The sequence below is a fragment of the Pseudomonas sp. ML2-2023-3 genome (assembly GCF_037055275.1).
In the GTDB taxonomy this organism is placed as follows: Bacteria; Pseudomonadota; Gammaproteobacteria; order Pseudomonadales; family Pseudomonadaceae; genus Aquipseudomonas.
This window is the reverse complement of sequence record NZ_CP146343.1, coordinates 468283-582169: the sequence shown is the minus strand read 5'-3', so window position 1 is coordinate 582169 and position 113887 is coordinate 468283. Positions and strand designations below refer to the sequence as shown.

Genomic DNA, 113887 nt, shown 5'->3' with positions numbered 1-113887 from the left:
AGGCGGGTCGAGGCTTTGCCGTGGTGGCCGATGAGGTACGCAACCTCGCTCACCGCACTCAGGAGTCGGCGGAGGAGATACATAAAATGATCACCTCGCTGCAAGTGGGTTCCCGCGAAGCGGTCAGCACCATGAATGCGAGCCAGATTTCCAGCGAAGAAAGCGTCGAGGTCGCGAATCAGGCGGGGGCTCGATTGATCAGCGTGACTCAACGTATCGAAGAAATCGACGGAATGAACCAGTCGGTTGCCGCCGCAACCGAGGAACAGACCGCCGTGGTCGAAACCCTCAATGTGGATATCAACCAGATCAACCTGCTTAACCAGCAAGGTGTGGTGAACCTCAACGAAACCCTCAAGGACTGCGATGCCCTGTCGCAGCAAGCCAGTCGTCTCAAGCAATTGGTCGACAGCTTCAAGATCTGAGGATCGCTAGTCGCTCAAGACTTATCCACAGCCCTGGCGTTTCAAGCGTCAGGGCTGTTTTGCATTCTGAGTGTTCAGATAGTGGGTAATAGCCGTAACACCGCGTTGCAGATGTAACTCCAACTCTGCAATGCATGACTCAACATCTCTGGCTCGGGCATGACGCAACAGTGCCCTGTGATCGTCCTGGCACAACTTGCCAAGGTCCATCTGCTCAAGGTTAAAGCGCAGAAAGCGTTCTTCCTCGATAAGCCCTGCCTCAATCAACGCCAGCAGTTTTCGATTCGGCGCCCTGCAGTAAAGCGCTTGATGAAATTGCCGGTTGAGTGTGCCGATCTTGCCGAAATCTGTTTCGGATTCAAGTGCCTCGATATAGCTGTCGGCCGTTTCAAAGTCCTCGTCAGTCAGCAGTGGTACTGACAGACGCAGTGCCTGGGCTTCAAGCAACAGGCGCAGCTCGTAGGTCTCCAGCGAGTTGTCCTCGATCAAAGGAGCAACAACCGCTCCTTTGTATTGCACGACCTGCAGCAAGCCTTGAGCTTCCAGCTGACGCAGTGCCTCGCGCACGGGCATTCGGCTAACGCCAAACAACTGTGCCAACGCCTCTTGGCGGATTGCGGTACCGCATGGCAAGCGGCCATCAAGAATGGCGTTGCGCAAAGTTTCTTCAATCACCACCCGCGCCAAATGAGCGGGTATGGGGCCCGATACAACTATGCTGTTTAAAGGATTGAGTTTGACGGCCACGTTGCTACTACCTACGCCGAAAGTTCAGCACGCTTGTTTGGATCCAATTCAAGTTAGGTACTGACCCAATCCTTGTCAAACCTTGTTACGTTTAGTTTAGCCTGACTGCGAGATAAGAGATTGCATGGTGCCACTATCTTTCTTTTCCAGGACGCTTCAGCCCGCTCCCTTTTGTCAGGGCCTGTGCCCTACAATCGCCAAAATCAAAGCTGCCCAAATCGCAGCCTTAATGCACAGCAGGTGAAGGATGGGCGTACTCAGCAAGAACGATGTGGGGGAGTTGCGGTTGCGTACTCCTGAGTCGCCCCACATTGCACTCACCCAAATAGTTCGCCAGCCGTGGCTGTGGTGCATATTGCTCTTGGCCTCAGTGGTGCGGCTCTATGGTTTTACAGCCTCTGCCGTCTGGTGCGACGAGGGCTCCAGCCTGATGCTGAGCGACTATCCCCTCGCCGAAATCTGGTTGCATGCGTCGCACGATGTTCACCCTCCGTTGTATTTCATGCTGCTGCATGGCTGGATGGCGCTGTTTGGTGACGGTCTTGTCTCCATCCGAACCCTGAGTGTCTTGCCGGGTATCGCAACCGTATTGCTGGGCATGTGGCTCGTGCGGTTGATTGCAACCCAAAGAGCCGCGTTACTGGCCGGGCTTCTGCTGGCATTGCTGCCGACTGCAGTGCGTTATAGCCAGGAAGTGAGGATGTACTCGCTCATGGGGCTGTGGCTGATAGGCGCCACGATTGCGCTGGTCTATTGGGTTAAAGCGCCGCATAAACTCCGTTATCCGGTCATTTACACCGGGTTGATGGCGGCAGCGTTCTATACGCATTACTTCACCGCTTTCTGTGTGATCGCCCACTGGCTATATCTGTTGATCAGTGGCCGTAGCTCCGGGTGGTTGATCAAGCGTCCCGCCTGGTGGTTGGCCAATGTTGCCATTGTGTTGTTGTTTCTGCCCTGGCTCCCCGGCCTGGTGGATCTGCTGCAGCACATGGACGACCTCAAGAGCGGCGGTGATGTGGGCTGGGAGCCTGCAGTCGATGCCCGCTCTTTGCCCGCCATGACCTGGCAGCTTTTGATTCAGGACGAAGGCGAAAACCTGCCTTGGCCGCTGTTCTGGCTGGCACCGCTTGCACTGCTGGGCGGCTTGGTATGGATGGCGGTTCGCGATTCATCCCGGCATAAATTCACTGGATTGATCGTGATTTACACCCTGCTGCCGATCCTGGCCATTTACGCCGTGTCGTTTGTCTCGCCGCTGTTTATCGAGCGTTACGTGATGTTTGCCGCACTTGGCTTGCCACTGCTTGTGGCGATCGCAGTGGATCGCCTGCTCAAGCACAAGCGTGCGTTGGCCTTCGCACTTCTGTCACTGTTTGTTGGCACTGAGTTGGTGGGCCTGCGCAGTAACTTCAGCAGCGATGCCGACCATTTTGATCGTCTGGTTGAGCACGTAAACCAACAGTTCCTGCCTGGTGACCGAATCGTAGTCAGTGACCTGTTCTGGTACTTCAGTTACGTCTACTACAACAAGACCGGGATTGAACCCCTGCTCTACACGCCGCCCACAGACAGCGGCGCATCCGGACGTCCTAACAACTACGGGTTTGGCACCCTGGTGAACGCCAATGGGGCCAAAATCTATGTTGATCGACTGGCAGACTTGCCGGCCGGTACGGGGCGGGTCTGGCTGATCAGTAGCAAAGAACTGCCGGATGATTTCGGCTCTATTCCAGCAGGTTGGCACAAAGCACAGGACTTGGCCGTCGATGACACCCAGGCTCGACTATATTTGACTTGCCTTGGGGCCGAATGCGGCCCTGAACCTGAATGGAGTCAACTCAATGCAAAAGCCAACCCATAGCCTCCCGTCCTTGTTCAAACAACTGGGCCTGCCGTCCAGCCCCGAAGATATCGAAAAATTTGTCACAACCCACTCACCGCTCAAGCCTGACCTGAAGCTCGAAGACGCATTTTTCTGGACGCCTGCCCAAGCGGCGTTTTTGCGTGAAGAGCATCTTGAGGATGCCGATTGGGCTGAAATCGTCGACCAACTGAACCTCATGCTGCGCACAAAACCGATCGTAGGTAAGCAGAAATAAATGGCAACACTTGACTGTGATCATCTGGCCGCGCAATATTAATAGTTAGCAAACTAACATTATGTGACGCCTCTTGCCTGACACTCTCGATCCACTGCAAATGAGCATCAGCACCGGCATGGTGGTTGCGACTCGCCATTGGCGTCGCGTCTGCCAGGCTACGCTGGTCAACTACGGCATTTCCGAAGCCTGTGCCATGCCGCTGCTGATTATCGGGCGCTTGGGGGAGGGGGTGAGACAAGTCACCGTGGCCCATGCTGCCGGGATGGAAAGCCCGTCGCTGGTGCGTCTGCTCGATCAGCTGTGCAAGGCCGGCTACGTACGCCGCTGTGAAGATGCCAGCGACCGACGCGCCAAAACCCTGAGTCTTACCGACACCGGACGCGCCCTGGTGCAATCGATTGAAGCCCAACTCGTGCAACTGAGAAGAGCGGCTCTGGCAGGCATTTCGCTGGCTGACCAGGAAGCCGCACTGCGTGTGATCAAAGCCTTTGAAGCGGCCGGTCAACTGCCTGACGGAGCGATGAATTGAACGGGTTTTTCAGCAGCATGCCGCCTGCCCGTGACTGGTTCTATGGTGTGCGCACGTTCGCCGCATCGATGATCGCGCTGTATATCGCATTGTTAATGGAAATGCCCCGTCCGTATTGGGCCATGGCCACGGTTTACATCGTCTCCAGCCCCTTCGTCGGGCCTACCAGTTCCAAGGCGGTGTACCGCGCACTGGGCACCCTGATCGGCGCTGCGGCTGCCGTATTTTTTGTCCCGCTATTTGTGCAAACGCCATTTCTGCTGGTGTTGGTGATCGCGCTCTGGACCGGCATTTTGCTGTTTCTGTCGCTGCACCTGCGCACTGCCAACAGCTACATATTCATGCTTGCCGGTTACACCATGCCCATGATCGCTTTGCCGATTGTGGACAACCCGCTGAACGTCTTCGACATCGCCGTCTCGCGTACCGAGGAAATCATGCTCGGGATAGTCTGCGCGGCGGTGGTCGGCAGCATGTTCTGGCCTCGCCGCTTGACCCCGGTTTTTATCGACTCGGCGGCCAAGTGGTTCGCCGATGCGAGCAATTACAGCAAGCACTTTCTGGCTCGCGACGTTGAGCCGAGCAAAGCCAGCGGCCTGCGCGCATCGATGGTCACGACCTTCAACAGTCTTGAAATGATGATTGGCCAACTGCCCCATGAGGGCGCGCACCCGCAGACCGTGCGCAATACCAAAGAGTTGCGCGGGCGCATGATCCACTTGTTACCCGTGGTCGATGCACTGGACGACGCACTCTACGCGCTGGAGCGTCGCGCCCCTGAACTGCTCGATAAAGTCACTCCTTTGCTCGACCATGCTCAGCTGTGGCTTGAAAGTACCCGGGAAGGGGCTTCGATCGAGCATTGGCAAGCATTGCGCCATGAACTCGAAGCGTTACAACCCAGTGCTGCGGCGCTGGATGATCGTCGCCAATTGGTTTTTTCCAACGTGCTGTATCGACTGGGCGAATGGATCGACCTGTGGCAAGACTGTCGCAGCCTGCAAAAAGCCATATCGACCGGTAGTCAGGATGTCTGGCGTGCCGTATACCGGCATTGGCGCCTTGGGCGGCTGACGCCGTTTCTCGATCGCGGGCTGATGCTCTATTCGGCATTTTCCACCGTGACTGCGATTGTCGTCGCCTCAGTGCTGTGGATATTGCTCGGCTGGACCGACGGCGCCAGTGCCGTGATTCTGGCCGCGGTGGCCTGCAGTTTTTTTGCCTCGATGGACGACCCGGCGCCGCAGATCTACCGATTCTTTTTCTGGACCTCGCTGTCGGTGGTGTTCGCCAGCCTGTACCTGTTTGTAATCCTGCCCAACCTGCACGACTTTCCGATGCTGGTACTGGCGTTCGCAGTGCCGTTCATCTGCGTGGGTACCCTGACCGTACAACCGCGTTTTTACCTGGGCACATTGCTGACCATCGTCAACACCGCTTCGTTTATCAGCATTCAGGGCGCCTACGATGCGGACTTCATGGTGTTCATGAACGCCAACCTGGCAGGCCCCATCGGTCTGCTGTTTGCCTTCGTCTGGACCCTGCTTGCGCGTCCGTTCGGTGCCGAGCTGGCGGCCAAGCGTCTGACGCGTTTCAGCTGGCGCGACATCGTCACCCTGACCCAGCCCGCGACTCTGGCCGAGCACCGGCACATGGGGGCGCAAATGCTTGATCGCCTGATGCAGCACTTGCCGCGTCTGGCCTTGACCGGGCAGGACACGGGCAGCGCTCTGCGTGATCTGCGGGTCGCACTCAACCTTCTGGACTTGCTGGCCTATGCGCCAAGGGTCACGGGTATACCGCAACGGCTGTTGCGTCAGGTGGTGAGCGATGTGGGTGACTACTTTTGCGCCTGCCTCAAGGCGGGTGAGCGTTTGCCAATGCCCCTTGGCCTGCAAATGACCATGGACCGCACTCGCCGCGCCCTCAACGCCAACGACCTGCAAGGCGAAGGCGAAGCGCGGGTGCACCTGCTGCATGCCCTTAGCGGGCTGCGTCTGGCTTTGCTGCCTGGCGTCGAATTTATCGTCGACAACGACGACCTGTCACATCCTCAGGCTCAAAGCATTGATGGAGCGCCGCTATGATCGGTGATGTAGATATCAGCGGGGTATTCCTGCCCACGCTCCTGGTATTGATGGGCATTACCTATTTACTGTTTTTGGTGGTTCACGGGTTACTCACGCGTGTGCACTTTTACCGTCTGGTCTGGCACCGGGCTTTGTTCAACGTCGGTCTCTACGCTCTGTTACTCGGCGTTGTGGATTCGTTTAGTCGATATCTGATGACATGAAAAAACCTTTACTGACCTTGGGCCGTGTCGTTCTCACCTTATTGGTGGTGACGTTTGCCTGCGTCGTGGTCTGGCGCATGACCATGTATTACATGTTTGCTCCCTGGACCCGCGACGCCCACATCCGAGCCGACATTGTGCAAATAGCCCCCGATGTCTCGGGCTTGATCAAGCAGGTCGATGTGCGTGACAACCAGCTCGTCACCCGTGACCAGGTGCTGTTTGTCATCGATCAGGAACGCTTCAAACTGGCGTTGCGCCAAGCCCAGGCCACGGTTGCCGATCGCAAGGAAACCCTGGCGCAAGCCCAGCGTGAAAGCCGTCGTAACAAGGGGCTGGGTAATCTGGTCGCCCGTGAGCTGCTCGAAGAAAGCCAGTCCCGTGAAATGCGCGCTCAGGCCGCGCTCACCGAGGCCCAGGTGGCCGTGGACAGTGCTCAGCTGAACCTAGACCGTACCGTCGTGCGCAGCCCGGTTGATGGCTACGTCAATGACCGGGCACCCCGGGTCAATGAGTTCGTCACGGCGGGGCGGCCTGTGTTGTCGATTGTCGACAGCACCTCGTTCCATATCGACGGTTATTTCGAGGAGACAAAGCTCGATGGCATCCATGTCGGTCAGAGCGTTGATATCCGCGTGATTGGCGACAATGCCCGTTTGCGTGGTCATGTCGAAAGCATCGTGGCGGGTATCGAAGACCGTGACCGTACCAGCGGCCAGAACCTGCTGCCCAACGTCAACCCGGCGTTCAGCTGGGTACGGCTGGCGCAGCGGATTCCGGTGCGCATTGTGTTTGATGATGTGCCGGAGGACTTTCGCATGATCGCCGGTCGCACTGCGACAGTGTCCATTATCGAAGACTCGTCCAAAGACAGGCCTGCCCCGGAGAGTGCGCGATGAAAGCCGTTCACCTGGCAGCCGTAGGGCTGGGTTTGCTGCTGTCCGGTTGCCAGTTGCTTGGCCCTGATTACCACTTGCCCAAAGACGCGGCCATGCAACGCCCGGACTTGCAGGGTGAACTGGCGGGCGAGGGTGCCAATGTGATGTCCGCGCCGGTCCCCGATGATTGGTGGAAGCTCTACCAAGACCCGAAACTCAACGAGCTGGTACGTCAGGCGCTGGCCTCCAACACCGACTTGCGGGTCGCGGCGGCGAACCTGTCGCGGGCGCGGGCTCAGGTTGAGCAGGCGCAGTCGGCCGGAGGCTGGAGTGGCTCGGTGAAGGCGGGCGCTCAGCGTCTGCAAGAGTCCGGGGAAGCCTTCCTGCTGGCGGATAAGGTGCCGGTGGCCAACGTCGGCGACCTGGGCATCAGCACCTCGTATCAGTTCGATTTGTGGGGCACCTTGCAGCGCGGTATCGAAGCGGCGCAGGCCAATGCCGACGCAACTCAGGCTGCCGCCGACACCGCGCGCATCACCCTGGTAGCGGATGTGGTGCGGGCGTACACCCAAGTGTGCGCAGCCAATGAAGAACACCACATCGCTGATGAATCCCTCAGGCTGCAAGCGCAAAGCACCAGCCTGACCCAACGTCTGCGTGATGCGGGCCGCGGTGACGAAACTCAAGTCACCCGCTCCGAAACCCAGTTCAAATCGTTGCGGGCAGAATTGCCTCGTTACGAGGCGTTGCGCCAGTCCGGTTTGTTCCGCCTGTCCATGTTGCTGGCCAAGCCGCTGGACCAACTGCCATCTGGCGTTGCCACTTGTGCCGAGCTGCCGCACATCGCGCAACTGCTGCCTGTAGGTGACGGTGCAGCGCTGCTCAAGCGCCGCCCTGACGTGCGTCAGGCCGAACGCCATCTGGCCGCAGCGACCGCTGAGATAGGTGTCGCCACGGGCTCCCTGTACCCGGACATCAGCATCGGTGCCAGCATTGGCACGGTGGGCATCATCGACAATCTGGGTACGGCGCCCACCAACCGCTGGGGCTTTGGCCCGATGCTGAGCTGGACGATTCCGACCAATGGCTCGCGAGCCCGAATTCGTGAAGCAGAGGCTGTTACCCAGGGGGCATTGGCCAGGTTCGACGGCGTAGTGCTCAACGCCATCCGTGAAACCCAGACCAGTCTGGTGCAATACACCGCGCTGTTGCAGCGCCGCGATGCATTGGCAGATGCAGAGCAGTCGGCAAAAACCGCGGCCGATCAGACCCATCAGTTCTTCCAGGCCGGGCGCGAGTCATTTTTGGCCGACTTGCAAGCAACCCGTACCTACACCGACATGCGCGCGCAATTGTCGGCTGCCAATACCCAGGTAGCCATGAGCCAGATCGATCTGTTTCTGGCCCTGGGTGGCGGCTGGGAAAGTGGACGAACGCACGCCCCTGCAAACGCTAAACCCTGACAGCGTTGCTATGCTCTGAATTATCGGTATCAGAACGATGGTTCAGGGCGTTTGCGGGTCTGTAGCCCTCCTCATCGTGCAGACCATGCCTGATGGGGATACTAATAATGAAAAACCCTTATGCTCCCGGTTTCTGGTGTGCTGTAGCGGCGGTAGTGCTGCTTTCGGCGACTTACTTCTACGGCATCATGCTGGCGCACCAGATCGACAAGGCAATGATCTTTCTCGACAGTGCCAGCGCCCTGATTGCCGTACTGGCCATAGTGGTAGTGGCCTGCGCCCTGGTGCAAACCCGGCAAATCAAAAAGCGCCAGATCACCCAAGGCCAGACCCGTGTCCTTATCTGGGACACCAAGGTTGCATTGCGCCGGGTCGAAACGGTATTCGATCGCTATTTCTGGGGGAGCTACTGGCAGCCGGGCCGAACCTTCCAGGAGTTCATGGGCGAGCTGACCGGCACCCCGCTGGAAAAGAGCCTGGATGCCCTTAAAGCCCAATGCCTGCAACTCGATAAAGCCCTGCCATCCGAAGATCGCCAATGGCTCGACACTGCGCGTGAGCTCTCGGATGTCGCAGCGGCGATGGCCCGTGAGCGCTATCAGCTAGATTATTCGGATGTATCTTTCAATTCCGTAGGAGAAACCTGCATCGACCACGACCTGGAAGTGCTGGTGTACACCTGGAGTGCCAGCCTCAAGAGCTTTGATCATCAACTTGACGAGATCGACCAGCGTTACGCTCAACCCGCATGAGGCCTGGCGTTACTCAAGAGCAGCGCCTGCTCTGTCGCCAGTGTTAACCTGCTAGCACTTTGGGCCCATGAAGGGCTTTGCAAAGACCGCTTTTACTTTCAACACAACGGACATTGAACGGGTCAATTGATGAACAAACCATTAGGCGTGCTGGCAGGGATTGTGATTGTTGTTGGAGCACTGAATACCGCCGGGGCGTGGTACACCGGCAGCAAAATCGAAGGTGTGTTGCAGGCCGCGATTGAGCAATCCAACCAGGAGCTGGCAACCCAACTTCAAGGCTCCACCACCCACGGCACTCTCGAACTGGTGTCTATTGAGCGCAACCTCTACAGCAGCACCGCGCACTATCGCCTGAAACTCCAGGACGACAAAGCGGGCCCGGACGCACCACCTGTAGAGTTGCTGTTTGTCGATAACATCGAGCATGGCCCGCTGCCGTGGTCGCGCATCAAGACGTTCAAGTGGATGCCAGTGATGGCAGTCAACAATTACGCGTTGGAAAAATCCCCTTTCACCGAAAAGTGGTTCGCTGCAACCAAGGATCAGACGCCGCTCAAAGGCCAGGTCACCATGGGTTACAACCGCTCGGTTGATGGTCATATGGAACTGGTGGCGCTTGAGACCAAGCTGGACGACAACTCCAGCTTCAGCTTCTCGGGCCTGACCATGGAGGCTCAAACCGATGCCGATGGCCAGAACCTGAAAGCCAAAGGCTACATGGACCACCTCAAGCTCCACGCGGTCACGGTCGACAACCCGCCCGTACTGGTCGAACTCAATGGTCTGACCCTCGCCAGCGACCTGAAAAAAACGCCATTTGGCTTCTATCTCGGCCAGAACGTGATGGTACTGAGCGAAGGCCAACTGACGTATGGCGCCGCACAATCGGTCATCAAGCTCAAAAACTTCGAGTACGCGGATTCTTCTTCCGCTACTGGCAACCTGATGTCCGGGCGCCTGTCTTACAAAGTGGGTGACATCACCCTGGACGGCAAGCCAGTGGGCAGCGCGCAAATGGTCCTCACTGCCAGCAGCCTCGACATCCCGGCCATGCAGGCGCTGTTGCAGATCTACCAGAACAAATTCCAGCCTCAGGCTGACGGCACCTTGCCGCAAACACCGCTGACCCCGGCCGAACAAGTGTTGATGCAGGTAGAGGTTGAAAAACTGCTGGCCGCCAAACCGCAGCTGGCGCTGGAAAAGTTCACGATCAAAACCGAAAACGGCGAAAGCCAGCTCAACGTTGCCATGAGCCTGGCCAAGCCAACCTCGTTTGAGGCGGCGCCTATCGAAGTCACCAAGCAAATGCTGACTGCGCTGGATGCAAAACTGCAGTTGTCCAAGCCGATGATTGCTGACCTGTCAGCTGTTCAGGCGCAACTGGTCGGTCAAACTGACCCGCAAACCATTGCCAAAATGGCCAGCATGAACAGTGAGATGGCAGGTGTGATGGCCGTGCAAACCGGGTTGGCCAAAGTGGATGGCAACAACATCCTGGCTTCGCTCAATTACGCAGAAGGCCTGGTGGACCTCAATGGTCAGAAAATGAGCCTTGAAGACTTCATCACTGCAATGACCACACGCTTTGGCGGTGTCGCCAGCCAGCAGTAAATCATTCGTGGGAGCGCTGCGGTTTTTCTGAAGACCGCAGCGTTTCAATCGCGAGCAAGCCCGCTCCCACTGGATTTATGCCGGCGCGAAAAAACCACGCGCAACTGCACGTCGTGTTCATTTTTTGAGGGGGGTAAACACGGTTCCCTTGAATAAGGGAACGCATCTATAGACGGCGTAAATATGGCGGAGAACGGGGGATTCGAACCCCCGACACCCTTTTGAGGTGTACTCCCTTAGCAGGGGAGCGCCTTCGGCCACTCGGCCAGCTCTCCGCGAAACGCCGCGTATAGTAACCAGCCTTTCGTCAGTTGCCCATAAAAATTTAACCTGGCTGACGTTTAGCTGAAAAAAACCCCGAAACACAGGCACACGACGACTCACCGGATTCTCGGCGAGAGGCAAAAATGCGTTGGGGAATCTTGGTTTTGACGCTGTTCCCTTGGACAAGGGAAAGAAGATGGTGCACCAGGCGGGATTCGAACCCACGACCACTGCCTTCGGAGGGCAGTACTCTATCCAGCTGAGCTACTGGTGCGACGCGGGCGCCATAATACTCATCTGCGTGTCCCCCGTCCATGCTGCTGATTCGTCAGGTGTTTGTTGGTGCGTTATGGGCTATTAATGTGGGCCGGGGGGAAAGCGGTAAAAGATGGCCGCTTGTTCTTTTTTTCGAACAGGCTATTGTCCTTTACCCCCTTTGACCCTAGGATTCGTTTGAGATTTCAAACGCTCTTGTCTGAGTGCTAAACCGCACGGCTAACTCTTTGTGCGTTTTCTAGGTACTTTGGCAGTGAATGACTTCCTGACGGCAGCCTTCTATGGCGCCTTTCTACTATTAATAATTCGCTCCGCGCCTGCGCGGTGCTGTTAAGGAAAGCCCACATGCAGCTCAAAGACGCACAGTTGTTCCGCCAACAAGCCTATATCGATGGTGCTTGGGTCGATGCGGACGGTGGCCAGACAATCAAGGTCAACAACCCGGCTACCGGTGAAATCATCGGTACAGTGCCAAAAATGGGCGCGGTTGAAACCCGTCGCGCCATTGAAGCCGCTGACAAAGCGTTGCCAGCCTGGCGTGCCCTGACCGCCAAAGAGCGTGCCAACAAGCTGCGTCGCTGGTTTGAGCTGTTGATCGAAAACCAGGACGACCTTGGTCGCCTGATGACCCTGGAACAAGGCAAGCCTCTGGCCGAAGCCAAGGGCGAGATTGTTTACGCCGCTTCGTTCATCGAATGGTTCGCCGAAGAAGCCAAGCGCGTCTATGGCGACGTGATCCCGGGCCATCAGCCAGACAAGCGCCTGATCGTGATCAAGCAACCGATTGGTGTGACCGCTGCAATCACCCCGTGGAACTTCCCGGCGGCCATGATCACCCGTAAAGCGGGCCCGGCTTTGGCTGCTGGCTGCACCATGGTGATCAAGCCTGCTTCGCAAACTCCGTTTTCGGCGCTGGCGCTGGTTGAGCTGGCACACCGTGCCGGCATCCCTAAAGGCGTGCTGAGCGTTGTGACCGGCAGTGCGGGTGACATCGGCGGCGAGCTGACCAGCAACCCGATCGTGCGCAAGCTGTCCTTCACCGGTTCGACCGAAATCGGTCGTCAGCTGATGGCCGAATGCGCCAAGGACATCAAAAAAGTGTCGCTGGAACTGGGCGGCAACGCACCCTTCATCGTGTTTGACGACGCGGACCTGGATAAGGCCGTCGAAGGCGCGATCATTTCCAAATATCGCAACAACGGCCAGACGTGCGTTTGCGCAAACCGCCTGTACATTCAGGATTCGGTCTACGACGCTTTTGCCGAAAAATTGAAAGTGGCCGTGGCCAAGCTCAAGATCGGCAACGGTCTGGACGAAGGCACCACCACAGGTCCCCTGATCGATGACAAGGCCGTGGCCAAGGTCAAAGAACACATTGCTGACGCATTGAGCAAAGGCGCCACCCTGCTGGCCGGTGGCAACAGCATGGAAGGCAGCTTCTTCGAGCCGACCATCCTGATCAACGTGCCGAAAAACGCAGCCGTAGCGAAAGAAGAAACCTTCGGCCCGCTGGCGCCACTGTTCCGCTTCAAAGATGAAGCTGAAGTGATCGCAATGGCCAACGACACCGAGTTCGGTCTGGCATCGTACTTCTATGCCCGCGACTTGAGCCGCGTGTTCCGTGTGGCGGAAGCCTTGGAGTACGGCATGGTGGGTGTGAACACCGGCCTGATCTCCAACGAAGTCGCCCCGTTCGGCGGTATCAAGGCTTCGGGCCTGGGCCGTGAAGGGTCCAAGTACGGCATCGAAGACTACCTGGAAATCAAATATCTCTGCCTGGGCATCTAACCCGGCAGGTGGTTCGGCAGCGGGGGCACGAGAGCGATGCCTCCCCTGCGTTTCAAACTGTTAGTTCCTGTGGCCGGGAGCGCCATGCCAGTCGATCATCGAATGCTGGCATCGTTGACTCCCACGCGCGTCAGCCTTGAACCCTGCCGTTTGAAGAGCGGCGAATGAGGACACCATGAGCAACAAGACCAACGCATCCCTGATGAAACGCCGTGAAGCCGCTGTACCGCGCGGTGTTGGCCAGATTCACCCGATCTTCGCCGAATCGGCAAAAAACGCTACCGTCACCGACGTTGAAGGCCGCGAGTTCATCGACTTCGCAGGCGGTATCGCTGTTCTGAACACCGGTCACTTGCACCCGAAAATCATTGCCGCCGTGCAAGAGCAACTGACCAAGCTGACCCACACCTGCTTCCAGGTACTGGCTTACGAGCCGTACGTTGAGCTGTGCGAAAAGATCAACGCCAAGGTGCCGGGTAATTTCGACAAGAAAACCCTGTTGGTCACCACCGGCTCTGAAGCCGTTGAAAACGCCGTGAAAATCGCCCGCGCTGCCACAGGCCGTGCTGGCGTGATCGCTTTCACCGGCGCGTACCACGGTCGCACCATGATGACCCTGGGCCTGACCGGCAAAGTTGTACCGTACTCGGCAGGCATGGGCCTGATGCCAGGCGGCATCTTCCGCGCACTGTTCCCGTGCGAAATGCATGGCGTCTCGGTTGACGATTCCATCGCCAGCATCGAGCGCATCTTCAAAAACGATGCCGAGCCTAAAGACATCGCCGCTATCATCATCGAGCCGGTACAGGGCGAAGGTGGCTTCTACGTGGCGCCGAAGGCATTCATGGCCCGCCTGCGCGAGCTGTGCGACAAGCACGGCATCCTGCTGATTGCTGACGAAGTGCAAACCGGCGCTGGCCGTACTGGCACCTTCTTCGCGATGGAACAGATGGGCGTTGCTGCCGACCTGACCACCTTCGCCAAATCCATCGCTGGCGGCTTCCCGTTGGCCGGTGTATGTGGCAAGGCGGAATATATGGATGCTATCGCTCCAGGCGGTCTGGGCGGCACCTATGCCGGTAGCCCGATTGCTTGCGCAGCTGCGCTGGCAGTGCTTGAAGTGTTTGAAGAAGAACACCTGCTGGATCGCTGCAAAGAAGTTGGCGAGCGTCTGGTCACTGGCCTCAAGGCCATTCAGGCCAAGTACCCGGTGATCGGTGACGTGCGTGCCCTGGGTGCGATGATTGCGGTCGAGCTGTTCGAAGGCGGCGATTCCCACAAGCCAAACGCGGCTGCAGTGGCGCAAGTGGTTGCCAAGGCTCGCGACAAAGGTTTGATCCTGCTGTCGTGCGGCACTTACGGCAACGTGCTGCGTGTGCTGGTTCCACTGACTTCGCCAAACGAGCAGTTGGACAAAGGCCTGGCCATCATCGAAGAGTGCTTCGCTGAACTGGCTTGAGTCCACCCTTGAGGGTGTGATCTGAGACACAAAAAAACCGCTTCGGCGGTTTTTTTGCGTTTGAACTATCTGTTTGGGTGATTTTTTCTGTAACCGCGTGCGGCCTTTGACTAAGGTGCAGGCATTGTGCGGAGAGAAAATTGGATGACGGTTGTAGATTTAAGCGCGGTGCCCACTGTATTGATTGCCGAGGCCGACCCCTGGACTCAGGACTTGCTCAAGCAGGTGGTACTGACGGTACGTTGTGATGCCCAGCTGGATGTATGTGGGGATGGTCAGCAAGCGCTCGCGCAGTTGAGCAAAAAACACTACGGACTTGTGATTGCTGATCGTGATTTGCCCGGAGTCAGCGGCCTGGATTTGTTGCGCACTGTGCGTCAGCGCCGGGCTGTTCCAGCGCAGCCTTTTATTTTGCTGAGTGCGCGCAATGACAGCGCCAGTGTGCGCGAAGCATTGCCGCTGGCGCCAACAGCCTACCTGACGACACCGCTGGACATTGCCGGCCTGACCATGCGGCTCAAGGGGCTGCTGCTCAATGCAGGGCAAGAGATTTCGTGCGAAGCACCACCGCTGGCCCCCGGCATGACCCTCAGGAAGTTTCTGGAGCAGCGCCGTGCATCTTCTGATGGTGCACCGCTGCTGGTTGATGTGCAGTCGGCGCTCAAGAGCAGTCTCGCTCCAGAAGGACTGGACCTTGAACGGCTTGAGCAGGGCGTGGGCACTGATCCGCAAATTACCGCTGTCATGATTGCGGCGGCCAACAGCGCTGCACACCATCGCCCCAGCCCTGCCCAGACCCTTGCACAAGCGTTGCAGTCGCTGGGGGCTGCGCAAAGCATGAATCTGGTCCTTGGGCTGACCCTCAAGCGCAACCCGCAACTGACGGACCCTTGCCTGGCCGATTACGCCGAACAGCAGTGGGCTGTGTCACTGCGTACGGCGCACTACGGCCGTACGCTCGCGGGCATGCTCAATCTGGATCAGGAGCGTTGCTATTGTGCCGGGCTGTTGCATCGATTGGGCGATCTGGCCTTGTTGCGCAGTCTTGAGGAGTGGCAGCAGGCCGGTGGTGAGCTGGACACCCAGGCCATTGACGCATCACTGAGCGAATTCGGGGCCGCCTACGGCTCGGCGTTACGCACGCGCTGGCGCTTGCCGCTGGAGTTGCGCGAGTTGATAGCTGCGATTTATCACTTGGGTGGCGGGGTGTATTCGCGCGAAGCGCTGGTGATGAATCTTGCGGCGCAAGTGGCCAATCTGGAGTCAGAAGAAGGGATTGCCCAGGTGGCTGGCGGGAAGACGGCTCGCTTGTTGCGGGTGGGTATGTCGCAGCTTTCGCAGCTGATCGATAAACCGTAGTGGTGGGAGCGAGCAAGCTCGCTCCCACCTGATCGGTGGAGGCGGGCCAGTCTTTAAACCGTCGCAGGACGCAGCGAGTAGGTCTTGAGCTGGTGAGCAAATTCGCGCAGCGACTGAATCCCGCTGGCTTCTGCTTCGTGTACCCATTCCTTGATCGCTGCCAGCATGTCGTGACCATTGGTGCTGGTCTTGACCCAGATCTGTTGCAGGGCCAGGCGCTTTTCGTAAATCACTTTGAGCGAGTGGCTGTGCTCCAGCATCGTTTCGATACGCTGGTGATGACGCTCTTCAAGCAGGCTGGTCTCCCGTGAAAGCAGGCGCTTGGCGCGACGGAACTGGTGACGCACCGAGTGATCGACCTTGGCCAGCTCTTGCTGAACCAGCGGTGCAATGACCAGCTTTCGGTACTGGGCCATGATCTGGAAACGGTTGTTGAGGATCGCCATCGCGGTGTCCATGTCCAGATTGCCTTTGCCTTCCACCCGGTGGGCAATTGGCGCTACACGCTGAACTTTGGCCAGGCGCAAAAAGCTGAAGACTTTTATCCAGGCCCAGCCCAGGTCGAACTCCCACTTCTTGACCGACAGCTTGGCCGAATTGGGGTAGGTGTGATGGTTGTTGTGCAGCTCTTCGCCGCCAATGATGATGCCCCACGGCACCAGATTGGTGGCAGCGTCGCGGCATTCAAAGTTGCGATAACCCACAGCATGGCCCAGGCCGTTGACCACGCCTGCTGCCCATACCGGAATCCACATCATCTGAATGGCCCAGATGGTCAGGCCGATGGCACCGAACAGCAGCAGGTCGATGACCAGCATGATTGCCACGCCCAGCATTTTGTAACGCGAGTAAACATTTCGCTCAATCCAGTCTTCAGGGCAGTTTTTGCCGTAAATACGCAATGTTTCAGGATTTTGAGCTTCTTCGCGATACAGCTCTGCACCTTTTCGCAAAACGGTCGATAACCCTTTGATAACCGGGCTGTGCGGGTCATCGACGGTTTCGCATTTGGCGTGGTGTTTGCGGTGGATGGCTGTCCACTCACGGGTGTTCTGCGCCGTGGTCAGCCACAGCCAGAAGCGGAAAAAGTGTTTCAGGCCACCGTTAAGCTCCAGCGAGCGATGGGCTGAGTAGCGGTGTAGATAAACCGTGACACCGATAATGGTCACGTGGGTCATCAACAGAGTGACTGCCACCAGTTGCCAGGCCGACAAGTCGAGAAAACCGTTGTACCACATAGGCTGTTTGGCCCTCGGGAAGATGAAAAAAACTGCAACACGCATTATCACCATGCAGCCAGATAAAACCAGTCGCCCTTTCAGATAAGAGTGGCTGGATGTTTCTTACACTATAATTCCCATTTTTTTGTAGGTGCTTTAACTTTATTATGTCTGTTTCCTCCCGAGATGCCTTGCGTACGGCCTTGTTATACGGGCTGCTATCGGTTTTCTGGCTGTTGACAACTGATCATTTATTGAACAGTTATTTCGATGATTCAGCGCAGCTGGCGCATTGGCAGCTGATAAACGGTTATGTTTTTGCCTTTTTCAGTGCCGTACTGATTTTCTTCGCCCGGGCTCGCCTGTTCGGTTTTTTGGGCATGAGCCCCGGCTTGAAGCGTCAGCGTCAGGATCAGGAACGCTTGCGCCAGGCGGCCGTGGTCTTTGATTGCACGCGCGAAGGGGTGCTGGTCACCGATAGTCGCGGTGTAATTGTGCATGTGAACCGAGCGTTGGTTGAGATCACCGGTTACTCGGCCGAAGAGGTGCTGGGCCATCGACCGAACATGTTCAAGTCGGGTCGCCATGGTCCTGCGTTCTATGAGGCGATCTTCAAGTCGATAGACGAAAGCGGTGACTGGCACGGAGAGATCTGGAACCGGCGTAAAAGTGGCGAGATTTACCCGCAATGGCAGACAGTCCGCTCGATTACCGATGACAAGGGTCAGGTCACTCACTATGTCGCGGTTTTTTCAGACATTTCCGCGATCAAGAACTCCCAGAGCGAACTGGCACGACTTGTTCATCACGATCCGCTGACTGACTTGCCCAATCGACTGTTGTTTACTGACCGTACCGAGCAGGCTCTGGCTTCTGCGCAGCGCCATCAGACGGGCTGTGCGCTGCTGATGGTCGACCTCGACCACTTCAAGATCATCAACGACAGCTTGGGCCATAACGTCGGTGATCTTTTGCTCAAGGCAGTCGCGGACCGTTTGCAGAGGGTATTTGGCAAAGGCTTCACCGTGGCTCGACTGGGTGGCGATGAGTTTGCCGTGCTGGTCGATAATTGCCCGCAAGTGGCCCATGCCGCCAATGCTGCGCAACAGGTGCTGGAGGTCATGAAAGGCGCCTTCGATGTCGATAAACACCAGCTGTTTATCAGCGCCAGTATCGGTATCAGCGTATTCCCCAAAGACGCATTGAATGCCGAGCAATTGCTGCGCAATGCCGACTCGGCCCTGTTCAAGGCCAAAAGCACAGGGCGTGAAGGCTATGCCTTGTACACCGAAGAGCTGACAGCCCATGCGCAGTACCGTATTGAGGTGGCCGGGGATTTGCGCCGTGCCCTGGAACAGCACGAGCTGCGTGTGTATTACCAGCCTGTGCACGATCTGCAAACCAGTCGCCTGATTGGTGTTGAGGCGCTGGTGCGCTGGGAACATCCACTGCGGGGGCTGTTGTCGCCGGGAGAGTTTATTCCGATCGCCGAGCGCACTGGATTGATTGCAGAAATTGACGCCTGGGTGCTGGAGCAGGCCTGTTGGCAGATGGTTCAGTGGCAAGCGGCTGGCCTGAAATTGTCATTTGTGGCGGTGAACATTTCCAGCCGGTTATTTGCGCGACCCGAGCTGTACACGCTGGTTTCAACGGTGCTGGCAGACACGGGGCTGGACCCTGCATTGCTGGAGCTGGAAGTGACCGAAAGTGCGGTGATGGATAACTCTCAAGTCGCACTGGAACAGATGCATCGTCTGCGAGCGCTGGGTTTGCGCCTGGCCATCGATGATTTTGGCACCGGCTTTTCATCGTTGCTGCGACTCAAGCGGTTGCCTGTACAGAAACTGAAAATTGATCAGGGATTTGTCGCCGGGTTGCCCGGGGACAATGACGATGTGGCGATCGTGCGTGCCGTCATTGCGCTGGGACAAAGCATGGGCTTGCAGGTGCACGCCGAGGGGATCGAGCAGGTCGAGCAGGCGCGGTTCCTGCTCGACCTCAACTGCAACCTGGGTCAGGGCTACTGGTTCGGGCGCCCGATGCCGGCCACGGAACTGGACTGGCAGCGAGCCCCCGCCATTCGCGGCTGAGCCGGGGTTCAGTTTTTTTCTGGCGGCAACGTCGGCAGTGCGCGCAGGGCTGTTTCGTACCACTCGGTGTTGAAGGCGCGGTCTTCTTCGAGGATCGCGTCAATCTCCACGGCCAGCACGTGGGCCATCATCTGCAGGATGTCTTCACGCTCGTAGCCGACCAGCGTCAGCTTGTTGAACGTGGCTTTAGCGGCAGGCGGGTTGTCGCTTTCAATCTGGTTTTCAATGGCCTGAATCAGCGTGGACTCGGCGAACTCTTCTTCTTCGTTATCGATATCAACTGGCTCGCTCATGGCAGGCTCCTTAAGTAAAGATGGCCAGTCTAACGGTATTCAGCCGGGTGATGCTGCTAGCCAGTCCAGTAACGAAGCTCTATAACAGCTTCAGCCAACCCCTACACGGCCTGGATGCTTTGTGATGCTCAAGCTTTATGGATTTGCAGTCAGCAACTACTACAACATGGTCAAACTGGCGCTGCTGGAGAAGGGCGTACCGTTTGAGGAAGTGCCGTTTTTCGCGGGTCAAACCCCTGAGGCACTGGCTATCAGCCCCCGTGGCAAAGTCCCGGTGCTGGGGGTTGAGCAAGGTTACGTCAATGAAACCAGTGTGATCCTCGAGTACATCGAACAGACCCAGCCAGGCCCTAAACTGTTGCCGGTTGATCCGTTTGAGCGCGCTCAAGTGCTGGCGCTGGCCAAGGAAATCGAGCTGTACATCGAGCTGCCTGCACGTGCGTGTTACCCCGAAGCATTCTTTGGCATGAAAGTGCCGGAAGCGATCAAGGAAAAAGCGCGCATCGAGCTCTTGGAAGGGATGGCTTCATTGAGGCGTCACGGCAAGTTCGCCCCCTATGTGGCGGGCGACACCCTGAGTGTTGCGGATATTTACTTCGCTTGCAGCGTCAATCTGGCCTGCGCCGTTGGGCACAAGGTGTTTGGCCTGGACCTGTTGGCTGACATGCCGGGCGCCAAAGCGTTGCTGGAGCGGCTGGAGCAAAACCCGCACGTGCAAAAAATTGGCGCTGACAAAGAAGCCGCCATGCCGCAGTTTCTGGCCTGGATCAGTAGCAAGAAATAACGCGGGTACTGGCGCTGAATAAAAAACGGGCACCCGAAGGTGCCCGTTTTTTTGTATTGCTCAGAAGTTAGCGGGTAGCCAACAACGCCTTGCCACGAACAACAGCTGCTTTCACTTGCGCCGGCGCGGTGCCGCCGATGTGATCGCGGGCATTGACCGAACCTTCCAGCGTCAGCACGGCAAACACGTCGTCTTCGATCTGATCGCTGAACTGGCGCAGTTCTTCGAGGCTCATTTCTGCCAGATCCTTGCCCGTCTCGACACCGTATTTAACGGCATGGCCGACGATTTCGTGGCAGTCACGGAACGGCAGGCCACGGCGAACCAGGTAGTCGGCCAGGTCGGTAGCGGTCGAGAACCCGCGCAATGCCGCTTCACGCATGATTGCGTGCTTGGGCTTGATCGCCGGGATCATGTCGGCAAAGGCGCGCAACGAGTCGCGCAAGGTGTCGGCTGCGTCGAACAGCGGCTCCTTGTCTTCCTGGTTGTCCTTGTTGTAGGCCAGCGGCTGGCCCTTCATCAGGGTCAACAGGCCCATCAGTGCACCGAATACACGGCCACTTTTGCCACGTACCAGTTCTGGCACGTCGGGGTTTTTCTTTTGCGGCATGATCGAACTGCCGGTGCAGAAGCGGTCCGGCAGATCGATGAACTGGAACTGTGCGCTGGTCCAGAGCACCAGCTCTTCGGAGAAGCGAGACAGGTGCATCATCGCAATACTGGCCGCGGCGCAGAATTCGATGGCGAAGTCGCGATCGGACACGTTGTCCAGCGAGTTGCCGCCAACAGCGTCAAAGCTCAGCAATTGAGCCGTGAATTCGCGGTCGATCGGGTAGGTGGTGCCCGCCAGTGCGGCGCTGCCCAGAGGCATGCGGTTGGTGCGTTTGCGGCAGTCGACAAGACGCTCGTAGTCGCGGCTGAGCATCTCGAACCACGCCAGCATGTGGTGACCGAATGTCACGGGCTGTGCGGTTTGCAGGTGCGTAAAGCCGGGCATGATGGTTTCGGCTTCGCGCTCTGCCTGCTCCAGCAGGCCTTTTTGCAGGCGAGTAATTTCAGCCAGGATCACGTCGATTTCATCACGCAACCACAGGCGAATATCGGTAGCTACCTGGTCGTTACGGCTGCGACCGGTGTGCAGCTTTTTGCCGGTTACGCCGATGCGATCGGTCAGGCGCGCTTCGATGTTCATGTGCACATCTTCCAGATCGATGCGCCAGTCAAACGTGCCGGCTTCGATTTCGCTCTGGATGGACTTGAGGCCATCGATAATGCTGTCGCGCTCGGCATCGGTCAGCACGCCGACCTTGGCCAGCATGGTGGCGTGAGCCACGGAGCCCATGATGTCGTGGCGATAAAGGCGCTGGTCGAAAGTGACGGAGGCGGTGAAACGCGCAACGAAGGCGTCGACGGGTTCACTGAAGCGGCCGCCCCAGGACTGATTGGTCTTGTCGGTGCTCATGGATTCGCTCGTAATCGGCTGAGGGGGAGTTACACAAAAAGTTACTGCGGATCATAACAGGGTTGCCAATCAAGGCGTTGACGCAGGTCGGCAGGTTTTTGTGTGAAGTGCGGTATAAACAAAAATCCGAAACGAAATGTATCGTTTGAATACTTTCGTCTTGGCAACCGTCTACAGTTGGTCGTATGGATCAGTCATTGCAGGTCTTTGTAGATTGCCAGACGTATCCGGTATTAAATCGAGCAACCGAGACAGGTGAATTTTGCTGCGAGGTTTGCGGCACTTTTTGGCCTTCGCGCTAGTCTTAGCGTGGATCGCCGTGACAGTCGTCACTTCACCTGTCTACGCTATCCTTGTGCGAGACTCACGCAGGAATACAGCGCTATATGAATGTCCTGATCGTTGATGACGAAACCCTGGCCCGCGAGCATTTGAGCCACTTGCTCAGCACGCTTGGGGGTTACACGTTGCTGGAGCCTGGCGCCACAAATGGCGAAGAGGCACTTACCCTGATCGAAAACCTGAAGCCGGATGTCGTTTTACTGGATATCCGCTTGCCGGGCCTGGACGGGCTGCAGGTTGCAGCCAAATTATGCGAACGCGAGCTACCGCCTTCGGTGGTGTTTTGCGTGGCGCCGGACGAATTCTCCGTGCAGGCCCTGCAGGACAGTGGCGTCAGCTATGTAATCAAGCCGGTCACTGCGCAGGACTTGAGCGCCGCCTTGAAAGAGGCTCACCGGCCCAATCGCATCCAGCTGGCCGCGCTCACCCGGCCTGCCGCGCAAACCGGCAGTGGTCCGCGCAGTCATATCAGTGCCAGAACCCGAAAAGGCATTGAACTGATCCCCATCGACCAAGTGATCTATTTTATAGCCGACCATAAGTACGTGACCTTGCGTCACGCTGGTGGTGAAGTGCTGCTCGATGAGCCACTCAAGGCGCTCGAAGACGAGTTTGGTGAACGCTTTGTGCGAATTCACCGTAATGCATTGGTGGCGCGGGATCGGATCGAACGTTTGCAGCGCACGCCGCTGGGGCACTTCCAGCTGTTCCTTAGAGGGCTCAACGGCGATGCACTGATCGTGAGCCGACGGCATGTGGCGGGTGTACGCAAAATGATGCAGCAGCTGTAGTTCGCGCTGAAAAAGGCGCTGGTGCGCCGTTTTTGGGCCAGGGAGGCCGAGGACTTTCTGATACAAGTCAAAGCTGTTTTGGCTGAGCTGTTATTATCAGCCGTATCTTTTCAGTACGGATTGATCCATGTCCTCTCGCGAAATCCGCATCGCTACCCGTAAAAGCGCCCTGGCTCTGTGGCAGGCCGAGTACGTTAAAGCCCGTTTAGAGCAGGCTCACCCCGGTATTTTGGTGACGCTGGTGCCCATGGTCAGCCGTGGTGACAAGCTGCTGGACTCGCCGCTGTCGAAAATCGGCGGCAAGGGGCTTTTCGTCAAGGAACTCGAAACGGCTCTGCTCGAGAACGAAGCCGACATCGCCGTGCATTCCATGAAAGACGTGCCGATGGACTTCCCGGAAGGTCTGGGCCTGTTTTGCATTTGCGAGCGTGAAGACCCGCGTGATGCCTTCGTCTCCAACACCTTCGCCAGCCTTGATGACTTGCCGCATGGCAGCGTTGTCGGCACGTCCAGCCTGCGTCGTCAGGCCCAGTTGCTGACTCGTCGTCCGGATCTTGAGATCCGCTTTCTGCGGGGCAACGTCAACACCCGCTTGGCCAAACTCGATGCGGGCGAGTACGACGCGATCATCCTGGCAGCGGCCGGCCTGATCCGCCTCGGCTTTGAAGACCGCATCACCTCGGCCATCAGCATCGATGACAGCCTGCCAGCGGGCGGCCAAGGCGCAGTGGGCATCGAGTGCCGCAGCGCAGATACTCAAATCCATGCCTTGCTGTCGCCTTTGCACCATGCCGATACCGCCGTGCGCGTTACTGCAGAACGTGCTCTGAACAAACACCTGAATGGTGGCTGCCAGGTCCCGATCGCATGCTATGCGGTGCTCGAAGGCGAGCAAATCTGGCTGCGCGGACTGGTCGGTGAACCCAGCGGCGGCGTGCTGCTGAGCGCTGATGCCCGGGCACCGCGTGAGGCGGCTACCGAGCTGGGCGTGCAGGTGGCCGAGGCGCTGCTGGCCCAGGGCGCCGGAGATATCCTCAAAGCCGTCTATGGTGAGGCAGGTCACGAGTGACAGGCTGGCGCTTGTTGCTGACCCGGCCTGCCGAGGAGTCGGCAGCCCTGGCCCATGAGCTGGCGGCTGCCGGGATTTTCAGCACCAGCCTGCCACTTCTGGCGATCAGGCCATTGGCCCTGACTGATGTGCAGCGAGCGCTGATTGCGAGTCTTGACCGTTATTGCGCGGTGATTGTGGTCAGCAAGCCTGCGGCGCGTCTGGGGCTTGAGCTGGTCAATCAATACTGGCCGCAAGCGCCCCGGCAGAAGTGGTTCAGTGTTGGCGCCGCCACCGCGCAGATTCTCGCCGACTACGGCCTTGATGTTAGCTACCCTCAATGCGGGGATGACAGCGAAGCTCTGCTGGCGATGCCTGAGTTCGAAGCTGCAGTTGGCTGTGATGAGCCCAGGGTTTTGATCCTGCGCGGGGAGGGCGGTCGCGAGATGTTGGCGGACCGTATGCGTAGCCTTGGAGTGCAGGTCGACTATCTTGAACTCTATCGTCGCGAACTGCCGTCGTACCCGCCTGCGACCCTGTATCAGCGAGTTAAAGTGGAACGCCTGAACGCGCTGGTGGTCAGCAGTGGGCAGGGTTTTGAACATTTACGCCAATTGGCAGGCGACACCTGGCCGCAGCTTGGATGTCTGCCATTGTTTGTTCCAAGCCCTCGGGTTGCTGAGATGGCACGCAGCGCCGGGGCGCAAAACGTTGTGGATTGTCGTGGCGCGAGTGCCACGGCTTTGCTGGCGGCGCTGCGGGAACATCCCGCACCTGCTTTTTAATGCAAAGGATGGATTCGTGAGCGAAACAGTCTTGTCCAAAGAACACGTACAGTCCGCGCCAGACGCGCCGGCTAAAAATGCTGACCCTGCGCCGCAGGGACGAGGCAATGGTCTGGCCGTTTTCGCCCTGTTGCTGGGCGCAGCCGGCATTGCCGTCGGCGGCTGGGGGGTGTGGCAGGTACGACAGCTGCAAGCCACCACCGAACAGCAACTGAGCGACGTGCCAGCCTTGGCCGCGCAAACGCTGTCGATCAAGCAGGGCGAGCAGCAACTGCTGACGCGCGTCAACCAATTACCCTCCGCGGGTGAGCTGGATAATCAGCGTCAATTGGTCGTGCAGCTGCAAGGCGATCAGCAGCGCCTGAACCAGCGCCTCGAAACCGTTTTGGGTGAAAGCCGCAAGGACTGGCGTCTGGCCGAGGCCGAGCACTTGTTGCGGCTGGCCACCTTGCGCTTGTCGGCACTGCAGGACATCACCAGCGCCCAGGCGCTGGTGCAAGGGGCGGACGCCATTTTACGCGAGCAAAATGATCCGGGCTCTTTCGCTGCCCGCGAGCAACTTGCAAAAAGCCTGGCGGCACTGCGCAGCATTGAACAGCCGGATCGCACTGGCCTGTTTTTGCAGCTGGCGGCCTTGCGTGACCAGGTCGCGCAGCTCAGCGCACTGGCCCCTGCCTATCAGAATCAAGGTGATTCGCTGGCGAGCCTGACGGCAGATGGCGATGGCGCGAGCCGTTGGGCGCAGTGGTGGGATGAGATCTCGCATTACATTCGTATCGACTTCAATGCCGACAAAAACGTGCGCCCGCTGTTGGCAGGTCAAAGCCTGACGCAAGTTCGCCTGGCCTTGAGCCTTGCGCTGGAGCAAGCCCAGTGGGCGGCCCTCAATGGTCAGGAGTCGGTGTATACCCAGGCCTTGGCGCAGGCACAAGAAGTCCTCAAGGGCAACTTCAACCCGGATAACCCGCAGAGTAAAAAAATTCTTGAGCAGGTGGTCGAGCTCGGCAAGCAGCCGGTCACGGTCAAAACCCCGGACCTCGCGGCCACCCTGAGTGCTGTGCAGGCTTATCTGGAGCGCCGGCATGTCCGTGCCGACGAGCCGGGTAAAGCGGCTGCCAGCCCGGCACAGGAGACACTTCCATGAAGCGTTTCTACGTGATTGTGTTTTTGTTGATTGCAGCTGCGGCCTGCATCGGCCTGGCAATCGCTGAGGACGCGGGCTATGTGCTGATCGCCTATAAAAATTTCCGCTACGAATCCAGCTTATGGGCAACGCTCGCTCTGTTGGCAGTCCTGTGGTTGCTGGTCTGGGGAGGCAAGCTGCTGGTGGAGCTGGTTACGGCTTCTACCGGGTTGGTGAACCCGTGGTCGCGGCGCAATCGCAGCCGTCGGGTTCAGATCGCCATCGAGCAAGGCCAGATGGACCTTGCCGAAGGTCGCTGGGCCAGTGCGCAAAAGCATCTGGCGCGAGCCGCTGAAGCCGAACCGCAACCGTTGCTCTACTACCTGGGTGCCGCACGCGCAGCCAACGAGCAGGGGCATTACGAGGAAAGCGACAACCTGCTTGAGCGCGCACTGGAGCGTCAGCCCCAAGCCGAGCTGGCCATTGCCTTGAGCCATGCCCAGCTGCAGGTGGACCGCGCCGATACGGATGGTGCGCTGGTGACCTTGCAAGCCATGCACGAGCGTCATCCGCATAACGTCCAGGTGCTACGCCAGTTGCAGCGTCTGCACCAGCAGCGTGGAGACTGGGCGGCGTTGATTCGCTTGCTGCCAGAGTTGCGCAAGGACAAGGTTTTGCCAGTCAAGGAGCTTGCCGAGCTTGAGCGTCGGGCCTGGGGACAAAATCTTAGCCTGGCGGCCCAGCGCGAAACTGAAGGCGAGGCAGGGCTGCAATCGCTGCAGCGCTCCTGGCAACAACTCACTTCGGCTCAACGCCAGGAGCCTGCGCTGGTTCTGGCCTACGCCGAGCAGTTGCGCCAGTTGGGCGCGCAAGCCGAAGCTGAGGAAGTGTTGCGCGGGGCGCTCAAACGCAACTATGACAGCCATCTGGTGCGCCTCTATGGCCTGCTGCGCGGCAGCGACCCGGTCAAGCAGTTGCAGGTCGCCGAAGGATGGTTGAAAACCCACCCGGGGGACGCCAGCCTGCTCTTGACCCTGGGTCGCTTGTGTCTGCAAAACAGCTTGTGGGGCAAGGCCCGCGACTATCTCGAAAGCAGTCTGAAGGTTGAGCGCAACCCTGAAACCTGTGCAGAGCTGGCCCGACTGCTGGCTCAGTTAGGGGATACAACGCGCAGCAATCAACTCTTTCAGGAAGGGTTGAATCTGCTGGATGAACGCTTGCTGGCCTCTCCTTTGCCAGCGACGGCCACGACTCTCTGAAAAAGGCAGTCTGGCTGCGTTTCGGCGCACGCCAGACTGGCCGAAGTAGAATGTGGGTGCGGTACGAGTCGGTATTTCCTACGTGGCTTGCACTCTAAGCCTTCAGCTCTTGTTGGTAATTCCCAACTTTCTTCAAGAAGTATCCGCTCAGGCCCATCTTGAAAGGGCTAATGGCTTTCATCTACCGTAACCAACTGTCTCATTTGTTACGGAAAAGCCATGTTTTTGGCAGGCTCACGTTTAATTTTCTTTTTGGCCTTTCTCATCGGCGCCTTGGTGATGGGTGCAACTCTGTATCTGGAGTATGGCCCCGGGCTAAAGCCCTGTTCGTTATGTCAGGTTCAACGATTTTTCCTGCTGGGATTCTGTCTCGTCAACCTGCTGGCTTTTGTGCATGGCCCACGGCGTTTGGGTCTGTGGTGTTATTCCATTGCCTCCACATTGCTGGCGCTTGGAGGCGCTGCGAGTGCCTTGAGGCAGGTCAGGCTGCAAGTGTTGGCGCCTGAACAGTTGATGTTCTGTCAGCCGGATCTGACCTGTGCCTGGCACAGCATGTCGCCCGGCGAATTTTTTTCGATGATCTATCGGGGCAGCGATGACTGCACTCATATTCACTGGACCATATTTGATTTGAGCGTTCCCGAGTTAAGCCTGCTGGCCTTTATCGGTCTGCTCGTGGTGAGTATTTTCCAGATAACGCGCTCAATGCACGCAGGCAAATTACGCCGTGGCTGCGACGTAACGTAGCAGTCAGGATTAAACGCTTGTATGAATTTTCTCTCATACGTACCTTGAAGCAGTTGCCGTGCGGGCATAATCTGGCCCGCACGTATTACTGGAGTTATGCCGCCCAATGCCGGTGCAATCGCGCAGGTTTTGGTTCACACAGGCCCGGCTGACGTCGGGTGGCATGGGCCCACAAGGGAAGAGAGATCATCATGCTCGAAAGATGTGAGAGTGCTCAGGAACGATTCAACGGCGTCCACCAACTGGTTGATCGCTGGTTGCATGAGCGCCGTAAACTTGTGAGTGCTTATGCTGCTCTGATCGATCAGCAAAACAACCCCAAGCGTGGGCCTCAAAAAGAGTTTTGCCAGATCCTGGTCGACTATGTTTCCGCAGGCCATTTCGAAATTTACGAGCAGCTGAATCAGGAGGCGCAGGCCTTCAATGATGAGCGTGGTCTTGCCCTGGCCGAGACCATCTACCCGCGGATCAACGTGATTACCGAAGCGGCCCTGGCTTTCAACGATCATTGCGACGGCAAGGCCCATCGTCCTGACTGCGAAAAGCTGGCAGAAGAAATCAAAGTTCTGGGCGCTTTGCTGGATGAGCGTTTCGAGCTTGAAGATTGCCTGATCGAAGTGCTGCACAACGCGCACAAACAGAAAGAAGCTGCTCAGGCTTAAGCTGTGGGCAAGTCAAAAAAACGGTGCGCAATGGCGCACCGTTTTTCGTTTTCGAGCATTCACTTGCGGATAGAAAACAGCTCTATTTCAAACACCAGCGGCGTATCGGGTTCGATCAAATCCCCTGCACCCTCAGCCCCGTAAGCCTGGCTGGAGGGGATCACCAATCGCCATTTCGCACCGACGGGCATCTGCACCAGTGCGCTGCGCCAGCCAGCGATTACGCTGTCCAGGCGAAACCATTGGGGCTGGGTGCTGTGGTCGAACACTGTGCCATCGGGCAGACGGCCGACATAACTCACGTAGACGGAATCCTGTGCGTCAGGTTTTGCCCCCTTGCCGGGTTTGAGCTCGGTCAGGATGATGCCGTCAGCCAGCTCGCGAGCTTGAGGCTGCTGTTTTTCTTTCAGCAAAAAATCACGTTCAGGCTCGGCTGCAGTCTCGCTTTCAGGCGGAATTTGCGTGTTGTCGGTTTGGGCCTGATGCTGCGTCAATATCTGTTCGATACGCTCATCACTTAGCGCCAGAGGCTTGCCTTGATAGGCCGTGCGCAGGCCCTCGACCAATGCCTTTATCTGCAGATCCGGGACTTCCTGGCGCAGGCGTTCCCCCAGGCTGGCGCCCAGGCTGTAGGCCAGGTCGTGCGCGGCATCGGGGGATGGAGCCGGGGCTGCATGAGCCAAAGGCGCAAGGCACAACAACGTCATTAAGAAGTAACGCGGCATGGTGGTTCTCCGGCGTGATATGCGAGGGATTATGCCAGCGCTAAAGCGTGCGGCGATGATTTATTCGGGGTTTGGATAACGTTGAACCACCCACAAAAATTAGCCGTTGTGATGGTTAAAGATTGATCCAGCACAAGTTTTTCGACGTCGTGCAACGCACAGCTATCCTTAGTGTCAACATGCCCTAGCGGCGGTAGTTACAGAGGTCTAGTATGAGCCGCACTCACTTCAGCCAGGAGGTAAACCATGTCGGCCAATAAGAAGCCCGTTAATACGCCGTTGCACTTGCTCCAACAGCTCTCAGGCAGTCTGCTTGAGCATTTGGAAAACGCTTGTTCCCAAGCGTTGGCTGATGCTGAGAAATTGCTCGCCAAGCTTGAAAAGCAGCGCGGCAAAGCGCAGGAAAAACTGCACAAGTCCCGCGCCAAACTGCAGGATGCCGCCAATGCTGGCAAATCCAAGGCTCAAGCCAAAGCCAAGTCGGGCGTCAAAGAGCTTGAGCAACTGCTCGATTCGCTCAAGGATCGTCAAACCGAAACGCGCACCTATATCCTGCAACTCAAGCGCGATGCCCAAGAAAGCCTGAAGTTGGCCCAAGGCATTGGCCGGGTCAAAGAGGCGGTAGGCAAAGCGTTGTCTACGCGTGATGCCAAGCCCGCGTCAGCTGCGAAAAAACCTGCTGCCAAGGCAGTCGCTAAAGCCCCGGTCAAGGCTGCTGCCAAAGTGGCCACCAAGCCTGCGGCCAAACCGGTTGCCGCTCGCACGGCCAAACCTGCGCCAAAAACTGCAGCCGCCAAGCCAGCAGCTAAACCCGTAGCCGCTAAAACAGCTGCCGCCAAACCGGCAGCCAAGCCCGCAGCGGCTAAACCGGTTGCCGCCAAAGCGCCAGCCAAGGCTGCAGTTAAAGCGCCTGTGAAAGTGGCTGCCAAGCCCGTGGCTAAAACAGCGGCTGCCAAACCTGCTGCTGCCGCCAAGCCTGCCGCTGCCAAGCCTGCAGTAAAAGCCGCTGCAAAACCGGCTGTTAAAAAGCCCGTAGCGGCCAAGCCGGCAGCCAAGCCTGCTGCTACCCCCGCCAAGCCTGCTGTAGCGCCCGTTGCCGCTACGACGGCTGTTGCTGCAACGCCAACCCCGGCATCCGCAGCAAACTCGGCTACCACCCCCTCCAGCGCTTCTTAAGCGTTGTTGATTGCGGCGCGCAGCGTGTGCAGCGCGTCGCAATCAAGGTGGCCAGCATCGCTGGTCATCCTCTGCAGCCAACCGCAAGTCTCTTGCGATTGCGCGAGTGACCAGCCCTGAGTCACCGACTCCAGGCGCTGCAATAATGTCCGCTCAGCTTCCAGTTCCAGTGACTTGATCTGCACGCGCAGCGCCGCCAGCGCATCGTCGCGTGTCGCCGGTTCACGCCAGTGTGTTCGCAATAATCGCAAGGGCTGCACCACCTCACGCTGCCAAGGCCCGGCGCAGGCTTTCAATTGCCCCAGGCGCGCCTCATCGCAGGCCACGCCACGCTCCTCAAGCCAGGCCGCACACAGCACAAGGCACACATCCAGGCCCTGGCTCTGCAAGTGCAGGCACGCCGGTTCTACACCGGGGCGGGCGTAAAGGTTCAAACAGTAATTCCACAGGTCAGTCTGCATAGTGCAATTCGCGCCAGTTGAGAGGGAAGCTGGTAGACTCCGCCGCCATTATGATCCGACTTCAGAACCTGACTTTACAGCGTGGTCCGCAACGTCTGCTAGAAGACGCCGAGCTGACCCTGCACGCCGGCCACAAAGCCGGTCTGGTCGGCGCCAATGGCGCCGGTAAATCCACTTTGTTCGCCTTGCTGCTGGGTGAGTTGACGCCTGATTCCGGGGATTGTCTGCTCCCGGCCGACTGGCGGATTGCCCACATGCGGCAAGAAATCGACACCCTCGACCGCATCGCGATCGACTACGTGCTCGATGGCGACCTGCGCTTGCGTCAAGTCCAAGCCGACCTGGCCAAGGCCGAAGCCGACGAGGATGGCGCCGCACAGGCACGTCTGCACGCTGAGCTGGACAGCGCCGACGGCTACACCGCTGATGCCCGTGCCCGCAAAATGCTCGCCGGGCTGGGTTTTACCAACGAACAAATGGACCGCCCGGTTGCCGACTTCTCCGGTGGCTGGCGGATGCGCCTGAATCTGGCGCAGGCACTGATGTGTCCGTCGGATCTATTGCTGCTCGATGAGCCGACCAACCACTTGGACCTCGACGCCATTCTGTGGCTCGAAGACTTCCTCAAGAATTATCCCGGCACCTTGCTGCTGATCTCTCACGACAGGGATTTTCTCGACGCAGTGGTCGATAACATCGCCCATGTCGACCAGCGCAAGATCACCCTTTATCGCGGTGGTTACAGCGCATTCGAGCGTGCCCGTGCCGAGCGTCTGGCCCAGCAACAACAGGCCTACGAGAAGCAGCAGGCGCAGCGTGCGCACATGGAAAGCTACATCGCCCGCTTCAAGGCCCAGGCCACCAAGGCCCGTCAGGCGCAAAGCCGGATCAAGGCACTGGAGCGCATGGAAGAGCTGAGCGCAGCCCATGTGGATTCGCCGTTCGACTTCGTGTTCCGTGAAGCGGTCAAACTCTCCAGCCCGCTGCTCGACTTGTCCGATGCACGTCTGGGTTATGGCGATAAAACCATCCTGGAAAAGGTCAAGTTGCAACTGGTTCCGGGCGCTCGTATTGGCTTGCTCGGGCCAAACGGTGCGGGTAAATCGACCCTCATCAAAAACCTTGCGGGCGAGCTGGAGCCGCTGTCGGGCCGACTGGCCCGTGGCGAAAACCTTGTGGTTGGCTACTTTGCCCAGCATCAACTCGACTCGCTGGATTCCAAGGCCAGCCCGTTGTTGCACATGCAGCGCCTGGCTCCGGCTGAGCGTGAACAAACCCTGCGCGACTTCCTCGGTGGTTTCGACTTCCGTGGGGCGCGTATCGACGAGCCGGTGCTGAACTTCTCGGGTGGCGAAAAAGCCCGTCTGGCGCTGGCGCTGATCGCCTGGGGTCGGCCAAACCTGTTGCTGCTCGACGAACCGACCAACCACCTCGATCTCGAAATGCGTCTGGCGCTGACCATGGCGTTGCAAGAGTTCAGCGGTGCAGTGCTGGTGGTGTCTCACGACCGGCATTTGCTCAAAAGCACCACGGATGAATTCCTGCTGGTGGCTGATGGCAAGGTGCAAGAATTCGACGGTGACCTCGAAGACTATGCCCGCTGGCTGGCTGACTACCGTTTGCGCAACGCGCCGGCCAGCAACACGCCGGTCAACCCTGACAAGACCGATAAAAAGGCTCAGCGTCAGGCTGCCGCAACGTTGCGTCAGCAACTGGCGCCGCACAAGCGCGAAGCCGACAAGCTTGAGAGCGAACTGGGCAAGGTCAACGAGAAGCTGGCCAAGATCGAAGCCAGCCTGGGTGACAGCGCGGTTTACGAAGCAGCACGCAAAGATGAATTGCGAGATCTGCTGGCTGAACAGGCCAAGCTCAAAGTGCTCGAAGGTCAGTTGGAAGAGCGCTGGATGGAAGCTCTGGAGCTGCTTGAATCCATGCAAGCGGAACTGGAAGCCCTGTCCTGATGGAAGCCCTGCACTTACCTCTGCCAGCCGAATTCATTGCACCGCTGTGGATCGGCTTGCAGATTTTGCTGATTCTGCTGGCCGGTTATTTCTCTCAGCGCGTAGTGGCTCGTTTCCTGACTCGGCTGGGCGAGCGTTACCCGTTTCCGCCGCAGCTCATGATGCCGCTGCGGGGCGGTTTGCGCTGGTTCATCATGGGCAGTGCAGTGATTGTCGTCCTGGAGCGCCTGGGTGTATCGGCCACCGTGTTGTGGACTGCGCTCTCGGGTTTTGTGGCCGTGGCAGCGATTGCCTTCTTCGCCATGTGGAGCGTGCTCTCCAACCTGCTGTGCGCGGTGCTGATCTTCACGGTGGGCCCGTTTCGCATTGGCGACATCGTGGAACTCCTCGACACCCTCGACAAGCCCGGCGTCAAAGGTCGGGTCGTGGCCATCAACCTGCTCTACACCACCCTGATCGAGCCCGCCGAAGCCGGTAGTGGCAGCAGCATGGTGCAAGTCCCCAACAGCCTGTTCTTTCAGCGTTCGGTCCGTCGCTGGCGTGAAAGCGACCTTTAAAGGCACCGCTATCCACCTGTGGCAGCGGCTATAAAAAGTAGTGGTCAATTTTCAACCAACGCATTAGCTTAAAGGACTTGTTACAGATCTTGTCCGAGGTGTGCGATGTCGTTGGAAACGTGGTTGGCCTTTTTTGCTGCCTGTTGGGTCATCAGTCTGTCGCCCGGTGCAGGGGCGATTGCCTCGATGTCGTGCGGCCTTCAATACGGTTTCTGGCGTGGCTATTGGAACGCTTTGGGACTGCAACTGGGGCTGGCGCTGCAGATTGCGATTGTCGCCGCCGGGGTGGGTGCAGTGCTGGCCGCCTCATCCACTGCCTTCTACGCGATCAAGTGGTTTGGCGTGGCCTATCTCGTCTACCTGGCCGTCAAACAGTGGCGCGCCCTCCCGGCGGACCTTAGCGATGACGCGGCTGTACGCCCCATCGGTAAACCACTGGCACTGATATTTCGCGGCTTTCTGGTCAATGTCAGCAACCCCAAGGCGCTTGTTTTCATGCTCGCGGTCCTGCCGCAGTTCGTAAACCCTACTGCGCCTCTGGTGTCTCAATACGTGACGCTGGGCGCAACCATGATCTGCGTCGACCTGATCGTGATGGCCGGGTACACCGGGCTGGCGTCCAAGGTCCTGCGTTTGCTGCGCACCCCAAAGCAACAGCGCCGCATGAACCGCACCTTTGCAGGCCTGTTTGTGGGCGCAGCAGGTTTTCTTGCGACGTTGCATCGCGCTACGACCTAAACATCTTGAGTCGCGGTCATTGGAAGTGAACAATGTGTTACTTCTCATTTCCATCCGGATTTATCAATGACCGCCCGCTCGCGTTTTTTTGCCTGGTTGATGTTGCCAGTGCTCGCGTTGTGCAGCCTTACGGTGTCTGCCAACTCCCCGGAAGGCGCCTCACAAGCGCTGCACCTGATCGACTACATCGGTGCGGACTATCCGCCTACCGTTGAGAACGGGAAGGTCATCGATGAAACCGAGTACCGCGAGCAGCTGGAGTTCCTGACCGTACTCAAGGGCTTGATGGAGGGCCTGCCAGAGCGCCCTGAGCGAGCCGAGCTGGCTCGGGGTGTGAACGTCTTGCAAGCCGCCATCGAACAGCGTGAGGACGGCACTGCCGTTGCCCGTGAGGCGCGGCAACTGGGTGCCAGACTGGCTGTGGCCTACGAGGTCAGCCAGGCACCTGCCATCACCCCGGACCCAACCCGTGGCGCGCCGTTATATGCCCAGCATTGCTCGGTGTGCCACGGTGAAACCGGCGCCGGGGATGGTCCCGCCAGCCTTGGGATGACGCCGCCTCCGGCCAACCTGCGCGATGTACAGCGCCTTGACCGGTTGAGCCTCTACGCGATCTACAACACGTTGGGCCTGGGTGTCGAAGGCACTGACATGCCTTCGTTTGCCGATCAGCTGGACGAGCGTCAGCGCTGGGACCTGGCCACTTACATCGCAGGCTTGAGTGCTGACCCGGCTGCGGCAAAGGCCGACAAAACCTACAATCTGGCGGATCTTGCCCGTCAAACTCCGAATGAAGTGCTGGCGGCTGAAGGCCCCGAGGCGACGGCGACCTTCCGTGCCCAACGGGCGCAGCCGCCGCAAGTCAAACGCGGTCCGGCGCAGTTGCTTGACTACACCAGCGCTACCCTGGACAAAAGCCTCGCGGCTTACCGCGCTGGCGACCGTGAACAAGCCTACGACCTGTCGGTAGCGGCTTATCTGGAAGGCTTTGAACTGGTTGAAAGCTCGCTGGATAACGTCGATGCCAACGTGCGTAAAAACACCGAGAAAGCCCTGATGGCGTATCGGCAGTCATTGCAGGACGGCTTACCGATCGAGCAAGTCGAGCAGCGTCTGGATGCCGCAAAGGCCTTGCTTAAAGAGTCAGCCGGGCTGCTGGGCAGCGATGGCTTGAGCTGGACCTTGAGCTACATCTCGGGCCTGTTGATTTTGCTGCGCGAAGGTCTGGAAGCGATTCTGGTACTGGCCGCGATCCTGGCTTTCCTGCGCAATACCGGCCAGCAGTCTGCGGTGCGCAGCGTCAACATTGGCTGGGGATTGGCCCTGGTTGCAGGTCTCGCTACGTGGGCGCTGGCCGCCTATGTCATCGACGTCAGCGGCGCCCAGCGCGAACTGCTTGAAGGGTGCACGGCCTTGTTCGCCAGCGTCATGGTGCTGTGGCTGGGCGTATGGATGCACGACCGCCGCCATGCGGCTGCGTGGCAGGACTACATCAAAAGCAGTCTGGTCAGTGGTGGCGGGCGTTTTGGTTTTGCGATCCTGGCGTTTTTCTCGGTGTACCGCGAACTGTTCGAAGTGATCCTGTTCTACGAGACCCTGTGGCTGCAAGCCGGGCCTGCGGGTCATAACGCCGTATTGGCGGGCGGCGCCACGGCGCTGGTGTTACTGATGGGGTTGGCGTGGATCATCCTGCGCGGTTCGGCCAAATTGCCATTGGCGCTGTTCTTCAGCATCAACGCGGCCCTTCTTTGCGCCCTGTCGGTCGTATTCGCCGGGCATGGCGTGAAAGCACTGCAAGAGGCGGGCATCTTCGGCACGCGGCCTGTCGCGTTTTTTGACTTCGACTGGTTGGGCATTCACGCGGATGCCTACTCGCTGGCTGCGCAGGCGGTCGCCATTGTGGCGATTATCGTGTTGTACAGCCGCAGTAAAATGGCGGAAAAGCGCCGGGTGCAGGCTTCGTAAGCATCCAGGCATTTGCGGTAAGCCACATACTTACTGTGTGGCTTGCCAGCGACTAAAGCCATTCGGCGTGACATAGTTGTTGCGCTATTGTGCTTGATTACCCTGGTGTGGGAGTGAACACCACACCAGGGCTTAGAAAGTCGATGTGATACCCCGACGAGCCATCACCTAATGCAACATGCACTCCGCTAATGCCTTCGTTCATTTGAGAGTTGATACGATAATCAATAAACGGTGCGATAGCATTATTCACCCCTACTGCAAACTCTGTGAGCTTTAACCCTCGCGCGCCTGCCGCACAGTTTAGTAATTCTTTGTGTTCTGTATCGTTGACCCGGAATGAAGTGAGGATGTTGTTTTCCACCGTCAAGAATGCAGTGTGGTGTGCAACATCACGGGTGAGATGTTCAAGGGCTATCCTTAATGCGATGTCCGTTGATGTGGAAGACTTTCTAAGTACGGTGAGAATGCCAGAGATTGTCAGGTGTCCGTTAAACTGGAAGGGGCAAGGTGCATGTGAATTCATGTGGGCATAGTGCACTTCAAAAAATTCAGCTATTGAGTGTACAAAGTCATTGTTTATGTCTTCTTCGATCATGGCGTATGGGATGGCCTGCTCTGAAATAGTGACGCGAGCCTTGGAATTGCTCCCGTCCAAACTGAACTCCCTGTAGGTATCAAGCTGCGTCAAGACAAGCCGCTGTTTTTGGAGTGCATCGTCAAAGTCACTCTTCAGGATAAGATCCAGCCCATAGAGTGCACTTCTGACGGACGACTCAAAAACGTGGACCGCACAAAAAATACTTTTTCTGGCAGGGGTCTGCTTAGCAATTTTGAATGTGTGCCTGGCGGCTTCATTGCAAAAGGCAAAGACGATACTTTGCGCTGGAAGAAACGCTATGTTATTGAGTGATTGTGCATTAAAGCCTTGAGCAATACACCTTTGGAGAAAATCATTATTGTCGGAGACGATGCACACGTCTTTTAAGTTGAAAGGGAAGTGATTGGCAGGCACAGGCATACCCTCTAATGGGAAGTGGGCGCCAATTTATATGTCTGCTTTGTTTTGGCGCTCACATGTCTATATTACCCACTCAATCTGGCTGGAAAGCCCAGGCAAGTGGAGCCCATCCGAAGTTGTCCGGGTCGGATGTGGTTCGGTTTAATTTTGGTTTTGGTAGCGTTGAGTTAGTCATTATTTATCCTCGCTGTGCAGTGTAAGACATGTATGTTGGATGCCTGAGCGTGTCAGGAGGTTGCTATGTTAGGGCTAATGATTGGCAGGTTGAAGTGACGTTTCATGTGTTTTTATATTGTTTCTCTATTGTATTAATCTCATTTAGCAAGTTCGGATATTAGTGTAGGAATTTTATGTAGGCATTGTCTGATATTTGGCTTGTTTTCAGGGTTTTATTGTTTCTCTGTTGTGAGTTAAAGCGTTTCTGATCTAGATTTTGCACTCTGTTTAATACTTATTGGTATTTGCCGTGATCCAGGCGAGGAGTCGTTATGCTTTCGTCAAAAAAGTATATTTGTGCACTTTCGGTCAGCAATGCTCTAGATCTTTGCGATCTCACAGAAGTGGACAATCCAGCGCATGCCATCGGGCTTTTGTTAAGTGAGGTACTTGAGGGCCTGGTGAGCCGTGGTTGGCCTGCTGGCCAGATCCTGAGAGGCCCGCGAATTGTTTCGGCGCAAGAGAACTATGGTTTGCTTGGCTATGACCCTGCAGAGGTCACGTTAGGCAGTGAGCATACGCGCTGGGTGGATGAGCATTCGCTGTTGCGTACTCAGACAACCAGTCAAATCCCACGGGCTTTGCAACGTGTCGCGCAGGACCGTAAAGCAGGGGAAATCATCCTGTTGGCGGCTCCCGGTATTACATTCAGGCGCGATAGCCGCGACAGATGGCACTGTGCTGAGCCACATCAGATGGATATCTGGCTGCTCGGCGATCCAGCACTCTCAACCCGTACGCATTTGCTGAGACTGGTGGGTGACATCCTTGAGTGCGCGGTACCCAACATGGCGTGGGTATACAGTGACAGTCCGCACCACTACACCGAAGGCGGAATCGAGGTAAACCTGATCTCGCAGGAGCAACCGGTCGAAGTGCTTGAGTGTGGGTGTATTGCACCCTCGCTTTTGCAAAGACTGGGTATTGATCCTGCCAGGCATGGTGGTCTGGCATTGGGCATGGGCTTGGATCGCCTGACCATGTTACGCAAGGGCATACCCGATATTCGCTTGTTACGGGATCCTGATGAGCGCGTTCAGGCCCAGATGCATGATTTGCAACCCTGGCAGGCCGTTTCGCGGTTGCCTTGCATCACGCGTGATATCTCCCTTGCAGTGGCGCCGGGCTTGAGTGAAGAGGTGCTGACCGAAAAGATGTTGCTTGCTGCAGGTGATCGCTCGGCCTGGATTGAAGAAATGCAAGTCAAAGGGCGCTGGGCCATGGATGAATTGCCTGTGTAGGCGATTGAACGGCTCGGGCTCTTACCCGGGCAAGAAAACGTTTTGTTGCGGGTGGTATTGCGGGACTGTTCGCGTTCCATTACTACGTTAGAAGCCAATGCATTGTATGAGCGTATTCAGTCTGCATTGCATGAAGGCGCTAAAGGTGGAGGCTACAGGATCAAGGGCTGAGCCAGTACTCCATTCTGATTGGCTTGCAGGTGATAGCCTTGGCCCATTTTTCAGGAGTTACCCCCATGCGTGTCTGGATCGACGCAGACGCTTGCCCCAAGGCGGCGAAGGATCAGGTCATCAAGTTCGCCCTCAAGCGTCAGTTCGAGGTGGTGCTGGTGGCGGGGCAGAGCCAGATCAAGCCGACCTACGCGCTGGTCAAACTGATTGTGGTGCCCAGCGGCCCGGATGCGGCGGATGACTACTTGGTGGAGCACGCGGTGCCCGGTGAGCTGGTGATTTGCAGTGATGTGCCTCTGGCCGACCGGCTGGTGAAAAAGGGCGTGGCGGCGCTGGACCCGCGGGGCAAGGAGTTTGATCCGCAGAACATGGGGGAGCGGTTGGCGGTGCGCAATCTGTTTACCGATCTGCGTGAGCAAGGTCAGGTCAGTGGCGGGCAAGGCGCCTATGGCGAACGCGAAAAACAGGCGTTCGCCAATGCTCTTGACCGCATCCTGACGCGGCTGGCGCGGGGCTGATCAGTTCTTTTGAGTGAGTTCCAGCACCCGATCAACCATCTTGTTGATGCCGGACGCTGCTTCGCTGATGGATGTGGCAAGCATGTAGGCCGGTGTGCTCACCAGTTTGCGGGCCTTGTCTTCGACAATTTCCGATACCTCGCACTCTTCGTGGGAGCCTCCCATCTTGGTGACTGCCGCAGCGGTATCGGCGTCCGTACCGATGGTGCAGATCACGCCAGGGCCATAAATCTTGGCGGCGATGGCGGGGGAAATACACATCAGGCCAATGGGTTTGCCTGCTTCGGCAAAGGCCTCGGCCACGCGCAGAACGTCAGCCTGGACCGTGCACGCGGCGCCTTGAGTGGCAAAGCTGGACAGGTTTTTGGCTGCGCCAAACCCGCCCGGTACGATCAGGGCGTCAAAATCTTCGACCCTGGCTTCACGAACATCCTTGATCTCACCTCGGGCAATGCGTGCTGATTCCACCAGCACATTGCGCGTCTCGGGCATTTGTTCGCCGGTCAGGTGGTTGATGACGTGCAGTTGCGCAATGTCGGGTGCAAAGCACTGCACTTTGGCGCCGCGCTGGTCGAGGCGCAGCAGGGTGATCACGCTTTCATGGATCTCGGCGCCGTCATAGACGCCGCAACCCGAAAGAATGACGGCAACTTTTTTTGTGGTCATGTCGGTCTCCTTGTTCATGGCGTTAATGTCGCCTGATTTGGCGCTTGATGCCATAGGGTTTCGCACTAAGTCCGCCTACGCTTGATGGATCGTCGGTCGGGGTGTGCCATGAAGCTGATTCTGTATGCAGTTCCGTTTTTCTTTGTGCTGATTGCTGTCGAGCTGCTGGCCGACCGCTGGCGCGGGATGCGTACTTATCGCCTGGCAGACACCATCAGCAGCCTGAGCGCCGGCGTGCTGTCGACCACCACCGGTTTGCTGACCAAAGGCGTAGGGCTGATCACTTATGCGCTGGCGCTGAAGTATCTGGCACTGCTGCAACTGCCGGAAGACAGCCTGTGGGTCTGGTTGTTTGCTTTCGTGTTCTACGACTTTTGCTACTACTGGCACCATCGTCTCGGGCATGAGCGCAATGTGCTGTGGGCCGCACACTCGGTGCACCACCAGAGTGAAGACTACAACTTGTCCACCGCCCTGCGCCAAACCAGTACCGGGTTTGTGTTCGGCTGGGTCTTTTACCTGCCGATGGCAGTGCTGGGCGTGCCGCTGCTGGTGTTTGCCACTGTGGCGACGCTTAACCTGCTCTATCAATTCTGGGTCCATACCCGGCATGTACCCAAACTGGGGTGGTTCGAGTGGTTCTTTGTGACGCCTTCCAATCATCGGGCTCACCATGGGCAGAATGCTCTCTACATGGATCGTAATTACGGGGGTGTGTTCATTCTCTGGGACCGATTGTTTGGCACCTTCCAGGAAGAGGACGACGCAGAGCCGGTTATTTATGGCGTGACTACACCGCTGAAAAGCTGGAACCCACTGTGGGCAAACTGGCAGTTTTATGGCCAGTTACTGGCCGATGCACGACGTACCCAACGCTGGCGGGACAAGCTGCGAATCTGGTTCATGCCCACGGGCTGGCGCCCGGCGGATGTGGCGATGAAATACCCGATGGGTAAACCGGATTTAAGCCAGTTCGAAAAGTTCGAGATCGCGTTGCCATTGCGTCAGCAGCTGTATATCGCGGTGCAATTCGCGGTTTATGTGGCGCTGGGCAGTTACTTGCTGAACGTGGGCGAGACATTGCCAACCCCGGCATTGATGCTGGGATGGGGCGCTATGGCGTTGGGATTGTTCGTGCTGGGTGCCGGGCTGGAGAATCGGCCCTGGGCGCTGAAGCTTGAGTGGTTGCGCCTGGCGCTTAATGTGCCGCTGGTCTGGCTGGCCCCTTGGGCGGGGCTGTGGCCGGCCAGCGCATTGGGCTGGGTCGGCCTGTTCAGTTACACCGTGTTGAGCGTGATGGGGCTGTACATGTGCCGAAACCGCATCACTCAGCTGGCGGGTTGCTGACCTCAACGCTGGTCTTGTTCTTCTCTTCAAGTGCAGTCTGTTTGGCCAGGCGCGCATTCTTGAAGCGGCGTCGGGCCCACAGGCACAGGCCGATCAGCAGCAGGGCACCAAGCACCCACAGCTCATACTTCTTGACGTTGCCCAGCAAGCCTTCGAGCACGGCGCCAAAGTGGTAGGCGGCGGTGGCCAGGGCGATGGCCCAGATGGCCGCGCCAATCCCGTTGAGCAGCAGGTAGCGGCCAGGAGGGTATCCCGACAGACCAATTGCCACAGGCATGACGGTGCGCAGGCCGTAGACGAAGCGAAAACTCAAGACCCAGATGTCCGGGTGCCTGCGAATGTGCTCCAGAGCCTTGTCGCCCATAAGTTGCCAGCGCGGTTTGCGCGCCAACAGTTTGCGGCCGTGCTTGCGCCCCAGGAAGTACCACAGCTGATCACCGGCATAACTGCCGAGGAACGCCACGATCATGACCAGTTTGAGGTCCATGTATCCGCGGAACGCCAAGAAGCCTGCGAGAACCAGAATGGTCTCACCTTCAAAGAACGTCCCTAGAAACAGGGCGAAGTAGCCGAATTCTTGAAGAAATTGTTGGAGCATTGTCTGGATGCTGGCGAAATGAACGCGCAGCCTACGCCTTAAGGGACGTTCGGGAAAGTATCGAAATGTGACTTAGCGTTAACAAATCCTACAAATCATGTGTATTTGACCTACATCATTAGCGTTGTCATCTAGTGTTCATGGCAAGGCGCTATAACCATGCGCGAGGTGATTATTGCCTCAAACCTGTGGGGACTGGCTTGCCTGCGATGGGGGCTATGCGGCCTGGCAGGCAAGCACGGGTGATGCCATCGCGAGCAAGCCCGCTCCCACATGCCGGTGCCTCTGGAAACAATTTCAATAAATCGCCCTCTAACCAGGCTCAGGCCCGCATAAAGCGCCTTGGAGCGGTTTAAACCCGCTGGCGTTGATGGCATTCTGACAACTTGACTGCTGGTGTCGCTTAACTGTTACGAGAGTCAAACCCGCTCTTACAGGATCATTCAATGAATACCGAAGGACTTGCTGAAATCGTTGCCACTGAAGCTCAGCCGATTGCTGAGCCAGTCTCTGAAACCCCGCCTGAACCTCAAGCCCCTGCGCCTGCCGTGGCCGAGACGCATGCGGCGGTGCATCCGGCGATTGCCGTTCCTGGCCTTGATGACAGCAGCCTGTATATCCATCGTGAGCTGTCGCAATTGCAGTTCAACATTCGCGTGCTGGAACAAGCGCTGGATGAGTCCTACCCGCTGCTTGAGCGGTTGAAGTTCCTGCTGATTTTCTCCAGCAACCTGGATGAGTTTTTTGAGATTCGTGTCGCGGGCCTGAAGAAGCAAATCACCTTCGCCCGTGAACAGGCCGGTGCTGATGGTTTACAGCCGCATCAGGCGCTGGCCCGCATCAGTGAGCTGGTGCATGGCCATGTGGATCGCCAATACGCGATCCTCAACGACATCCTGCTGCCCGAACTTGAAAAGCATCAGGTGCGCTTTATTCGTCGCCGGCACTGGAACACCAAGATCAAGGCGTGGGTACGCAAGTTCTTCCGCGACGAAATCGCGCCGATCATCACCCCGATTGGCCTGGACCCAACGCACCCGTTCCCGCTTCTGGTGAACAAGAGCCTGAACTTTATCGTCGAGCTTGAAGGCATCGATGCCTTCGGTCGTGATTCGGGTCTGGCGATTATCCCGGCACCGCGCCTGTTGCCTCGTGTGATCAGGTTGCCTGAAGAGGTAGGCGGCGCAGGGGACAACTACGTGTTCCTGTCGTCGATGATCCACGCCCACGCCGATGACCTGTTTCAGGGCATGAAGGTAAAAGGCTGCTACCAGTTCCGCCTGACCCGTAACGCCGATCTGGCGGTCGATACCGAAGATGTAGAAGACCTGGCCCGTGCCCTGCGTGGCGAGTTGTTCTCTCGTCGTTACGGCGATGCCGTACGCCTGGAAGTCGCCGACACCTGCCCCAAGCATTTGTCCGACTACCTGCTCAAGCAGTTCAGCCTGCATGAAACCGAGTTGTATCAGGTCAATGGCCCGGTGAACCTCACGCGTCTGTTCAGTATCACGGGGCTCGATAGCCACCCTGAGCTGCAATACACGCCGTTTACCCCGGCCATCCCGAAGCTGCTGCAGAACAGCGAGAATATTTTCAGCGTGGTCAGCAAGCAGGATATTTTGCTGCTGCACCCGTTTGAGTCGTTTACCCCGGTCGTGGATTTGCTGCGCCAGGCGGCCAAAGACCCCCATGTACTGGCCGTGCGCCAAACCCTGTACCGCAGCGGTGCCAACTCTGAAATCGTGGATGCGCTGGTCGATGCCGCGCGTAACGGTAAAGAAGTGACCGCGGTGATCGAGCTGCGTGCGCGTTTTGACGAAGAGTCCAACCTGCAACTGGCCAGCCGTCTGCAAGCGGCCGGTGCGGTGGTGATCTACGGTGTGGTCGGCTTCAAGACCCACGCCAAGATGATGCTGATTCTGCGCCGTGAGGCAGGGGAGATCGTGCGTTACGCGCACTTGGGTACCGGCAACTATCACGCCGGCAACGCCAAGCTCTACACCGATTACAGCCTGTTGACCTCGGACGACGCGCTGTGTGAAGACGTAGGCAAGCTGTTCAGCCAGCTGATCGGCATGGGCAAGACGTTGCGCATGAAAAAACTGCTGCATGCGCCATTCACGTTGAAGAAAGGCATGCTCGACATGATTGCCCGCGAGACCCAGTTCGCGGTTGAAGGCAAACCGGCGCATATCATCGCCAAGTTCAACTCGCTGACCGACCCGAAAATCATTCGGGCGCTGTACAAGGCCAGCCAGGCTGGTGTGCGAATCGATCTGATTGTGCGTGGGATGTGCTGCCTGCGTCCGGGCATTCCGGGTGTCTCGCACAACATCCACGTGCGCTCGATTATCGGCCGCTTCCTGGAGCACACGCGGGTGTTCTACTTCCTCAACGGCGGCGAAGAGCAGATGTTCCTGTCCAGTGCCGACTGGATGGAGCGCAACCTCGATAAACGCGTCGAGACGTGCTTCCCGGTCGAGGGTAAAAAGCTGATTTTGCGGGTCAAGAAAGAGCTGGAGTGCTACCTGACCGACAACACCCACAGCTGGAGTCTGCAATCGGACGGCCGTTACATCCGTAACACGCCAACCGGTAACCAGAACCCGCGCAGCGCCCAGGCAACCTTGCTGGAGCGTTTGAGCCTGCCCGTATTGACGGTGAGCACCGGGCCTTCGGTATAACGCTGTAACCCCTGTGGGAGCGGGCTTGCCCGCTCCCACAGTTGGTTTGAATGGTGTCGGGTCAGGACACCGTCAGCACAATCCCGACCCGGGTCAGCCATTGAGCTTCTTGTTCGAAGTCGGCCTGGGTCAGGGGGTTTTGCTCAAGCCAGCCCTCGGGGAAGATCACCTCAAGGTGATCGCCCTCGGCGCGCAGCTTGACCTGCGAAGCTTCCTGGTTGCCACGGATGTGGTAGAACAGGATCGCAAAACGCAGCAGCACGCACAGGCGAATCAGCTTGATGCCGTCCTCGCCAAATTCGGCGAACTTGTCTTTTGGAATATTTCGACGATGACCGCGCACCAGCAGCGCGAGCATTAGCTGGTCTTCACGTGAGAAACCGGCAAGGTCGGAGTGCTCGATCAGATAGGCGCCGTGCTTGTGGTAGTGATAGTGGGCAATGTCCAGCCCGACTTCATGCACCTTTGCCGCCCAGCCCAGCAGTTCACGCCAGACACCGTCTTTGAGGTCCCACGACTTGGCGACTTGATCAAAGGCGCGCAGGGCTTTGCGTTCAACCCTGGCGGCTTGCTCGCGGTCGACGTGATAGCGGTCCATCAGCGAGCTGAGGGTACGCTCACGCACGTCTTCGTGGTGATGACGGCCCAGCAGGTCGTACAGCACGCCTTCACGCAGTGCGCCGTCACAGTGGTCCATGCGTTGCAGTTCAAGAGCGTCGAACACGGCTTCAAGAATCGCCAGCCCGGCAGGGAAAATGGTTCGGCGGTCGGGCTTGATGCCTTCAAAGTCGATCTTGTCCACTTCACCCAGCTTGAACAGCTTGCGCTTGAGCCAGGACAGGCCTTCGGCATTCACCTCGCCATTGCCATGACCGCCCGCCTTGAGGGCCAGGCCGATGGCCCGAATGGTGCCTGAGGAGCCGATCGCTTCATCCCAGGTCAAGCGGTGCAGGGCGTGCTCAATGCTCATGATTTCAAGACGCGCAGCCGTGTAGGCCTGGGCATAGCGAGCCGGGGTGATCTTGCCGTCGCGGAAATAACGCTGGGTGAAGCTGACGCAGCCCATCTGCAGGCTTTCGCGCAGCAGCGGTTCAAAGCGCTGGCCAATAATGAATTCGGTACTGCCGCCGCCAATGTCGGCCACCAGGCGCTTGCCCGGCGTGTCGGCGAGGGTGTGGGAGACGCCAAGATAGATAAGGCGCGCTTCTTCGCGACCGGAAATAACTTCGACGGTGTGCCCCAGGATCTCTTCGGCGCGCACGATAAATTCGTTGCGGTTACGCGCCTCGCGCAATGCGTTAGTCCCCACAATGCGCACAGCGCCCAACGGCATGCCGTTGATCAGCTGGGCAAAACGCTTGAGGCAATCGAGCCCGCGTTGCATGGATTCTTCGGTGAGTTTGCGTTCTTCGTCGATGCCGGCAGCTAACTGCACCTTTTCACCAAGACGTTCAAGAATGCGGATTTCGCCATTCTGGGCCTTGGCCACCACCATGTGAAAGCTGTTAGAACCCAGATCGATGGCGGCGATCAGGGACGGATTCTTGGCTTGGGATTGGGGCATGGTTGAGGGGTCTCGGTCGATAACCTGAACATCGTGCCACGATCAAAGGCTCGCGCCAACGCGTGATGTCAGATGCATTGATATGAAGCACGAAAGCAATGACGTTAGCTCTTCCGGGATAATTCGTTTTTTTGTGTGCGATTTAAGTGCCGTGTCAGGTCGGTTTTTCTGTGGGCGCGGGCTTGCTTGCGATGCTATCAACACGGTGCATCTGACTCACCGCGTCGCCTTTATCGCGAGCAAGCCCGCTCCCACCGGAGGGATGGGTTAATCGTTCACCTCCACCGTCCCGATAAAATTCGCCAGTTCCGGGGTTTTCGGATTGGCGAACAGCTCTTTTGGATCGCCCACTTCATGCACCTTGCCCTGGTGCATGAATACCAGCTTGTCGCCCACCTCACGGGCAAAACGCATTTCGTGGGTGACCATGATCAGCGTCATGCCTTCGCGGGCCAGCTGGCGCACCACGCTGAGCACCTCGTTGACCAGTTCCGGGTCGAGGGCCGAGGTGATTTCGTCACACAGCAGCACCTTGGGTGACATGGCCAGCGCCCGGGCAATCGCCACACGCTGCTGCTGCCCGCCTGACAGACGCTCGGGGAACGCGTCGAACTTGTCGCCCAGGCCCACCCGCTCCAGCATTTCCCGCGCTAAGGCTGCGGCCTTGGCTTTGGGGACTTTTTGCACCACTTGCGGGGCGAGCATGACGTTTTCGCCCACGCTAAGGTGCGGGAACAGATTGAACTGCTGAAACACCATGCCGACCTTTTGGCGCAGGCTGCGCAAGTCGGCGCGGGCGGCGTCCAGGTATTCGTCATCGACTTCAATGACCCCGTCGTTAATGGACTCCAGCCCGTTCAGGGTTCTGAGCAGGGTGCTCTTGCCCGAGCCGCTGCGACCGATGATCGCGACAACCTGGCCCTGCTCGACGGTCAGGTCGATGCCTTTGAGCACATGGTGGTCGCCGTAATATTTATGCAGGGCGGTAACTCTAAGCAGAGGCATGCAGTTTCCTTTCCAGATGGCGCGCACTGAGCGACAAGGGGTAGCACAGGAGGAAGTAACCGAGCGCCACCAGGCCATAGACCATAAAGGGCTCAAAGGTCGCGTTGGCCAGCATGCTGCCGGTCTTGGTCAGTTCGGTGAAACCGATGATGGAGGTCACGGCAGTGCCTTTGATGACCTGCACTGAAAACCCCACAGTGGGCGCGATGGCAACCCGCAAGGCTTGCGGCAGGATCACATGGCGCAACTGCTCAAGCGGGCTCATGGCCAGGCTTGCCGAGGCCTCCCACTGGCCGTGGGCAATCGACTCGACACAGCCACGCCAGATCTCGGCCAGGTAGGCGCTGGTGAACAGCGTCAGGGCCAGCGCGGCGGCCATCCACGGCGAAATATCGATGCCCAGCAAGGCCACGCCAAAGAAGATCAGGAACAGTTGCATCAGCAAGGGCGTGCCTTGGAACAGCTCTATATAGCAGCGTGCCAGAGTGCGGGCGAAGCGGCTTTTGGAGATGCGCATCAGCAGCACCAGCAAACCGATCAGGCCGCCGCCGATAAACGCCACAAGTGACAGGGCGGCTGTCCACTGCAAACCCATCAGCAAATTGCGCACGATGTCCCATAAGGTGAAGTCCATCAGCGGCTCCTGCTCAGGTAACGGCGGCCGAACCCGTTCAGCAACTGGCGGATCAGCAAGGCCATGCACAGGTAGATCAGGGTCGTCAGGGCATAGGTTTCAAATGCCCGGAAGTTGCGCGACTGAATGAAGTTGGCAAAAAAGCTCAGCTCTTCGGTGGCGATTTGCGAGCAGACCGCCGACCCGAGCATCACGATGATGATCTGGCTGCTCAAGGCGGGCCAAACCTTGGCCAGCGCCGGTTGCAGCACCACATAACGAAACGTCTCGAACCGGCTCATGGCCAGGGCCGATGCCGCTTCCAGCTGGCCTTTGGGGATGGCCTGAATGCCCGCACGAATTATTTCCGTGGAATAGGCGCCCAGGTTGATCACCATCGCCAGCACCGCGGCCTGCCATTCGCTGATGTGCACACCCAGGCCTGGCAGGCCAAAGAAGATAAAAAACAGCTGCACCAGAAACGGCGTGTTGCGGATCAACTCGACATACAGCCCGAACAGCGCAGCGAAAGGTCGAATATTCCACGCCCGGACCACAGCGCCGACAATCCCCAGGCTGACCCCGAGCACTGTGCCGATAGCGGTCAGTTCAAGCGTGAACAGGGCGCCACGCACTAACAGGTCGCTGTTTTGCAGCACCGGTAAAAAGTCGAACTGATAAGCCATGATTGACCTCGTCGCAAGCTATCAGAGGTCAGCGGGCAGCGGCTCTTTGAGCCATTGCAGCGCGTTTTTCTCCAGGCTGCCGTCAGCCTTGGCCGTGGCGAGAATCTGGTTCACTTTGTCCAGCAACTCGGGCTGGCCCTTGTTGACGCCCACGTAGACCGGCGAATCCTTGAGTTTGAGCTTCATCGCCGGGAGACGCTTGGGGTTGCGCTCGCTGATGGTGACCATCACCACGTTGCCACTGGCGATCAAGTCCACCTGGCCCGCCAGGTAAGCGGCGATGGTTGAGTTGTTGTCTTCGAAGCGCTTGATCGTGACGCCGGCAGGAGCCACGTTGGTCAGTTCGATGTCTTCGATCGCACCCCGGGTGACGCTGATGGTTTTACCCTTGAGGTCGTCCAGGGTTTTGATTTGAACGTCTGGCGGTCCAAACACGCCCAGGTAGAACGGCGCGTAAGCGTTTGAGAAGTCGATGACTTTTTCGCGATCAGGGTTTTTACCGAGGCTGGAAATCACCACGTCGACTTTGCCGGTCGTCAGGTAAGGCACGCGATTGGTGCTGTTGACGGGGGTCAGCTCAAGCTTGACCTTGAGCTGGTCGGCCAGCAGTTTGGCGGTGTCGATGTCCAGCCCCCGAGGCTTCATGTCAGGGCCCACCGAGCCGAAGGGCGGAAAATCCTGAGGGACTGCGACCTTGAGCGTGCCGCGTGCAATTACATCCTCAAGGTCATTGGCGTGAGCCGGGGCCTGGCTCAGCATCAGGCTGGCGAACAAGGCGCAAATCAGGGCGCTGTAGCGCTGGGTCATGGCAACTCTCCGGGAACGGGCGGGCGGTGGTGTCTGTTTTGGACAGAGCACAGGCCATGCCAACAGGGGATTTATGGCCTGCGAAGCTGATGAAAGAAGGCTTGTGGTGGTCGGACTGGTCTGAACAGTGGTCGGGTTTTTTGCACCTCGATCGAGCGTTCGTTCCAAGGCTTGAACCGGCTTGGGGCGTGACTTGCCGAGCGTTGGCAATAGCTTTACAACTACGGCTTTCCTGAGCCGATCAAGCCGATTTGTGATGAATTCAAGCGCACGGGCCGTACCCGAAGTGGCATTGCTGGCCATTCGTAAATTGATCGTCGAGAACGGTTTTGTACCGGGCGATGCCTTGCCGTCTCAACGCGAGCTGGCCGTGCAACTGGGTGTCAGCCGGGCATCGTTGCGCGAGGCGTTGTCCTCACTCAGCGCACTGGGCGTGATCAGCGTGCAGCCGGGCAAAGGTGTGTATGTCCAGGCGGCAGATGAGCCCGCGGTCGTGACGCCGGCGGCGGACTGGCCCTTTGCGGCGCAGGCCTGCGCGCAGGATATTTTCCAGCTGCGTTACGCGCTGGAAGGCTTTGCCGCCGGGCTGGCGGCGGTGCGGTTGACCCGCGACGAACTGGACGTGCTGCAAGACAATGTCGAGGCAATGCGTCATGAATTGCGCGCCGAGGATTTTGAGCGGGCCGCGCAACTGGACTTCGAGTTTCATCAACTGATTCTGCGCGCCAGTGGCAATCAGGCAATGGCCAATATTTTGATTACCCGCGCCGATATTTTTCTCGAAAGCCAGAAGTTGCCGTTCATCCGCCGTGAGCGGGTGATGGAAACCTGGCAGGAACATCGCAAAATACTCCGGGCACTGGCCCGCCACGCCAGTGGCCCCGCGCATAAAGCCATGGGCGAGCACATTCGCCAGGCTGCATCACGAACCGGGATAGTGTTCGTCACCCCTGCCGGCTTGTGAAGCGGGCGATATCCGCACTCATGCACCACTATAGTAAGAGTCAATCATCCCTCACCTTCCTGAACGCGGTGATGACGGCTATGATGTGCTACGTTTTTGCTTACAACCACGGAGACTTCCATGAGCAGCGATCTTATTAAACACGTCACCGACGCTAGCTTTGAGGCCGATGTTCTCAAGGCTGAAGGCGCTGTACTGGTCGACTACTGGGCTGAATGGTGTGGCCCTTGCAAAATGATCGCGCCGGTTCTGGACGAGATCGCAGAGACTTACAAAGGCAAGCTGACTGTTGCCAAGCTGAACATTGATGAAAACCAGGAAACCCCGGCCAAGCACGGCGTACGTGGTATTCCTACGTTGATGCTGTTCAAGAACGGCAACGTCGAAGCCACCAAGGTCGGTGCGCTGTCGAAGTCGCAGTTGGCTGCATTCCTCGACGCCAACATCTAAGCGTCGATAAAGGCCCCGCTAAATGCGGGGCTTTTTCATGGCTCAAGGACTAGACGCTATGAAACTCAAGTGGTACATTCGGCCCCGCACTGGTTTCTCCACTGCCCCCTGCAAGCCGTCGCCGACGCACTCCTTATCGAATTAGTACGCGATCCTGTCGCCTTCTCTGCGGCGCGGCCTCATTAAGCCAAAAGCTTAATTTCCCCCTCCATAAATGATTACGTCATTCCTATATGAACCTGACTGAACTCAAGCAAAAGCCGATTACCGAACTGCTCGAATTGGCCGAACAGATGGGCATAGAAAATATGGCCCGTTCGCGCAAGCAGGACGTGATTTTCTCCCTGCTCAAAAAGCACGCGAAAAGCGGCGAGGAAATCTCCGGTGATGGCGTGCTGGAGATTCTCCAGGACGGCTTCGGCTTCCTGCGTTCCGCTGATGCCTCTTACCTGGCCGGCCCAGACGATATCTACGTCTCGCCAAGCCAGATTCGACGCTTCAACTTGCGCACTGGCGACACCATCGTCGGTAAAATCCGTCCGCCAAAAGAAGGCGAGCGGTACTTCGCACTGCTGAAAGTCGACACGATCAACTACGATCGTCCAGAGAACGCGAAAAACAAGATTCTCTTCGAGAACTTGACCCCGCTGTTCCCGACCGTACGCATGAAGATGGAAATCGGTAACGGTTCCACCGAAGATCTGACCGGTCGTGTCATCGACCTGTGTGCACCGATCGGTAAAGGTCAGCGCGGTCTGATCGTTGCTCCGCCAAAAGCGGGCAAGACCATCATGCTGCAGAACATCGCGTCGAACATTTCGCGTAACAACCCTGAAGTGCACTTGATCGTTCTGTTGATCGACGAGCGCCCGGAAGAAGTAACCGAAATGCAGCGTACCGTGCGCGGCGAAGTGGTTGCCTCCACCTTCGACGAGCCACCAACCCGCCACGTGCAGGTTGCTGAAATGGTGATCGAGAAGGCCAAGCGCCTGGTCGAACACAAGAAAGACGTGGTGATCCTGCTCGACTCCATCACCCGTCTGGCCCGTGCCTACAACACCGTGATCCCGAGCTCCGGCAAGGTATTGACCGGTGGTGTCGATGCTCACGCCCTTGAGAAGCCAAAGCGTTTCTTCGGTGCTGCGCGAAACATCGAAGAAGGCGGCTCGCTGACCATCATCGCTACCGCGCTGGTTGAAACCGGCTCGAAGATGGATGAAGTGATCTACGAAGAGTTCAAAGGCACCGGCAACATGGAACTGCCTCTGGACCGCAAGATCGCTGAAAAGCGCGTCTTCCCTGCGATCAACATCAACCGTTCCGGCACTCGCCGCGAAGAGTTGCTGACCGCGGACGACGAGCTGCAACGCATGTGGATTTTGCGCAAGCTGTTGCACCCGATGGACGAAGTCGCAGCTATCGAGTTCTTGATCGACAAGCTGAAACAGACCAAGACCAACGATGAGTTCTTCCTGTCGATGAAGCGCAAGTAAGTCGTCGCAGGCAAGCAAAAGCCGGGGAAACCCGGCTTTTTGCTGTCTGAGCTTTTTTGATCCGGGCAGCTCTCCCTTCTGAACAGACGGCTTGGGCGCTACACTCTGTCTCCCAACGCCACGGCCACTACGAGGCTCAAGCATGCAGTATCGCGACTTACGCGACTTTATCAGCGGCCTGGAAAAGCGCGGCGAACTCAAGCGCATCCAGGTTCCAGTGTCTCCCAAGCTGGAAATGACAGAAATTTGCGATCGCACTTTGCGCGCCAAAGGTCCGGCTTTGCTGTTCGAAAACCCGGTGGGTTACGACATCCCTGTGCTCGGCAACCTGTTTGGTACGCCGGAGCGCGTGGCCTTGGGCATGGGCGCCGAAGCGGTCAGTGAATTACGTGAAATCGGCAAGCTGCTGGCGTTCCTTAAAGAACCCGAGCCGCCTAAAGGTCTGAAAGACGCGTGGTCCAAGTTGCCGATCTTCCGCAAGATCATTGCCATGGCCCCGAAAGTCGTCAAGGACGCGGTGTGCCAGGAAGTGGTCGTTGAAGGTGATGACGTCGACCTCGGTCAGTTGCCGGTCCAGCACTGCTGGCCGGGCGATGTTGCGCCCCTGATTACCTGGGGCCTGACCGTGACCAAAGGTCCGAACAAGGAACGTCAGAACCTGGGCATTTATCGCCAGCAAGTGATTGGTCGCAACAAGGTCATCATGCGCTGGTTGAGCCACCGTGGCGGCGCGCTGGACTACCGTGACTGGTGCGAAAAACACCCCGGCCAGCCATTCCCGGTTTCCGTGGCCCTGGGTGCAGATCCTGCGACCATTCTCGGCGCCGTCACCCCCGTGCCGGACAGCCTTTCCGAATACGCCTTCGCGGGCTTGCTACGTGGCAATCGCACCGAGCTGGTGAAGTGTCGCGGTAATGACCTGCAAGTGCCGGCCACGGCTGAAATCATTCTTGAAGGCGTGATCCACCCTGGCGAGATGGCCCCCGAAGGCCCGTACGGTGACCACACCGGTTACTACAACGAAGTCGACAGCTTCCCGGTATTTACCGTTGAGCGCATCACCCACCGGGTCAAGCCGATCTACCACAGCACCTACACCGGCCGTCCACCGGATGAGCCGGCGATTTTGGGCGTGGCGCTGAATGAAGTGTTTGTGCCGATCCTGCAAAAGCAGTTTCCGGAAATTACCGACTTCTACCTGCCACCCGAAGGCTGCTCGTATCGGATGGCCATCGTGACCATCAAAAAGCAGTATCCGGGGCACGCCAAGCGCGTAATGCTGGGTGTGTGGTCGTTTTTGCGCCAGTTCATGTACACCAAATTCGTTATCGTCACCGACGACGACATCAATGCCCGCGACTGGAACGACGTGATCTGGGCCATCACCACGCGCATGGATCCCAAGCGCGATACGGTGATGATCGATAACACGCCCATCGATTACCTCGACTTTGCCTCGCCGGTTTCCGGCCTGGGTTCGAAGATGGGGCTGGATGCAACCAACAAATGGCCAGGTGAAACCACCCGCGAATGGGGCCGTGTCATCGTCAAGGATGAGGCGGTCACTCGCCGGATCGATGACATCTGGAATCAATTAGGAATAGATTGATGCGTGTAACCTTGCAGCCTTCAGGTGCGGTGCTGGAAACCTTGCCTGGCGAGCGAATTCTGGATGCGGCGCAACGTCTGGGCTATGAATGCCCGCAGAGCTGTCGCAATGGTAATTGCCACGTGTGTGCGGCCTTGCTGGTTGAGGGCCAGGTGGAGCAAGCGGGTGACGTGCGCGATCATGGCGAGTTTTATACCTGCCTGGCGGCCCCGCTTGAAGACTGTGTGGTGTTGTGGGATGGCGTGCTTGCGTTGGGAGAGTTACCGGTGCGTAGCCTGGCGTGTCAGTTGACCGAATGTGTCGATATGGGTGGCGATGTGTGGCGGGTGCGCTTGCGTGCGCCTGCAGGCAAGCCGCCGCGTTATCACGCCGGGCAATACGTGATGCTGGAGCGTGAAAATGGCGACAAGTCGGCATTTTCACTGGCCAGCGCCCCGCATTCGGGACGCGACCTTGAGTTGCATGTGCTGGTTCGCGAGGACAGCGCCCGGCGCCTGATCGAACAACTGCAGCGCAACAAGATGGTCCGTCTCGAGCTGCCGTTCGGTGACACGCATTTGTCCGAATTGCCGGACGGCCCGCTGGTGCTGATCGCTGCGGGTACCGGCATGGCGCAAATGCACAGTTTGATCGAGCATTGCCGCGCAAAAGGGTTCAAGCACCCGGTGCACTTGTACTGGGGTGTACGTCGTCCTGAAGATTTCTACACCCTGGAAGAGTGGGAGCAATGGGAGAAAATCCCCAACCTGTTCCTGCACAAAGTGGTGAGTGATCTGTGCGGGTGGGAAGGTCGGTGCGGCATGCTGCATGAAGCCGTGTGCGAAGACATCAGCGATCTGGCCAGTGTGCATGTCTATGCCAGCGGTTCACCGGCGATGATCTACGGCACCCTCGACGCCCTGGTGGCAGCCGGCATGGACGCGCACCAGATGCGCGCCGACGTCTTTGCCTACTGCCCGCGGCCTTGAATGTGTGGGAGCGGGCTTGCTCGCGATGGCATCACGGCGGTCATGCAGGTAGACCGCGCCGTCTGCATCGCGGCAAGCCCGCTCCCACAGTTTTTGCCTCAAAAACGTAAACCGGTGGTGATCATTGCGGCATTGAAGCCCAGCAGCACCAGCTCGACGGCTGCCGGGCCATAGTAGGCGCCGACCGAAGGAATGATCACCGGCGCTACGCCAAAGCGGTTAAGCGGGATCTTGTCCTGATATTCGCCGTGATAGCCTTCCAGCAGGCCGCCTGTGAGCTTCAAATACACAGGGTAGGTGTCGCTATCAAAGCGCTTGCCCGCATAGGCGTAATACGAACGCTGGCGAAATGAGTTGCGAAAGGTTGCCCCGCCAACTAACCAGCCTGAAGCGTCATGGCGCTCAATACCGATTAGATCCTGATTGTTGTTGTGCTCAGAGTCTGGCGAAAAGTGCCGGGTATAGACACTGGTTTGCAGATACCAAAACCCCTCTTTTTTTTGCTGTGCGTCATCTTGTGCCAGTGCGGAAGTGGCATACGCCAGTATCGCCAGGAAGCAAATCCCAAGTTTTCTCATCTACCTACCTCATTGGGCGTGCGCCTGCGGCCAGCAACTATAAAGGGATGACTTGAACATCCCCTGAACAAAACGAATTCTAGTGTAGTTGCAATCATGAAGTCGCCCGGTCATACGTCTTGCCGAGCAGGCCATATGGCATTTGGTGCTATAAGATTAATGTCGTTATTTTGTTTACTGCATGTAATGCCTGTAGGACCCAATGCCACCAGCGATAAATATCAGTGAATCTTCTTGCCTGAATCTGGCTTATCCGCCGCGACTTGATCTCGGTGCGCCGCTGACGCCAGAACAATTGCTCAACTCCATGCACAGCACCATGGCGCGTCATCAAGGCGGGCCGGTCTGGCTATTTGCATATGGTTCACTGATCTGGCGTCCTGAGTGCACGGCGGTCGAACGCGTGCGTGGCCGGGTGCATGGCTACCATCGCGGGCTGTATTTGTGGTCTCACGAGCATCGCGGCACACCTCAGTGGCCGGGCCTGGTCTTTGGCCTGGACCGTGGTGGTTCGTGCAGTGGCTTCGCTTATCGCTTGCCGGAAGACAACCTCGACGCTTCGCTTTACGCCCTGTGGCTGCGTGAAATGCCAGTGCCCTCGTATCGACCGCACTGGCTGACGTGCCGACTCGAAGACGGCAGTCAGGTGCAGGCTTTGGGGTTTGTGCTGGAGCGACATCTACCCAGCTATGCGGGCAACTTGCCGGATGGCGTGTTGAGCCAGGTACTGGCCAACGCCAGCGGACGCTACGGTACGACTCGCGATTATGTCGAGCAGACCGTAAGCGCCCTGCGCAGCCACGCCATGCCAGATCGAAATCTGGAGGCGCGGCTCAAGCGCTGTGTGCCGATCACGCCTTAGGCGGGAGCAGTAACCGCACGTTCTTCACTGGCCACATTTTTGTGGCGCAGGGTCGGGATCATGAACGCGATGGCCAACAGGCACGCGCTGATCAGCAGCACAAAGCCGCCATCCCAACCGAAGTGGTCAACCAGGTAGCCCATTGCCGCGCTGGCCGCGACCGAACCGCCCAGGTAGCCGAACAACCCGGTAAAGCCTGCGGCAGTCCCTGCAGCTTTCTTGGGTGCCAGTTCCAGAGCCTGCAAGCCGATCAGCATCACCGGCCCATAAATCAGGAAGCCGATAGAAAACAGCGCGATCATGTCGATGGTCGGGTTGCCCGGCGGGTTGAGCCAGTAAACCAGTGTCGCAACAGTCACCAGCGACATGAACACGATGCCGGTCAGGCCGCGATTGCCGCGAAAGATCTTGTCCGACATCCAGCCGCACAGCAGCGTGCCCGGAATCCCTGCCCACTCGTAGAAGAAGTACGCCCACGAGGTGGTGTCCACCGTGAAGTGCTTGGCTTCCTTCAGATAGGTTGGCGCCCAGTCCAGTACGCCATAGCGCAGCAGGTAAACGAACACGTTGGCCATGGCGATATACCAGAGCATTTTGTTGCGCAGCACGTATTTGACGAAGATCTCTTTGGCACTGAACTCGTCTTCGTGGCTGGCGTCGTAACCCGCCGGATAATCATTTTTGTACTCTTCAATCGGCGGCAAGCCGACTGACTGCGGCGTATCGCGCATGGCAATAAACGCAAACAGTGCCACTAACAGGGCAACGGTGGCGGGTACATAGAAAGCGGCGTGCCAGTCGTTGAACCAGGCCATGCCCAGCAAAAACAGCGGGCCGATCAGGCCGCCGCCCACGTTGTGGGCCACGTTCCACACAGACACCACACCGCCGCGTTCTTTCTGCGACCACCAGTGAACCATGGTCCGGCCACTGGGCGGCCAGCCCATGCCCTGAGCCCAGCCGTTGATAAACAGCAAAATGAACATCATGGTCACGCTGGACGTTGCCCAAGGTGCGAAACCGAAAATGAACATGACCCCAGCTGAAATCATCAAGCCAAAAGGCAAAAAGAAGCGTGGATTAGAGCGGTCGGACACCAGTCCCATCAGGAACTTGGACAGGCCGTAGGCAATGGCTATCGCCGACATCGCCACGCCCAGTTGACCCCGGGTATAACCCTCGTCAATCAGGTAAGGCATGGCCAGCGAGAAGTTTTTACGCAGCAGGTAGTAACCGGCGTAACCAAAAAAGATACCGGCGAAAATCTGCCAGCGCAGTCGTCGATAGGTGCTGTCTATTTTTTCTTCAGGCAGGGGAGCCTGGTGTGCGGCAGGTCGGAAAAAAGCAAACATTCAAGAGCTCCAAATTTCTTGTTATATCAGCGGTGCCGAACGTTACATTTTCGTTACTGAAAATGACAGGCCTTATCCCTGGAGCTTAAGGAATAATCCCACGCACGATTTTCGCTTGTGAACATCTCGCGTGCTTATAAACCCGACAGCAGACACCTTGAGTCTGGGATCTGTCAGAAATCTACTTTCAAGGGCTGATAAATAACTGTTCTGAGATGTTTAAGTGGGCAGAGGCGGGTTGTTCAATCGGAGCGATCTCACGACAGGATCGGAGCCAGTGAACTGAGAGGTCAGTCAGCACATCACTACTATTTCCCCCTTTGGATTCCAGTGGGCGCGGTTTGGCGCAAAAGAAGGGGGCTGTAAATGAAGTGTCTGGTGTGGTTTTTCGTGATGTTTATGGCAGCGGGTGCACGGGCAGAGGCGTTTTCGATCGACCTGCGCAGCGCAACCTGCCTCAAGCTGAGCCGGGAAGTGAAGGGCTACCTTCGTGGCGCAATTGACCAGCCTCTGGCCGAGATGACGTTGTTCCGGCAGACCCGCAGCCTATTGATCGAGGGTTTTGAGGCCGGGCAGTATTCCATCGATCAGTTGGCGACGGGCTTGTACGCGCTTTCGCAAGGTGCGGACAAAGTGGTTGAAACCTGTCAGCGAAAACGCAGCCGGAAATTTGTGGACATGTTGCCTGAACGCGTCAGGGCGCTACTGATGACCGGGGTGGCTGGACACAACTGAATCGCGCTGGCCTACGGCTTTTCAGGGATTGGCCGATAAGGGTAGATAGGTCCGCAAGCAGCCCCGTATGCTTGCCCCTAACCGTATTAAGGAGCGAATTGTGAAAGCGTGGATCATGTTGATGCTGGCCCTGTCCTTGCCGATGGCAGCGGTTGGAGAAGAGGCGCAAGAAGGCGGCGACAAGGTTAGCTATATCACCCTGAGCCCACCGTTTGTAGGCAATTACGGCCTGGACGGCAGTTCGAAACTCAAGGTGTACAAGGCCGATATTTCCTTGCGCGTGACGGGCCCCGAGGCTGCCAAGGCGGTTAAAGCCAATGACCCGTTGATTCGTAATCAACTGGTGGGGCTGTTTACCCAGCAGACCAGCGACACCCTGGGCAGCGTCGAGGCAAAGGAGAAGCTGCGTCAGCAAGCCCTGAAGCAGATCCAGCAGGTGATGAGCGATGAAACCGGCAAACCGATGGTGGACGATTTGCTGTTCAACAATTTGATCGTTCAGTAAGGCGCAACACGCCCGACACTACGAGGCAAGGCTCTTGCGGAAACGCGCCAGCGCGATGGCGAAGAACACCAGCCCGATGGCGGCCAGTGCCAACAAGTCGGGCCACACCACATTCACCCCCGCATCGCGGAACAGTATCGCCGCGCTCAGGCTCACAAAGTGGGTCGACGGCGAGCACTGCATCACCCATTGCAGCCATTGGGGCATGCTGTCCAGCGGCGTGCTGCCACCTGAAAGCAAGAGCATCGGGATGATCACGGGTATGGCCAGCAAACCGAATTGCGGCGTTGAGCGGGCCAGCGTTGCCAGAAAGATTCCCAGCGCAGTGCTGGCAAACAGGTAGAGCGCAGTGACTAGTAAAAACAGGGTCAGCGATCCCGCCAGCGGCACGCCCAGCGCCCACTTCACCACCACTTCCAGTGATATCCAGGTACACAGCACCACCACCAGCATGTTGCTCCAGATTTTCGCCAGCATGATTTCCAGAGCCGTCAGCGGCAGCACCAGAAGATGGTCGAGGGTGCCATGTTCCCGCTCCCGCAGCAGGGCGGTGCCCGTCAGCACAATGGCCAGAATGGTGATGTTATTCACAATCTGGATGACGGCCAGAAACCATCCACCCTCCAGGTTTGGGTTGAACAGTGCCCGGTTACTGATCAGCACCGGGGTTTTGGCTGCCGCGTCGGCCTGTCCGGTGTAATTGAGCAGCTCCCGCTGGAAGATCCGCCCGATGTAACCCGCACCCATGAAGGCTTGGCTCATGGCCGTGGCATCAACGTTGACCTGCACGCTCGGCTCACGCCCGGCCAGCAAGTCGGCCTGAAAATTGACCGGCACGTTGATCACAAACGTGTACTGGCCGCTGTCCATCGATTGGTCCAGTTGATCGTAGGGCAGGGCTTGCGGGGCCTGGAACTCTGGGGGCAGCAGCGATTCAGCGAGTTTGCGGGACAAGGCGCTGTGGTCTTCATCGACGATGGCAACGCTGGCGTTGTGCACCCCGATAATCGAACCGGCAGCGGGCATGTAAATAGCCACGGTGAAGGCGTAGAACAAAAACAGCAGTAACACGCTGTCGTGGCGCAGGCTGGTCAGTTCTTTAAGGCCAAGGCGCAGGATGTGCGAGAGCTTGTGCATCAGACCTCCTGCTTCTTGAGCATGATCAGGCTCAGCCCGGTGAAGACCATAAAGAACCCCAGCAAGGCCAGGCACTGGGGCCACAACTGGCGCAAATCCAGGGCTTTGGTAAAGGTGCCTACGGCAATGTCGAGAAAGTGCCCGGCCGGGAACAGCATGCCCATCAGTGCCGCCGAGCCCTCAAGCGAGGAGCGCGGCACTATCAGCCCGGAGAACTGAATGGTCGGCAAGCTGGTGATAATCATGGTGCCCAGGATCGCCGCAATCTGGGTGCGGGTGAAGGCGGAAATCAGCAAGCCCATGCTGGTGGTTGCCAGCACATACAGCAGCCCGCCTAGCGCCAGCGTGACACCGCTGCCCTTGAATGGAACGCCGAACAGCCAGCGGTTCATCGCCACCAGCAATGCCAGATTGACCAGGCTTACGGCCAGATACGGCGCCTGCTTGCCCAGCAGGAATTCGAGGCGGGTGAGGGGCGTGGCGTAGAAGTTGGTAATTGACCCCAGTTCCTTTTCGCGCACGATGCCCAGCGCTGTGAGCATGGCCGGGATAAACGCGAGGATGAGCGCCATCACGCCGGGGCCGATGGCGTTCACGCTGATGACGTCCTGGTTGTAGCGAAAGCGGGTTTCGAGTTTGGCCGCTGCCTGTCTGTTTTGCGCCTGACTGCTGAGGGTGGAGAGCTGCTCAAGGTTGGCGGTGTGTACCGCTTCGACATAGTTGCGGCTGGTTTCGGCCCGAAATGGCATGCCACCGTCCAGCCAGGCGGCGACCGTGGGCTGGCGTCCGGCGTACAAGTCGCGGCCAAAGCCTGGCGGGATCTCCAGGGCAATTTTGATTTCAGAGCGTTGCAAGCGTTTGTGCAACTCGTCGGCGCTGCTGATCGGGGCATGCTCTTCGAAGTAGCGTGAGCTGCGGAAGGCTTCCAGGTAGGCGCGGCTTTGTGGGCTCTGATCCTGGTCGTAGACGGCGAAGGCCAGGTTCTCGACGTCCAGAGAAATGCCGTAGCCAAATATCACCATCATGAACACGGCGCCCAGCAAGGCGAACGCCATGCGCACTTTGTCGCGCAGCAATTCCTTGGATTCGCGGCTGGCGACAGCGATCAGCCGGGTCAGGCTAAAGCCTTTTTTGCTGATCGGCGGCGGGGCATTGGCCACCGGCGTGGCGACAGGCTCAGCTTCAGGCGCAGGGCTGGCGTCCTGATCGTTTTGTGCCTGTTCCAGGCAGGTGACAAACGCGGCTTCCAATGTGTCGCCCTTGAACTGGTGTTGCAGCGCATCGGGCGTGTCGCAGGCCAGCACTTTGCCCGCGTGCATCAACGATATGCGGTCGCAGCGTTGAGCTTCGTTCATGAAGTGGGTGGACAGAAAGATGGTCACCCCTTGCTCGCGTGACAGCTCGATCAGTAAACGCCAGAAGTCATCGCGGGCGGCAGGGTCGACCCCCGAGGTTGGCTCATCGAGGATCAGCACTTCGGGGCGATGCAGCACGGCAACCGCCAGCGACAAACGCTGGCGAAGGCCCAGCGGCAATTCGCCGGACTGTTGTGAGGCCACATCGCCCAAGTCGAAACGCTCGATCAACTCTTCGATACGCGGTTCGCTTTCGGCCTTGGGCAAGTCGAACAGTTGCGCGTGCAACACCAGGTTTTGCCGCACGCTCAACTCACCGTACAGCGAGAAGCTTTGCGACATGAAGCCCACACGCTTGCGGGTGGCCAGGTCTTTGGCATTGACCGGATTGCCAAGCAATTTGGCGCTGCCTTCGGTGGCGGGCATCAGTCCGGTCAGGACTTTCATGGTGGTGGTTTTGCCGCAGCCGTTGGAGCCTAAAAAGCCGAAGATTTCACCTCGGCCAATGGCGAAGCTGACGTTGTTCACTGCCGTAAAGTCGCCGAACCGTAGGGTCAGGTCGTGGGCCTCAATGGCGATATCGCTGTTGTCGCTGTTGTCGCTGGTGCGAGGCGGGATCACCAAAGGCTCATTATTGTGCCCGCTGTCACCCTGGTAATGGGTGAAGGCTTCGTCGAGCTTGCCGGTAGCAGTGACGGTCGCCAACTCATGGCTTAAACCGGCGGCAATCAATTTGCCGCGATCGAGCATCAGGCAGTGTTCAAACTGCTCAGCCTCTTCCATGTAGGCAGTTGCCACCAGAAGCGTCAGTTGAGGGCGCTGGCTGCGTACGTCATCCACCAGTTCCCAGAAGCGTCGACGCGATAGCGGGTCAACCCCGGTGGTGGGCTCGTCGAGGATCAGCAAGTCCGGCTCGTGGATCAGCGCGCAGCACAGCCCGAGCTTTTGCTTCATCCCGCCCGACAGCTTGCCCGCGGGACGTTCGGCAAAACGCTCCAGGTCGGTGGCCTTGAGCAGTTCGGCCATGCGCTGTTCGCACTCCTCTTTTGAGAGGCCGAACAGGGTGCCAAAAAAGCGGATGTTTTCGCTGATCGACAATTCGGGATAAAGGTTGCCGCCCAGGCCTTGGGGCATAAACGCGATCAGTGGGTACAGGGTGTTGCGATGGCGGCGGTCGTCAATCGGGCCGCCGAGCACTTCAAGGTTGCCTTGTTGAAGTTTTTTGACCCCGGCAATCAGTCCCAGCAGGCTCGATTTACCTGCACCGTCCGGGCCGATCAAACCACAGCGCGTGCCTTTTGGCAGGCTGAAGGCGATGTCGAACAATGCCTGTTGTTTGCCATACCAGTGGCTGATGCCACTGGCGTTGAGCGCCAGGTCGCTCATTGCAGATTAGCCGGCCAGGCGACGTCTGCGGTTCGTACATAACCTGCTCCCGGCATGCCCGGCTTGGCCTGGGGCACGGCGCTTGGGTCGGTGAGGCGCAGCTTGACGCGAAACACCAGTTTTTGCCGCTCGTCGCGGGTTTCGACCTCTTTGGGCGTGAATTGCGATTTGGCCGCGACAAAAGCAATTTTGGCCGGCAGCGCCTGGTCGGGCAGGGCGTCGAGCACGATGCGGGCGTCGGCACCCACGGTCAGCTTGCCGACCACCGAAGCGGGCATGTACAGGTTCATGTACTGGTCGCTGGGGTCGATCATCATAAATACCCGTCCGCCTGCGCCCAGCACTTCGCCGGGTTCGGCAAGGCGCAACTGGATCACGCCGTTGATGGGAGCGCGCAGGCTGCTGTCATCGATTTCGCTGGTGAGTTGCGCAACTTGGGCTTCGGATGAGCCGATCGCGGCTTTGGCTGCTGCAACCTGGGCCTGTGCTGCCACCACGGCTGCGTTGCTGGTATCAAACCGTGCCTGTTGCTGGTCGAGTTGCTGGCCGCTGGCAAAACCGCGTTGGGACAGTTGGCGAAAGCGCGCGAGTTCCTGGCTGGCCAGCCGCTTTTCGCTTTGGCGCAATTGCACATTGGCTTCGTTGGCGGCCAGGGTTTGGCGGGCGCGCAGCACTTCGGCTTCGGCTTGCGCGCGGGTCGCTTCCAGGGTGCGGGTATCCATGCGGGCCAGCAGTTGGCCCTGAGTCACGCGATCACCTTCATCGACCAGCACTTCGGCCAGGCGTCCCGGGGTTTTGGCTGCAATCTGTACTTCTGTGGCTTCGAGTCGACCGTTGGCCATGCTGATGCCTTCAGGAAGGCTGTCGAGCCGGGATTTCCAATACCCGAACCCGCCTGCTGCGATCAGCAGGACAGCCAAGGGGATGACGAAATAATGGGAAATTCGAGAATTGCTAGACATGCCGACATCCTGTGTCACAGAGCGCTCTAGTTTGACGTTTTCAAGGCGATTACGACTTGATGTCAGTCAAAGGAAGACCAGAGCGTAGACGGGAATACAGGATGTTGCTTGCCACGAGGCGTGGCGAGTGGTGGGAGCGGGTGTTTACAACAACCCCATCACCGCAGCCCATTGATCATCCGTAACGGGCATCACTGAAAGGCGGCTGCCTTTTTGTACCAGCGGCATTTCGGCCAGGGCCGTTTGTTGTTTGAGGTAATCGAGCTTGATCACTTTGGGGAAGGTCTGCTCGTGGGCTACCTGCAGGGCGCTCCACGGATTTTTTTCGGCGCTGGCCTTGGGATCGAAGTAATGGCTTTCAGGGTCGAGGGCGGTCGGGTCGGGGTAGGCTGCTTCGACAATGCGACCAATCCCGGCAATACCCGGCTCGGGGCAGCTGGAGTGATAAAAGAAGAACAGATCGCCAACTGCCATGGCTCGCATAAAGTTGCGCGCCTGATAGTTGCGCACGCCATCCCAGCGCGCTTCACCGAGCGTGTGCAAGTCTTTGATCGAGAACTCGTCAGGCTCGGATTTCATCAACCAATAGGCCATTTTCTACTCCAGAAACATGCTGTGGTTATTTTGTCTGGCAACATTTTGATAAACCGACAGTCGGTTGACGCCAGAGTTTGCGTGTGTGTTCGTGTTGCCGCAGAATGCCCGGCTTTGAAGCTTGACGCTGCTGCACGGCCTATAACAAAAACCGTTGCTGTCATCGTGTTGATTTGCCTGAAGGAGGGCAATCGATGAAACGCAAACCGGATTTACTGTGGATGCTGGTTATTTTGTTCGGTTTGGGTGTGGTTACAACGGGCTATGCGCAAAGTCTCTGGTCAAACTCGATTGACGAGCCGATTGAGCTGACACAACAGCAAGTACAACCCTTCAAACGCTAAAACCTGATCGAAGGCATCACTTGAACGGTGATGCCCTGGTTGTCAGTGGGCGACGTACCAATGACTGTCCGAGACGGTGCCCTGCAAAGGGACATCCCAACTGGCCTGGGCCAGAGATTCGACTTTCTGACACTCGTGGGCCAGCCCCAATAGCGTCGGCTTGCGCCAGCTTTGGCGTCTAGCCTGATATGCCAGGCTGCGGTCATAAAAGCCGCCGCCCATGCCCAGTCGCCCCCCCGTTGCATCAAATCCCACCAATGGCAGCAGCACCAGGTCCAGAGCCCAGACCTTGCGTTGGCGTGCACGGTTGATTCGCGGTTCGAGAATCCGAAAACGGTTGGGGATCAGCTTCTCGCCGGGAGCAACCCGCTGGAAGACCATCTTGGTTCTTGGCCAGGCGCTGAGGACCGGCAGGTAGGTGATCTTGCCCCGGCGCTGGGCTTCGCGCAGCAGCAGGCGCGGATCAATTTCACCGTCGGTGGGCAAATAAAGGGAAATGTGTTTGGCGCGGCGAAACAGCGGGTGTTGTGACAGTTGCCGGTACAGGCCGCGGGCGGCCTGGCGTTGCGCGCAGGGCGACAGGTCGCGGCGGGCTTTGCGCAGCATTCGGCGAAGTTGCGGGCGGGTAGGCGTCGCAGGTTCGTTCATTTGGCGTGCTGTTCAAGGACGAGTTCACCACAGGGTGGCTCGTGGAAGCCAATGCCAGCAGGTGGCTGACATTGCGCTAGGAAATCAGGCTCCCCGACGTACCGCTGTCGGCTTGGCCCTTGAACCCGAAAGTTCAAGGTGGAAGTTGCAGTAGACCTTAAGGCTTTCCGTCTAGCGGACATGCACACCGGCCCAACGTGCAAGCTCCAGGGTAGTGCGAATCGGCTCAGGGACATCGCTAACTGGCGAATACTCCAGGGAGTGGCGCGAGTATACCCCAAAGTAACGTTTTGAATCAGCTTTGACGTTCGTTCGGATCAGTGGCCAGCACCAGATCAACGCGCTCCAGCAAGTCGCGCACTTGCTCACGGGTGGAGCTGCTGGTTTGAACTTCGGCGACTTCCTGCTTGTGCAGCAGATCGTGGGTGATATTCAGAGCAGCCATCACGGCGATACGGTCGGCGCCGATGACTTTGCCGCTGCTGCGGATTTCGCGCATTTTCCCATCCAGATAACGGGCAGCGCTCACCAGATTGCTCCGCTCTTCCTGGGGGCACATGATCGAATATTCTTTATCGAGGATATGCACGGTGACGCTACTGCTTGAACTCATGAGTCTTGCTCCAGGGCTTTGAGGCGCGAAATCATCGATTCCACCTTGTGTCGGGCGATTTCGTTTTTTTCAATGAGGTGCGCGCGTTCCTCGCGCCAAGTCTTTTCCTGAGCAATTAAGAGTGCGTTTTGGCGGTTAAGTTGCTCGACTCGGCTAATCAGCAGTTCGAGTCTAGCCATCAGTGCATGCAGGTCGGTGTCTTCCATTGTGTCCTACTGTGTGTTTTCTGATGGATGGGGACTGACGCCTCGATGGTCTGGCACGTCTGCCAATGCTAGGATACAAGCCCTCCATTCTAGACATAGCGCCGCTTGGCGCCTAGCTGACCATGCCTATTCAGAATTCCCCGTATCAAGCCTTTGTAACCCTGCTGACTGCCAGCGGCCACTCCGTTTCGCCTGCTGAACTGCACGGCCACTTGCTGGGCCGCAGCTGCGCGGGCGCCGGTTTTGATGCCGAAGGCTGGTTGGTTGAAGCCAGCGAGCTGTTGGCAGGCGAGCCGCAAGACAACGTACGCAATGCCTTGATCGGATTGCAAGAGATGGTCAAGGGTGAACTGACCAGCGATGACATGACCGTTGTGCTGTTGCTGCCGACCGATGACGCGCCATTGCCTGAGCGCGCCGCAGCTTTGGGCCAGTGGTGCCAGGGTTTCCTGTCCGGTTTCGGCCTGACCCGCCGCGCCTACTCGTTGAGCGATGAAGCCAATGAAGTACTGCGCGACCTGGCAGCCATCGCCCAGGTGCAGGATGCACTTGAAGAGTCCGAAGACGGCGAAAGCGACTACATGGAAGTGATGGAGTACCTGCGTGTAGCACCGCTGCTGCTGTTCACCGAAACCAAAAAAACCGCTGAACCTGCGCCAGCCAAACCTTCGCTGCACTGATTGATCGTCGAGAGGGAACCCGTCTGCCCATGATCCATATCCCGAAAACGGAATACGCACGTCGCCGCAAGGCACTCATGACGCAGATGGAGCCCAACAGTATTGCGATTCTGCCCGCTGCGGCGGTGGCCATTCGCAATCGCGATGTCGAACATGTTTACCGTCAAGACAGCAACTTTCAGTACCTGAGCGGCTTTCCCGAGCCTGCGGCCGTGATCGTGTTGATCCCGGGCCGGGTACACGGCGAGTACGTGCTGTTTTGCCGCGAGCGCAATGCCGAGCGTGAATTGTGGGATGGTTTGCGGGCCGGGCAAGAAGGCGCTATCCGCGACTTCGGTGCCGACGACGCTTTCCCGATTACCGATATCGACGACATCCTGCCGGGGTTGATTGAAGGCCGCGACCGGGTCTACTCGGCGATGGGCGGTAATCCCGAATTCGACCGCAACCTGATGGAGTGGATCAACGGGATTCGCTCCAAGGCGAACCTCGGTGCCCAGCCGCCCAACGAATTTGTTGCTCTGGATCATCTGCTGCATGACATGCGCCTGTATAAATCGGCAGCAGAACTCAAGGTCATGCGCCACGCGGCGCAGATTTCGGCTCGCGCCCATGTGCGGGCCATGCAGGCCAGCCGCGCCGGTTTGCATGAGTACAGCCTTGAGGCCGAACTGGATTACGAATTCCGTAAAAGCGGGGCCAAAATGCCAGCCTATGGTTCGATCGTCGCCTCGGGTGATAACAGCTGCATCCTGCATTACCAGGAGAATGACGCACTGCTTAAAAGCGGTGACCTGGTGTTGATTGATGCTGGCTGCGAAATTGACTGCTACGCCAGCGATATCAGCCGTACGTTCCCGGTGAATGGCCGTTTTTCACCGGAACAAAAAGCGATCTATGAGCTGGTACTGGCAGCACAAGAAGCGGCATTTACCCAGATTGCCCCCGACAAACACTGGAATCAGGCCCACGAAGCAACCGTCCAGGTCATTACCGCCGGACTGGTGGAGCTGGGCCTGTTGCAGGGCGACGTGCAGGCACTGATCGCCAGTGAAGCCTACAAACCGTTTTACATGCACCGCGCTGGCCACTGGCTGGGGCTCGATGTGCACGACGTGGGGGAATACAAGGTGGGCGGTGAGTGGCGCGTGCTGGAAGTCGGCATGACCCTGACTGTGGAACCTGGCATTTACATCAGCCCTAACAACCTCAATGTCGCGAAAAAATGGCGTGGCATTGGCGTGCGGATCGAGGACGACGTAGTGGTCACCAGGCATGGCTGTGAAATCCTGACCGGCGATGTGCCAAAAACCGTCGCCGCTATCGAAGCGCTCATGGCGGGTGCGGCATGAGTCGCGTGAATCTGGCCATCATTGGCGGCGGCCTGGTGGGCGCGAGCCTGGCGCTGGCCTTGCAGGCCGGTGCCAAGGCACGGGGCTGGAAGATCGTTTTGATCGAGCCGTTTGCCCCCGGCAACACCTATCAGCCCAGCTATGACGCCCGCTCTTCGGCGCTCAGCTATGGCGCTCGAATCATCTATGAGCGTCTGGGCCTGTGGCAGTCGATTGCCGAGCGTGGCGAACCGATCAAGGACATTCACGTGTCCGATCGGGGGCGTTTCTCTACGGCACGGTTGTCGGCCAGCGAAGAAGGGGTTCCGGCGCTGGGTTATGTGGTCGAGAACGCCTGGCTGGGCCAGTGCCTGTGGAAAAGTCTGGATCCGGATGTGATCAGCTGGCGTTGCCCGGCTGAAGTTATCCACATGCAACCGCTGGAAGACGGCTATCGCCTGACCCTCAACGACGAGACCACCCTGGAGTGCGATCTCGCCGTCCTGGCCGATGGCGGGCGTTCGGGCTTGCGTGAGCAGTTGGGCATCCATGTGCGCCAACAGCCTTATAACCAAAGTGCCCTGATCGCCAATATCACCCCGAGCCAGCCCCACGGCGGGATGGCGTTCGAGCGTTTCACCGACGAAGGGCCAATGGCCTTGCTGCCGTTGCCTGACAACCGTTGTGCGCTGGTCTGGACTCGTTTGGGGATGGACGCCCAGCGTCTGGCTGCACTGGATGAGCGCAGTTTTCTCAGCGAGTTGCAGGGGGTGTTTGGTTATCGTCTGGGGACGCTCAAACAGGTGGGCGCCCGACATCTGTACCCGCTGACACTGATTGAAGCGCAAGAGCAGGTACGTCCGCATTTGGCGGTATTGGGCAATGCGGCCCACAGCCTGCATCCGATAGCCGGCCAGGGTTTCAACTTGTCCCTGCGTGATGCCCAGGCCCTGGCCGATGCCTTGCTGGGCAGTGATAAAAAGCCCGGTGATTTCGCTACGCTGCTGAGTTATCAACAGGCTCAAAAACTCGACCAGCAATTGACCATCGGTTTTTCGGACAAGGTGACGCGGGTGTTTGGCAGTGAGCAGCCCCTGGTTTCGTTTGGTCGCAACCTTGGCCTGCTCGGCCTTGATCTGGTGCCGCCGGCAAAACGCTGGTTCGCCCGTCAAGCGATGGGCCTGGGCACCCGCGCAGACAGTTGATGTCGGCGGGGCGAGCACGCCCCATGTCGATCCATTTTTTCAGGTGCGGCGTACGCCGCTAGCGAGACAGGCTTAAAGCATGGAAATGCGTGCAGATCTGCTGATTGTCGGGGCCGGAATGGTCGGAAGCGCACTGGCGCTGGCGCTCAAAGACAGCGGGCTGAAAATCCTGCTGCTCGATGGCAGCCCGCTGAGTGTCAAACCCTTTGCCGCCCAGGCCCCGTTCGAGCCGCGGGTCAGTGCCCTGTCGACTGCCAGCCAGCGCATTTTGCAGCGCCTGGGCGCGTGGGAGGGCATCACCCGGCGTCGCGTCAGCCCGTATGCTCACATGCAGGTATGGGATGGCAGCGGCACGGGGCAGATCCACTTCTCGGCGACCAGCGTTCATGCCGACGTGCTGGGTCATATCGTTGAAAACCGTGTGGTGCAGGATGCGCTGCTTGAGTGCTTGCAGGACTCCAGCATCGAAATGCTGGCCAATGCGCGCCTGGAACAGATGCGCCGCTCTGGCGACGACTGGCTGCTGACCCTGGCCGATGGTCGTACCTTGCGTGCGCCGTTGGTGATTGCCGCTGATGGCGCCAACTCGGCTGTACGCCGCCTGACCGGCTGTGAGACCCGCGAGTGGAATTATCAGCATCATGCCATCGTCACCAGCGTGCGTTGCTCAGAACCCCATCAGCAGACCGCCTGGCAGCGTTTTACCGACAATGGCCCGCTGGCATTCCTGCCATTGGAGCGCGAGGGTCAGCAGGACTGGTGTTCGATTGTCTGGTCGACCACGCCTGAACAGGCCGAGTATTTGATGGCGCTGGACGATGGCGCCTTCTGCCGCGAGCTGGAACTGGCTTTTGAAGGCCGTCTGGGCAGCGTGCTGAGCGCTGATCCGCGGGTGTGCGTGCCGCTGCGTCAGCGTCACGCCAAACGCTATGTCGCGGAAGGCCTGGCACTGATCGGTGATGCGGCACACACCATCCACCCGCTGGCCGGGCAGGGCGTGAATCTGGGGTTTCTGGATGCGGCGGTGCTGGCACATGTGCTGCTGCACGCGGTGGATCGCGGCGAGCGTCTGGCGGATGTGCGCGTGCTGAGCCGTTTTGAGCGTCGGCGCATGCCGCATAACCTGGCGTTGATGGCCGCCATGGAGGGTTTTGAGCGCTTGTTCCAGGCTGACTCGCTGACGGCACGATTGCTGCGCAACACCGGTTTGAAATGGGTCAATAAAATGCCCGAGGCCAAGGCCTTGTTTGTGCGTCAGGCACTGGGCCTGAGTGGCGACCTGCCGCCGCTGGCCAAGCCGTAACATCTGGTAACTCCTCCGGGGCGAGTTAGGTTGAGATGGGAAATGTGATTCACTACCATTTACGCCCGATTCGCATCAAGAGAGACCGCCCATCATGTTGGCACGCAAGCGTCTACTGACTGCCCTGGCCCTAACCGTTTTTGCGAGCAGCGTTTCTGCTGCCGAAGAGGTGGTGGTTTACTCCTCGCGTATCGACGAGCTGATCAAACCGGTATTTGATGCCTACACCGCCAAGACCGGGGTCAAGGTCAAGTTCATCACCGACAAGGAAGCGCCGTTGATGCAGCGCATCAAGGCAGAAGGCCAGAATGCCACCGCCGACCTGTTGCTGACCGTGGACGCCGGCAACCTGTGGCAAGCAGAGCAAATGGGCATTTTGCAGCCGTTCACGTCCGAAGTGATCGACAAGAACATTCCACCGCAATACCGCTCCTCTTCCCATGAGTGGACCGGCCTGAGCCTGCGCGCACGGACCATCGTCTATTCGACCGACCGGGTTAAGCCTGAAGAACTGTCGACCTACGAGGCCCTGGCTGACAAAAACTGGGAAGGCCGCCTGTGCTTGCGCACCGCCAAGAAGGTTTACAACCAGTCGCTGACGGCCACCATGATCGAAGCGCATGGTGCTGAAAAAACCGAAAAAATTCTCAAGGGTTGGGTGAGCAACCTGTCCACGGACGTGTTCTCTGACGACACTGCACTGCTTGAGGCAATCAACGCCGGGCAATGTGACGTGGGCATCGTCAATACCTACTACTACGGCCGTTTGCACAAGCAGAAGCCGGATCTGGCGGTGAAACTGTTCTGGCCGAATCAGGCGGACCGCGGTGTTCACGTCAACCTGTCGGGCATTGGCCTGACCAAGTACGCGCCACACCCTGAGGCCGCCAAGGCATTGGTGGAGTGGATGACCACCCCTGAAGCTCAGGTCATTTTTGCAGGTGTTAACCAGGAATTCCCGGCCAACCCAAGCGTTGAGCCTTCTGCCGAAGTGGCCAGCTGGGGCAAGTTCAAGGCCGACGCACTGCCAGTAGAAGTGGCAGGCAAGCGCCAGGCTGAAGCCATCCGCATGATGGATCGCGCGGGCTGGAACTGATCAAAATCTGAAGCAATACCTGTGGGAGCGGGCTTGCTCGCGATAGCATCGCCGGGGTTTCATTGGAAACTGCGGTGTTTGCATCGCGAGCAAGCCCGCTCCCACATTTGTTTTTTACCTCGTCCTGACCACCTTCCGAGAGTTCTTCGTGGCCCATCCTGCTCAACGTCGCTGGTATCCGCTGGTTTTTGTCATTGCCGCTCTGGTGCTGTTGCCGCTGAGCGTTTTGCTGCTGTCCTGGCAAAACATTGATACCCAGATCTGGAGCCACATGTGGGATACGCAGATGCCGCGTCTGCTGGGCAACACCCTGACCCTGATCGTTGGCGTGGGTGTCGGGGTCACGCTGCTGGGTGTCAGCCTGGCCTGGTTGACCAGCCTGTGTGAGTTCCCCGGCAGACGATGGCTGGACTGGGCGCTGATGTTGCCCTTTGCGATTCCGGCTTATGTACTGGCGTTTGTCTTTGTCGGCTTGCTGGATTTCGCAGGCCCCGTGCAAACCCTGCTGCGTGAGTGGTTTGGCATGGGCCTGAGGTTGCCACGGGTGCGCTCCACCGGTGGGGTGATCATCGTGCTGATCCTGGTGTTCTACCCCTACGTTTATCTGCTGGCGCGCACGGCCTTTCTGGCCCAGGGCAAAGGCCTGATGGAAGCTGCCAGAGTGCTGGGCCAAAGCCCGTGGCAGGCATTCTGGCGCGTTGCGTTGCCCATGGCGCGTCCGGCGATCGGTGCGGGTGTGGCACTGGCGCTGATGGAAACCCTGGCCGATTTTGGCGCGGTATCGGTGTTCAATTTCGACACCTTCACGACCGCGATCTACAAAACCTGGTATGGGTTTTTCAGCCTGTCTACGGCAGCGCAGCTGGCGAGTTTGCTACTGCTGGTGGTCATGGTGGTGCTCTACGGCGAACGACGCGCCCGTGGGGCAAGCCGCGCCAGTAACGAACGCCCCCGGGTCAGTGCCTTGTATCACCTGAGCGGTCCCAAAGCGTGGCTGGCCAGTGGCTGGTGCTTGCTGGTATTTGCCTGTGCTTTCGTCATTCCGATGCTGCAACTGGCCGTGTGGTTCTGGCAGCGCGGTCGATTCGACCTGGATGAGCGGTACGCCGGATTGATCCTGCACACCCTCTATCTGGGCAGCATGGCGGCACTGATCACCGTGAGCGTGGCCTTGGTGCTCGCGTTTGCCCGGCGCCAGGCACCCACGGCGGCCATTCGTGCCGGAGTCAGCCTTGCGAACCTGGGTTATGCCCTGCCGGGCTCGGTGCTGGCGGTGTCGATCATGTTGGCGTTCAGCTATCTGGACCGAGAGCTGGTGATTCCGGTGTCGGGCTGGTTGGGCGGGGCGGGCAAGCCACTGTTGCTGGGCAGCCTGTCGGCCCTGCTGCTGGCGTATCTGGTGCGGTTTATCGCCGTGGCTTATGGCCCGCTGGAAAACAGCCTGGCGCGCATTCGTCCTTCCTTGCCGGAGGCCTCTCGCAGTTTGGGGGTCGGTGGGCCACGACTGTTTTTCAAGGTGTATCTGCCGTTGCTGCTGCCCGGCACCTTGAGCGCTGCGCTGCTGGTGTTTGTCGATGTGCTCAAGGAAATGCCGGCTACCTTGCTCATGCGCCCGTTCGGCTGGGACACGCTGGCTGTGCGGATCTTCGAGATGACGAGCGAAGGCGAATGGGCGAGGGCTTCGTTGCCCGCCCTGACGCTGGTCCTGGTCGGATTGTTACCGGTCATCGGACTGATTCGACGCTCGGCACATCGAATCGGTTAGGTGCCAGTCCTCCTTCATGCGGCTACAATGCGCGGCATTCGGTGCGGTCTGTCTGTCAGATCAGGTTTCTGCGTAGTGTAAGAAAGCCATTTTTTAGGCTTGAAATGCTCCGCAGCCTGTCCGCACCCTCGCCAAGCCCGGAAGGAGAAACCCATGGGACAGCGTACGCCTCTGTATGACCTGCATCTCGCCCTGGGCGCGAAAATGGTCGATTTTGGCGGTTGGGATATGCCTTTGCATTACGGCTCACAAGTTGAAGAACACCATGAGGTGCGCCGCGACTGTGGGGTTTTTGATGTCTCGCATATGACCGTGATCGACATCGCCGGGTCTCAGGCCAAGGCGTGGCTCCAGCATTTGCTGGCCAATGATGTCGAGCGTCTGAATACACCTGGCCGTGCCTTGTACAGCGCCATGCTCAATGAGCAGGGCGGCGTGGTCGACGACATGATTGTCTACCTGATGCCCACGGGTTATCGGCTTATCGTCAATGCCGCCACCCGGGATCAGGATCTGGCCTGGATGGAAGCTCAGCGTCAGGGCTATGACGTGCAGCTGTTGGAACGCCCGGAACTGGCCCTGCTGGCCATTCAAGGGCCCCATGCGCGACAGAAGGTGGCCGAGCTGGTGAGTCAGGCGCGTGGCCAGTTGATTCAGCAACTCAAGCCCTTCGAAGGGCAGAGCAGCGGCGACTGGTTTATCGCTCGTACCGGGTACACCGGTGAAGATGGCCTCGAAATCGTCCTCCCGGCCGACCAGGCCCCGGCCTTTTTCAACGATCTGGTGGGTGCAGGCATTTCACCGATTGGCCTGGGCGCTCGGGATACCTTGCGTCTTGAAGCCGGCATGAACCTCTACGGGCAGGATATCCATCTGTCTGTTTCCCCCCTTTGCGCCAATATGGCCTGGACCATTGCCTGGGAGCCTGCCTCACGCAAGTTCGTGGGACGCGAAGCGCTCGAAGCCGAAAAGGCCGGGGGCGTGCAGCTCAAACTGGTGGGGCTGGTACTTGAGGAACGGGGCGTTTTGCGCGCTCATCAAGTGGTTCGCATCGCCAATGTTGGCGAAGGGGAGATCACCAGTGGTAGCTTCTCCCCTACGCTAAGCAAATCGATCGCCCTGGCGCGAGTTCCGATGGCAACGGCTGACCGTGCCGAGGTTGAAATTCGTGGTAAGTGGTACCCGGTTCGAGTAGTAAAACCGACTTTTGTTCGTCAGGGCAAAGCCCTGATCTAACGTTTACTGGCGAGAAAGCACCTTGTGTGCGCCGCCTACATTTATTCTTGAGGACACTGAATATGAGCCTGATCCCTGCTGAGTTGCGCTTTGCTGAAAGTCACGAGTGGGCCCGCCTGGAAGCGGATGGCACGGTTACCGTAGGCATCAGCGATCATGCTCAGGAAGCCTTGGGGGACGTGGTGTTTGTTGAGCTGGCCGAAGTCGGCAAAGTGTTCGCCGCAGGCGATACAGCGGGCGTTGTTGAGTCGGTTAAAGCTGCTTCCGACATCTACTCGCCGGTCTCTGGCGAAGTGATTGCCGTCAACGAAGCACTGGCGGACAGCCCTGAGTCGTTGAACAGCGACCCGTACACCAGCTGGATTTTCAAGCTCAAGCCAAGCAACACCGCCGAGCTGGAAAAACTGCTGGATGCTGCGGGCTATAAAGCCGCAATCGGCGAATAAGCTCAAATGTGTAGTCGCTGCCGAAGGCTGCGAGCTTTGTTTGGAATCAAAAGCTCGCAGCCTGCGGCAACGACTACAGGTTGAGTCAGGCGACGCTTAAAACTGCTTTCACCGCCGCCACCGAACGCTCCACATCGGCCTTGGTCATTGCCGTAAACATCGGTAACGACACAATCAGGCGCCCGACACGTTCGGCAATCGGGAACATCCCCTCTTTGAAGCCCTGTGCACGGTACAGGCTCAGCAAGTGAATGGGCGGGTAGTGGTAACCGATGCCCACACCCAAGGCTTGCATCTCTTTCATGAAGGTCGCACGTGCAGGCTGTCCGTCCTTGCGCTCAGGCAGCACAAGCTGGAACAGATGCCAGTTGGTGTTGTTGAAGTCTGCTACCGGCAGTTGTGCGCCGTACTGAGCTTCGAACTCAGGCCCGAAACAGTCGAAATAATGCTTGGCCAACTCCCGACGATGGGCGGTGATGGTTTCGATATGGGCAAACTGGCCCAGACCAATCGCAGCCGCGATGTCGGTCATATTGAACTTGCCACCCAGCACATCCACATCCAGCCCGTCGAAACCCGTGCGAGTCACGCCCTGTAGACGGTATTTCTCGGCCAGTCGCGCTTCTTCTTCATTGTTCAGCACCAGACACCCGCCCTCGGATGAGGTGATGTTCTTGTTGGCCTGAAAACTGAACGATACAAAATCGCCCCGTGCGCCAATGCGCTCGCCTTGCCAGCTGGAGCCCAGGGCTTGTGCCGCATCTTCCACTACGCGCAGGTTGTGCTTTTTGGCGATCGCGTAGAGCGCATCCATGTCCACTGGCAAGCCTGACAGGTAAACCGGAATGATTGCCTTGGTACGCGGGGTGATGGCCGCTTCGAGCTTGGCCAGGTCGATGTTGCGTGTCACCGGGTCGATATCGGCAAATACCGGCGTCGCGCCGACTTCGATAATCACGTTCGCGGTGGCTACCCATGAAATAGGCGTGGTGATGACTTCATCGCCCGCCCCGATGCCCGCGATGCGCAACGCGATTTCCATGGTGCAGGTGCCGGAGTTGAACGTACGCACCGGGCGCCCGCCAAAGTACTCGGACAGTTGTGCTTCGAACGCCTGGACCTTGGGCCCGCTGGTGATCCAGCCCGAGCGCAATACGTCGCCCACGGCAGCAATGGTGGCTTCATCAATGGTGGGTTTGGAAAACGGCAGGAAAGGCAGCGTGCTCATAGAAGCGTGACGTCCGATGTGAGTGAGTTTGGGTGACCAAAAGCAATAGCATAGCGCTCAAGATCATACCCGGAGGATCGCTCACATCCGGTGAAAATTCTGTATGGCGGCTGAATCACAGGGAGAGATGTGTGTTGAGTTGAACGGTGGGAGCGGGCTTGCTCGCGATAGCATCACATCGGGTTGATGCAGGCAAACCAAGTCGCCAGCATCGCGAGCAAGCCCGGTCCCACATGGAAGTTGCCTCCAAAGTGGGAAGGCAGTTATTCCGCTGTAGCGTTTTTAACCAGAATTGCGTTGGCCAGGTCCATGTCGCTGACTTTCATGTTCGGATTATCAGCACGCACTTGTTGCATGGCTGATTCCAGGTACGGGCCACGAATCGAACCGTTGCTGGCAACAAAGCTGCCCGCGTCATCCTGAGCGGCGATGACTTTGCGGTCTTTTTTGAAGGTCAGGTAGGTGGAGCCGGTGGTTGCACCGGAAGACAGCACATTACGCCAGAAGCTGTCGGCCATTGCAGACCCAACAGGAAGAGACAGCAAGGCGATAGCGGCTACAGCATATTTGAGGCGCATGACGGTGACTCCGAATAGATTAGCTACGAGGTTTGATTGCAAATTGCGCTCAGGAGTTCCGTAACGTCACGGTACAATTTCTACGCTTAATACTGTTCCATTCTGGGCGGTAACACGCACGGGCGTACCCACCGCAGCGTCAGGCCCTACGGCCATCCATACGCTGTCGCCGACCTTGATTTTACCCCGTCCCTCCACAATCGCCTGTTGAACGATGAAGGTACGGCCGATCAGCTCATGGCCGCGACGATTCAGGTTTGGTTGGTCGCCACTCTCGACCTTGCCGCGCTGTCGCCGCCACCAGTACACCGCCGTGAGGATTGCCAGCACTCCAAACAATGGAAGTTGCAGGGTCCATGGCAGCTCGGGGACCAGAAAGGTCAAAGCCCCGACGATGATGCCGGCAATACCTGTCCACAGCAGATAACCACCGGCGCCAAAAACCTCCAGGATCAACAGCGCGGTGCCCAGCGCCAGCCAGTCCCAGTAGTTCAGGTGTTGCAGAAACTCCCACATGAATCAGACCTTCTTGGTATCAAAGGTGGCTTTGACGATTTCGCCGATACCGCCCACTGCGCCGATGACCTGGCTGGCCTCCAGCGGCATGAGGATGACTTTGCTGTTGTTGGCAGAGGCCAGCTTGCCCAGGGCATCGATATATTTTTGCGCAACAAAGTAGTTGATCGCCTGCACGTTGCCCGAGGCAATGGCTTCGGATACCACCTGGGTGGCCCGTGCTTCGGCTTCAGCCTGGCGCTCTCGGGCTTCTGACTCGAGAAACGCAGCCTGACGACCACCTTCTGCTTCGAGGATCTGTGCCTGTTTTTTGCCTTCGGCAGTCAGGATTGCTGCGGCTCTGAGCCCTTCAGCCTCAAGGATTTGTGCTCGCTTGATACGTTCGGCTTTCATCTGCCCGGACATGGCGGCCATCAGGTCGGCCGGCGGGCTGATGTCCTTGATCTCGATGCGGGTGATCTTGATGCCCCAGGGCGCTGTTGCTTCATCAACGGTGCGCAGCAGCTTTTCATTGATGCCGTCACGCTGGCTGAGCATGGCATCCAGCTCCATCGAACCCAATACGGTACGGATGTTGGTTTGCAGCAGGTTGCGAATGGCGTGTTCGAGGTTGTTGACCTCATACGCGGCCTGAGCCGTGTTGACGACCTGGAAAAAACACACGGCATCGATTTGTACGGTGGCGTTATCGGCGGTGATCACTTCTTGTGGCGGGATGTCCAGCACGCTTTCCATCACGTTGATCTTGCGCCCGATGCGGTCCATCACCGGAATGATGATGTTCAGGCCCGGCTTCAGGGTGTTGGTGTAGCGGCCAAAGCGCTCCACCGTCCATTGATATCCTTGCGGTACCACCTTGAAGCCCATGAAGAGCATGGCGATAGCCAAGGCGACAAATAACAGGATCACAGTACCCGCTTGCATAACCATTCCTTGTTTTGAGGTGTAAGAATCAAACGAACGAGGCGTGTAACGATCAAAAAATTCGCGTAACTGATTAGATTTTAGTCAAAACAATTCAACTACGCGGGGGTAACTCGAATTGCTTCTGGCATTGAGGTTGTTCCAGCGGCGACTTTTTGAGCGGCGGCCAGCCTCAGGCTGATCATGCCTTGTGCGCAGGCCTGGCGACGCATGGCGTTGAGGTCGGTGTCGGGGCCAATCAGGGACTTGAGCTTTTCGCTCATCACCATGATTTCGTAAATGCCGACTCGCCCGCTGTATCCGGTGTCCCGACACTGTGTGCAGCCAGTGGCCCGCCAGGTGCAGGTGGGCGGTGAGTCGGACCAGGCCGGGGCAAAGTCCTGCCAGTCCCCCGGATCCAGTGGCTGCTCGGCCCTGCAGTCAGGGCACAGCGTTCTGACCAGACGCTGGGCCATGACCCCCAGCAACGTGGCTTTTATCAAATAGGCCGCTACTCCCAGTTCCTGCAGGCGGCTGATAGCGCTGGGCGCATCATTGGTATGCAGGGTAGAAAGCACCAGATGTCCGGTCAGCGCAGCCTGAATGGCCATCTGCGCGGTCTCCAGGTCACGTATTTCCCCGAGCATGATGATGTCCGGATCCTGGCGCATCAATGCACGCACGCCGTTGGCGAAGTTCAGGTCGATGTTGGGTTGAACCTGCATTTGATTAAAGGCCGGTTCAATCATCTCGATGGGGTCTTCGAGAGTGCACAGGTTGATTTCTGGAGTGGCCAGTTGTTTGAGCGTTGCATACAGGGTGCTGGTTTTACCCGAACCGGTAGGGCCGGTGATCAAAATAATGCCGTTGGGCTGGCGGGTCATTGGTTGCCAACGTTGCAGGTCTTCGGGGCACAGGCCCAACTGGTCGAAATCTTTGAGCAGTACCTGCGGATCAAAAATACGCATCACCATTTTTTCGCCAAACGCGGTGGGCAGGGTGGCGAGTCTCAGCTCAACTTCAGCGGCACCCGGGGGCCTGGTTTTTATTCGACCGTCCTGAGGTTTGCGTTTTTCGGCGACATTCATCCGGCCCAGGCTCTTGAGGCGACTGACGACAGCCACGGTCACCTGCGGCGGGAACTGGTAGACGTTATGCAGCACCCCATCGATGCGAAAGCGCACACAGCCTTGTTCCCGCCGGGGTTCAATGTGGATATCGCTGGCACGTTGCTCAAAGGCGTACTGAAACAACCAGTCGACGATATTCACAATGTGCGCGTCGTTGGCATCCGGCTCGCGGGCGCCTGTACCCAAGGTCAGCAATTGTTCGAGGTTGGTCTGGGGGCTGGTTTTCTGATCGTTGAGTGCGGCACCGTTGACCGATTTGGCCAGTTGGAAAAACTCCGTGCTCAGGCGCTGGATTTCGAGGGGGTTTGCAATGACCCGTTTGATAGGACGCTTGAGCAACGGGTGCAAATCAGCCTCCCAACTGCTGACCCAGGGCTGGCAGCTGGCGATGGTGATGCTCGAATCATCGGCAGCCACCGCGAGGATTCCATGACGCTGGGCGAAGGCGAAGGACATCAGCCCGGTCACTGTGGTGACATCGATCTTGAGCGGGTCAATGCGCAGGTAGGGGTGTCCGGCGTGGCTGGCGAGCCAGGCGGTGAGGGTTTCAAGATCCAGGATCTTGCCCCCTCGGCTGGGGTCACAGAGCTGTTGTCCTGCCAGAAACACCAGCGGATGCAAGGCTGCATTGCACGCTTCTCGCCCGGTGATCAATACCTGTTCGGCACAACTGTGGGGGATACGGTTTTTGGCCAGCAACGCGGTCAACAGGTCGTTGAGGTCCAGCCATTGGTCTTGGGGCGGGGGGATGCGCATAAAAGCTCCTTTGGGCACCGGCTCAGACGGATCCTTGTCTGGCTGTGAGCTTCAAAGCCTAGTCGCGCTGCTTTCACCTTCACGTGCCCAATGGTTGCGAACTATTGCCCCGAGACCTGCAGAAAAGACGCTTTGGCCGCCTGCACGGGGTGCAGCTCCATGTCGAAGACACTGATCAGATTGCGCAATTTCTCACCCATGACCTGAGCCCGGTGCCAGCTCTGCTCATGGCTTTCGATTTCAATGCTCAATGTGTCCTGATCGCGCACCACTTCCACCTGATGCGGGATCAATTGCTGCAAGGCAAACAGATTGAGCACACGGCACAAGACATCAGCATCGGCGTCCGCCTGGATGCGATAGCGCACCGGGCAAGGCGCTGCGTTGCTGGCCCAGACGTCGGGGCGTGATGAGTGGTTGACGACTTCCAGATGGGACATGCAAACGCTCCTGTTTAGGCTGGAGAAATTTTTACACGTCGTGGGAGAAATTTTTTATCTAAGATGTTTTAAATCAACGATAAATAGACTTGATCGAGTCTCTATTAGACAACTTAAAGGTATTTTTATGCAGGGTGAACTGGATGCTTACGACCGACGCATTTTGGCGCTGCTGCAAGAGGATGCTTCTCTGTCGAGCGCACAGATCGCCGAAAAGGTGGGGCTTTCGCAATCACCCTGCTGGCGGCGTATTCAGCGGATGAAGGACGAGGGGATCATTCGCGGCCAGGTGACCTTGCTCGATCGCAAGAAAATCGGGCTCAACACGCAAATTTTTGCCGAGATCAAACTCAATGCCCACGGGCGTTCCAACTTCACTGAATTCACCGACGCGATCCGCGGTTTTCCCGAGGTGCTGGAGTGCTATGTGCTGATGGGGTCGGTGGATTTTCTGCTGCGCATCGTCACTGCCGACATCGAAGCCTACGAGCGATTTTTCTTCGAAAAACTGTCGATGGTCCCGGGTATTCAAGAGGTGAATTCGATCGTGGCGTTGTCAGAAATCAAATCCACCACGTGTCTGCCGGTTTGATCCGGGCCACAAAAAAACGGCCTTCATGAAGAAGGCCGTTCAGGGTTTATACCTGTTGCATCAATGCACAAACAGGGCAATCAGAATGATGATCGGGATCGGGATACCGAGAAAAAACAGCAGTAATGAGCGCATTTTCATTCTCCAGATTGATTAATAAACAGGCGGCTTGGTGGTGTGCTCCACGTAGCTCACGGCATCGCGTTGGCGGCCGCCAAACGTGGCGCAGAGGCTGGCGAAAAATGCACCCAGCAGCAGACTGATGAACATCCACAGGGTGGTCCAGGCGGCGACTTTTGCTGCGGTGTCTGCGGCTTCCTTGGCTTTGACCTTGGCGTCTTCAACCGCCTGGTGGGCTTTGGCATACACCTGATCGACCCGTTGCTCGGCCTCGGCCTGGCTGAGGTTGGTCCGTTGAGCGACGATTTGCGCCAGATAGGTACGGTCCTCGCCACTTAACTGGCCGTCGTTGCCCAGGCTGCGAACAAAGATGCGCGTGACGATGCCGTGGGCGGCGTCTTCGCTGACAGCAGTGCCGCGATCATCGCGAAACAGGGTGTCGATAAAGTAATCAGAGCTATTGCCCGAACTTTTATCGGCGTGGCTGGCGGCTGCGCTGCTCATGGCCGAAGCGGCACCTGAAGCCACGCTGGCCCCAGCTTGAACACCGCTGCCAATCACGCTGCTGACCGAGCCTGCGATCAGGGTTACGGTAACCAGCGTCGCAACTGCCCAAGCCAGAAAGCCATGTGCTGTATCCCGAAAGTACACTTCATCGCCATGCATGTTGGCCCACTTGACCCGCAAGCGGCCGGCCAGATAGCCCCCCATCCCTGACGCAATGATTTGTGTGATGGCCAGCCAGACAATGGCGGTGATACCCAGGCCTTTGGCGCCCACGCCTTCATTTGCCCACGGTGAAACTGCCGAAAAGCCCAGGCCTGCGCCCAGCATGATCAGCAGCAGAGACAGCGCGGCAGCGGTGGCTGCCCCCGCAAAGATGGCGGCCCAGGAAACACCTGAGTGGCCAGAGGAGTCTTGCAGGGCTGCGGGATAGTGCTCAGTTGTCCCGATCATTGTTGTTGTGCTCCTGAATGGTAGGAAGTGCAGCGTTCATTCAAGAGATTGCAGGTGACATGCCAACAGGGTGTTTGTTGGTAATTTCATATCTTTCAATGGGTTAATAATTATTTGAGATTCAGGTGCATGCAGTTTGCATGATTGACACTGTGACAGGCGGGCGTAATGCATTGAAACAATTTGGCGAGGCGAGCCAGGCCCCAATAAAAACGGGAGCCTTTCGGCTCCCGTTTTTGGGTAATCAATGATGACGATGTTTGTTCTTTTTGCGATGGCCATACGCGTGGCCACGGCCGCGGTTGTCGTCGCGGTAGTAGCGACGGTTGTCACGATCGCGATAGCGACGATCTTCGGCGTCGCTTTTATTGCCCATGTAGTTACCCAGCGCGCCACCAGCACCACCGCCAGCGGCTGAGCCGACCAGAGCACCGGTGCTGCCGCCGACACTGCGGCCCAGCACGTTGCCGCCAGCAGCGCCCAGTGCGCCGCCAATGGCCGCTTCGCCCCGGCTGCGTTTGTCGGCACCTACGGCACTGCCTGCCGCGCCACCCACGCCTGCACCAATGGCAGAACCGGTCGAGCCGCCGAGCTGTTGGCCAACCACGGCGCCAAGAACCCCGCCTAATGCGCCGCCTACACCGGCTTCGGTGGTGCCACCGGCCGAGGCTACGCCACTGACCAGGCCAAGGGACAACAAGAGAATCGAGGTGAGCTTCATAGATGAGCCTCAAAGAGATGACGGCGCGATCCTGAGGCTGTCGATGATGGGTGACAATCGAAATCCGACGAGTAGCACGAGTTGTACACAATTCTATAAGTTGTTGTTTTTTCTAGGGAACTTAATGAATTTTTGGTGGTCTGTTTACTAGTTCGGAGAGGCCGATTTCGTAGGAAATCGGCCTTTTTTGTGCCTGAAGTTTGGATGTGATGGGTTTTAAATGTGGGAGCGGACTGCGTCAGCTGGCCTTGGCCATGATCAGTTTCGACGGGCTGGCGGCTTCCAGGCAAATGGCCACGAATTTGGACGTAGGCGTGTGGCTGCCATCGCCTGTGCTTTCCAGCGGCACCAACGGATTGACCTCCGGGTAATACGCAGCGGCTTGCCCGGCAGGAATATCAAATGCCAACAGGGTGAAGTTTTTGACCCTGCGCTCGTGCTGGTCATTCCAGATCGAAACGATGTCGACCTTTTGCCCCGGCTTGAAGCCCAGGCGGATGATGTCGGCTTCGTTGACGAACAACACGTCACGCTGGCCCTTGACCCCACGATAGCGGTCATCGAGGCCATAAATGGTGGTGTTGTACTGATCGTGGGAACGCATCGACTGCAAAATCAGGTCGGGCAACTGGCCGGTAGCGCGGGTGCGTGCATCCACCAGGTCTTGTGGCAGCACGTTGGGCCGGAAGTTGGCGCGCTGCGACGGCGTGTTCCACTGCCGCGCACCGGCCGAGTTGCCCAGGTAAAAACCGCCAGGGTGCTGAATTCGTGTGTTGAAGTCCTTGAAGCCCGGGATGGTGTCGGCGATCAGCTCGCGGATACGCCGGTAGTCGCCCACCACCCAGCTCCAGTCAATCGGATGAGTGCCCAGGGTGGCGGCGGCGATACCGGCGATGATCGCGGGCTCCGAACGCATCTGGTTGGACAGTGGCTGCAACTGGCCGTTGGAGTCGTGAACCATGCTGAAGGAGTCTTCCACCGTGACGGCTTGCGGGCCTTGAGCCTGGATGTCGATATCGGTGCGGCCCAGGCACGGCAAGATCAGCGCTTCTTTACCGTGCATCAGATGGCTGCGGTTGAGCTTGGTGCTGATCTGTACGGTCAGGTCGCAATTGCGCAGCGCCTGGGCAGTGCGCGGGCTGTCCGGGGTGGCTTGGGCGAAGTTGCCGCCCAGGCCGATAAACACCTTGGCACGTCCTTCAAGCATGGCGTGGATGGCTTCAACCACGTTGTGGCCGTTTTCACGGGGCACCTTGAACTGGAAGCGACGCTCCAGGGCGTCCAGGAAAGCCACCGGCGGGCGTTCGTTGATGCCCATCGTGCGATCACCCTGCACGTTACTGTGGCCACGCACCGGGCACAGCCCTGCGCCAGGGCGGCCAATGTTGCCGCGCAGCAGCATCAGGTTGGCGATTTCCTGAATGGTCTGCACCGAGTGCCGATGCTGGGTGATGCCCATCGCCCAGCACATGATCACGTTTTTGCCCTTGAGGTACATGCGAGCAGCGCGCTCGATATCCACCAGGGGCAGGCCCGATTGTTCCACGAGGTGATCCCACGAGGTGTCATCGAGGCTGGAGATGTAGTCGAGGATGCCTGCGGTGTGTTCATTCAAAAAAGCGTGATCGAAGACGGCCGGCTCGCCTGCGGCCTGGGCATCGCGCTCCCACTGCAACAGAAACTTGGCCATGCCGCGCAACAGTGCCATGTCGCCGCCTAACGCCGGACGCAAATAGGCCGTGTTGGTCGGGCGGTCGCCGTTAGTGAGCATTTCCAGCGGGTGTTGCGGGTGCTGAAAGCGTTCCAGTCCACGCTCTTTGAGCGGGTTGACGCACACCACCTGGGCACCGCGTTTAACCGCTTCACGCAACGGTTCAAGCATGCGCGGGTGATTGGTGCCGGGGTTTTGCCCCAGCACGAAAATCGCATCGGAGTGTTCGAAATCGTCGAACGTCACGGTGCCTTTGCCCACCCCGATGCTTTGCGCCAACGCCACGCCGCTGGCCTCGTGGCACATGTTTGAGCAATCCGGGAAGTTGTTGGTGCCAAACGAGCGCACAAACAGTTGGTACAAATACGCGGCTTCATTACTGGCCCGGCCCGAGGTGTAGAACTCCGCCTCATTGGGGCTGGCCAGGTTGAGCAGGTGCCGGGCGATCAAGGCGAACGCGGCGTCCCAGCTGATGGGGGTGTAGCGGTCGGTTTCAGGGTTGTAGCTCATGGGCTCGGTCAGGCGGCCCTGATATTCCAGCCAGTAATCGCTTTGCTCCAGCAGTGCGCTGACGCTGTGCCTGGCAAAAAAAGCAGCATCGACACGACGTTTGGTCGCTTCCCAGTTCACCGCCTTGGCGCCGTTTTCGCAGAACTTGACCAGACCACTCTCCGGCGAGTCACCCCAGGCGCAGCCCGGGCAGTCGAAGCCGCCGTTCTGGTTGGTCTTGAGCATCATGCGCAGGTTTTTCAGCGCGTTGTCGCTGGTCAACCAGGCTTGCGCCACACTGATCAGCGCGCCCCAGCCACCGGCCGGGCCTTTGTAGGGCTTGTAGCGGGGAGTCGGGGTTTTGTCGGCTTGATGGTGTGTGCTCACGGTTGATTCTCCTGCGCCGGGCTGTACACCCGTGGTGCGCTTTTTTGTGGCAGATGAATAAGGTTGAGGTTGTGGCGTCGTGCCCATTGCAGCGCCAGGCCCGTGGGCGAGGACAGGCTGATCAGGGTCTGGATACCGGCGCGCAACACTTTTTGAATCAGCTCAAGGCTGCAACGGCTGGTGACGATCGCTGCGCCGCCCGTCAGGTCGATGTGCTGGCGCACCAGCGCACCGATCAATTTATCCAGAGCGTTGTGGCGGCCAATGTCTTCACGGCCCATCAGCAACTGGCCCTGGCCGTCCATATAGACGGCAGCATGTACGGCGCCGCAGTGCTGGCCCAGCGGCTGAAAATCACTGATGCGCTGGCGCAGGCCTTCTAGCCACTGTGCCGGTGGCAACGGTGCGCCGGGCAGTACCTTGAGGTCAGGCAGGGCCTGTTCGACCGCTTCTACACCGCACAAGCCGCAGCCGCTGGTACCGGCCAGTTGTCGGCGTTGCTGTTTGAGGTTCCAGAACGCGCGGCTGGCGATCTCGACCTGTGCGTAGTGGGCTGAACCGGCACCCGTAAGCTTGAGGTCATAGATTTCGCTGGCGTCGTGAATGATGCCGCTGCCCAGGCTGAAGCCGACGATGAAGTCTTCGAGATCGGTGGGCGTGACCAGCATTACGGCCTGGCTGATGCCGTTGTAGGCAATCGCCAGGGCGACTTCTTCGGCCAGGGCCGTTTGCTCACCGCTGCTGTGATCCAGGGTGACGTAGTCATAGTTCTGGCTGGCAGCAGGCGCGGGCGTAACAGAAGCGGGCGCCGCGCACAGGGGGCGCTTGGCGTTCATAAGGCTGTACCAACGTTCAATTCAGCTCTTAGCCTAGGCGCGACACAGTGTCGCGTCTAATCGCTAGTGCTGATCTATTGATAGATAGCGTCGATCAAGAAGGGTTTTGTGATTTCTGATAAAGCGCAAAACAGGCTTCAGCCAGGGCTGAGCGCGGGGCAGCACGACGCATGATCAAGCCCAGTCGGGCCAGTGTGCGAGCGTCTGCAATGGGATGCAGGCGCAAATCATCGGTCAATGCTTGCAGCCCGCCATCTAGGGGCATGACGGCGCAGCACAGGCCGCCGTGGACGGCTTGTAACAGTTGATGAACGGCATCGGTTTGCAGCAGGGGGTGTGGCGTGAGGCCACGGCTGTGGAAGTTGTAGTCGATGGACTGGCGAAAGTGCATGCCGCTACTGAGCAGGCCCAGCGGCAATTCAATGAGCGCCTCCCAGCTCAGGGGCTGATCGCCAAAGTTGAAATACCGCTGGTCGTACAGCAGGCCCATACGGGTCTCGTCCAGGGCAAGGGAATCAAAGCGCTCCTGATCAAGGCGCTCGAGGTACGACACGCCTACGTCCAGCCGATTACTGGCCAGTTGTTCGAGGATTTGCTCAGAGCTCAACGCCGACAACTCGAATCGCAACTCGGGATGCTCCTGGTGCAGGCGCTGCAATAAAGGCAGCGGATCAAAACTCGAGAGCGGAACAACCCCCAGGCGCAAGGTGCCGATCAGGTTGCCGCGACAGGCGGCTGCTTCTGCCTGCAAACCGTCGTAGGCCGCCAGCACGGTCCGGGCCCAGGCCAGGACACGCTCACCGGGGGCGGTAAAACTTTCGAAACGCTGACCGCGATTGACCAGTTGCAGGTCGAGTTCCTGTTCAAGGCTGCGCAAGCGCATGGACAAGGTGGGCTGTGTGATATGGCAGCGGGCAGCCGCCTGGCCGAAATGCCGGGTTTCATCGAGGGCAATGAGGAATTTCAGCTGTTTGATGTCCATCGTCACTCCCGGCGCAATTGAGTGGGCGATTCTAGCGCGCTTGCTGCCGTCAATGATGGTCTACGCTCATGGGTCTGAATCTTCCAACCCTAGGAGCGTGATTTATGAGCATTTTCAGCTTTGTGAAAGAAGCCGGTGAAAAACTGATCAATCTGCTGACCCCCGGTAATGCCAATGCCGGTGAGGAGCTGAAGAAACACGTAGAGGAAGTGGGCCTGGGCAATCCAAATATCACCGCCACCGTTGACGGTGACAAAGTGACGGTCAGTGGCGAAGTGGCCACGCAGGAAGAGAAAGAAAAAATCATTCTGGCTGCCGGGAACATCGCGGGCGTGGCCAGCGTTGAGGATCAAATTACGGTCAGTGGCCCGACTGTTGTCGCTTCGCGTTTTGTGGTGGTGAAAAAGGGCGACACCCTGAGCGCGATTTCATTGCAGGTGTACGGCAACGCCAACCAGTACAACAAAATCTTCGAAGCCAACAAACCGCTGCTCAAGGATCCGAACAAGATCTACCCGGGTCAGACGCTGCGTATTCCCGAGTAAGCCCGTTACATCTTGTGGGAGCGGGCTTGCTCGTGATTGCATCACCTCGATGATTCAGATCCACCGAGTTGTTTGCATCGCGAGCAAGCCCGCTCCCACAGGGTTGATTCGTTACAGCCCTTCCAGCAGTTCGCGATAGTCGCCCAGCGCGGCAAATTCTTGTGTGTCCTTCGGGCCTTTTTTGCTGTCGGGCTGTTTGACTGCCAGCAAGTGGGCCACGCCAAAATCACGGGCACTGCGCAGAATCGGCAAGGTGTCATCGATAAACAGGCTACGGCCCGGGTCAAAGTCGATATCGGCGTGCAGTGCATCCCAGAACGCCGGGCTTTCCTTTGGAAAACCGTAATCGTGGGAGCTGATCAGGCGCTCGAAATAAGGCGCCAGTTCAATGCGCTCCAATTTCAATGACAACGAATCACGGTGCGCGTTGGTGATCATGATCACCCGTTTGCCCGCTTTTTTGATGGCCGCCAGAAAAGTATCGGCGTCGGGTCGCAAGGCAATCAGATGAGCGGTTTCAAGCTTGAGCTCGCGTACCGGGATCTTCAGCTCGCGGCTCCAGAAGTCCAGGCAATACCATTTCAACTGGCCAGCATTGCCTTCAAACAGCGGCGTCAGCTCAAGATCCGCCATTGCCCGGCTGATGCCATGCAGCTCGGCGTAGCGCTGAGGCAGGTGTTCGAGCCAGAAATGATTGTCGTAGTGCAGGTCGAGCAGCGTGCCGTCCATGTCGAGCAGCACGGTATCGATGTCGCGCCAAGGTAAAACGGTCATGCAAAACTTCTCCCACAGGTAAAAATTTCCGACACAGACAATCGGAAAAGCCGGGGTATAGTACCCCGTTCATATTGAGGAGCCGCTATGCGCCAAAAACCCACCGTACTTGCCCGTGAAATTGTTGCCAGTAGCCGATTATTTCGGGTCGAAGAGGTGCAGTTGCGCTTCTCCAATGGCGTTGAGCGCACTTACGAACGGTTGGTGGGGCGCGGCAACGGTTATGGCGCAGTGATGATTGTGGCCATGATCGACGCTGAACACGCAATTCTGGTCGAAGAATATTGCGGCGGCACTGATGAGTACGAAATTTCGCTGCCCAAGGGCCTGATCGAGCCGGGTGAAGACGTGCTGGCGGCGGCTGAGCGAGAGTTGAAGGAGGAGGCCGGTTTCGGTGCTCGCCAGCTTGAGCATTTGACCGAGCTGTCACTGTCCCCTGGCTACATGAGCCAAAAAATCCAGGTGGTGCTGGCGACTGACCTTTATGAAGCGCATCTGGAAGGCGACGAGCCCGAGCCGATGCGTGTTGATCGGGTCAATCTGCGGGAGCTGTCGAGCCTGGTGCTCAACCCGCAATTCAGTGAGGGGCGTGCCCTGGCTGCGCTGTATCTGGCGCGTGACCTTCTGACCCAGCGCGGAGTGTTCCAGCCGTGAGTGGTTTGCCCCATCCGTTGCTTGAGGGCGTCATCACCCTGGCCCATGCCGCTGGCGACGCGATCTTGCCGTTCTGGCGGGCCGGTGTTGAAGTCACCGCCAAGGCCGATGACTCCCCGGTAACCGCCGCCGATCTGGCAGCACACCATGTGCTGCTCGATGGCCTGACAGCTCTTGATCCGAGCATTCCTGTGCTGTCGGAAGAAGACGCCAATATTCCCCGGAGCATACGTGCCGGGTGGACGCGCTGGTGGTTGGTTGATCCGCTGGATGGCACCAAGGAATTTATTTCTGGCACTGAAGAATTCACGGTCAATGTTGCGCTGATCGAAGAGGGCAGAGTGGTGTTTGGCGTGGTATCCATGCCCACCAGCGGTCGTTGCTACTACGGTGGCGCGGGCTTGGGCGCATGGCGGGCGGATGGCGATGTGAGTGTGCCCATCAGCGTGCGCAACACGCCGCCTGAAGGCGAGGCGTTGACCGTGGTTGCCAGCCGCCGGCATTCCAGCCCTGAGCAGGAACGTTTACTGGCCGGGCTGAGTGAGCATCTGGGCGAGTTGCAGCTGACCAGTGTGGGCAGTTCGTTGAAATTCTGTTTGCTGGCAGAAGGCGCTGCCGATTGCTATCCGCGCCTGGCGCCGACTTCGCAATGGGATACGGCGGCGGCTCAAGGCGTGCTGGAAGGGGCCGGTGGTGTGGTGTTGCAACTGGATGGCGAGCCGTTCAGCTACCCGCCCCGTGAGTCATTGCTCAATGACTCGTTTCTGGCATTGCCTGCCAAGGCACCGTGGCGTGAAAAACTGCTGGATCTGGCACAAGGCTGAACTTCATCTGTGGGAGCGGGCTTGCTCGCGATGGCATCGACGCGGTTCAACTGAAAGACCGCAGCGTCTGCATCGCGAGCAAGCCCGCTCCCACATGAATTGAATCAGCGATGCAACACGTACTGCCCGCTAAACCTCACCGCATCTTCCCCGCCCTGTGCATTGATCACCCGCGTGTCGAGGGTCAACCGTGCGCGGCCGTGGCGTTTGTACATGGCCAGGAATTTGGTCCAGGCTGCCTCACCCGGCGCATCACACAGCGCGATGGCGTCCTCGGTCACGGGCAGCGGGTAGCTGATATGACCTTCCTGAATCACGATATGCCCGTCCTCAATCCCCGCTTCGCGCAGGCTCAAATGCAGCCAGCCCCAGCCCGCCAGCACTGCGGCGCAGTACAGGCTGCCGCCAAACATGGTGCTCTTGTGGTTGATATTGGCCTCGAGCGGCAATTGCAGGCGCAGTTGCCTGCCTTGCCAGCCCAGCACTTTAAGGCCCATTTCACGGGTGAGCGGAATGTCGTGATGGAGAACTGATTCCAGATAACGACTGTCGCGGTTCATGCAGTGGCCTCTTTAATCAAGTTCATCAGTGTGCGGATGACTGGCGCTGTCGAAGTTGAGCCCGTGCTTGCGCAGTTTGTCGTGCAAGGTTTTACGGGGCACACCCAGGGCTTCGGCCAGGCTGCGCATGGAGCTGTGGGAGCGCTCCAATTCGGCGGCAATCAGGCTTTTTTCAAAGTGTTCGACTTGCTCGCTCAACCCCCCCGAAACCTCATGACCGGTTGAGTCTTTGCCTTCAGCCGAGTCGTCCAGCGCCAGCTCAAGACCAAGGGCGAAGCGCTCGGCGACGTTTTGCAGTTCTCGCACGTTGCCCGGCCAGTTATGTCGCAGTAACAACGCCCGTTGCGCCGGCTGCAGGACGTTGGGCGTCAGGTCGTGGCGCACGCTGGCCTCGCCGGCAAAGTAATCAAAGAGCATCAGGACGTCTTCACCCCGCTCACGCAACGGCGCAATACGCAGGGGCGCAACGTTCAGTCGGTAATACAAGTCGGCGCGAAAACGACCCTGATCCGCGGACTGGCGCAGGTCTTCCTTGGTGGCGGCGATTACCCTGATATCCAGCGGGATCAGTTGATTGCCGCCCAGACGCTCGACCACCCGTTCTTGCAGCATGCGCAGTAATTTGACCTGCACATCCAGGCTCATGCTTTCGATTTCATCGAGGAACAGCGTGCCGCCATTGGCAAACTCAAACTTGCCGATGCGGCGCTTTTGCGCACCGGTAAAGGCACCCGGCTCGTGGCCGAACAGCTCGCTTTCAACCACTGATTCGGCCAGGGCCCCGGCGTTGATTGCCACAAACGGGCCGTTGCGCCTGCTCGACAAGTCATGCAGCGCCCGTGCGACCACTTCTTTGCCCGAGCCGGTCTCGCCCAGAATCAACACATCGGCCTTGGTCGCCGCCAGTGCCCCGATTTGCTCGCGCAAACGCAGCATGGCGGGCGACACACCTACCAGTCGCGTGCTCAGTAGCTGGCGATCACTCAGGGCCAGGCGCAGGCTGCGGTTATCCAGGACCAGGGCCCGCAAGGCCAGGGCACGGCGCACGCTGTCGAGCAAGGCGTCGCTGGCGAAGGGTTTTTCGAGAAAGTCATAAGCCCCCGCACGCATGGCCTGAACCGCCAGCGGTACATCGCCGTGGCCAGTGATCAGCAACACGGGCAGTTCCGGGTCCTGGCCATGCAGTTGAGTGAGCAACTCAAGGCCGTCCATGCCCGGCATGCGGATATCACTGACCACGACCCCCGGCCAGTCGCGGCCTATGCGTTCGGCAAGGCCGTTTGCTTCGGCCAGCGGCACTACATTGAGACCCGCCAGGTCCAGGGTTTGAAACAAGGCCTGACGCAGGTGCGGGTCATCATCGATCAGGATGACCTGAACGCGTGGATCGATGGGCTGGCTCATGACCTGGAGTCCTCCGAGGCTTGCAAACTCACGCCCGGCGCCCCTGCGCGCAGTCGTAAGGTAATTAAGGCACCGCCTTCCTTGTGGTTGGCAAACAACAATTCGCCGCCAAACGCCCGGATCAGCGTGTCACAAATGGCCAGCCCCAGGCCCAGACCCTGAGTGCGGGTCTTGGTGGTGTAGAAGGGCTCGCCGGCGCGGCCCAACGCCTCCAGGCAAAAGCCCGGGCCGTTGTCGCGAATGTACACAGTGACGCCTTCCGGCGTCGATTGGGCACTTAGCCACAAGCGTCTGGGCGGGCCTTTTTCGGTCAGGGCATCGAGGGCGTTGGCCAGCAGGTTGCCCAGCACCTGGCGCAGGCGGGTTTCACCGGCTTCGACCCACAGCGTGGCGGCGGGCAAATCGCGGATCAGTTCGACTTCCATTGCGCGCCGCCGTTTGGCCAGCAAGGCCAGTGCATCGTCCAGAGCCGGTTGCAGGGCGACGCTTTCAGGCGCATGGCGATCACGCCGGGCGAAGGCCCGCAGGTGGGCAATGATCGAAGACATGCGCCCGGTCAGCTCATTGATCAGTTTCAGGTTGCCCCGCGCGTCCTCGATGCGCTGGTGGTCGAGCAGCACTTCCGCGTTCTCGGCATAGCTGCGGATGGCCGCCAACGGCTGGTTGAGTTCGTGGCTGATGCTGGCCGACATGGTGCCCAGCGCAGAAAGCTTGCCGGCTTGCACCAGATCGTCCTGGGCGCGCACCAGTTCCTGTTGCGCATGCTCGCGCTCCAGCACTTCTTCACGCAGAAGGCGGTTGAGCCCCTCAAGGTCGCTGGTACGCTCTGCCACACGCATTTCAAGTTCACGACGGGCCTTGGCTTCAAACGCAATGCGGTCCAGGTAATGGCGCCGCCGCTGCATCATCAAGCCAATCAGCAGCATGACCACCAGCAAGGTGGCGCCACCGATGGCCAGGACTGTGCGCACCGAGCGGTCGATCAGCGTGCGCGGGGCAAGGATATTGACACTCCAGCCTGTCTCGTCGATTTTTTGGGTTTGCACCAGCCAGGCGTTGAGGTCCAGGTTCAGCGGTTTAGGGTCGCTGGTCGGGTAGGGCAGGATGGCAAAAATGGCCTGGCGCTCTTCTGGCGACAAATCGCGGGTGGCCCTGAAGCGCCATTCCGGGCGTGAGGTGAGGATGACCACGCCGTTACTGTCGGTTGCCAGCAGTTGCTCGGGTGTACTGCCCCACAGCTGTTCGGTGTGGTCCAGGTCGACTTTGACCACCAGTACGCCGAGTTTTTTATCGCCGTCGAGTATGGGGGCCGCAAAGTAGTAACCCCGTTTGCCGGAGGTGGTGCCCAGCCCAAAAAAGCGCCCCAGCTTGCCTTCCATCGCCTCGCTGAAATACGGGCGGAACGCGAAATTGCGCCCGATAAAACTGTCGGCCTGATCCCAGTTAGAGGTGGCCAGGGTATCGCCGTGGGTGTCCAGCAAGTACATGACCACGGCACCGGTCTGGTTACTGATGTCATCCAGCAAGTGGTTGGCCTTGGCCTGAGCCTCGACATCTTCAGGGTTGGCCAGTACGGCGCGAAGGTCTGGCAGTTCGCCGAGAATCTGTGGCAGCACCTCATAGCGATGCAGCGTGCCCAGCAGGTTGGCGACGTACAGGTCGAGGGTCTGGCGATTTTGTCCGGCCAGTTCGCTGCGGTAATAGCGTTCGGCCAGGTGCTGCAGCGGCCACAACAACGGTGCGAGGCACAGCGCCAATAAGGCCAGGCTGCGCCAGCGGGGTCTGCGAGGAACTGAGGAGGAGGAGGTGATCATCGGGAGACCGCGCCGCAAGAGTACGACGCAGTATACCCAACGAACCCCGTGGGAGCGGGCTTGCTCGCGATGCAAACGCCGCGGTCTTTGAAGCAGGCCGCGGTGATGCCCTCGCGAGCAAGCCCGCTCCCACAAGGGGGGTTGGCGTTAGTGTGGCTGCCCGGCCAGGCACTCGCGCAATGCGCTCTGCCAGTCGGGCTGGGTGACGTTCCACTCGCGGGCCAGGCGACTGCAATCCAGCCGCGAGTTTTGTGGCCGTGCGGCAGGCGTCGGGTAGGCGCTGGCAGGGATGGGTTCCAGGCTCGCGCACGACTTGCCTTGGGCGCTCAGGTGTTCGGCAATGGCCTGGGTGAAGCCAAACCATGATGTTTCGCCCTGGGCCGTCAGGTGGTACGTGCCCCAGGCCCCGGCCTCGCCGGTTTGCCAGCGTTCTATCAATGCCCGCGTGCTCTGGGCAATGGTGCCAGCCCAGGTCGGCGCGCCGATCTGGTCAGCCACCACGCGCAGTTCCGGACGCTCTTGCAACAGGCGCTGCATGGTCAGCAGGAAATTCTTGCCGTGGGTCGAGTACACCCAGCTGGTGCGCAGGATCACATGCTGAGCTCCGCTCGCAGCGATGGCCAGTTCACCCGCCAGCTTGCTTTTGCCGTAGACGCCCAAGGGGTTGGTGGCATCGTCTTCGGTGTAAGGCGCAGGCTTGCGGCCATCGAACACGTAATCGGTGGAATAGTGGATCAGCGGGATGCCCAGGGCCGCCGCTTCTTCAGCAAACACACCGGGGGCAATGCCATTGATGGCGAACGCCAGCTCAGGCTCGCTTTCGGCTTGATCCACGGCAGTGTGTGCGGCGGCATTGATGATCAAGTCAGGCCTGTGGGCCCGTACCTGGCTGCGGATTTGCCCGGGTACGGCCAGATCAAGCACATCGCGTCCCAGCACAATCAGCTCGCCCAGACCGGCAAGGTGCTTTTGCAACTCAACCGCCACTTGACCGGTTTTGCCACTGATCAGGATTTTCAAAGAAGCTGCTCCATCCGTTATGCGATCAAGTCCTTGGGATCAGTGCAGCCCAGGCGCTCGCCTTGATAGCTGCCGTCTTGAACCCGGCGACACCAGTCCAGGTTATCCAGATACCACTGCACGGTTTTGCGCAGGCCGGTTTCGAAGGTTTCTTCGGGTACCCAGCCCAGCTCGCGTTCGATTTTGCTGGCATCGATCGCGTAGCGCTGGTCGTGGCCCGGACGATCCTTGACGAAGGTGATCAGGTCGGCAAATTGTGCAACACCCGCCGGGTGCACTGGCGCCAGTTCTTCGAGCAAGGCACAGATGCTGCGTACCACGTCGATATTGGTTTGCTCGTTGTGCCCGCCGATGTTGTAAGTCTCGCCAACCACGCCTTCGGTCACGACCTTCAACAAGGCACGGGCGTGGTCTTCCACGAACAGCCAGTCACGTACTTGCAGGCCATTGCCGTACACCGGCAGCGGCTTACCGGCCAGGGCGTTGAGGATCACCAGCGGGATCAGCTTTTCCGGGAAATGGAACGGGCCGTAGTTGTTTGAGCAGTTGGTCAACAACACCGGCAAGCCGTAAGTGCGGTTCCAGGCGCGGACCAGGTGGTCGGATGCCGCTTTACTGGCCGAGTACGGCGAGCTTGGCGCGTAAGGCGTGGTCTCGGTGAACAGGTCATCGACGCCATGCAGGTCGCCATACACTTCGTCGGTCGAAATATGGTGGAAGCGAAACGCGCTTTTTTCCGGTTCAGGCAGGGTCAGCCAGTAAGCACGGGCGGCTTCGAGCAGGCTGTAGGTGCCGACGATATTGGTCTGGATAAAGTCGGACGGGCCGTCGATGGAGCGGTCAACGTGGGACTCGGCCGCCAGGTGCATGATCGCCTGTGGCTCGAAGCGCGCAATGATTGCACTGACAGCGGCCTGGTCGACGATATCGGCCTGTACGAACTCGTAGCGGGTATCGGTGGCAATGCTTTGCAGCGATTCAAGATTACCGGCGTAGGTCAACTTGTCGAGATTGAGGACTTCGTGACCGGTGTTTTTGATCAGGTGACGGATCAGCGCTGAACCAATAAAACCGGCGCCGCCGGTGACTAAAATGCGCATGGAGTTGTTCCCTATTCCCTGAAGACCTTTAAACGTATGGCGTATAGCTTGTGGGGATGAGCCGGGTGGTGCAAGTGGGCGTGATCAGGAATATCAATACACAGGCATATATCCGGATTAATATCCGTATTTAAGGCATGTATGCGGTCTGATTTGATAAAAATTAATTTAATTGCAGATATTTATCGGCTATAAAGGCGCTTATCGTTGACGCGATGCAGACCTGCATCCATTGTCTTCATACATGACGCAATCAAAACCCCGACGCTTTCCAGGAGTCCAGATGACCACTTTGCACAGTTCGCCACGCGCTGACGGCTTTTACATGCCAGCCGAATGGGCTCCGCAGACCCAAACCTGGATGATCTGGCCTGAGCGTCCGGATAACTGGCGCCTGGGCGGCAAACCCGCGCAGGCTGCGCACGCTGCGGTGGCCAAGGCCATTGCGCGCTTTGAGCCGGTGACCGTCGGTGTATCGGCTGCCCAGTATGAAAATGCCCGTGCGCAACTCGATGAGCCGAATATTCGCGTGGTCGAGATGTCCAGCGACGATGCCTGGGTGCGTGACAGCGGCCCGACTTTTGTCATCAACGATCGCGGTGAAGTGCGCGGCGTGAACTGGGACTTCAACGCCTGGGGCGGGTTCGACGGCGGCTTGTACTTCCCGTGGAACCGCGATCAGCAAGTGGCCAGCAAGGTGCTGGAAATTGAACGTTGCCCGCGTTACTACACCGAAGGTTTTGTGCTTGAAGGCGGCTCGATTCACGTCGACGGCGAAGGCACGCTGATCACCACGGCCGAGTGCCTGATGAACCGCAACCGCAACCCCCATCTGTCGCGCGAAGAGATCGAAGACGTACTGCGTGCGCATCTGGCTGTGGACAAGATCATCTGGCTGGCGGACGGTCTGTTCAACGATGAAACCGACGGTCATGTGGATAACTTCTGCTGCTACGTCGCACCGGGTGAAGTGCTGCTGGCCTGGACCGACGACGAGCGCGACCCTAACTACGTGCGTTGCCACGCGGCGATGGACGTATTGGCAGCCAGCACCGACGCCAAGGGGCGTCCGTTCGTGGTGCACAAAATGCCGATTCCGGGACCGATGTATGCCACCCAGCAAGAGTGTGATGGCGTGGACAAGGTGGCGGGTAGCCAGGACCGCAACCCGTCGGAGCGTCTGGCCGGTTCTTACGTGAACTTCCTGATCGTCAACGGTGGCATCATTGCGCCGAGCTTTGACGACCCGATGGATGCGCAGGCCAAAGCGATCCTGCAAAACATCTTCCCGCAGCACGAAGTGGTGATGGTACCTGGCCGTGAATTGCTGCTGGGCGGCGGCAATATTCACTGCCTGACCCAGCAACAGCCCGCGCCGTTCAAGGCATAAGCGGCGCGGACCCTGTAGCCGCTGAGGAGCGTAGCGAGGCTGCGAAGCAGTCGTGAAATCATGCGTCTGGGCAGGTGAGATGCATTTTCACGATCGCTTCGCGACCGGACGCAGCCTTCGTTCCTCGTCAGCGGCTACAGAGGTACATTTTAAAACTTGTACGTCCCCGTCATCACCAGGCTGCGTGGTTCGCCCGGCATGATCTGCGCTGCGCTGGTGGCTGACTCATAGTAATAACGGTCAGTCAGGTTGGTCAGCGCACCGCTCACATCCCAGTCTTTTTCGCGATAGCCCGCCAACGCATCCCAGCGCCCGTAACCCGGCAATATCGTGGTGTTCATGTTGTCTGCATAACGCTGGCCTACCAGGGTCAGGCCCGTTTCGGCATACCAGCCCATTTCCGGTTTCCAGGTAATGAACAGGCTGCCATTGCGCTTGGCCACGCCGTTGATGCGCTTGCCCTCGAAACCGTTATTGTCCTTGACCACTGTTGCGTCCTGCAGGCCAATGCCGCCGCGCATGTACCAATTGCCGCCGAGTTTGCCGCTGGCCGTCAGCTCAATGCCCCGTGAACGTTGCAGGCCGGAAAGCAGGGTAATGGTCGGATCTAACGGGTCCTTGGTGCGACGGTTATAGAGCTCAAGCTCGTACACCGCCAGCGTCGTACTCAGGCGATCCCCCATCCAGTCGCTTTTCACGCCGATTTCTTTCTGCTTGGTCAGCTCCGGGCTCAGGTCATTGGTGTTGCCGGCCGCCCCCGGGGTGATGCCGATCAGGCCGCCGCCCACCGGCGAGAACGTTTTGGTCCAGGACGCGTAAAACGAGTGGTTCTCCAGCGGGGTCCAGACCACGCCCAGGCGCGGGCTGGTGCTGTGGCTTTGGCGGTCTTCAGTACGGTCGGTTTTTTTCAGGTAGTTGGTGGACTCGATATCAAAGCGGTCATAGCGCAATCCAGCCAGTACCTGCCATTGATCGTTGAAGCGAATCTGATCCTGAACATACAGGCCCTGGCTTTCGACTTCGGTATGGCTGTCGCTGAATGTGGGCATCGCTCCAGTCGTGCGCAGGTTGCGGTCCGGGTTGTACAGATCAACCGAGGGTGCACTCAGGGCTTTGTAGAGCTTCGGGTCGCGACGCTGACTGCCGATTTCCAGACCGGTCAGCAGGCGGTGCTCAAGACCAAAGGTGTCAAAGCCGCCTTCGATCTCGACGTTGTTGAATATGTTTCGAGTGCTCATGTCCTGCTGCCAGCTCTGACGATCGACCCTGTTGGTGATTGGGTTGTAGCCGGTCAGGTAGGTGTTTTCGAACTCACTGTCGAGTTTGAACACGCCAAGGGTATGACGCAGTTGCCAGTTTTCGCTCAACTCATAACTCAGGCGTGAGCGCAGGTTCTGGGTTTTGTCATCGATGTAATCGTTTTTCCCGCCGTACGACGTGTCGCGGCTGACGTCGGCAGGGCGCCCGTTGATGCTCGGGATACCGCGATCCGGGGTGCGGTTGTAGCGGCTGTATTCGTACTGCACCAGCCAGTTCAGATCCGGGGTGATTTGCCAGCTCATCGAAGGTGCGAACAGCTGACGATTGCCGCTGACGTTATCGCGAAAGCTGTTTTTGTCTTCATTGCCCATGTTCAGGCGCAGGCTGATGGTGTCGCTCGGGTCGGTGCTGAGGTCGGCGTACAGGCTGCGCAAATCCTCGCTGCCGCCTTGGGCCTGGATGCTCGACTGGCGGCCGAACTGCGGCATCTTGCTGACGCGGTTGATGATCCCGCCCTGGCTGCCGCGGCCATACAGCACGGCCGCCGGGCCTTTAAGCACTTCAATGCGCTCGATGTTGTGCAGGTCGCGCACGTATTGGCTGTCGTCGCGAATACCGTCCAGATAAAAGTCGTTGCTGGCGTCAAAACCACGGATGCGAAGGCTGTCGAAACGGGTATCGGCCGTGCTGCTGACGTTGGGAATCCCGCTCAGTGCCTCGCCCAGGCTATTGATTCCGTAATCGAGGACGTTGCTGGTTTTGACTGAATCAATGGCTTGCGGGACATAGCGCGCCGGAGTCGATGTTCGGGTGGCAGTGGTGACGTCCTTGACCCGTGGGTCATCGTCTTGCGCTTCGGTTGCGCTGATCGACAGTTCGGGAAGTACGGTGGCAGCGTTGCCAAATCCGGCGTACAGCAAAGCGCACAGCCCCAGATTCAAGGGCGTTAAACGGCGGGGGGAGAGCATGGTTGAGGAGTGTCCGGGCGGTTGAGAGGAGAGTTATATTTTTAGGGTGCGAATGGTAATGGTTCTTGTTACTTGATGTTAAGAATTAGCAATTACGCCGCCTGTAAATATGTATCTGTTTGTTTCTTGCGCCTGTGACCCGCTCCGCACCTGATTTGCCCGGTTCGCGAAACACACTAAAAGCCATGCCGGCGTTTTTCCTCTCGCCCCGCAAGGCTAGGCTGGTGCACTGAGTGATTGATTTTTCGGAGCGAACCATGACTGCCACACCCGTGCTGCATTACATCTACGACCCCTTGTGCGGTTGGTGCTATGGCGCCAAGCCGCTGATTGACGCAGCACGAGGCATTTTGCCAGTCGTTGCCCATGGCGGCGGGATGATGACCGGTGCCCAGCGCCAGCCGGTGTCCGCGCAATTGCGCGATTACGTGATGCCCCACGATTTGCGTATTGCGCAGTACACCGGGCAACCGTTTGGCGAGGCCTACTTTGAAGGGTTGTTGCGTGACACCACTGCCGTGTTCGATTCGGCGCCGCCAACCACGGCCGTGCTGGCCGCTGAGCAGTTGGCCGGTCGCGGTCTTGAGATGTTGGGACGCTTGCAAACGGCGCATTACGCAGACGGGCGGCGGATTGCCGATCAAGACGTGCTCATGGCGGTGGCTGCCGAAATGGGCCTGGAGGTCGAGGGGTTTCGCGCAGCTTATGACGCGGCGAGTGGCGAATTGACCCAAGCGCATTTCAAGGCCAGTCGCGGGTTGTTGTCCCGTGTTGGTGGCCAAGGCTTTCCGACTGTGGTTCTGGAAAAGTCCGGTCAATACCAGGTGATCGACCTGGGGCCGTATCTGGGCAAGCCAGAAGCCTTTGTTGCCTGGCTGCTTCAGCATGATGGCGTGAGCGTTGAACACCCAAACGGTCTAGTGCCAGCCTGTGGCGTGGATGGTTGTCAGTAACAATTTTTGACACTTCGATCAAAACTTCTGGATGTGAAGGCAATTAACAAATTTTTCACGAAATTGACACCTTGCCTTCACGACGGCTAGGATTCTCGCCAACGCCTGTGGCGATAAGCCATACACCAACTTTGTGAAAGGCCTGTATTGAGTTGTCATGCAGGTCTTTTTTGTTATGTGAAGCAACCACCACTCAATGTTTCAGCTTGATATCCACAGCGCGCCTCTATTCAGGAATAAGGAAAATAATATGTTGAACAAACGGATAGGTCTGCTCGCTTTGGGCGTACTCAGTGCTTCCCAGGCCATGGCTAACGATCAAGCTGATGCAAAAGGTTTTGTAGAAGACAGTCACCTCAATGTATTGGCGCGCAACGCCTACATCAGCCGTGACTACAAGAATGGCAAACAAGATAAAGCTGAGTGGGGCCAAGGCTTCCTCGGCACCTTCAGCTCGGGCTTCACCCAGGGCACCGTAGGCGTGGGTGTGGATGCTTTCGGCATCTACGCACTGCGTCTGGACGGCGGCCGTGGCAAAAGCGGCGCGGGCGGTATCGACTTCTTCAAGCAAGGCGCCAGCGGCAAAGCAGCTGACGACATCGCCAAGGCTGGCGCTGCAGTGAAAGTGCGTGTGTCCAACACGGTGCTCAAGTACGGCGACCAAATGCCTGCGCTGCCGGTGCTGATGTACGACAACTCCCGTCTGATGCCAGAAAGCTTCACCGGTACCCTGTTGACCTCCAAGGAGATCAACGGCCTGGAACTGAACGTCGGTCGTTTCACCGCAGAGTCGCGCAAGAGTGCTGAAGCGCGTGACAGCGGCGACCTGAAAAGCATCAACGTGTTTGGCGGTAGCTACAAGTTCACCGACAACCTGTCGGCGTCCCTGTACGGCTCCGAGATGGAAGACGAGCTGCGCAAGCAATACGTGGGCGTGACCTACGCGCTGCCGCTGCAAGACAAACAGTCCCTGACGTTTGACTTCAACGGCTACCGCACTCACGTCAACGATGACTACGCACGTGACGTGCTGAAAGTTGACGGCCAGGACAACAAGATCTGGAGCCTGGCGACCACCTACGGCTTTGGCGCACATACCGTGACCCTGGCTTACCAGAGCAGCACCGGCGAAATCGGCTACCCGTACGGCGGCTACCGCAACGCAGGCGGCGTGGGTGATGGCGGCAACACCATCCTGCTGGCCAACTCCTACTGGTCCGACTTCAACGCCAAGGACGAACGTTCGTGGCAGTTGGGTTATGGTTTCGACTTCGGCGCCGTTGGCATCCCGGGCCTGACCTACAACATCGCCTACGTGCGCGGCACCAACATCGACGACGGTTCCGACCGTGGCCGTGGTACCGAGCGCGAAATCTTCAACCAGGCCAAGTACGTTGTACAAAGCGGCCCGGTCAAGGACCTGAGCGTGCGTCTGCGCGGCTCGTGGTTGCGCGTGTCGAGCAACGCCAGCGACTACAACGTCGGCGGCAACGAAGTACGTGTATTTGTTGATTACCCGATCAGCATTTTCTGATGGGACCGGCCTGTCAAGCAGGCCGGACATCTGAACAAAAAAGCCCCGACTGGTTCGGGGCTTTTTTTTGCCGAGCCAGCGAAGGCCCTCCCACCGACGGGCCCAGTTCATCCGAGCCTGGCAGGGACCATTGTGGGAGCGGGCTTGCTCGCGATGCAGGCGGCGCGGTCTGTCAGGTAAACCGTATTGTCAGGGTGATGACGATTCCTGAGCGCACTCGTGTAACCAGTTCATAAGTACCTGTAATCGTTTGGGCACTGTCCTGAGCGGTGGGTGAACCAGGTAATAGTCATAGTGGCCGCACTGGCTGAAACCGCCGAAGGGCAGGACCAGCTCGCCACGATCAACCCGTTTTTGCACCAGTTGCTGGCGTCCGATGGCGATGCCTGCGTGGCTCATGGCCGCTGTCACGCTCAGGTCGGAACGGTCGAAGGTCAGGGTCCGTTTTGGCAGTGCCGACAGCAGGTTGTGTTGTTCGGCCCACAGCGTCCACTCGGCATCATAGGCCGCATGATCCCAGGCCAGGGAGTCGTGCAATGTGGTGCAGTTGCTCAGATTGTGCGGGTTTTCATTCAGGCGATGGCGTTGCGCATACTCAGGGCTGCAGACAGGCGCCATGCGTTCGCGCATCAATCGCTGGCTTGTGAGACCGGGAAATTCGCCGTTGGCGTAATACAAGGCCAAGTCAATCTTGCGCGTGCGAAAGTCGACATTGTCATTGCCTACCCGCAGGTCCAATGAGACCAGCGGGTAGCGCTCAATAAAGTCGGCCAGTCTGGGCACCAGCCAGCACTGGGCGACCGAAGGCCTGGCATAGAGCGCAATTGAACCGGCAATTTCTGCCTGTGATGACTGTTCAAGCGCCTCGGACAATTCCCCCATCGCACTTTGGAGAATTTCGAAAATTCGCTCGCCTTCGTCAGTCAGGCTGACCTGACGCGTAAGGCGCTGGAACAACTTCATGTTCAACGCGGTTTCCAGCCGACTGATGCGGTGGCTTACGGCGCTCGCGGTCAAACACAGTTCCTGCGCCGCACGGGCAAAACTCAGATGACGGGCAGCCACCAGAAAGGTGTGGAGGTTGGCGAACTGGGTGCTGTTGAGCCTGGAGCTGATACGGGGAGGCAGGTTAAGCACGGCGGGTTTCCCTCAAGCCAAAGGCTGACTTCTTACGGGATGTGGCAATACGTGCATCTTGCCACATCCGCTTTGCGCGTGAATCAGCCCAGCAGCTCACGACCCTTGGCCAGATACGCCTCCATTTCGTCAGCAGGCACCATATTGCCGCCCGTTGCCCAGACCAGATGGGTGGCGTTGCTCATGGCCTGCGTGTCCAGCCCGATGCGGGCCAGATAGCCTTGCTGGTCGGCCTGGACCCTGGCAATGCCGGGTACGCCCGCCAGCGCGGAAGGCTCAAGGCGCAGGCCTTCGCTGCGTTCCATCAGTGCCAGCAAGCTGTACATTTCTTCGTCGCTGACGGTGTAGAAACCGTCCAGCAAACGCTGCATGGCCTTGCCCACAAAACCGGAGGCCCGGCCTACTGCCAGGCCGTCAGCGGCCGTCACGTTATCTATGCCGAAATCCTGCACGCTGACTTCGTCGTGGAGCCCGGTGTGGACGCCAAGCAGCATGCAGGGTGAGTGAGTCGGTTCGGCGAAGATGCAGTGCACGGCGTCACCGAAGGCCAGCTTCAGGCCGAAAGCCACGCCGCCGGGCGCGCCACCCACGCCGCAGGGCAGGTACACAAACAGGGGATGTTGCGCATCCACGGTGATGTGCGCCGCCGCCAATTGCTGCTTCAAGCGCTCACCGGCCACCGCGTAGCCGAGGAACAGATTGACCGAGTTTTCATCGTCGACGAAATGGCAGGCAGGATCGGACTCCGCTTGCTGGCGCCCCTGGGCCACGGCCACGCTGTAATCGCTTTCGTACTCGACCACCGTTACGCCATGTGAACGCAGCTTGTCTTTCTTCCATTGCCGGGCATCGGCCGACATGTGCACGGTCACCTGGAAGCCCAGTGCGGCGCCCATGATGCCGATCGACATGCCGAGGTTGCCGGTGCTGCCCACGGCGATTTTGTACTGGCCGAAAAAGGCCCGTGCCTTGTCGCTGTGCAGCAGCGCGTAGTCGTCGTCGAGGGTCAGTAACCCACCGGCCAGGGCCAGGTCTTCGGCATGCTTGAGCACTTCATAGATCCCGCCACGGGCCTTGATCGAGCCCGAAATCGGCAGATGGCTGTCGCGCTTGAGCCACAGCGCGCCGTTCAGGGGGTGCCCATAACGCTGGGCGAGCAACGGCTGAAGTTGTGCCAGGGGCACGATGTCCGATTCGATAATGCCGGCGCTGCATTCGGTTTCAGGGAAGGCGCGGCGCAGGTACGAAGCAAATCGCGACAACCGGGCGCTGGCATCGGCGACATCGGCGCTGGTCAGCCCTGGATCGGCAATGGCCTGGGCGACAGGAGCCACGCCGGGGTTGAACCAGGTGGTCTCTTGCAGCGCGACCAGATCGCGTATCAGCGGATAGCTGGCGTACCAGCTTTCAAGTGTTCTGCCCAAAATCATGTCGGGGTCCCTTTAAACGATCAGTCTGAAAATACGGATTGAATCAAACAAAGCGCGCCAGCAGCAGGGTCAGGCCCAATGCGACCGACGACGCCAGTACCGTGGCGGTGGTGAAGGTTTTCAGGGCGTCGGTCAGCGAGACGCCCAGGTACTCCTTGACCACCCAGAAGGCCGAGTCGGTGACATGGGTCCAACCCATTGCCCCGGCACCGATGGCGATACAAATAATCTCCTTGCTCACGGTCGGATGCGCGCCGAGCATGGGCAGCACCATGCCTGCGGCACTGATCATGGCCACTGTTGCCGAACCGACGGCGAAGTGCATCAAGCCGGCCACCAGCCACGCCAGAACAATGGGGTTCATATTCAATTGGGTCAACGAGGCGGACAACGCGTTACCCACGCCGCTGTCGATCAGGATGCCATTGAATGCGCCTCCGGCGCCGATGATCAGCAGGATACTGGCCAGCGGCGGAAAACTTTTTTGCGTGTAGTTGAGCAGGTCGGACATGGACAAGCCGCGACGCAGGCCCAGCGCCCAATAGGCAAACACCACGGCAATGGACAGTGCGATCAGGGGTGTACCCAGAAACGAAATCACGCTGAATGCCGTGGAATCATGTGGCAGACCGGCAGCGAAACTTTTGCCGACCATCAGCAGCAACGGCAGGGCAATGGTCAGCAGAGTGACGCCAAGGCCCGGTAAGTCACGGGTTTTGCTGTCATCACAATGTTCGTTCAAAAAGGCTTCTTGAGTGGCTGGCGCTTCGGGTTTGCACACCAGCTTGACCCACAGCGGCCCGGCAATGATCGCAGTCGGCAGCGCGACGATCAGACCGTACATGATCACTTTGCCCACATCGGCGCCCAGCATCCCGGTAATCGCCATTGCGGCGGGGTGGGGCGGCAACATGCAATGAACGGCCATCAGCGACACGGCCAGCGGTACGCCCAGGTACAGAAGATTGATTCTGGTTTCTTTGGCGACCACATAGATAAGCGGAATCAGCAGGACGAAACCCACCTCGAAAAACACCGGGATGCCGGCTATGAATCCGACCAGCATCATGGCCCACGAGGCGCGCTCTTTACCCAGGGCCCTCAACAGTGCCTGTGCGATGCGCTCCGCGCCGCCGGACTCTTCCAGCATCTTGCCCAGAATCCCGCCCAGGCCAATGATCGTTGCCAGAAACCCGAGGGTTCCACCAACACCCGCTTCATACGACGAAGCAATTTTTGCCAGTGGCATGCCTGAACCGATCCCCACCACAAAGCTCGCAGCGGTCAGGGCTAGAAAAGCATGGACGCGGACTTTGACGATGAGAAAAACGATCAGGGCGATGGCGCAAAACAACACCAGCAATAGAGTGGGACCGCTGTGCATGGGAGATCTCCGGGAAGCGCTTTTATTGTTGAAATAAGTGATCGGAGTCACTTTGCTTCCGGCAATTAGAAGGCACCGCTCGAAGGGCTGACAAAGGATGGTTTTTCACGGGACAGGTGATGTGGGGTCATCTGTTCGAGAGCAATGGTGGGAGCGAGCCTGCTCGCTCCCACAGCCGGATCTGGGCGTCAGAAATCCCAGCGAGTGGTCAGCATGAAGTTGCGTGGCTCGCCATAAATCGCCGAGTTATAGAACCCGATGTTGGTGTAGTAGTACTTGTCGAAAACGTTATTGACGTTGAGCGTGGTCGACAGGTTTTCAGTGAATTGATAACGGGTCATCAGATCCACAATCCAGTAGGGCTTTTGCGAGAAGTCTTCGTACCTGTCCTTGGGGCTGTTGTACATCTCTTGCCAGGCGGTGCTCTGCCAGCGTGCGCCACCGCCCACGGAGACCTTGTTCAGGTCGCCCTTGAGTTTGTAGATGGTGTAGAAACTGAGCTGGTCTTCGGGTTCAAAGGTCGAAATCTTTTTGCCCGTGTCATCGCGCACCACCTTGTGGGTGTATCCGCCCTGCAGGCTCCAGCCAGGGCTCAGCTCACCGGATATTTCCAGCTCGTAGCCCTTGGTTTTTGCCGAGGTGCCCTTGAAAGCGTAGTTGGGCGGGGTGGGCGACAAATTATTCCAGGCATCATCGGGGATGGGGCGATTGCTTTCCTTGACTTCAAAGTACGCCAGGCTGGCGTTCAGGCGGCCATCGAAAAACTCGCTCTTGAGGCCGATTTCATAGTTTTCACCCTCGTCCGGATCAAGCATCTTGCTGTTGCGATCCAGATTGTAGAACTCCTGGGGCATGAATACATCGGTGTAGCTGGCGTACGCCGTCAAGTAGTCTGTCAGGTCATAGGTGACACCCGCGTAGGGGATCAGGCGCCCCGACTCGCGGTAAGTGTTGGTGGTGCCGGTGAGGGTGTAGTTGACCACTCGACCGCCCAGAAAGACTTTCAAGTCATCGGTGACATTCAGGCGTGTGGTGGCGTACATGCCTGTCTGGCGCACGGTGTCGTCGCTGATTTGGGACGCGCTGCCCCAGTCAGGTTTGGCCAGGTGCCCGTCCCAGTTAAAGTAATCGACGAGGTTGGGTGTGGAGAACGTGACGTCCCAGTAGCCTTTGCCTTTCCAGTTCGCGGTACTGATCGAGCCACCCAGCACCAGTTCATGCTCTCGGCCCAGAAAATCGTAGGGACCACTGACATAGATGTCAGCCGCGTCGCTGACGGTTTCGCCCTTGTAGCGCTGTGCGTTGATTTTGGCGGTGCCATCAGCGGCAGGCTGGTTGAACTGGATGGCCCCTAGCTGGGCATCGTAGCCATTGATCTTGTGGTCCAGTTGCAGCTTGCCCACCCAGCCACTGCCAAGATCCTGTTCCAGGGTCGCGAAGACGGTGCGGGTGTATTGCTGCCAACTGCTCCAGTCGGTGGCGTTGCTGAACGAGCGTTTGGCGCTGTTGATCTCGCCCGCGTAGTTGTAGAGCGGAAAACTCCCCGACCAGGTAGAGCCCTGGGGTTTGTTGTCCTGATAGTCGGCACCCACGGTCAGCAATGTGTCGGGTGTCACGTCGACTTCGAGGATGCCGTAGAACACCGAACTCTGGTTCGAGTAGCGGTCGATATACGACTGCCGGTCCTGATAGGCCGCGACTGCGCGACCTCGCACATTTCCGGTTTCGGTCAATGGGCCGCTGAGGTCCACTTCCGTGCGGTAGTTGTCCCAGGAACCTGCGCCTGCGGTGATATGGCCGTGAAAATCGCTGGTGGGTTTTTTGCGCACCAGGTTGATGGTGCCCCCCAGCGACCCCGCACCGCTGAGCAGGCCGGAGGCGCCCTTCAGCACCTCGATGCGGTCATAGATCGCCATGTCACTCAGGGTGTTGCCCGCCGAGTAGGCAACGTTGCGCACGGCGGAGGGAATGCCGTCGTACTGGAAGTTGTTGATCGAAAAACCGCGGGAGTAGTAGTTGGTCCGGTCAGTGTCATAGGCGGATACGGTGATGCCGGGTGTATGGCGCATCACGTCGTCGACATTGTCGAGTGCGAAGTCATCCATGTGCTGACGGGTGATCACGCTGATCGATTGCGGCGTTTCCCGGGGTGTCAGTACCAGGCGGGTGGCCGTTGCAATAGCCCCAGGCGTGTAGGAACCGGTACCTTCGGTCACTGTGCCCAACTGGTTGGTGATGACTTGAGTGGCTCCCAACTCCAGCGCCGAGTCAGTGGCGTGAGCGACCAGAACATAGCCTCCGTTGCTCTGGCGCTGCGCTTGCAGCCCGCTGTTGGCGAGCAGGCGGTCCAGACCTTCCTCGACGCTGTATGAACCCTCAAGCCCGCCGGTGTTGAGGTGTCGGGCCTGTTCAGTGTCGAACGAAATAGTGACCCCTGCCTGTACGCCAAATTGGGTCAGTGCATTGCCCAGGGGGCCGGGGGCAATCTGATAAACCGTCTGGCTTTGCGCGAAGGCCTGAGTGGGCATAAGTGCCAGACCGGACAGGCTGGCAAGGGACGCACCCAGCACTGCCAGGCGAACAGCGCGCCTTATATTAGGGGTGGCATGGAGGGGGAGCGGGGGCATTCGGTGATCCTTGCGTTGTCATGGCAGAATTTCGCTGTAGTCGCGACTTATGTCATTGACGGATGAGAATCGAAATCAGCAAGGTTAAAGTTCAAAACAATAGGGCCTGAGCTTATGCCGGTTCGACACTGGCCCAGTAGCGAGTCAGGAAACGCACTTTCACCGGCAGGGTTTTACCCAGGTTCTCCAGTATCGTTTCGGTGTCATCGATACGAAACGCCCCCGAGATACGCAGGCCCTGAACGGACGAAGCGCAGCGCAGTACGCCCGGGCGATAACGTCCCAGCGCCTCGATAAAGTCGCCCAGGCGCCAGTCGTCCACGCTCAACATGCCCTTGACCCAGGCCGTTGAGGCAGAAGGCAAATCCTCGATTGCATCGACTTCATCACGATCGAAAGTGACTTGTTGCCCGGCCTCGAGGCGCACGGGCTGATCGCTGTGCCCGTGCGGACGAATCTCCACTGCCGATTGCTCTACGCCGACCCGCGTCTGTTCGGGCAACTGGCGAACACTGAACCGGGTGCCGAGGGCGCGCACGCTACCGTCCTGAGTGTGGACGATAAATGGACGCTGGTCAGGGTCCTTGGCGGTCTGCACCAGAATTTCGCCGCGATGCAGGCGGATCAGCCGTTGTGTTGAATCGAAGTGGATATCCAGTGCGGTGTCGACGTTCAGTTCCACTTGCGAACCATCGTCCAGGCGCAGTGAGCGTCGTTCGCGGATGTGGGTGCGGTGCTCGGCAAGCATCGAGCGATATGGCACGTGCTCCGCCGCCAGCCATGAACTGCTGCCTGCGGCCAACAACAGGCCCACTATTTTCAGCACATCGCGGCGTTGAGCTTTCGCGGCATCGAGACTGGTAAGGGCGGCTTCCTGGGGCATCATTGCCCATTGGCGCTGGAACCTTTCGAGCCGCGCCCAGGCCGCTTCATGTTGCGGGCTGGAGGTCAGCCAGGCTTGCCAGGCACGGGTGCGGGTCTCGTCGGCAGTACCGTCATTGAGCTGCACGTACCAGGTGGCAGCAGCCTCGAGCGCCTTGAGGTCCGGGGAAGGGGGCATCAACTGTCGACCAGCAACAGGCAGCGGGTCATGGCGCGAATCAAATGGTTTTTCACCGTTGTAACCGACACCATGAAGCGCTCGGCGGCGGCAACATAACTCAAGCCTTCGAGCTGCACGGCGAGGAAAATTTCCCGTGTTCTGGGGCCCAGTTCATCGAGCAGGCTGTCGATAGAAATCAGCGTTTCGATAATCGACAGGCGTACCTCGGGCGAAATATCCACAGGTTCGGGCTTGAGTGCCAGCGCCTGCAGATAGGCTTGCTCAATGGTGCGGCGACGAACCTTGTCGATCAACAGCGAGCGGGCGATCGCACTCAGATAACCACGCGGCTCACGAATGGGAATGTCATGACGTGCCGTCATGACCCGCAGGAACGTGTCCTGGGCCAGGTCGCAGGCATCCGCCGTATTGCCCAGACGCACGCGCAACCAGCCCTTTAGCCAACTGTTGTGATCGCTGTACAACCGATGAAGCACTGAAGGGTCGAGCGCCGACATAATGAGGCAACCAAAATGTAATTGGTAATCGATCGCATTATTGTGATGGCAGAGTGTTTATGCAAGGGGGTTTTCGGACCTGAAGGCAATCGAGCACAGCGGTAACGCCGATTACCCGGTAATCACCGAGGCCAAGCGAGTGATCATTGATTCGCAGTGTGCTGGCCCGTTGCAATCCTGCCCGAGTGCCCAAAGTTCATCCGCCGTTTCCGGCAAGCATAAGCTGTTGCAATACCTGATGTTGGTTATGGTCTCCCCCAAAACAGTGTAAAACTATGGCGTAGCTTATGAGTTCTGGAAGTCAGTGTAGGAAGTCCTTCTACCGGGTCACTGATTTATTCATGGATATGAGTAACCAGGGGCTTCCTGGTTTGTAAACGAGCCTGAGGGCGTAGCCGCAATCAATGAAAAAAAAACTTCTGATTTATGGGTCTACAGAGTTTGGGTCCGTTGTGCGTGAGCTGGTGCGGCACTGCGGCGCGGATTTCGGCGGGTTTGTCGATGACTGGCATGTCGGAGCGGGTATTCTCGGCACGCTGGCAGACGTTATTCAAAAATGCCGACCTGAAGAGTATGACTTTGCCCTTGCCATCGGTTACAAGCATCTTGAAGCGAGGCAGCGTAAATACCATGAGTTGTTGGCTCACGGCTACAGCCTACCGCCGCTCATTCACCCTCAGGCTTATGTAAGCGACAGTACAACGATTGGAAGTGGTGCCATGATCATGGCACGTGCAGTTCTCGACATAAGGACGCATATAGGGGACTTGGCTGTCGTATGGCCTGGGGCCGTGATCAATCATGACTGCACTGTAGACGGGAACACATTTATTTCTCCAAACGCCACTCTATGTGGTCATTCCCGTATTGGATCAGATACTTTCATCGGAGCTGGCGCTGTGGTGGTCGACCATACAACTGTGCCAAGTGGTTCTTTCATCAAGGCGGGATCGGTATTCGTCCTGAAGACGACCCGTAGCTAAATATCAGACGCACCAAATTAATCACATACATTATCTCCGGGCAGCCAGGCATTTTTCTATGAGTGACGTTGCAAATACAAAAATTTTACTTCTGATGCCCATGGTGCTGATCGGTGCGCTGCTAAGCGGAGTATTTCTTCCGGTTTACTCGGATGAGATCATGAACAAGTTCAGCATGGCCCGTTTTTTCTTGGAAAACGGGCAGATGCTCTCGTTTTTCCCACAATGCGCCACAACTGTCGGACACGGTGTAGCTTGGGTCTTTTATCCGGCAGCGATACTTATTTCTTCAGTGTATGCCTACTTAGAGCCATTAGGCGTACGAGTGAGTGGTGTTGTGCTTGCACTGATGTGGTTTGCACTTTTGGCTTACTGGTGTCGTCGGCAGTCACTAGAGCGATGGGTTGGGAGCTTCACCTTGCTGGCTTCCTTCGCAGCCCTTGGAGTCATGCCGTATCTCTGGGTGATGTCTCGTCCCGAGCAATTTATGTTATTGCCGATTTTACTTTTTTGCATATTGGCGCTGTATCCCCTCAGGCCGAGCAGTAAAGGGCAACAATTGGTCATCATGGCCGTGCTGGCCCTATTGATGTCAGTATTTTTCTATGCGCACCCCAAGAGCTTATTCTTTACTCCGTTCTTTCTTGCGGCCACTTGGATCGCAACTCGAAACTTCAAACTGATAATTCGTGCTGGCCTACTTCTCTATGTAATTGCGTTGAGTGCGCAGGTGTTGCTTGATGCCAGCCTCTTAGGGCAGTGCCAGGATGCCCCAGCTGTTCAGTCGATACTTTCTGCCAACAGCCTGATGCCTGGAACGCTGTTGAGCGATCCTCTAGAGTTCTTTGGAACTGCTTGGGAAAATATACGCAAGTTTCCCCGTCGCATGCTTCTTCACTTGACCTTCAATCCGACATTTCAATCGGGGTGGCTACCACCCTTGACAGAAAGTTCAGGGCTGTTGTTCTGGTTGAACCCGCTCATTCGTTTCACACTGCTGAGTCTGGTGGTGTGCAGCCACTTGCTGGCGATAGGACTGGCTGTGGTATTCCTGGTGCGTCGACGGATTTCGGTGCCCCTCTTTCTGGCGGCCTTGCTGGCTGCGGGCGATCTAATAAATATCACCCTGTATAAGCTTCAGAATTTCTATTCCGGCATCCAATATATTCCGCTGTCTATTGTTATTGTTGCCTTGCTCTTCCATTGTTTTCCTGCTGTCAGGTCACGACTGTCAGGCACCGTAACGGGACGCCTGACTCTGTTGTCTGCAGTTGGCCTTTCGCTGGTTTCATTGTTCACACTGTTCTATTTGATAACGCCGAATCTTCTACGCAATGCCGATTATGCAAGCGCCAGTATTCCTGGTCAGCCGTTGTCCATACCGGTACTTGGCGTGCAAGCACACCTGGATTCGATCAGGGAGCTGGGTCAGTCTTGCCATATTCCGACGGATCTAGCTGAGCATGTAGTGGTGGATCACATGACTTACTTTGCCTACCTGAAAGATCGCAGTCCTGTGCATGTTCTGTACATTTCGAAGTTTGGTTACGGCGGTGACCTGCTCAATGGCAAGTTATTGCCGTTTCTCAAAGAAAGAAATAGTCCGGGTCTGATCACCCGCTGTGAGTGGGTACCTGATGAGTTTCGAGATACCCAGCGTCAGAATGACCGTGGTTATTGCTGCGTCGATTTTGGTGCCAGGTAGGGCCAGGCCCCTGCAGCGCAGGGGCACTTAGTGGGCGCTTTACTTAGATGAATTGCAAAGCGCTGCCACTAGCACAGTAATAACGCGATTTTGCTGTTCGGTCGTTAACCCGATCCACAATGGTAATCGGATAAGCCGTTCCGATTGCCGGTCGGTCACGGCCATTGCGCCATGAACCCTGCCATAGCGTTTGCCAGCTGGCGACGAATGCAGTGGTACATAGTGAAACACGGAGTGAACGCCCGCATTTTTTAGTGCGTCGAGTACCGCCTGGCGATCAATCTGCGAGTCCAGCAGTACATAGTACATGTGCGCATTGTGGGTGCATTCAGCGGGTATGACTGGACGCCTGAGCAAACCCTTATGTTCCAAAGGAGCCAGGGCATCATGATAATGGTGCCAACAGGCCAGGCGCTGTTCAGTGATGTTTTTGGCTTCCTCCAGTTGGGCCCAGAGGAATGCCGCGATCAATTCGCCAGGCAGGAATGATGAGCCGACCTCTTGCCAGGTGTACTTGTCCACTTCACCTCGAAAAAAGCTGCTGCGATCTGTGCCTTTTTCGCGAATGATCTCAGCACGCCGGGCCAAATCCGGGTTGTTGACCAGCAGAGCGCCGCCTTCGCCCGATATGACATTTTTGGTTTCGTGGAAGCTCAATGCACCAAGGCTGCCAAGGCTGCCCAAAGGCCGGCCTTTGTAGCAGGCCATGATGCCTTGTGCGGCATCCTCGACAATGTGCAAACCATATCGTTGAGCAATCGCCAGAATGCTGTCCATCTCGCAGGCCACACCTGCATAGTGCACGGGAACAATC

At 58.2% G+C, this 113887-nt stretch carries 105 protein-coding genes, 2 tRNA genes, 1 other RNA gene and 1 pseudogene (2 of these 109 running past the window's edge); 58 read left to right on the top strand and 51 right to left on the bottom strand.

All coding sequences use genetic code 11. The features are described 5' to 3' along the window. Positions 1 to 425, top strand: the 3' portion of a protein-coding gene (locus tag V6P94_RS25040; protein WP_374105714.1) for a methyl-accepting chemotaxis protein. The gene continues 361 nt to the left of window position 1, outside the view; the window shows 425 of its 786 coding nt (coding positions 362-786); its start codon lies beyond the left edge, outside the window; it ends in the stop codon at positions 423 to 425. 48 nt (positions 426 to 473) lie between these two features. Here the strand turns inward: V6P94_RS25040 and V6P94_RS02585 are convergent, their stop codons facing one another. Further along, positions 474 to 1172 (bottom strand): GntR family transcriptional regulator, encoded by a 699-nt coding sequence (locus tag V6P94_RS02585; protein WP_133079327.1) that lies wholly within the window; start codon positions 1170 to 1172, stop codon positions 474 to 476. Between the two features lie 247 nt (positions 1173 to 1419). Between V6P94_RS02585 and V6P94_RS02580 the strand changes: the two genes are divergently transcribed. The 9 genes from V6P94_RS02580 to V6P94_RS02540 all read left to right on the top strand — a co-directional run bounded on the left by V6P94_RS02580 (position 1420) and on the right by V6P94_RS02540 (position 10806). After that, entirely contained in the window at positions 1420 to 3036 is a 1617-nt protein-coding gene (locus V6P94_RS02580; RefSeq protein WP_219262599.1) for a glycosyltransferase family 39 protein, read from the top strand. Next, positions 3017 to 3274 carry a DUF2789 domain-containing protein gene (locus tag V6P94_RS02575; protein WP_133079325.1) on the top strand — a complete coding sequence of 86 codons (258 nt, stop codon included), beginning with the start codon at positions 3017 to 3019 and terminating at the stop codon, positions 3272 to 3274. The genes V6P94_RS02580 and V6P94_RS02575 overlap by 20 nt, the downstream gene beginning before the upstream one ends. Before the next feature lie 100 nt (positions 3275 to 3374). Then, a complete protein-coding gene (locus tag V6P94_RS02570) occupies positions 3375 to 3806 on the top strand; it encodes a MarR family winged helix-turn-helix transcriptional regulator (protein WP_133079331.1) in 432 nt (143 codons plus the stop codon). After that, positions 3803 to 5893 (top strand): FUSC family protein, encoded by a 2091-nt coding sequence (locus V6P94_RS02565; protein WP_133079324.1) that lies wholly within the window; start codon positions 3803 to 3805, stop codon positions 5891 to 5893. Before V6P94_RS02570 ends, V6P94_RS02565 begins: the two co-directional genes overlap by 4 nt. Further along, positions 5890 to 6099, top strand: coding sequence for a DUF1656 domain-containing protein (locus V6P94_RS02560; RefSeq protein ID WP_016782973.1), 210 nt, complete (start codon positions 5890 to 5892; stop codon positions 6097 to 6099). Before V6P94_RS02565 ends, V6P94_RS02560 begins: the two co-directional genes overlap by 4 nt. Next, positions 6096 to 6998 (top strand): HlyD family secretion protein, encoded by a 903-nt coding sequence (locus V6P94_RS02555; protein WP_133079323.1) that lies wholly within the window; start codon positions 6096 to 6098, stop codon positions 6996 to 6998. Before V6P94_RS02560 ends, V6P94_RS02555 begins: the two co-directional genes overlap by 4 nt. Next, positions 6995 to 8440 carry an efflux transporter outer membrane subunit gene (locus V6P94_RS02550; RefSeq protein ID WP_133079322.1) on the top strand — a complete coding sequence of 482 codons (1446 nt, stop codon included), beginning with the start codon at positions 6995 to 6997 and terminating at the stop codon, positions 8438 to 8440. Before V6P94_RS02555 ends, V6P94_RS02550 begins: the two co-directional genes overlap by 4 nt. Positions 8441 to 8547: 107 nt before the next feature. Next, a complete protein-coding gene (locus V6P94_RS02545) occupies positions 8548 to 9192 on the top strand; it encodes an NADH:ubiquinone oxidoreductase subunit N (RefSeq protein ID WP_133079321.1) in 645 nt (214 codons plus the stop codon). 129 nt (positions 9193 to 9321) lie between these two features. Further along, positions 9322 to 10806 (top strand): YdgA family protein, encoded by a 1485-nt coding sequence (locus V6P94_RS02540; protein ID WP_219262597.1) that lies wholly within the window; start codon positions 9322 to 9324, stop codon positions 10804 to 10806. Positions 10807 to 10990: 184 nt separating this feature from the next. Here the strand turns inward: V6P94_RS02540 and V6P94_RS02535 are convergent. Together V6P94_RS02535 and V6P94_RS02530 are read right to left on the bottom strand one after the other, a co-directional pair. Continuing rightward, positions 10991 to 11081: transfer RNA gene (locus V6P94_RS02535), tRNA-Ser, on the bottom strand. Between the two features lie 186 nt (positions 11082 to 11267). Then, a tRNA-Arg gene (locus V6P94_RS02530) sits at positions 11268 to 11344 on the bottom strand. A gap of 347 nt (positions 11345 to 11691) precedes the next feature. On the opposite strand from V6P94_RS02530, the gene gabD reads away from it, so the two are divergent. The 3 genes from gabD (at position 11692) to V6P94_RS02515 (ending at position 15952) form a co-directional block, all read left to right on the top strand. Continuing rightward, the gene (gabD, locus tag V6P94_RS02525; protein WP_133079303.1) at positions 11692 to 13134 is read left to right on the top strand and encodes an NADP-dependent succinate-semialdehyde dehydrogenase; all 1443 of its coding nucleotides are present in this window, start codon (positions 11692 to 11694) and stop codon (positions 13132 to 13134) included. Between the two features lie 175 nt (positions 13135 to 13309). Beyond that, entirely contained in the window at positions 13310 to 14593 is a 1284-nt protein-coding gene (gabT, locus tag V6P94_RS02520; RefSeq protein WP_133079302.1) for a 4-aminobutyrate--2-oxoglutarate transaminase, read from the top strand. A gap of 144 nt (positions 14594 to 14737) precedes the next feature. After that, positions 14738 to 15952 carry an HDOD domain-containing protein gene (locus V6P94_RS02515; RefSeq protein WP_133079301.1) on the top strand — a complete coding sequence of 405 codons (1215 nt, stop codon included), beginning with the start codon at positions 14738 to 14740 and terminating at the stop codon, positions 15950 to 15952. 53 nt (positions 15953 to 16005) lie between these two features. Here the strand turns inward: V6P94_RS02515 and desA are convergent, their stop codons facing one another. Next, on the bottom strand, positions 16006 to 17190 hold the full coding sequence (gene desA, locus V6P94_RS02510) for a delta-9 fatty acid desaturase DesA (protein WP_326398953.1): 1185 nt from the start codon (positions 17188 to 17190) through the stop codon (positions 16006 to 16008). 149 nt (positions 17191 to 17339) lie between these two features. Here desA and dibA point away from each other — a divergent pair, with 149 nt between their 5' ends. Next, positions 17340 to 19262 (top strand): phosphodiesterase DibA, encoded by a 1923-nt coding sequence (gene dibA / locus V6P94_RS02505; protein ID WP_219262595.1) that lies wholly within the window; start codon positions 17340 to 17342, stop codon positions 19260 to 19262. Positions 19263 to 19270: 8 nt separating this feature from the next. On the opposite strand, the gene V6P94_RS02500 is transcribed toward dibA, so the two are convergent. Beyond that, complete coding sequence (locus V6P94_RS02500; RefSeq protein WP_019824424.1) at positions 19271 to 19555, bottom strand: hypothetical protein; 285 nt, start codon at positions 19553 to 19555, stop codon at positions 19271 to 19273. A gap of 124 nt (positions 19556 to 19679) precedes the next feature. Here V6P94_RS02500 and V6P94_RS02495 point away from each other — a divergent pair, with 124 nt between their 5' ends. After that, on the top strand, positions 19680 to 20339 hold the full coding sequence (locus tag V6P94_RS02495) for a glutathione S-transferase family protein (protein ID WP_133079298.1): 660 nt from the start codon (positions 19680 to 19682) through the stop codon (positions 20337 to 20339). Between the two features lie 67 nt (positions 20340 to 20406). On the opposite strand, the gene argH is transcribed toward V6P94_RS02495, so the two are convergent. Continuing rightward, a complete protein-coding gene (argH, locus tag V6P94_RS02490) occupies positions 20407 to 21801 on the bottom strand; it encodes an argininosuccinate lyase (protein ID WP_133079297.1) in 1395 nt (464 codons plus the stop codon). Between the two features lie 258 nt (positions 21802 to 22059). On the opposite strand from argH, the pseudogene V6P94_RS02485 reads away from it, so the two are divergent. The 8 genes and pseudogenes from V6P94_RS02485 to rsd all read left to right on the top strand — a co-directional run. Continuing rightward, positions 22060 to 22191 (top strand): annotated as a pseudogene (locus V6P94_RS02485) (sensor histidine kinase); the annotation flags it as partial. Beyond that, on the top strand, positions 22188 to 22934 hold the full coding sequence (locus V6P94_RS02480; protein ID WP_133079296.1) for a LytTR family DNA-binding domain-containing protein: 747 nt from the start codon (positions 22188 to 22190) through the stop codon (positions 22932 to 22934). The pseudogene V6P94_RS02485 and the gene V6P94_RS02480, both read left to right, overlap by 4 nt. Positions 22935 to 23061: 127 nt before the next feature. Further along, positions 23062 to 24003 carry a hydroxymethylbilane synthase gene (hemC, locus tag V6P94_RS02475; RefSeq protein ID WP_133079295.1) on the top strand — a complete coding sequence of 314 codons (942 nt, stop codon included), beginning with the start codon at positions 23062 to 23064 and terminating at the stop codon, positions 24001 to 24003. Further along, entirely contained in the window at positions 24000 to 24767 is a 768-nt protein-coding gene (locus tag V6P94_RS02470; protein WP_133079294.1) for a uroporphyrinogen-III synthase, read from the top strand. The genes hemC and V6P94_RS02470 overlap by 4 nt, the downstream gene beginning before the upstream one ends. 16 nt (positions 24768 to 24783) lie before the next feature. Further along, positions 24784 to 25911, top strand: a complete 1128-nt coding sequence (locus V6P94_RS02465) for a uroporphyrinogen-III C-methyltransferase (RefSeq protein WP_133079293.1) — start codon at positions 24784 to 24786, stop codon at positions 25909 to 25911. After that, positions 25908 to 27149 carry a heme biosynthesis HemY N-terminal domain-containing protein gene (locus tag V6P94_RS02460; RefSeq protein WP_133079292.1) on the top strand — a complete coding sequence of 414 codons (1242 nt, stop codon included), beginning with the start codon at positions 25908 to 25910 and terminating at the stop codon, positions 27147 to 27149. Before V6P94_RS02465 ends, V6P94_RS02460 begins: the two co-directional genes overlap by 4 nt. A gap of 219 nt (positions 27150 to 27368) precedes the next feature. Then, positions 27369 to 27896, top strand: a complete 528-nt coding sequence (locus V6P94_RS02455; RefSeq protein WP_219262592.1) for a disulfide bond formation protein B — start codon at positions 27369 to 27371, stop codon at positions 27894 to 27896. A 191-nt stretch (positions 27897 to 28087) separates the two neighbouring features. Then, positions 28088 to 28558: a sigma D regulator gene (rsd, locus tag V6P94_RS02450; protein ID WP_133079290.1), complete on the top strand. Its 471-nt coding sequence runs from the start codon at positions 28088 to 28090 to the stop codon at positions 28556 to 28558. A 59-nt stretch (positions 28559 to 28617) separates the two neighbouring features. On the opposite strand, the gene V6P94_RS02445 is transcribed toward rsd, so the two are convergent. Next, on the bottom strand, positions 28618 to 29283 hold the full coding sequence (locus V6P94_RS02445; RefSeq protein WP_133079289.1) for an FKBP-type peptidyl-prolyl cis-trans isomerase: 666 nt from the start codon (positions 29281 to 29283) through the stop codon (positions 28618 to 28620). Between the two features lie 246 nt (positions 29284 to 29529). Here V6P94_RS02445 and V6P94_RS02440 point away from each other — a divergent pair, with 246 nt between their 5' ends. Further along, complete coding sequence (locus V6P94_RS02440) at positions 29530 to 30459, top strand: AlgP family protein (RefSeq protein WP_133079288.1); 930 nt, start codon at positions 29530 to 29532, stop codon at positions 30457 to 30459. Here V6P94_RS02440 and V6P94_RS02435 read toward each other — a convergent pair. Further along, positions 30456 to 30920, bottom strand: a complete 465-nt coding sequence (locus tag V6P94_RS02435; protein ID WP_133079287.1) for a TIGR02444 family protein — start codon at positions 30918 to 30920, stop codon at positions 30456 to 30458. The two genes, V6P94_RS02440 and V6P94_RS02435, sit on opposite strands and share 4 nt — an antisense overlap. Positions 30921 to 30970: 50 nt before the next feature. Between V6P94_RS02435 and V6P94_RS02430 the strand changes: the two genes are divergently transcribed. The 4 genes from V6P94_RS02430 to V6P94_RS02415 all read left to right on the top strand — a co-directional run bounded on the left by V6P94_RS02430 (position 30971) and on the right by V6P94_RS02415 (position 36141). Then, positions 30971 to 32881 (top strand): ATP-binding cassette domain-containing protein, encoded by a 1911-nt coding sequence (locus V6P94_RS02430; RefSeq protein ID WP_133079286.1) that lies wholly within the window; start codon positions 30971 to 30973, stop codon positions 32879 to 32881. Continuing rightward, positions 32881 to 33438, top strand: a complete 558-nt coding sequence (locus V6P94_RS02425; protein ID WP_133079285.1) for a mechanosensitive ion channel family protein — start codon at positions 32881 to 32883, stop codon at positions 33436 to 33438. Before V6P94_RS02430 ends, V6P94_RS02425 begins: the two co-directional genes overlap by 1 nt. Before the next feature lie 105 nt (positions 33439 to 33543). After that, on the top strand, positions 33544 to 34176 hold the full coding sequence (locus V6P94_RS02420) for a LysE family transporter (protein WP_133079284.1): 633 nt from the start codon (positions 33544 to 33546) through the stop codon (positions 34174 to 34176). A gap of 66 nt (positions 34177 to 34242) precedes the next feature. Then, entirely contained in the window at positions 34243 to 36141 is a 1899-nt protein-coding gene (locus V6P94_RS02415) for a cytochrome c/FTR1 family iron permease (protein WP_326397200.1), read from the top strand. A 97-nt stretch (positions 36142 to 36238) separates the two neighbouring features. Here the strand turns inward: V6P94_RS02415 and V6P94_RS02410 are convergent, their stop codons facing one another. Next, complete coding sequence (locus tag V6P94_RS02410; RefSeq protein WP_326397201.1) at positions 36239 to 37156, bottom strand: hypothetical protein; 918 nt, start codon at positions 37154 to 37156, stop codon at positions 36239 to 36241. 494 nt (positions 37157 to 37650) lie between these two features. Between V6P94_RS02410 and V6P94_RS02405 the strand changes: the two genes are divergently transcribed. Then, positions 37651 to 38619 (top strand): hypothetical protein, encoded by a 969-nt coding sequence (locus tag V6P94_RS02405; protein ID WP_338649000.1) that lies wholly within the window; start codon positions 37651 to 37653, stop codon positions 38617 to 38619. A 236-nt stretch (positions 38620 to 38855) separates the two neighbouring features. Beyond that, a complete protein-coding gene (locus V6P94_RS02400) occupies positions 38856 to 39308 on the top strand; it encodes a YaiI/YqxD family protein (protein ID WP_019824452.1) in 453 nt (150 codons plus the stop codon). On the opposite strand, the gene elbB is transcribed toward V6P94_RS02400, so the two are convergent. Beyond that, entirely contained in the window at positions 39309 to 39974 is a 666-nt protein-coding gene (gene elbB, locus V6P94_RS02395; RefSeq protein WP_133079094.1) for an isoprenoid biosynthesis glyoxalase ElbB, read from the bottom strand. Between the two features lie 108 nt (positions 39975 to 40082). Between elbB and V6P94_RS02390 the strand changes: the two genes are divergently transcribed. Continuing rightward, entirely contained in the window at positions 40083 to 41321 is a 1239-nt protein-coding gene (locus V6P94_RS02390; RefSeq protein ID WP_133079093.1) for a sterol desaturase family protein, read from the top strand. Here the strand turns inward: V6P94_RS02390 and V6P94_RS02385 are convergent. Continuing rightward, positions 41299 to 41919 carry a DedA family protein gene (locus tag V6P94_RS02385; protein ID WP_133079092.1) on the bottom strand — a complete coding sequence of 207 codons (621 nt, stop codon included), beginning with the start codon at positions 41917 to 41919 and terminating at the stop codon, positions 41299 to 41301. The two genes, V6P94_RS02390 and V6P94_RS02385, sit on opposite strands and share 23 nt — an antisense overlap. Before the next feature lie 446 nt (positions 41920 to 42365). Here V6P94_RS02385 and ppk1 point away from each other — a divergent pair, with 446 nt between their 5' ends. Beyond that, positions 42366 to 44603 (top strand): polyphosphate kinase 1, encoded by a 2238-nt coding sequence (gene ppk1 / locus V6P94_RS02380; protein WP_133079091.1) that lies wholly within the window; start codon positions 42366 to 42368, stop codon positions 44601 to 44603. A 61-nt stretch (positions 44604 to 44664) separates the two neighbouring features. On the opposite strand, the gene ppx is transcribed toward ppk1, so the two are convergent. The 5 genes from ppx to V6P94_RS02355 all read right to left on the bottom strand — a co-directional run bounded on the left by ppx (position 44665) and on the right by V6P94_RS02355 (position 49278). After that, positions 44665 to 46167, bottom strand: a complete 1503-nt coding sequence (ppx, locus tag V6P94_RS02375; RefSeq protein WP_133079090.1) for an exopolyphosphatase — start codon at positions 46165 to 46167, stop codon at positions 44665 to 44667. Positions 46168 to 46434: 267 nt separating this feature from the next. Continuing rightward, complete coding sequence (locus V6P94_RS02370; protein ID WP_326397205.1) at positions 46435 to 47172, bottom strand: amino acid ABC transporter ATP-binding protein; 738 nt, start codon at positions 47170 to 47172, stop codon at positions 46435 to 46437. Beyond that, positions 47159 to 47809 carry an amino acid ABC transporter permease gene (locus tag V6P94_RS02365; protein WP_338649426.1) on the bottom strand — a complete coding sequence of 217 codons (651 nt, stop codon included), beginning with the start codon at positions 47807 to 47809 and terminating at the stop codon, positions 47159 to 47161. Before V6P94_RS02365 ends, V6P94_RS02370 begins: the two co-directional genes overlap by 14 nt. Beyond that, the gene (locus tag V6P94_RS02360; RefSeq protein ID WP_133079087.1) at positions 47806 to 48471 is read right to left on the bottom strand and encodes an amino acid ABC transporter permease; all 666 of its coding nucleotides are present in this window, start codon (positions 48469 to 48471) and stop codon (positions 47806 to 47808) included. Before V6P94_RS02360 ends, V6P94_RS02365 begins: the two co-directional genes overlap by 4 nt. A 21-nt stretch (positions 48472 to 48492) precedes the next feature. Then, positions 48493 to 49278, bottom strand: a complete 786-nt coding sequence (locus V6P94_RS02355) for a transporter substrate-binding domain-containing protein (RefSeq protein ID WP_133079086.1) — start codon at positions 49276 to 49278, stop codon at positions 48493 to 48495. A gap of 256 nt (positions 49279 to 49534) precedes the next feature. Between V6P94_RS02355 and V6P94_RS02350 the strand changes: the two genes are divergently transcribed. The 5 genes from V6P94_RS02350 to V6P94_RS02330 all read left to right on the top strand — a co-directional run bounded on the left by V6P94_RS02350 (position 49535) and on the right by V6P94_RS02330 (position 54762). Further along, on the top strand, positions 49535 to 50242 hold the full coding sequence (locus V6P94_RS02350; protein ID WP_133079085.1) for an FCD domain-containing protein: 708 nt from the start codon (positions 49535 to 49537) through the stop codon (positions 50240 to 50242). 120 nt (positions 50243 to 50362) lie between these two features. After that, positions 50363 to 50692, top strand: a complete 330-nt coding sequence (gene trxA / locus V6P94_RS02345; protein ID WP_016783018.1) for a thioredoxin TrxA — start codon at positions 50363 to 50365, stop codon at positions 50690 to 50692. A gap of 233 nt (positions 50693 to 50925) precedes the next feature. Further along, a complete protein-coding gene (gene rho / locus V6P94_RS02340; protein WP_003438291.1) occupies positions 50926 to 52185 on the top strand; it encodes a transcription termination factor Rho in 1260 nt (419 codons plus the stop codon). Between the two features lie 142 nt (positions 52186 to 52327). Next, positions 52328 to 53794 carry a 4-hydroxy-3-polyprenylbenzoate decarboxylase gene (ubiD, locus tag V6P94_RS02335; protein WP_133079084.1) on the top strand — a complete coding sequence of 489 codons (1467 nt, stop codon included), beginning with the start codon at positions 52328 to 52330 and terminating at the stop codon, positions 53792 to 53794. Then, the gene (locus V6P94_RS02330; RefSeq protein WP_133079083.1) at positions 53794 to 54762 is read left to right on the top strand and encodes a CDP-6-deoxy-delta-3,4-glucoseen reductase; all 969 of its coding nucleotides are present in this window, start codon (positions 53794 to 53796) and stop codon (positions 54760 to 54762) included. Before ubiD ends, V6P94_RS02330 begins: the two co-directional genes overlap by 1 nt. A gap of 98 nt (positions 54763 to 54860) precedes the next feature. Here V6P94_RS02330 and V6P94_RS02325 read toward each other — a convergent pair whose 3' ends face one another. Then, complete coding sequence (locus V6P94_RS02325; RefSeq protein ID WP_338648998.1) at positions 54861 to 55340, bottom strand: sn-glycerol-3-phosphate transporter; 480 nt, start codon at positions 55338 to 55340, stop codon at positions 54861 to 54863. Between the two features lie 202 nt (positions 55341 to 55542). Here V6P94_RS02325 and V6P94_RS02320 point away from each other — a divergent pair, with 202 nt between their 5' ends. Beyond that, the gene (locus V6P94_RS02320) at positions 55543 to 56202 is read left to right on the top strand and encodes a gamma-glutamylcyclotransferase (protein WP_257622990.1); all 660 of its coding nucleotides are present in this window, start codon (positions 55543 to 55545) and stop codon (positions 56200 to 56202) included. Here the strand turns inward: V6P94_RS02320 and glpT are convergent. Then, on the bottom strand, positions 56199 to 57554 hold the full coding sequence (gene glpT / locus V6P94_RS02315; RefSeq protein ID WP_133079082.1) for a glycerol-3-phosphate transporter: 1356 nt from the start codon (positions 57552 to 57554) through the stop codon (positions 56199 to 56201). The genes V6P94_RS02320 and glpT overlap by 4 nt on opposite strands. Positions 57555 to 57920: 366 nt before the next feature. Here glpT and V6P94_RS02310 point away from each other — a divergent pair, with 366 nt between their 5' ends. Then, positions 57921 to 58289, top strand: coding sequence for a hypothetical protein (locus V6P94_RS02310; RefSeq protein WP_133079081.1), 369 nt, complete (start codon positions 57921 to 57923; stop codon positions 58287 to 58289). Between the two features lie 100 nt (positions 58290 to 58389). Then, positions 58390 to 58794, top strand: coding sequence for a flagellar basal body-associated protein FliL (locus tag V6P94_RS02305; protein ID WP_133079080.1), 405 nt, complete (start codon positions 58390 to 58392; stop codon positions 58792 to 58794). Positions 58795 to 58812: 18 nt separating this feature from the next. On the opposite strand, the gene V6P94_RS02300 is transcribed toward V6P94_RS02305, so the two are convergent. The 4 genes from V6P94_RS02300 to V6P94_RS02285 form a co-directional block, all read right to left on the bottom strand. Continuing rightward, positions 58813 to 59931 carry an ABC transporter permease gene (locus V6P94_RS02300; RefSeq protein ID WP_133079079.1) on the bottom strand — a complete coding sequence of 373 codons (1119 nt, stop codon included), beginning with the start codon at positions 59929 to 59931 and terminating at the stop codon, positions 58813 to 58815. Next, positions 59931 to 62672: a ribosome-associated ATPase/putative transporter RbbA gene (gene rbbA / locus V6P94_RS02295; protein ID WP_338648997.1), complete on the bottom strand. Its 2742-nt coding sequence runs from the start codon at positions 62670 to 62672 to the stop codon at positions 59931 to 59933. Before rbbA ends, V6P94_RS02300 begins: the two co-directional genes overlap by 1 nt. Next, entirely contained in the window at positions 62669 to 63634 is a 966-nt protein-coding gene (locus tag V6P94_RS02290; RefSeq protein WP_133079077.1) for an HlyD family secretion protein, read from the bottom strand. The genes rbbA and V6P94_RS02290 overlap by 4 nt, the downstream gene beginning before the upstream one ends. Before the next feature lie 144 nt (positions 63635 to 63778). Next, positions 63779 to 64228, bottom strand: coding sequence for an EVE domain-containing protein (locus V6P94_RS02285; protein ID WP_133079076.1), 450 nt, complete (start codon positions 64226 to 64228; stop codon positions 63779 to 63781). A gap of 194 nt (positions 64229 to 64422) precedes the next feature. Here V6P94_RS02285 and V6P94_RS02280 point away from each other — a divergent pair, with 194 nt between their 5' ends. After that, a complete protein-coding gene (locus V6P94_RS02280) occupies positions 64423 to 64572 on the top strand; it encodes a hypothetical protein (RefSeq protein ID WP_019824485.1) in 150 nt (49 codons plus the stop codon). A gap of 42 nt (positions 64573 to 64614) precedes the next feature. On the opposite strand, the gene V6P94_RS02275 is transcribed toward V6P94_RS02280, so the two are convergent. The 4 genes from V6P94_RS02275 to V6P94_RS02260 all read right to left on the bottom strand — a co-directional run bounded on the left by V6P94_RS02275 (position 64615) and on the right by V6P94_RS02260 (position 66039). After that, entirely contained in the window at positions 64615 to 65220 is a 606-nt protein-coding gene (locus tag V6P94_RS02275; RefSeq protein ID WP_133079075.1) for a 5-formyltetrahydrofolate cyclo-ligase, read from the bottom strand. Positions 65221 to 65306: 86 nt separating this feature from the next. After that, positions 65307 to 65484, bottom strand: a non-coding RNA gene (gene ssrS / locus V6P94_RS02270) — 6S RNA. Positions 65485 to 65515: 31 nt separating this feature from the next. Next, the gene (locus tag V6P94_RS02265; protein ID WP_019824488.1) at positions 65516 to 65833 is read right to left on the bottom strand and encodes a cell division protein ZapA; all 318 of its coding nucleotides are present in this window, start codon (positions 65831 to 65833) and stop codon (positions 65516 to 65518) included. After that, positions 65830 to 66039 carry a TIGR02449 family protein gene (locus V6P94_RS02260; RefSeq protein WP_019824490.1) on the bottom strand — a complete coding sequence of 70 codons (210 nt, stop codon included), beginning with the start codon at positions 66037 to 66039 and terminating at the stop codon, positions 65830 to 65832. The genes V6P94_RS02265 and V6P94_RS02260 overlap by 4 nt, the downstream gene beginning before the upstream one ends. A gap of 122 nt (positions 66040 to 66161) precedes the next feature. Here V6P94_RS02260 and V6P94_RS02255 point away from each other — a divergent pair, with 122 nt between their 5' ends. The 8 genes from V6P94_RS02255 (at position 66162) to gcvH (ending at position 75101) form a co-directional block, all read left to right on the top strand. Continuing rightward, positions 66162 to 66719 (top strand): YecA family protein, encoded by a 558-nt coding sequence (locus V6P94_RS02255; protein WP_133079073.1) that lies wholly within the window; start codon positions 66162 to 66164, stop codon positions 66717 to 66719. A gap of 29 nt (positions 66720 to 66748) precedes the next feature. Then, the gene (pepP, locus tag V6P94_RS02250; protein ID WP_133079072.1) at positions 66749 to 68071 is read left to right on the top strand and encodes a Xaa-Pro aminopeptidase; all 1323 of its coding nucleotides are present in this window, start codon (positions 66749 to 66751) and stop codon (positions 68069 to 68071) included. Further along, entirely contained in the window at positions 68068 to 69255 is a 1188-nt protein-coding gene (gene ubiH / locus V6P94_RS02245) for a 2-octaprenyl-6-methoxyphenyl hydroxylase (RefSeq protein ID WP_338648992.1), read from the top strand. The genes pepP and ubiH overlap by 4 nt, the downstream gene beginning before the upstream one ends. 85 nt (positions 69256 to 69340) lie before the next feature. Continuing rightward, positions 69341 to 70558 carry a 2-octaprenyl-3-methyl-6-methoxy-1,4-benzoquinol hydroxylase gene (locus V6P94_RS02240; protein WP_338649425.1) on the top strand — a complete coding sequence of 406 codons (1218 nt, stop codon included), beginning with the start codon at positions 69341 to 69343 and terminating at the stop codon, positions 70556 to 70558. Positions 70559 to 70652: 94 nt separating this feature from the next. Further along, on the top strand, positions 70653 to 71654 hold the full coding sequence (locus V6P94_RS02235) for an extracellular solute-binding protein (RefSeq protein WP_133079069.1): 1002 nt from the start codon (positions 70653 to 70655) through the stop codon (positions 71652 to 71654). 148 nt (positions 71655 to 71802) lie between these two features. After that, the gene (locus tag V6P94_RS02230) at positions 71803 to 73419 is read left to right on the top strand and encodes an iron ABC transporter permease (protein ID WP_338648991.1); all 1617 of its coding nucleotides are present in this window, start codon (positions 71803 to 71805) and stop codon (positions 73417 to 73419) included. A 153-nt stretch (positions 73420 to 73572) separates the two neighbouring features. Next, positions 73573 to 74655, top strand: coding sequence for a glycine cleavage system aminomethyltransferase GcvT (gcvT, locus tag V6P94_RS02225; protein ID WP_133079067.1), 1083 nt, complete (start codon positions 73573 to 73575; stop codon positions 74653 to 74655). 62 nt (positions 74656 to 74717) lie between these two features. After that, positions 74718 to 75101 carry a glycine cleavage system protein GcvH gene (gcvH, locus tag V6P94_RS02220; RefSeq protein WP_019824507.1) on the top strand — a complete coding sequence of 128 codons (384 nt, stop codon included), beginning with the start codon at positions 74718 to 74720 and terminating at the stop codon, positions 75099 to 75101. 85 nt (positions 75102 to 75186) lie between these two features. On the opposite strand, the gene V6P94_RS02215 is transcribed toward gcvH, so the two are convergent. The 6 genes from V6P94_RS02215 to V6P94_RS02190 form a co-directional block, all read right to left on the bottom strand. Then, positions 75187 to 76329 carry a DegT/DnrJ/EryC1/StrS aminotransferase family protein gene (locus V6P94_RS02215; protein ID WP_219262578.1) on the bottom strand — a complete coding sequence of 381 codons (1143 nt, stop codon included), beginning with the start codon at positions 76327 to 76329 and terminating at the stop codon, positions 75187 to 75189. Between the two features lie 263 nt (positions 76330 to 76592). Then, a complete protein-coding gene (locus V6P94_RS02210; RefSeq protein ID WP_133079065.1) occupies positions 76593 to 76907 on the bottom strand; it encodes a DUF2388 domain-containing protein in 315 nt (104 codons plus the stop codon). A gap of 66 nt (positions 76908 to 76973) precedes the next feature. Further along, complete coding sequence (locus V6P94_RS02205) at positions 76974 to 77423, bottom strand: NfeD family protein (protein ID WP_133079064.1); 450 nt, start codon at positions 77421 to 77423, stop codon at positions 76974 to 76976. Between the two features lie 3 nt (positions 77424 to 77426). Beyond that, complete coding sequence (locus tag V6P94_RS02200; protein ID WP_133079063.1) at positions 77427 to 78347, bottom strand: SPFH domain-containing protein; 921 nt, start codon at positions 78345 to 78347, stop codon at positions 77427 to 77429. Between the two features lie 98 nt (positions 78348 to 78445). Next, positions 78446 to 80212, bottom strand: a complete 1767-nt coding sequence (locus V6P94_RS02195; protein ID WP_219262577.1) for a GspE/PulE family protein — start codon at positions 80210 to 80212, stop codon at positions 78446 to 78448. A gap of 101 nt (positions 80213 to 80313) precedes the next feature. After that, complete coding sequence (locus V6P94_RS02190; protein ID WP_133079061.1) at positions 80314 to 80652, bottom strand: hypothetical protein; 339 nt, start codon at positions 80650 to 80652, stop codon at positions 80314 to 80316. Positions 80653 to 80779: 127 nt separating this feature from the next. On the opposite strand from V6P94_RS02190, the gene V6P94_RS02185 reads away from it, so the two are divergent. Continuing rightward, complete coding sequence (locus V6P94_RS02185) at positions 80780 to 81244, top strand: Lrp/AsnC family transcriptional regulator (protein ID WP_019824516.1); 465 nt, start codon at positions 80780 to 80782, stop codon at positions 81242 to 81244. 153 nt (positions 81245 to 81397) lie between these two features. Here the strand turns inward: V6P94_RS02185 and V6P94_RS02180 are convergent, their stop codons facing one another. The 5 genes from V6P94_RS02180 to V6P94_RS02160 all read right to left on the bottom strand — a co-directional run bounded on the left by V6P94_RS02180 (position 81398) and on the right by V6P94_RS02160 (position 87447). Next, a complete protein-coding gene (locus V6P94_RS02180; RefSeq protein WP_133079060.1) occupies positions 81398 to 82321 on the bottom strand; it encodes a hypothetical protein in 924 nt (307 codons plus the stop codon). Between the two features lie 244 nt (positions 82322 to 82565). Beyond that, positions 82566 to 83042 carry a glycine zipper domain-containing protein gene (locus V6P94_RS02175; protein ID WP_019824518.1) on the bottom strand — a complete coding sequence of 159 codons (477 nt, stop codon included), beginning with the start codon at positions 83040 to 83042 and terminating at the stop codon, positions 82566 to 82568. 238 nt (positions 83043 to 83280) lie between these two features. Further along, positions 83281 to 85629, bottom strand: a complete 2349-nt coding sequence (locus tag V6P94_RS02170; RefSeq protein WP_133079059.1) for an FdhF/YdeP family oxidoreductase — start codon at positions 85627 to 85629, stop codon at positions 83281 to 83283. After that, positions 85626 to 86465 carry a formate dehydrogenase accessory sulfurtransferase FdhD gene (gene fdhD / locus V6P94_RS02165; protein ID WP_133079058.1) on the bottom strand — a complete coding sequence of 280 codons (840 nt, stop codon included), beginning with the start codon at positions 86463 to 86465 and terminating at the stop codon, positions 85626 to 85628. The genes V6P94_RS02170 and fdhD overlap by 4 nt, the downstream gene beginning before the upstream one ends. A gap of 94 nt (positions 86466 to 86559) precedes the next feature. Beyond that, entirely contained in the window at positions 86560 to 87447 is an 888-nt protein-coding gene (locus V6P94_RS02160; protein ID WP_133079057.1) for a LysR family transcriptional regulator, read from the bottom strand. Between the two features lie 104 nt (positions 87448 to 87551). Between V6P94_RS02160 and lysM the strand changes: the two genes are divergently transcribed. Next, a complete protein-coding gene (gene lysM, locus V6P94_RS02155; protein WP_338648990.1) occupies positions 87552 to 87992 on the top strand; it encodes a peptidoglycan-binding protein LysM in 441 nt (146 codons plus the stop codon). A gap of 111 nt (positions 87993 to 88103) precedes the next feature. Here the strand turns inward: lysM and yrfG are convergent, their stop codons facing one another. Beyond that, complete coding sequence (gene yrfG, locus V6P94_RS02150; protein WP_219262574.1) at positions 88104 to 88766, bottom strand: GMP/IMP nucleotidase; 663 nt, start codon at positions 88764 to 88766, stop codon at positions 88104 to 88106. 87 nt (positions 88767 to 88853) lie between these two features. Here yrfG and nudE point away from each other — a divergent pair, with 87 nt between their 5' ends. Both nudE and cysQ read left to right on the top strand, forming a co-directional pair. Beyond that, complete coding sequence (gene nudE / locus V6P94_RS02145) at positions 88854 to 89420, top strand: ADP compounds hydrolase NudE (protein ID WP_133079054.1); 567 nt, start codon at positions 88854 to 88856, stop codon at positions 89418 to 89420. Next, complete coding sequence (gene cysQ, locus V6P94_RS02140; protein WP_133079053.1) at positions 89417 to 90244, top strand: 3'(2'),5'-bisphosphate nucleotidase CysQ; 828 nt, start codon at positions 89417 to 89419, stop codon at positions 90242 to 90244. Before nudE ends, cysQ begins: the two co-directional genes overlap by 4 nt. Positions 90245 to 90348: 104 nt before the next feature. Here the strand turns inward: cysQ and V6P94_RS02135 are convergent, their stop codons facing one another. From V6P94_RS02135 to rfbB, 5 genes are all read right to left on the bottom strand, one after another. Beyond that, positions 90349 to 90804, bottom strand: coding sequence for a thioesterase domain-containing protein (locus V6P94_RS02135; RefSeq protein WP_133079052.1), 456 nt, complete (start codon positions 90802 to 90804; stop codon positions 90349 to 90351). Between the two features lie 12 nt (positions 90805 to 90816). Next, on the bottom strand, positions 90817 to 92208 hold the full coding sequence (locus tag V6P94_RS02130; RefSeq protein ID WP_338648989.1) for a sigma-54 dependent transcriptional regulator: 1392 nt from the start codon (positions 92206 to 92208) through the stop codon (positions 90817 to 90819). Continuing rightward, positions 92205 to 94022: a cache domain-containing protein gene (locus tag V6P94_RS02125; protein WP_338648988.1), complete on the bottom strand. Its 1818-nt coding sequence runs from the start codon at positions 94020 to 94022 to the stop codon at positions 92205 to 92207. The genes V6P94_RS02130 and V6P94_RS02125 overlap by 4 nt, the downstream gene beginning before the upstream one ends. A 147-nt stretch (positions 94023 to 94169) precedes the next feature. Further along, a complete protein-coding gene (rfbD, locus tag V6P94_RS02120; protein ID WP_338648987.1) occupies positions 94170 to 95042 on the bottom strand; it encodes a dTDP-4-dehydrorhamnose reductase in 873 nt (290 codons plus the stop codon). A gap of 17 nt (positions 95043 to 95059) precedes the next feature. Further along, complete coding sequence (gene rfbB / locus V6P94_RS02115) at positions 95060 to 96142, bottom strand: dTDP-glucose 4,6-dehydratase (protein ID WP_133079048.1); 1083 nt, start codon at positions 96140 to 96142, stop codon at positions 95060 to 95062. A gap of 283 nt (positions 96143 to 96425) precedes the next feature. On the opposite strand from rfbB, the gene aguA reads away from it, so the two are divergent. Beyond that, a complete protein-coding gene (aguA, locus tag V6P94_RS02110; RefSeq protein ID WP_338648986.1) occupies positions 96426 to 97532 on the top strand; it encodes an agmatine deiminase in 1107 nt (368 codons plus the stop codon). 149 nt (positions 97533 to 97681) lie between these two features. Here the strand turns inward: aguA and V6P94_RS02105 are convergent, their stop codons facing one another. After that, a complete protein-coding gene (locus V6P94_RS02105; RefSeq protein ID WP_338648985.1) occupies positions 97682 to 99760 on the bottom strand; it encodes a TonB-dependent siderophore receptor in 2079 nt (692 codons plus the stop codon). A 257-nt stretch (positions 99761 to 100017) separates the two neighbouring features. Here V6P94_RS02105 and V6P94_RS02100 point away from each other — a divergent pair, with 257 nt between their 5' ends. Together V6P94_RS02100 and V6P94_RS02095 are read left to right on the top strand one after the other, a co-directional pair. Beyond that, complete coding sequence (locus V6P94_RS02100) at positions 100018 to 100713, top strand: DsbA family protein (RefSeq protein ID WP_326427591.1); 696 nt, start codon at positions 100018 to 100020, stop codon at positions 100711 to 100713. A 250-nt stretch (positions 100714 to 100963) separates the two neighbouring features. Further along, on the top strand, positions 100964 to 102247 hold the full coding sequence (locus tag V6P94_RS02095) for an OprD family porin (protein ID WP_338648984.1): 1284 nt from the start codon (positions 100964 to 100966) through the stop codon (positions 102245 to 102247). A 189-nt stretch (positions 102248 to 102436) separates the two neighbouring features. Here the strand turns inward: V6P94_RS02095 and dsdC are convergent, their stop codons facing one another. The 6 genes from dsdC to V6P94_RS02065 all read right to left on the bottom strand — a co-directional run bounded on the left by dsdC (position 102437) and on the right by V6P94_RS02065 (position 110385). Then, complete coding sequence (gene dsdC, locus V6P94_RS02090; protein ID WP_338648983.1) at positions 102437 to 103384, bottom strand: DNA-binding transcriptional regulator DsdC; 948 nt, start codon at positions 103382 to 103384, stop codon at positions 102437 to 102439. 83 nt (positions 103385 to 103467) lie between these two features. Further along, entirely contained in the window at positions 103468 to 104814 is a 1347-nt protein-coding gene (dsdA, locus tag V6P94_RS02085; RefSeq protein ID WP_338648981.1) for a D-serine ammonia-lyase, read from the bottom strand. A gap of 43 nt (positions 104815 to 104857) precedes the next feature. Beyond that, a complete protein-coding gene (locus V6P94_RS02080; protein WP_326397210.1) occupies positions 104858 to 106198 on the bottom strand; it encodes a gluconate:H+ symporter in 1341 nt (446 codons plus the stop codon). Positions 106199 to 106386: 188 nt separating this feature from the next. Further along, entirely contained in the window at positions 106387 to 108825 is a 2439-nt protein-coding gene (locus tag V6P94_RS02075; RefSeq protein WP_338648979.1) for a TonB-dependent siderophore receptor, read from the bottom strand. 112 nt (positions 108826 to 108937) lie between these two features. Next, positions 108938 to 109885 (bottom strand): FecR domain-containing protein, encoded by a 948-nt coding sequence (locus V6P94_RS02070; RefSeq protein WP_338648978.1) that lies wholly within the window; start codon positions 109883 to 109885, stop codon positions 108938 to 108940. Next, positions 109885 to 110385 carry a sigma-70 family RNA polymerase sigma factor gene (locus V6P94_RS02065; RefSeq protein WP_133079038.1) on the bottom strand — a complete coding sequence of 167 codons (501 nt, stop codon included), beginning with the start codon at positions 110383 to 110385 and terminating at the stop codon, positions 109885 to 109887. Before V6P94_RS02065 ends, V6P94_RS02070 begins: the two co-directional genes overlap by 1 nt. 404 nt (positions 110386 to 110789) lie before the next feature. Here V6P94_RS02065 and V6P94_RS02060 point away from each other — a divergent pair, with 404 nt between their 5' ends. Together V6P94_RS02060 and V6P94_RS02055 are read left to right on the top strand one after the other, a co-directional pair. After that, positions 110790 to 111368 (top strand): hypothetical protein, encoded by a 579-nt coding sequence (locus V6P94_RS02060; protein WP_338648977.1) that lies wholly within the window; start codon positions 110790 to 110792, stop codon positions 111366 to 111368. Between the two features lie 58 nt (positions 111369 to 111426). Further along, entirely contained in the window at positions 111427 to 113073 is a 1647-nt protein-coding gene (locus tag V6P94_RS02055) for a hypothetical protein (RefSeq protein WP_338648976.1), read from the top strand. 39 nt (positions 113074 to 113112) lie between these two features. On the opposite strand, the gene rffA is transcribed toward V6P94_RS02055, so the two are convergent. Next, on the bottom strand, positions 113113 to 113887 hold the 3' portion of the coding sequence (gene rffA / locus V6P94_RS02050) for a dTDP-4-amino-4,6-dideoxygalactose transaminase (protein ID WP_338648975.1). The gene runs 377 nt beyond the window's last position; 775 of the gene's 1152 nt are visible here — the last part of the coding sequence; its start codon lies off the right edge, out of view; it ends in the stop codon at positions 113113 to 113115.

Bases quoted from the DNA above. Each gene is read 5' to 3' on its own strand.
- V6P94_RS02265 (WP_019824488.1), bottom strand. From the start codon at position 65,833: ATGAGTTCAAGCAGTAGCGTCACCGTGCATATCCTCGATAAAGAATAT.
- V6P94_RS02330 (WP_133079083.1), top strand. From the start codon at position 53,794: ATGCGTGTAACCTTGCAGCCTTCAGGTGCGGTGCTGGAAACCTTGCCT.
- V6P94_RS02420 (WP_133079284.1), top strand. From the start codon at position 33,544: ATGTCGTTGGAAACGTGGTTGGCCTTTTTTGCTGCCTGTTGGGTCATC.
- V6P94_RS02480 (WP_133079296.1), top strand. From the start codon at position 22,188: ATGAATGTCCTGATCGTTGATGACGAAACCCTGGCCCGCGAGCATTTG.
- V6P94_RS02325 (WP_338648998.1), bottom strand. From the start codon at position 55,340: ATGAGAAAACTTGGGATTTGCTTCCTGGCGATACTGGCGTATGCCACT.
- V6P94_RS02440 (WP_133079288.1), top strand. From the start codon at position 29,530: ATGTCGGCCAATAAGAAGCCCGTTAATACGCCGTTGCACTTGCTCCAA.
- V6P94_RS02435 (WP_133079287.1), bottom strand. From the start codon at position 30,920: ATGCAGACTGACCTGTGGAATTACTGTTTGAACCTTTACGCCCGCCCC.
- rfbB (WP_133079048.1), bottom strand. From the start codon at position 96,142: ATGCGCATTTTAGTCACCGGCGGCGCCGGTTTTATTGGTTCAGCGCTG.
- yrfG (WP_219262574.1), bottom strand. From the start codon at position 88,766: ATGACCGTTTTACCTTGGCGCGACATCGATACCGTGCTGCTCGACATG.
- aguA (WP_338648986.1), top strand. From the start codon at position 96,426: ATGACCACTTTGCACAGTTCGCCACGCGCTGACGGCTTTTACATGCCA.
- V6P94_RS02280 (WP_019824485.1), top strand. From the start codon at position 64,423: ATGAAACGCAAACCGGATTTACTGTGGATGCTGGTTATTTTGTTCGGT.
- gabD (WP_133079303.1), top strand. From the start codon at position 11,692: ATGCAGCTCAAAGACGCACAGTTGTTCCGCCAACAAGCCTATATCGAT.
- V6P94_RS02100 (WP_326427591.1), top strand. From the start codon at position 100,018: ATGACTGCCACACCCGTGCTGCATTACATCTACGACCCCTTGTGCGGT.
- V6P94_RS02255 (WP_133079073.1), top strand. From the start codon at position 66,162: ATGCCTATTCAGAATTCCCCGTATCAAGCCTTTGTAACCCTGCTGACT.
- V6P94_RS02390 (WP_133079093.1), top strand. From the start codon at position 40,083: ATGAAGCTGATTCTGTATGCAGTTCCGTTTTTCTTTGTGCTGATTGCT.
- V6P94_RS02495 (WP_133079298.1), top strand. From the start codon at position 19,680: ATGCTCAAGCTTTATGGATTTGCAGTCAGCAACTACTACAACATGGTC.
- V6P94_RS02405 (WP_338649000.1), top strand. From the start codon at position 37,651: ATGCTTTCGTCAAAAAAGTATATTTGTGCACTTTCGGTCAGCAATGCT.
- V6P94_RS02500 (WP_019824424.1), bottom strand. From the start codon at position 19,555: ATGAGCGAGCCAGTTGATATCGATAACGAAGAAGAAGAGTTCGCCGAG.
- pepP (WP_133079072.1), top strand. From the start codon at position 66,749: ATGATCCATATCCCGAAAACGGAATACGCACGTCGCCGCAAGGCACTC.
- gcvT (WP_133079067.1), top strand. From the start codon at position 73,573: ATGGGACAGCGTACGCCTCTGTATGACCTGCATCTCGCCCTGGGCGCG.
- dsdA (WP_338648981.1), bottom strand. From the start codon at position 104,814: ATGATTTTGGGCAGAACACTTGAAAGCTGGTACGCCAGCTATCCGCTG.
- V6P94_RS02360 (WP_133079087.1), bottom strand. From the start codon at position 48,471: ATGGCTTATCAGTTCGACTTTTTACCGGTGCTGCAAAACAGCGACCTG.
- nudE (WP_133079054.1), top strand. From the start codon at position 88,854: ATGCGCCAAAAACCCACCGTACTTGCCCGTGAAATTGTTGCCAGTAGC.
- V6P94_RS02550 (WP_133079322.1), top strand. From the start codon at position 6,995: ATGAAAGCCGTTCACCTGGCAGCCGTAGGGCTGGGTTTGCTGCTGTCC.
- V6P94_RS02320 (WP_257622990.1), top strand. From the start codon at position 55,543: ATGCCACCAGCGATAAATATCAGTGAATCTTCTTGCCTGAATCTGGCT.
- V6P94_RS02460 (WP_133079292.1), top strand. From the start codon at position 25,908: ATGAAGCGTTTCTACGTGATTGTGTTTTTGTTGATTGCAGCTGCGGCC.
- V6P94_RS02430 (WP_133079286.1), top strand. From the start codon at position 30,971: ATGATCCGACTTCAGAACCTGACTTTACAGCGTGGTCCGCAACGTCTG.
- V6P94_RS02300 (WP_133079079.1), bottom strand. From the start codon at position 59,931: ATGCACAAGCTCTCGCACATCCTGCGCCTTGGCCTTAAAGAACTGACC.
- V6P94_RS02175 (WP_019824518.1), bottom strand. From the start codon at position 83,042: ATGAAGCTCACCTCGATTCTCTTGTTGTCCCTTGGCCTGGTCAGTGGC.
- rbbA (WP_338648997.1), bottom strand. From the start codon at position 62,672: ATGAGCGACCTGGCGCTCAACGCCAGTGGCATCAGCCACTGGTATGGC.
- V6P94_RS02415 (WP_326397200.1), top strand. From the start codon at position 34,243: ATGACCGCCCGCTCGCGTTTTTTTGCCTGGTTGATGTTGCCAGTGCTC.
- V6P94_RS02180 (WP_133079060.1), bottom strand. From the start codon at position 82,321: ATGATCGGGACAACTGAGCACTATCCCGCAGCCCTGCAAGACTCCTCT.
- V6P94_RS02125 (WP_338648988.1), bottom strand. From the start codon at position 94,022: ATGATCACCTCCTCCTCCTCAGTTCCTCGCAGACCCCGCTGGCGCAGC.
- V6P94_RS02515 (WP_133079301.1), top strand. From the start codon at position 14,738: ATGACGGTTGTAGATTTAAGCGCGGTGCCCACTGTATTGATTGCCGAG.
- desA (WP_326398953.1), bottom strand. From the start codon at position 17,190: ATGTGGTACAACGGTTTTCTCGACTTGTCGGCCTGGCAACTGGTGGCA.
- V6P94_RS02285 (WP_133079076.1), bottom strand. From the start codon at position 64,228: ATGGCCTATTGGTTGATGAAATCCGAGCCTGACGAGTTCTCGATCAAA.
- V6P94_RS02200 (WP_133079063.1), bottom strand. From the start codon at position 78,347: ATGCAAGCGGGTACTGTGATCCTGTTATTTGTCGCCTTGGCTATCGCC.
- V6P94_RS02580 (WP_219262599.1), top strand. From the start codon at position 1,420: ATGGGCGTACTCAGCAAGAACGATGTGGGGGAGTTGCGGTTGCGTACT.
- V6P94_RS02275 (WP_133079075.1), bottom strand. From the start codon at position 65,220: ATGAACGAACCTGCGACGCCTACCCGCCCGCAACTTCGCCGAATGCTG.
- V6P94_RS02185 (WP_019824516.1), top strand. From the start codon at position 80,780: ATGCAGGGTGAACTGGATGCTTACGACCGACGCATTTTGGCGCTGCTG.
- V6P94_RS02095 (WP_338648984.1), top strand. From the start codon at position 100,964: ATGTTGAACAAACGGATAGGTCTGCTCGCTTTGGGCGTACTCAGTGCT.
- V6P94_RS02445 (WP_133079289.1), bottom strand. From the start codon at position 29,283: ATGCCGCGTTACTTCTTAATGACGTTGTTGTGCCTTGCGCCTTTGGCT.
- ppk1 (WP_133079091.1), top strand. From the start codon at position 42,366: ATGAATACCGAAGGACTTGCTGAAATCGTTGCCACTGAAGCTCAGCCG.
- V6P94_RS02235 (WP_133079069.1), top strand. From the start codon at position 70,653: ATGTTGGCACGCAAGCGTCTACTGACTGCCCTGGCCCTAACCGTTTTT.
- V6P94_RS02370 (WP_326397205.1), bottom strand. From the start codon at position 47,172: ATGCCTCTGCTTAGAGTTACCGCCCTGCATAAATATTACGGCGACCAC.
- V6P94_RS02210 (WP_133079065.1), bottom strand. From the start codon at position 76,907: ATGCGCCTCAAATATGCTGTAGCCGCTATCGCCTTGCTGTCTCTTCCT.
- V6P94_RS02055 (WP_338648976.1), top strand. From the start codon at position 111,427: ATGAGTGACGTTGCAAATACAAAAATTTTACTTCTGATGCCCATGGTG.
- V6P94_RS02540 (WP_219262597.1), top strand. From the start codon at position 9,322: ATGAACAAACCATTAGGCGTGCTGGCAGGGATTGTGATTGTTGTTGGA.
- V6P94_RS02160 (WP_133079057.1), bottom strand. From the start codon at position 87,447: ATGGACATCAAACAGCTGAAATTCCTCATTGCCCTCGATGAAACCCGG.
- V6P94_RS02215 (WP_219262578.1), bottom strand. From the start codon at position 76,329: ATGAGCACGCTGCCTTTCCTGCCGTTTTCCAAACCCACCATTGATGAA.
- V6P94_RS02135 (WP_133079052.1), bottom strand. From the start codon at position 90,804: ATGAACCGCGACAGTCGTTATCTGGAATCAGTTCTCCATCACGACATT.
- V6P94_RS02060 (WP_338648977.1), top strand. From the start codon at position 110,790: ATGAAAAAAAAACTTCTGATTTATGGGTCTACAGAGTTTGGGTCCGTT.
- hemC (WP_133079295.1), top strand. From the start codon at position 23,062: ATGTCCTCTCGCGAAATCCGCATCGCTACCCGTAAAAGCGCCCTGGCT.
- dibA (WP_219262595.1), top strand. From the start codon at position 17,340: ATGTCTGTTTCCTCCCGAGATGCCTTGCGTACGGCCTTGTTATACGGG.
- V6P94_RS02385 (WP_133079092.1), bottom strand. From the start codon at position 41,919: ATGCTCCAACAATTTCTTCAAGAATTCGGCTACTTCGCCCTGTTTCTA.
- V6P94_RS02075 (WP_338648979.1), bottom strand. From the start codon at position 108,825: ATGCCCCCGCTCCCCCTCCATGCCACCCCTAATATAAGGCGCGCTGTT.
- V6P94_RS02555 (WP_133079323.1), top strand. From the start codon at position 6,096: ATGAAAAAACCTTTACTGACCTTGGGCCGTGTCGTTCTCACCTTATTG.
- V6P94_RS02105 (WP_338648985.1), bottom strand. From the start codon at position 99,760: ATGCTCTCCCCCCGCCGTTTAACGCCCTTGAATCTGGGGCTGTGCGCT.
- V6P94_RS02400 (WP_019824452.1), top strand. From the start codon at position 38,856: ATGCGTGTCTGGATCGACGCAGACGCTTGCCCCAAGGCGGCGAAGGAT.
- ubiD (WP_133079084.1), top strand. From the start codon at position 52,328: ATGCAGTATCGCGACTTACGCGACTTTATCAGCGGCCTGGAAAAGCGC.
- V6P94_RS02190 (WP_133079061.1), bottom strand. From the start codon at position 80,652: ATGTCCCATCTGGAAGTCGTCAACCACTCATCACGCCCCGACGTCTGG.
- gcvH (WP_019824507.1), top strand. From the start codon at position 74,718: ATGAGCCTGATCCCTGCTGAGTTGCGCTTTGCTGAAAGTCACGAGTGG.
- elbB (WP_133079094.1), bottom strand. From the start codon at position 39,974: ATGACCACAAAAAAAGTTGCCGTCATTCTTTCGGGTTGCGGCGTCTAT.
- V6P94_RS02260 (WP_019824490.1), bottom strand. From the start codon at position 66,039: ATGGAAGACACCGACCTGCATGCACTGATGGCTAGACTCGAACTGCTG.
- V6P94_RS02065 (WP_133079038.1), bottom strand. From the start codon at position 110,385: ATGTCGGCGCTCGACCCTTCAGTGCTTCATCGGTTGTACAGCGATCAC.
- V6P94_RS02560 (WP_016782973.1), top strand. From the start codon at position 5,890: ATGATCGGTGATGTAGATATCAGCGGGGTATTCCTGCCCACGCTCCTG.
- argH (WP_133079297.1), bottom strand. From the start codon at position 21,801: ATGAGCACCGACAAGACCAATCAGTCCTGGGGCGGCCGCTTCAGTGAA.
- V6P94_RS02195 (WP_219262577.1), bottom strand. From the start codon at position 80,212: ATGCGCATCCCCCCGCCCCAAGACCAATGGCTGGACCTCAACGACCTG.
- glpT (WP_133079082.1), bottom strand. From the start codon at position 57,554: ATGTTTGCTTTTTTCCGACCTGCCGCACACCAGGCTCCCCTGCCTGAA.
- V6P94_RS02455 (WP_219262592.1), top strand. From the start codon at position 27,369: ATGTTTTTGGCAGGCTCACGTTTAATTTTCTTTTTGGCCTTTCTCATC.
- ppx (WP_133079090.1), bottom strand. From the start codon at position 46,167: ATGCCCCAATCCCAAGCCAAGAATCCGTCCCTGATCGCCGCCATCGAT.
- trxA (WP_016783018.1), top strand. From the start codon at position 50,363: ATGAGCAGCGATCTTATTAAACACGTCACCGACGCTAGCTTTGAGGCC.
- gabT (WP_133079302.1), top strand. From the start codon at position 13,310: ATGAGCAACAAGACCAACGCATCCCTGATGAAACGCCGTGAAGCCGCT.
- V6P94_RS02570 (WP_133079331.1), top strand. From the start codon at position 3,375: ATGAGCATCAGCACCGGCATGGTGGTTGCGACTCGCCATTGGCGTCGC.
- V6P94_RS02310 (WP_133079081.1), top strand. From the start codon at position 57,921: ATGAAGTGTCTGGTGTGGTTTTTCGTGATGTTTATGGCAGCGGGTGCA.
- rsd (WP_133079290.1), top strand. From the start codon at position 28,088: ATGCTCGAAAGATGTGAGAGTGCTCAGGAACGATTCAACGGCGTCCAC.
- V6P94_RS02080 (WP_326397210.1), bottom strand. From the start codon at position 106,198: ATGCACAGCGGTCCCACTCTATTGCTGGTGTTGTTTTGCGCCATCGCC.
- V6P94_RS02240 (WP_338649425.1), top strand. From the start codon at position 69,341: ATGCGTGCAGATCTGCTGATTGTCGGGGCCGGAATGGTCGGAAGCGCA.
- lysM (WP_338648990.1), top strand. From the start codon at position 87,552: ATGAGCATTTTCAGCTTTGTGAAAGAAGCCGGTGAAAAACTGATCAAT.
- V6P94_RS02130 (WP_338648989.1), bottom strand. From the start codon at position 92,208: ATGAGCCAGCCCATCGATCCACGCGTTCAGGTCATCCTGATCGATGAT.
- V6P94_RS02070 (WP_338648978.1), bottom strand. From the start codon at position 109,885: ATGCCCCCTTCCCCGGACCTCAAGGCGCTCGAGGCTGCTGCCACCTGG.
- V6P94_RS02355 (WP_133079086.1), bottom strand. From the start codon at position 49,278: ATGACCCAGCGCTACAGCGCCCTGATTTGCGCCTTGTTCGCCAGCCTG.
- ubiH (WP_338648992.1), top strand. From the start codon at position 68,068: ATGAGTCGCGTGAATCTGGCCATCATTGGCGGCGGCCTGGTGGGCGCG.
- rho (WP_003438291.1), top strand. From the start codon at position 50,926: ATGAACCTGACTGAACTCAAGCAAAAGCCGATTACCGAACTGCTCGAA.
- V6P94_RS02290 (WP_133079077.1), bottom strand. From the start codon at position 63,634: ATGTCTAGCAATTCTCGAATTTCCCATTATTTCGTCATCCCCTTGGCT.
- V6P94_RS02545 (WP_133079321.1), top strand. From the start codon at position 8,548: ATGAAAAACCCTTATGCTCCCGGTTTCTGGTGTGCTGTAGCGGCGGTA.
- V6P94_RS02425 (WP_133079285.1), top strand. From the start codon at position 32,881: ATGGAAGCCCTGCACTTACCTCTGCCAGCCGAATTCATTGCACCGCTG.
- V6P94_RS02575 (WP_133079325.1), top strand. From the start codon at position 3,017: ATGCAAAAGCCAACCCATAGCCTCCCGTCCTTGTTCAAACAACTGGGC.
- V6P94_RS02350 (WP_133079085.1), top strand. From the start codon at position 49,535: ATGAATTCAAGCGCACGGGCCGTACCCGAAGTGGCATTGCTGGCCATT.
- V6P94_RS02205 (WP_133079064.1), bottom strand. From the start codon at position 77,423: ATGTGGGAGTTTCTGCAACACCTGAACTACTGGGACTGGCTGGCGCTG.
- fdhD (WP_133079058.1), bottom strand. From the start codon at position 86,465: ATGAACGCCAAGCGCCCCCTGTGCGCGGCGCCCGCTTCTGTTACGCCC.